This window comes from Paenibacillus sp. HW567 (genome assembly GCF_000374185.1).
Taxonomy (GTDB): domain Bacteria; phylum Bacillota; class Bacilli; order Paenibacillales; family Paenibacillaceae; genus Paenibacillus_AQ.
In genome coordinates this window covers 4,910,416-5,025,758 of sequence record NZ_KB910518.1, presented here as the reverse complement: position 1 = coordinate 5,025,758, position 115,343 = coordinate 4,910,416, and the positions used below count along the sequence as shown (strand labels likewise).

Here is a 115,343-nt window from a genome sequence, read left to right as displayed (position 1 = left end):
GGAGTAAGCAATGAAATGGAACAGTAAGGCGCATGGCAGCAATCATTATGAGCTGGAGCTCCCGCACGGAGCGCTGCATGTGTTCGCGAACCCGGAGATCTATGGGTCATTTGATGAAAAGGTCTATGAAATGGCCGATAACAACCTGCGGATTCCGCGGAACAGGTACATGGGATACACACCCGATGCTCATGTGGGCGTCGGTACTTGTATCGGTACTACGGCGGTATGGAGCATGAAGGATGGCATGGTGTCGCCTTCGATTGTCGGAGTGGATATCGGCTGCGGCATGCGGGTGCATACAACCCCGCTGCATAGACGGGATTTGCAGGACCCGGCTGTAAGCCGCAGGCTGATTGAGGCTATTGAGAAATACGTGCCGACCAATGAACGTGTCAACAGTAACTATGACGATATTGATATTATGGAGGTCGTGCGCAGCGGATTAAACGGACTGCCTGACAAATACATTCCTTCGCCGCAATGGATTACCCACGTGGAGCAGAGCAACTTCCGCTATGACCATGCGGCACTGGAGCAGTTGCCGCCCAAAATCCGCAAAAATGCTCATGGGCAGCTTGGGACGCTGGGGAGCGGCAATCATTTTTGCGAGATTCAATATCTGGAGGTCGCTGAAGAGCATAAGGAACTGGCAGCCCGCTGGGGGTTGTTCGACGGCGGAGTGGTCGTGATGATTCACTCCGGCTCGCGGGCCTGGGGCGCGATGGTCGGACGGGAGCATACGAAGACGATTAAGGAAGCGATGCATTTGTGGGGAGTAAGCAGTCCTGATCCGAACCTGAATTATGCGCCGATCAGCAGCCGGGAAGGGGAGGCCTACTTGAACCTGATGTATTCTGCGCTGAACTTCGCCGTCACGAATCGTCATATGATCGCGTTTGGAGTGCAGGAGGCCTTCCGTGAGCTGTACGGTCCGCAGTTCGAAATGCCGGTGCTGTACGATCTCATGCACAATTACGCGCTGAAGGAGTTTCACCGGAACCAGCCGATGCTGGTGCACCGGAAAGGTGCTACGCGGGCTTTGCCGCCTGGACATTTTCTGAACACGCCTGTGTACAAGGAAACTGGACACCCTGCGCTGATTCCCGGCTCTATGGGAACCTCCTCCTACATTATGATCGGCCGGGAGGAAGGCATGAAGAATTTCTATTCCATCTGCCACGGTGCCGGAAGACTGCGCTCCAGACGGGCAACCCGCCTGGCAGTAACGGTAGATGAATTCAGCAAATCTCTGCGTGTCGGGACAGAGGATGAAATCATCGTCAACCACCGCTCCCTGGAAGCGATCCTGGATGAGTGCCCGCAGGCCTACAAGGATGTGGACCAGATTATCGACAGCATTACCGGCGCGAGACTTGCCGATGTTGTGGCCAAGTGCAAGCCGATGGCGGTCATCAAAGGAATATAGCTTTTTTTTATTGGGGTTTACAAATTATAATAGATTTGGATATTCGTCTAGCTCCTTGCGAAGCGAGGATTTCTGATGATCCCGCAGTGTCCGCCATCCTGTGGCCGGGTATGCTGCAACTGCTAGGCGCTTAACCATAAAAGGGGTTCGATTCCCCACTCGCTTTCAGTGCGATCTTTGGTAAAGAGTCGGTTGACATGTGAAATGGAATTGGAACAAGGCCCTTAAGCGGAAATTCTCAGCCGGCTCTTCGGAGCAGATACCCGAAGCGCTGCTATGCAGCCGGCGGATACCGGAGTATGGGGAAAGGAAGGACCATCAGGTTGTGCCTATGCTCTGCGTGCAAGCTGTAGTCTGGCTTGTATTCAGGGTATAGGCGGGCCAGAAGGCTCCTCCTGCCGCCATGCTCCTAAAGACTGGCTCCGCAGCCGCTTCCGGGAGAATTTCCCTGACGGGCCGCATTTCAGAAGGAACCGCCATCAGTCATAATATACCGGCGGATTCAGGAGGACAGGATGTTCAAGAGGATTACGATTGCTGCCGATGAACGCGGACTTGTGTTCAAGCAAGGCAGCTACGACAAATATTTGCTGCCAGGAGAGTACTGGCTGACAACCTTTAAGGAGCAAAGCGTTGAGAAGCTGAACATAAGCAAACCCTTTGCCGTTCCGGGCAAGGAGCTGAGTGTTTTTTTGCATGATGAGGCTCTGCTGCGTGACCTGGAGCTTGTGAACGTAGCCGACTATGAATATGTGCTGCAATACAGGGATGGCAGGTTCGTTGCGCTGCTCTCTTCCGGTCAATATGCATTCTGGAAAATAAACGGCAATCATACATTCCTTAGAGTGGATACGCGTCAGCCGGAAATCCCTTTGGAGATTGACCGCTCTATCCTAGCCCGTATTCCTTATAACGTCCAGAGTTATGAGGTTGCCGCCCATGAGGTGGGCATTCTATATTTCAATAATGTGCTGCAGCGGGAGCTGCCTCCCGGGAAATATGATTTCTGGAAAGGTCCGGTCAAGGTATCCGTGAAGATCATCGACCTGCGCCAGCAGCAGATGGATATGACGGGTCAGGAGATGCTCACAGAGGACAAGGTTAGCCTCAGGCTCAACTTCGTCTGCCAATATTCGATTGTGAATCCGCAGCGCACACTGGCGATCAAGTCTGTGGAGGAGCAGATCTATATCAGTCTCCAGCTTGTACTGCGTGAATACGTGGGAAGCTTGAAGCTGGATGATCTGCTGCGGATGAAGCAGGAGGTGGGTGCGTTTGTGCTCTCCAGACTGCAGGAGCAAAGCGAAGCTTATGGCGTGCAGTTCCACTCCGCCGGAGTGAAGGACATTATTCTGCCGGGAGAGATCAAGGACATTCTGAACACTGTACTCCTGGCTGAGAAGAAGGCGCAAGCCAATCTGATTACCAGGCGCGAGGAGACGGCCTCAACCCGCAGTCTGCTGAACACGGCGAAGCTGATGGACGAGAACAAGACGCTGTACCGGCTGAAGGAGCTGGAGTTCCTGGAAAAAATCAGCGAACGGATTGGCAATGTATCCTTGGTAGGCGGGGGCACGCTGGCGGAAAGACTTGGTCAACTGCTGATCAGCGACGGGGACGGGCAATGATAAATGTAGTTATATCAATCGGTGAGGGGACAGGTTTTAATCCCTCACCGATTTTTTAATGCTCTTAGACAGCAGCAGAATATTTGGAAAAAGAAGCTAGTCAATAAAAGCAAATTCAGATACTATATAAATGAGAATGATTCTCAGTTGATGGGATTGAATATAAATGAATGAGGTGAAGAGATGAATGCGGGTCATACAGATTGGTATGATATCGAAAGTCTGCATCCCAAGCACCGTCCTCTTGCGGAAGGTCTGAACGATTTGTACGGTCTGAAGGTGAACGGCTCTAATCGGCTTCAGGTACCGGATCAGTTCGGGCAGGGATTCTGGGAAAGGTTCAAAGTAAGCTCTGTGATAGAGGTTGCGGTATGTGATATGTGCTTTCATGAAAATATCGAGATGTGCAGCAACGAGCAGAATGGTTCTATGAAGTGGGGGTACTGTCTGGGCGCACCCATCGAGTGGACGGTTGAGGCTCCTAATCGGATGTACCGGTTAAAGCAAGGCGAGATGTCCGTGTTCGGCCACCGGCCGGCTGACTGTGTCGGCTACTATCAGGCCGGAAGACAATATTGCGGCATTACAGTCAAAATAGCTCCAGATTTTATAGAAAGTCTGTATTCTGAACACATCTGCCCCAAAGGGCTGGAGCCGTTTCAGACGCATATGGCGTCCCCCGCGATGAACCGGATTTTCAAAGAGATGATGGGCTGCAATTACGAAGGGGGGATCAAACGGATGTACCTGGAGGGCAAGGTGCTGGAGCTGACCGCTGCGTATTTGCATGATGTGGCGTGCAGTCCGGCTGCTAACACAGGCTTGTCCCGAACGGATATGGACTCCCTGATGAAAGCCAAAGAAATAGTGGATAATGATGTGCTGGCCGCCCCGGGAATCCTTGAGCTTTCCAAGAGGGTATGTCTGAATGAATTTAAGCTGAAAAAAGGCTTCAAGCAGCTTTTCGGCATGCCGGTACATGCCTACATCATTGATTGCAGGCTGGAGAAAGCCTACCAGTTGCTCGAAAGCGGCTCTTGTTCGGTTACTATGGCGGCTGTAATGGCCGGCTTCAGCAACCCCGGTCATTTCGCGGAGAAATTCCGTCAAAAGTACGGCAATGCTCCCTCGCGATATTTTGGAAGAGTGAAGTCCTGATCCGAAAATCCGTTTCTGTATTGAAATCATCCCGTTTTGAGTGTCGGGTAAGCAGGGATTATGTCATATTTACAGATAATGAAAAGATTACGGGGCCTGATTGTACTTGTTATTGAGTAGAGGGGCCTTTCTTTTTTAGCACCAAATGAGAATGATTATCATTTTCTTTAGTTAGGGGGATAGCTGTAACTTTTGAAGCTGATCACAACAATTGAGGGAGAGGTAGCCGGTATGACAAGAAAACTTAAAACTAAGGACTACATATTAATAGGAATCTTCAGCATTTTGATTTATGCCGTGAATGCTGTTGTAGGCTCTGTACTAACACCGTTTATGGGAACATCCGCCATGCCTTTAATCGCGGGCTTCTGTCTCTTTTTCTCGGCAATTGTGTATCTGATCATGGCGCTCAAGATTGCCAAAAGAGGGGTGCTGCTGGTGCAATGTATCGTCAGCGGCCTGGTGTACACCTTGATGGGCATCCCCTTGATGCTGGCCTTTTTCACCCTGGCGGGATGTTTGGGCGAGGCGGTTCTGCTCCGGGGAGACGGGAACCAATACAGAAAACTGCGCAGACAATCGCTTGCATATGCCACATACGGCTGCTTGTACGGCCTGGGCTCCTCGGTGACGATTTATATTTATGGCGGCGATTATCTGACCAATATGTTCGCTCCGGATACGCTTGAGAGAATGCTGTATTTTGCTTACTCTCCGGTTTGGATTACTGTAAGTATCGTGTTTTCTTTTGCAATGACACTACTCGGAAGCTGGTTCGCTTCCAGAATGCTTAATAAGCATTTTATCAAAGCGGGTGTAATCAGATGAACTCCAATTCCGATATTGCCGGACTGCTTAAGATTGTTTCCTCCAAAAAGATGCTTTTGGTTGTTGCCAGCATCTTCTCAACTCTGTCCAGCTTGCTGCAGATCGTGCCTTTTGTTGCGGTGTATAAAATTATAGAAGAGCTGTTTCTCCATGCCCAGAATGCTGCCGGAATCAACAAGGAGCTTATTGTGCATTGGGGTTTGTGGGCCCTGTTTTCGCTAGTGGGTTCTTTGATCGCCTTGTATATCGGGGGAATGTGCTCGCATATCGCGGCGTTTAATATTTTGTATGAGCTGAGGGTCCGGCTGTCCGAGCATGTGGCTAAAGTTCCGATGGGCTATCATACGAAAACAGCCACCGGGGAACTGAAGAAGATTATTGAGGTCAGTGTGGAGAAGATAGAGAAATTTATTGCCCACCAGTTGCCCGATCTCGTCAGCGCAGTGATTGTTCCGCTGCTGCTGCTGAGCTATTTATTCTGGCTGGACTGGCGGATGGCGCTGGTGCTGCTGCTCCCCATCGGAATCGGGTTTTGGCTGCAGACCCGTGTGTTTGGCAGTGAAGGAGGACAACAGGCTTACCGGGACTTTCAATATGCTGTAGAAGAAATGAATGCAACGGGTGTGGAGTATGTCAGAGGGATGCCGGCGGTCAAGGTGTTCGGTATTACGGCGGATTCTTTTCTAACCTTCAGGCAGGCGGTGACCCGCTACCGGGATATTTCCCTGAACATTACCAACATGTGCAAAACGTCGTACAGCCTGTTTTTTGTCATTATCAGCTCCCTGTTTGTTTTTGTTGTTCCGGCAGGCATTCTGCTGTTCAGTGGAGACACGGGCAATCAGTCGTTTGCTGTTACCCTAATTTTGTTTTTGATCATCACTCCAAGCTTGTCGGCACCTATGATGAAGCTGCTCTACCTGGGAAGCGGACTGAGAGAAATTGTGGAGGGCAACAAGCGGATCGAAGCGGTTTTTGCGGAACCGGTTGTCAGTGAGCCTGCGTCGCCGCGGGTCCCGTCTGCCTATGATATTGTCTTTGACCATGTTTCCTTCGCTTATGAGCATCCGGAGAGCAAGGACTACAAGCAGGTGTTATCCGATGTCAGCTTTGTGGCCAAATCGGGAGAAATGACCGCACTGGTTGGACCGTCCGGCGGAGGCAAGTCAACGATTGCGAATCTGCTGCTGCGCTTCTGGGATGTGCAGGAAGGCCGGATTACCATTGGAGGGGTGCCTATTCGGGAGATCGGAACGGAGAAGCTGATGGATACGGTCTCCTTCGTGTTCCAGGATGTGCATCTGTTCTACGATACGATTGAGGAGAACATTCGGATGGGAAATACCAAAGCTTCGAAGGAAGAGGTCATAGCGGCGGCCAGAATGGCCTGCTGTCATGATTTTATCGGGAAGCTGGAGGCAGGCTACGATACCAAAATCGGTGAAGGCGGCACTTATTTGTCCGGCGGGGAGGCCCAGCGGATTGCTATTGCCCGTGCGCTGCTCAAGAATGCGCCTATTCTTGTGCTGGATGAAGCGACGGCCTACGCCGATGCCGAGAATGAACGGAAAATCCAGCAAGGGCTGGTTGAACTGGTCAAAGGTAAAACCGTACTGATCATCGCACACCGGCTGTCCACCATACGGGGCGCTGAACAAATTATTGTGGTCAAGCAAGGCGAAATTGCAGAACGCGGAACACATGAGGCGCTGCGGGCGCAGAGCGGACTGTACGAGAGAATGTGGCAGGCGCATATCAGCGCGGCCCGCTGGAGGCTGGGCGCAGATGAGCTGGTATCCCCGCAGACTGCCCCTGCTGGCGCCGTCAAGGAGGTTTTTGAGAGATGAATCATTATTTCTATAATATTTCGGGAGGAAATACACGAAGTCTGCTGCCTGCCGCTGTAGCGGCCCTTCTGGACGGCATTGCCAAGGTCATTCCCGCCGCACTGCTCGTGGATATATTCAATACAATCTACGTCTCCTTCGCCCACCCGGAAACCGGCCTTAACATTGTACGGATGTGGGTGGTCTGTCTCATTTTGCTGGTCTGGCTGGCAGTGGAGTATGCGGCTTACACCTATCTTTACGATAAAACCTACAAAGCTGCTTACAGTCTGGCCGCCTCCGGGCGGTTAAGCCTGGCTGAGCACATCCGCCATCTGTCCCTGGGTTTTTTCGGCAAACGTGATCCGGGGGATATTACGAACCTCCTGTTAAGTGACTATGGTCAGGTAGAGCATACGATCTCGCACAATGTTCCACAGCTTATCAGCGCGGTTATCCTGCCGGTGCTTGCCCTGGCTGGTCTGATCTTTATGGACTGGCGCATGGCTCTGGCAATGTTCGTGGCTGTGCCTTTTGGCGTTCTGCTGCTGTGGCTGACAGATTCGATCCAGGCCCGCCTGAGCGAAAGCCATGTAAGGGCCAAAAATGAAGCGGCCAGCCGTCTGCAGGAATATTTGACGGGTATCCGGGAGATTAAGGCTCATAATATCGGCGGTAAGCGGTTTGAGCGGCTGCGTCGGTCCTTTGACCAATTAAAGCGGGCATCCATCCGTCTGGAAGGCGTGATGGGTCCGATGATCATGGGAGCCATGCTGCTGACCCGCTCAGGCATGACGCTGATGATTGTGACCGGAAGCTATCTGCTGATCGGGGGGAAGCTGTCTCTCTCCGTCTTCCTGCTGTTTCTGCTTGTTGGGATCAAAATCTTCGAGCCGCTCACTGTTGTATTGATGAATTATGGAGAGATGCGTTACTCGGCGTACAGTGCGCGGCGGATCATGGAGGTACGGCAGGAGCAGCGGATGCAAGGCAGTGAGGCCGTACCCTCAGGGGAGCCCATCGTATTTGATCATGTGACCTTCGGATATGACGCCGGAATACCTGTGCTTAAAGATATTTCTTTCACCATCCAGCCGAATACGATAACGGCTCTGGTAGGACCCTCAGGCAGCGGGAAAAGTACAGTTACACGCTTGCTTGCGCGATTCTGGGAGATTCAGGGCGGATCAATCACAATTGGCGGCCAGCCGATCCGGGAGTCTGACCCGGAGCGGCTGCTGGCGGACATTTCGATGGTCTTTCAGGATGTGTACCTGTTCCAGGACACGATTGGCAATAACATCCGCATCGGCAATATGGAAGCGACGCAGGATGAGATTGAAGAAGCGGCTAAGCGTGCCTGCTGTCACGAATTTATTACCGGGCTGCCGCAAGGCTATGATACACCGGTGGGAGAGGGCGGCTCCACATTGTCGGGAGGGGAGAAGCAGCGGGTGTCCATTGCCCGCGCTCTGCTTAAGGATGCTTCGATCGTGCTGCTGGATGAAGCTACCGCCTCGCTGGACCCTGAGAATGAGACGGCAGTACAGCAGGCGATTAATGAGCTGGTGGCGGATAAAACCGTCATCATCATTGCCCACCGTCTGAAGACGATTCAGAATGCCGATCAAATCCTGGTATTGGATCAGGGGAAATTGGTTGAAGAAGGAACACATGACCAGCTTCTGTCGAAGCACGGCTTGTATGAGAATTTATGGAGCACCCAGCAGGGAGCCGACGGCTGGCGGGTGAAGTAGCCGATGCGCGCAACCTTTGACCCGCGCACGCAACTGCTCGTGGTGCTGATTACGAGCGTGGCCGTCTTTTTGGCCGATATGAACAAGCTGTGGCTGGTCATCGCTTTTATGGCGGTCTACTTGCTTGCTCAAGGCATGTATACACATGCGGTGCGGGGTCTTGTCATTGCTGCATTGCTGATGATCCTTCAGGAACTGCTTGCCGGGGCAGGAAGCGGCGTATTGGCCTCCTTAAGATTCATGACCTATCTGGGCTTGCGCTTCCTCCCGGTAATCATGGGGGCAGGCTCGCTAGGAAAGGTTCCATCCGGCAAGCTGCTGGCTGCATTGACCCTGCTGCGCCTGCCCAGGGGTCTGCTCATTTCGCTTGCCGTCAGCTTCCGGTTTATGCCGGTGATGAGACTGGAATATGAAGCGATTCAGGTGTCCGCGAAATTAAGAGGCGTCTCCATCACTTCTCCGAAGAATTGGCTGCGTCCTATGCGCACCTATGAATACACCATAATGCCGCTGCTAATGAGAAGCTTGAAGCTTTCAGATGAGCTGGCTGCCTCGGCAACGGTTAAGGGAATTGATTGCCCAGGCAATAAAACGAGCATCCACAACGTATCGTTTGGGCTGCAAGACATTATAGTGCTGGCGGCTTATACGGGCTGGTTAGTGGCCGTATTCCGATGCGGAGGGTAGAGGATCATGGGCAAACAAGCGATAGTCGAGCTGAACAAGGTTTCTTTTCAATACAATGATTCCTATGAGCAATTAAATCAGGTGGATCTAACCGTTTATGAGGGGGAATGCGTCGTATTAACGGGGCCTTCCGGGAGCGGGAAAACAACACTAACCCGGCTTATAAACGGATTGATCCCCAATTTCTATGAAGGGAAATTAACAGGCACAGTCAAGCTTAAGCAAACAAACGTGAAGGAAATGGAGCCGTGGCGCTTCGGAGGAATTGTCGGCAGTGTATTCCAGGATTCGCGGAGTCAATTTTTCACCTCAGTTGTGGAAGACGAAATATCCTTCAGCGGTGAAAATTACGGAATGGCCCCGGAGCTGATCCGGGATCGGGTAGGCAGGCTTGCCGAGGAGATTCGTATCACCCATCTGCTGCCGAATGAGGTCCACCGGCTGTCCAGCGGAGAAAAACAAAAGATAGCGGTCGCTTCCGCCCGCCTTACTGACCCCGGACTGTTCGTAATGGATGAGCCTTCCGCCAATCTGGATATGGCGGCAACGAAGCAATTAGCGGAAAGTCTGGCGCTTTTGAAGGCAAACGGAAAGACAATGATTATTGCCGAGCACAGGCTGTATTATTTACTGCCGCTCGCTGACCGCATCATGTATATGACCAACGGGGAAATAACCGCGGAATGGACACCGGCGGAGCTGCTCGCCCTGACTCCTGTTCAATTGGAGAGCTACGGCCTGCGTTCGCCCGTTATCCGGGGAGATGCATGGACCTTAGCAGTGGACCGGCAGGATCGGAAGGAGCGGCAGGAACGAATCGCCCTCTATCAAACGTCCATTGCTCCCGGGAAATTCAGACAGACGGTGCTGGAGGAAATAAGCTTTTGTTTGGGTGGGGGTGAGGTTGCAGCGATTACCGGACCCAATGGCGTCGGCAAAACGACGTTGGCCCGAACTTTATGCGGCTTGCTTAAGGAGCAGGCAGGAATCATACAAATGAACGGTAAGACGGAGAAGGCTAAGAGCCGACTGGGGAAAATAGGGTTTGTCATGCAGGACAGCGACTATCAGCTATTCTCGGATAGTGTGCTGAATGAATTGCTGATGACGCATGAGAAGGAAGACGGCGCCGCCGGGCGGGCAGAGGCCTTGTTGAAGGAGCTTGATTTATGGGCATTCCGCGAACATCATCCCGCTTCGCTGTCAGGCGGGCAAAAGCAGCGTCTAACCTTTGCCGCCGGCCTGATGAATAGACCGGATGTCCTCCTTCTGGACGAGCCTACCTCCGGGCTGGACGGGGAAAACATGCGCCGTGTTGTCCGGCTTATCCGGCAAATGGCTGCATCCGGGGTAACGGTGCTGGTAATTACACATGACTATGAACTGGTATGCGGCGCATGTGACCGGGTGCTCTTTTTCGGGGAGAAGAAGCTGCAGGGAGACATTCCGGTTACGGCAAACACCATTTCTGTAATTATGGATTTAATGCAAACCTTGCAATTGAACCCGGAGTCCCCGTTCCTGGACAGAATCGGCACGTAAATAATGCATGGAACTGAAGGGGGCCGTCCTCCAATCTGGCGGGCTCCTATCAATGTATGGTATATTATTCTCACAAAAAACAAAGTAAGGAGATTGGAAATGGAAAAAACTTTGATCTTTGGACACAAAAATCCGGATACGGATACCATCTGTTCGGCAATTGCTTATGCAGCGCTCAAGAAGGAACTGGGCTGGGATGCCGAGCCGGTCCGTCTGGGCGAAGTCAGCGGCGAAACACAGTATGCGCTTGATCACTTTGGGGTGCAGGCGCCGCGCCTGGTAGAGAATGTGGCAGGCGAAGCTGGGCAGGTAATTCTGGTTGACCATAACGAACGCCAGCAAAGCGCGAATGATATTGATCAGGTCCGTGTTGTCGAGGTTATCGACCACCACCGGATCGCGAACTTTGAAACGGCTCATCCGCTGTACTATCGTGCAGAACCGGTGGGCTGCACAGCCACTATCCTCAATAAGCTGTACAAAGAAAACGGAGTTGCCGTTCCGAAGGAAATCGCCGGCCTGATGCTGTCCGCAATCATTTCCGACTCCCTGCTGTTCAAATCCCCGACCTGCACCGAGCAGGATGTGGCGGCTGCACGCGAGCTGGCGGCAATCGCCGGTGTGGATGCTGACAGCTACGGACTTGCCATGCTCAAAGCCGGTGCCGACCTTAGCGATAAGAGCATTGCCCAACTGATCTCCCTGGATGCCAAGGAATTCAAAATGGGTGAACACAAAGTGGAGATTGCCCAGGTGAATGCTGTAGATGTGAACGATGTGCTCTCCAAGCAAGCTGAACTGGAAACAGCCCTTACCGCAATTATTAAGGACAAGGGTCTCGATCTGTTCCTGTTCGTGGTGACGGATATTCTGAACAATGATTCCGTCGGACTGGCTCTGGGCCGTGTGGCAGGTGCTGTAGAGCAGGCCTATAACGTGAAGCTGGACGATAACAAAGCGCTTCTGAAGGGCGTTGTCTCCCGCAAATCGCAAATCGTGCCGGTGCTGACCGAAACCATCGCCAAGCTGTAAAAGCAGCCCCGGAGCATGACTCCTGCCGCTTGCAAAGCTATAAGAAGCTAATATTACCGGCTGTGCGCCGTCCCTAATGGGAGGTGCGCAGCCGGTTTTATGTGTAAGAGCAACTTATTTCCATTTCGAAGGTATAATCAGCATGGCCTATCGTGAGGGGGAGAACGGATGCGCAACTTGAAAAAGCTGATCTTGTCGACGGTGATTCTGATGATGATTACGGGAGGGACCTTGCTGTATGCTGCGGCAGGTAAATCGGACATTGCGGTTTATGTGAACAATGTGCTGCAGAAGCATTCAGGTCTGCTGTCGGAAGGGGACGCGTACCTATCCATTGAACAGTTGCCGGAGAACCTGCATGCGGTATTGTCCTGGGATGAGTCCGCGAAAGAGGTCCGCATCTATAAGCCGAATGTAAACATGGTTTTGCTGGATGACCAGGGGAAGATCTTCGGCAAGGTGAGAAGCGCGGCCAGCAGTACTTTTTCGGTTCTGGTGCAGGTAGATCATTTGAAAACGGATATCTCGGATCTGAAAATAACGATCACCAATCCCCTGGGCAAAATGGATACAGTCGATAATCAGCAAATTAAGGAGAAGAAGGACAGCTTTTGGTTCAAGTCGGCGGAATATACCTATACTTTTACTGAAAAAGGGAACTACTCTATCCAGGTATATATCAAAGACAGCACATCCAAAAGCTGGTTTATCGTTTCCGAAATGCAAATATCTACGATATAGACGGATTTTGCCAAAATAGGCTCTGCGCTCTATACTTAATGATGTATACGTGCTGGAAGGAGCGGGAAACATGGCAAAAACACGAAACAGCGGAGCTCTCCAATATAAATCGTTTGCTCTGGTCTTGCAGGCTCTTGTGATCATGGCTCAAAAAGGCAATACCTGTTCCAGTTGTGAAATCGCCGTGCATTTATCTTCGGAGCCGACGGTGTTAAGAAAAGCTCTGGCTAAGCTGACCCGCGGGCATATCCTTGTGACCCGGGAAGGGCGGGATGGCGGTTATATGCTCAACCGGTCGCCGGAGGAATTGACGCTGGCGGACATTTACCGGGCGATGGAGGTCGGCGAATCCCGCAGCAATGCGGTTACCGATACGATGTGCACGAACCCGTTCGGAGCACAAATGAAGGACGCCTGCGGCGATATTCTGGAGGAGATGGAGCAGAGCGTGCTGGGCGTTCTGGAGAAGCACACTCTGGCTGAACTCGTACGGAGAGCGGGATGTTGACATGGGGCTTTGGCATGAACTATACTGTGCTTGTTAAGTCACAGTTAAAAGTCACTAAATATGGATATGAAAGAGGAGGATTAGATTATGGCAGCAGAATTGAAAGTGGAACAGGAATTTAGCAAGGTGATCCGGGAACGGCGTTCGGTGCGGAAATATGATTCCTCCTGGAAAATTTCCGATGAGGAGATCAAGGAGCTTCTTACAGAAGCAACACTTGCGCCATCTTCCTCCAATCTTCAGCCGTGGCGGTTCATTGTCATTACGGATCAGGAAATAAAAGAGAAGCTGCTGCCAATCGCGTTCAATCAGGCGCAGGTGACGGAGGCCTCGGCGGTAATTGCCGTACTGGGCGATACCGAAGCCTACAGCAATGCAGACACAATCTATGGGCATGCCAGCGCTACAGGTCTTATGCCTGAGGATGTCGCCGCAGCAATGGCCAAGCGGAGCCGTGAAGGCTATTCCAGCATGCCGCTGGAGAAGCAGGAGGACATCGCTCTGGTTGATGGCGGACTGGTATCCATGCAACTGATGCTGGCAGCCAAAGCGAGAGGTTATGACACGGTGCCAATGGGCGGTTTCGATCCTGCCGGGCTCAAGGAGCTGTTCCAGATTTCCGGGCGTTATGTGCCGGTGATGCTGATCGCGCTGGGCAAGGCCGCCGTCGAAGGACGGCCGACAGGCCGGTTGCCGCTGGAAGCGGTCGTTCACTGGAATGGATTCCAGGCTTAAACTCACTCTCTCATCCATACTCTATATAAGTTCACGCAGCCGGCTGGCGTTATCCTCAAGAGGAGAGGCGCAGCCGGCTTTTCCCGCTCGGGGCGGGTCTGCTCGTTAGGGGGCTTTAGGCCGGGGCTGCCTATTTTTGGTTTCCGGCGCTTTCTGCTAAACTATGGTTAGCGGGCTGCTTCACTGTGTGCTGAACATGCCTGCACCAGTTATTTATAATAGGAGGGATCACATGATTCAAGTATATCCGGCGGAATCCGCCCATCGCTTTGACCACGGCTGGCTGAAAGGGACACATAGCTTTTCGTTCGGTGATTACTATGATCCTGCCAATACGGCCTTTGGGCCGATGCGCGTCTGCAATGATGACATTATCGCTCCGGGGAGAGGGTTTGGCGCCCATCCGCACAGCGATATGGAGATTGTCTCCATCGTGTTGTCCGGAAGGCTCCGCCATGAAGATAACCTGGGGAATGTGGCCGAAACGACCTTCGGCGGTATTCAGCGGATGTCGGCAGGGACAGGGGTCATTCATACGGAGCATAATCCTTCGGATACCGAGCCGGTGCGGCTCCTGCAGTTGTGGTTCATGCCACGCACTCGTAGCACCTCACCTTCATATCGTACAAGCCGGTTTGATCCGGCGAAGCTTCATGGCACACTGCTGCCTGTAGTTTCTGCCAATGGCTTGACGGAGGCTGTTGATATTGCCCAGGATATGACGATTTATCTCAGCCGCTTGCAAGCCGGTGAACAACTGGATTACCGGCAGCCGCAGGGACGGCGGATTTATATACATTTAATAGAGGGTCAGCTTAAGCTGAACGGGGACAAGCTGCTGCATCCGGGGGATTCCGCACGGATCGAAGACCTTAGCGAGCTGAATCTGGCCGCTGGCGAAGACGTTTTTGTAATGCTGATTGATCTGCCATAAGGTCCATTCATACCTACAAGGAGGAATATATCATGGCACAGGAGAGAGTACTGGTTAAGCATGCCGTAACAGGGCGCATGCTCCTCAGCAGCACGGACGGCCTGACCTATACCTTTGATCATGAGGGCGGTCTGACGCTGATTACCTTATGCGGTGTTCCGGCAGATAAAGGGGAGGCAGTGGTCGCGCTCAAGGCTGAGCTGAATGTTTTTCGTTTCGAGGAGCCGGCAGGCGGCCGGGTGGTCAAGCACTGGTATTATGTTGGCGACAATCAGGTGAATTACGACAGTTCTTCCGGGTGTCTGACGATAGCGGTGCAGTCGGAAATTGAATACCGGCCGGACGAGTATTGGGAATAGAATAGCAAAGCAAGCTGCGTTCATGTCTAACACGGTTATGACATTTAGGGTTAAGTTAATGTTGATTTCGAGCGAAATGCGGAAAAAAATCCACCGTACGCGGACAAATGGCATTGACAATGCGCTCTGGAAGTACTAATTTTGTTATGAAACATAACGCGAAGAAAAGCAGAGACAGGAGAAATGAGACCAATGGAATTGTTTGCAGCAATGGAGCGGGACGATTACGAAGAGCTGTTGTTTTGTCAGGATAAGGCATCGGGGTTAAAAGCTATTATCGCCATTCATGACACGACACTGGGTCCCGCACTAGGTGGAACAAGAATGTGGACGTATGCATCAGAGGAAGAGGCGGTTGTGGATGCGCTCCGGCTGTCCAAAGGCATGACCTACAAAAATGCCGTGGCCGGGCTGAATCTGGGCGGCGGCAAGACAGTGATCATCGGGGACCCTAAAAAGGATAAAAACGAGGCGATGTTCCGTGCCTTCGGCAGATACATACAGGGTTTGAACGGCCGCTACATTACAGCCGAGGATGTAGGCACCACGGAAGCGGATATGGATATCATTCATCAGGAAACGGATTACGTTACCGGAATTTCGGCTACTTACGGTTCTTCAGGCAATCCTTCGCCGGCGACGGCCTTCGGGGTATATCAAGGCATGAAGGCGGCGGCTAAGGCGGCTTTTGGCAGCGACTCGCTGGAAGGCAAGACTGTTGCAGTTCAAGGGGTGGGCAATGTCTCCTTCACGCTCTGTAAATATCTTCATGAGGAAGGCGCACAGCTTATCGTAACGGATATCAATAAGGAAGCGGTGAACCGGGCGGTAGAGGCTTACGGTGCCAAAGCGGTTGATCCTGCAGATATTGTCTCTGTCAAAAGCGATATCTATGCTCCTTGCGCACTTGGCGCGACCATCAACGACGCGTCGCTTCCACTCCTTAAGGCAAGGGTTGTCGCCGGTGCGGCCAACAATCAGCTCAAGGAGCCGCGTCATGGCGATGCCCTGCATGAGATGGGGATTGTGTATGCACCCGACTATGTCATCAATGCCGGTGGCGTAATTAATGTGGCCGATGAGCTGAATGGCTACAACAAGGAACGGGCATTCAAGCAAATTGCCAAAATCTATGACAGCATCACCCGCGTATTGGAAATCTCCCGCACCAGCGGAATTCCAACCTACGCGGCGGCAGATCACCTTGCACAGGAGCGGATTTCCCTGCTGCGGAACAGCCGCAGCACGTTCCTGCGTGACAACCACCACGTCCTGAGCAGAAGATAATCCTGCTGCGGTCAGCAGCTTGGTCATCACTGCCGACGCTGCAAACAGCCCGGCCCCTTCACTAGCTTCAGCGGTGAAGGGGCCGGGTTTTTTTTGGGAACTTTATTTAATTGAGGTATTAAACTCAATCCATTTATCTAAATCAGGGCGATAAAAGATCAAAACTCCATTTCTTTAAGACTCAGCATTATATTTTGAGATATTGAATCTTCTGAGGCATCGGCCAAAGGTGGAGATGACTTTTCATCATAATTAACATATATAGACGTACATACAATCAGCGTTACACATAAAAGGATAACTGAAATTAAATGTATTCAATTTTCATTGAAATTCTAAGGAGATATGAGCAGTAACAGTGAAAAAGGAAAGGACGCCGTATTGTTGTTTTAAAATTCAGGTAATAACGAGGATCAGCGAACACAAAGGAATGCCTAGTAAGATAAAAGGTGAACAATCAGCGCTTGAATTCGCGAATATTGGTTAATCGTCAAGAGCTGATTTGTTAAATTGAGGTTAAATGAACCACCGTAGTTCTTTTCGGAAAAAAGGGACTCCTTCTGCATTTTCATAATCATAAATCATTAAATAAAGATGACTCACTTGAGAAGCTAACTGAGATATTAGCTCATCTTTTTCTATTTCCTCCATTCTCAGACCGCTAACATCAAGATATGAGGGGTAGACCCCTCTTGCTGAAGAAGAATTCTTCGTTAAATAATTAAAAAACTCATTTTCAACTATTTCTTTTCTATCGCATTCTAATTCAAAGCATTCAACTTTTCGATGATCATTTTGGAAATTTCGCCCTACAATAAAATGGCCAATCTCTTTGTTAACTTCGTCCTCAAAAATCATTTTTTCGAATACTTTATAAGCAATATCTTTTGCGTTGTTGATTTGAATGCCGCAGGGTTCACCGTGAGGAGTCTTTGTAACAGTAACTGAATCAAAAATCTTATTAAACAATAAAGCTTCGTCGTCAATTTTATCAGTAATAAAAAAAGAATAATCTTGGATATTGGAGGGCCCTAATTCTTTATGGTAAAAGAAATGTCTAGCTAAGATACCTTGGATATTAATCATGTTGATCAGGATTTCTTTTAATTGATCTTCATCAGTCATTGAAACAATAGGCAGTTTACGTACATGAAGCTGATCGTGTGGGTACAATATTGGTATGTTTTTCATCTCACTAAACTTTATCTTTTTCATATCGTCACCTTTTCTAAATAATGGGATGGATTAACTGTATAATATCAGTTAATCCGCCCCAATCACTAATTAATCAGCAGTTTCAAAAATAATAGTCAGAGGTGCAGCAGCCAGTGGGCTCGACTCTAAGAAGGAAACCATTAAATTAGAAGCTTTAACACGAACCTTGTCCACATATGCAGGAATTCTAAAATCGGCACCTACCTTTTGTGTAATTCCTCTTGTGGCAACAAACTTATCGTTTACATCTTCATTAAAGAAAAGGGATGGAGAAATAGCCGAGGTATTTTGAACTGTGAAATTACCTTTTAGACCTTTTAACCAGTCACCTGTTGCAACCATCGTATAGAACAGTTCATACATTTCTGTACCTACATAATTGTGCAAGCTCATGGTCAATCCACCGAATACGGATTGAGTAGTGAATGAATTATCAGGACTCACCAAAGGAACAGTAGCAGAGAAGTTACCATTTGCATCACGCTGTAAGAGGACACCATCTTCTTGATATTGTGAAGGAAGCATTTCTTGTAAAGGAGCTGATGCTAATGTTGATTCCGTACTCGACTGTTGAGTTTGATCAATTGAGTTGGCTGCTTGACTGATATCTCCCATTGCAAACGCGCTTGAGGTAATTGAGATGACGAGTAATAGACACAATAATGCAGATGATATAAATTTCTTCATTTGTGCGATTCCTCCCAATTTTGAAAGCTGGCCAGCTATCAATGATTGTCTAAGACATATTCTATTATATACCATAAATGGATAGTGGTCTGTCGAAATTCAATATAAATATGAACATTATGTAACTGGCATTGAAGAGTTCTTGTCGAAAAATTCTAACATGGAAAATAACCCAATCTGGCGACGGTATTGTTATCCTTTGGTTCTTCACTCCAGAAAGGATAACAATCGCTGAATGGGTTACAACAAAAATAAAGAGAAAAAATTTGAATACATCGAGTAGACAAAGGAGTCTTTACTACCTTGTTTGGCATTTTGGTTGAGGAACAACTATTATTTAGAGGGCGAAGGCTGCATGAAAAAGAAAAACGCTCCCGATATACCGGGAACGTTGGTTGGTCTGCGGACTTCGGTAAAAACGAAGGGCAATAGAATCACTTGAAATCAAATCATTACTGCACGGTAAGCTTCAACCATCACCATAACCGTGCCCCATGGTTTGAACCAACATTTGAGTACTACTATTTACTACGGAGTCAATAGTACCTACAGGTATAATAATTGCAATAGCCAGACTAAAGGAAGCTAGAAGAATAATGAACTTTCTTTTCATGTGAGTCCTGCACCTCTCTAATCAGAAGTTTGTATTGTTCTTTCTCTTCTTCATCTGCAAGATACCGATGCTGTTCAAACAGATCGACACATTTGATGATAGTGCTTTCGCTATTAATTCTAGCAGATGATTCCAAACTTTGCAGGATGAAGGTAATGCCTTCTTCACGCTTGTTATGTAAATAATAGGATGCCAATTCAGCGAGAAATCTGGCATATTGGCTGGCTATGACTTGTTGGTTATGAAGAATACCAAACTCTGCAAGGTTTGTTCTATAAGGGATATAGGCAGCAAACCGCTCCAGAATGTAATCAACATTCCAATCATAGCGGTTAGCCGATAAGATAATATTGTATAAACCTATAAATATCTCGTCTGTTCGGAGGGAGATATATTCAACATATTCAGAGAGCGCCTCATGCTGTCCTGCCAAGACTCGATAGAGCAGGCTGTTCGCGGTGCCCCACTCCTGAAACTGAGCTACAGTTCGCTTCACTTCAACATTATCTTCCTGTATCCAGCCTCCATCCATATAGAGGGATACCCAATCTAATGCCGATTTGTAATCTCCGAATTCCTCGCACACAGTTGAACGGATAAGCTGTGCGTACAGAATATAGAAGTAAAGGGGTTTCTCGGGAGTTTTCTCGTTATTCTCTCTACGGTCCGACTGACGCTGGAGATTATAGCGAAGAGTTGCTAATCGCAGCATCTCCTTCGCTAGTTCATCCACCTTATGCCACCGATGCATTGAACCATAGACATGACCCAAATGTTTCAAACCATCCAACTGATCCGCTTCATCGAGCCGGTCCAGGTAACATTCAAAGATGTGCGCTGCTTGCAAGTTCTGGGCTTGGTCGTCGCCAAGGGCAATCCGAAACAAACGGAACTGACACACCGCCAGACGTTCGGAATTCTGATATTTCTCACTGGCGCTCACGTTCTTATATAATAGCTCCGCAGCCTTCCACAGCCCCTCCTGAAACAATCCTTCAGCTACTTCGAACAGCATGGGAGCATAGGTCAGATTCTCAAGCAGATTCTGCACGACCTGTTCTACGCAATCGAGACGGCCCAGCTCGGCTGAACGTACAAGAAAAGGCCGCAAACGCCGCCAGGTCGGTGCCGAATAATAGAAGCATTCGTCCACGTATAGGCTGTAGAAATGGTCCTCCGGCAGACCCATCCCCTTGGTTATCCGCTCCAGATGATTCATGGCGATCGGCTGCTGACCCTTAAGTATCCGGCTGAGCGTTCCTGAATTAATACCCGCCTGTATGGAAAATTGATGAATGGACATCCCCTGCTGGGATAGATACAACGCTAGTGTATCGCGAATCGTGGCTGTAGTAGGGACCATGTAGACACCACCTAACTATATTCCAAGAATTATAATTTTGTTGTATAGATGTAATAATATTCTATAATATTCCAATGGTCAATACTACAGATTAGTAGAAGAAGTGAACAGAGGTAGGGGTGTAATTTCCTCTGGACAGCGGGCTTAAATCAGCAAAGAGCCGTTTCCCGGCAAGGGGAAAACGGCTCTTAATATTGTTCTGTATCAACAAATGCCAAGCCCGACCGGTTACTGCACCTTTGTCGGTTCCGGGTAAGTAACGCCAAGCGTATCTACGGTAACCTTTTTCATAACCGGCGGCTGATCCGGCCGGTCCGAGCTGTCGCGCGGCAGGTTGACGATGGTGTCCACCACATCCTGTCCTTCGGTAACCTTGCCGAATGCGGCATATTGTCCGTCCAGGCTAGGATAAGCGGCGGCCATAATGAAGAACTGTGAGCCGGCGGAATTCATATCCTCGGATCTGGCCATAGACAGCACGCCCTGGGTATGCAGCAGGTTGTTGGTGAAGCCGTTCGCGGTGAATTCACCGGCGATGCTGTAGCCCGGTCCGCCTGTGCCTGTTCCGTCAGGATCACCGCCCTGAATCATGAAGTCAGGAATAACACGATGGAAAATCGTTCCGTCATAGAAGCCCTTTTGGATCAGGGAAATGAAGTTGTTCACGGTGTTGGGAGCGACCTCAGGGTACAGCTCGGCCTTGATAATGCCGCCGTTGTCCATTTCTATCGTAACAACCGGATGGCTGGCTGTCGCTGAAGGCACGCCTTCAGTGGCTGCTGCAGCGCTCTCCTGCGGGGCCGGGCTGGCTTCATTGGCTGGTGCGGTATTGCCCGCCGCACTGCTGCTTCCGTTACCTGCCGCTGCATTGTTACTTCCCGGCTTGTTGCCGCAGCCTGCGGCAATGACCAGCAGGAGTGTCATCATCACCAGCAGGATGACCGGGGTTCTTCTTGTACGCTTCACGTTCTCAATCGCTCCTTTAATCTTTGAATATCGGTTGTCCACATCCATCATCATACAACCTTTCTCCCGTCCCTTGCAAAATATAGAGGGCCGCCCGGGATTGGCACATTCCCTAAAGCGGGGTAGAATGAGTAGGTACTTCCAAGAATAAACAGACAGGAGTGTGCAGTATGCGCTTTTCATGGAAGCGGAACCTGATCGTGCTTTGGGTAGGCGTGTTTTTTTGCAGCACCGCGTATTCGATCTCGATACCGTTCCTCTCGATTTTTTTAAGTGACCAGCTAGGCGTTACCAATCATCTGGAAATCTGGTCAGGCGTCAGCTTCGGCATCACCTTTCTGGCCAGTGCGCTGATTTCTCCTTACTGGGGGTCACTTGCCGATAAATACGGGCGCAAGCCCATGCTGATCCGTTCGGGATTCAGCCTGGCGGCGCTCTATCTGATCAATTACTTTGTGCATGATCCGTATGTATTTATTGTTGTGCGTATTTTTCAGGGCCTCTTGGCCGGGTTTGTTCCGGCGGCAATCGCAATGGTCGCTACCAACACTCCAGAGGACAAGACAGGCTATGCGCTAAGCATCATGTCCACAGCCGGGGCTACGGGGAGCATCCTCGGCCCGCTGATTGGCGGTGTAGTCAGCTATTATTCCAGCAACCGCAGCGCGTTTCTGTTCTCGGCGGGGATCGTGCTGGTGTCGGCGCTGATTGCCACCTTTTTCGCCAAGGAGGAGAATTATGACCGCTCGGCCCCGAGATCGCATGTCAGTGATGATATCCGGGAGGCCAGGAGTAACCGTGCCTTCATTACACTCCTGCTGCTTGCGGGCCTGGCTACGTTTTCCGTAATGATTCTGGAGCCGCTGCTGCCTATCTATTTGCTGGATATGGGGATTTCGCGGAACAGCGCTTCACTTAGCTCAGGTATTGTGTTCTCCGCCGTAGGGATAGCCACGGTTATTATGGCCCCGCAGTGGGGGAGAATCGGCAGCCGTAAAGGCTTTGGAATCGTTCTTTTCATCGGCCTGATTGGTGGGGGCATCGGGAACATCCTGCAGTTTTTTGTCTCCGGTTATGTAGAATTTGCTATCCTGCGTTTTGCTTACGGCTTGTTCTATGCCGGTGTGCTGCCTTCTGTAAATGCTATGATTGTCCAAGTGATTGATCCAAGCTTTCGTGGGCGGGCGTTTGGTCTGAATCAGGCGGCAACCCAGCTTGCAACGATGGCCGGACCGATCATTGGCGGTATGCTCGGCGCATTTCTTCCGATCCGCTGGGTATTCGTCATTAACGGGTGGATGCTGCTTATGGCAGCAGTGCTTGTGAAAACCGGGAAACTGGAGGCGAAGGTCGAAGCGGCCCACGCCTCGGGACACACCTCCGGACAAACGGCAATATTGGAAGAATAGTGCTCCAGAGCGTTTAGCGGTCCGCCTCCGGTTTGCTTTTACGCCGCTGCTTGACGGTAGCAAGTGTTGTGCCTTCAGGGATATGAATCCACTGGCTCTTGGATATCCCGATCTGCTGGGACGTATAGATGCCTGTGTGCCCCGAGAACAGGAAGCTGACCAGGCAGGCAATGAACATATAGACCGCTCCGCCGGAGCCGAACAGCTCAATGCCCATAATGAAGCAGGCGATAGGTGTGTTAGTGGCTCCGCAGAAGACGGCGATAAATCCAAGTGAAGCCAGAAAGGGCGCATATAGATGAAGAATGCCGGCCAGACTGTTGCCCATAGTAGCTCCTATAGCAAATAAGGGGGTTACTTCTCCTCCCTGAAACCCGGTTCCCAAGGTGAACGAGGTGAAGATAAGCTTCCATAAGAAGGCGAAGGGCGCAACGTCTGTCGTGAAGGAATCCTGAATCAAAGGAATGCCCAGGCCCAGGTAATCTCTGGAGCCGACAATATAGACCAAGGCTATTATAATGCAGCCGCCGAGCGCGCTTTTGAGCATGGGATTTGTCACAAGTGCTGTGAAGGTTCTTTTCAGATAATGGGTAAGCTCACTGAACAGGATGCTGGCAAGCCCGAACAGTATGGAGGCAAGGATCACCTTAAGCAGGACGGTGGCTCCGAGTGCAGGAAAAACATCAACATGATAATGGATATGCTTCACGCCCCACACGCGGGTAGCGACTATATCGCCGACAAAGCTGGCTGTAAAGCAGGGAAGCAGCGCTTTATGGCTGATCAGGCCAATCGCAATGACCTCCAGGCCAAATATCGTTCCGGCCAAAGGGGTTCCGAAGATGGAGCCGAAGCCGCCGCTGATACCGCACATGAGCAGAATTTTACGGTCGAGCGGGTTGATGCGGATCAGCTTGCCGAAACCTTCGGCCAGGCTGCCGCCCATCTGCACCGCCGTACCTTCCCGCCCCGCCGAGCCGCCGAATAAATGGGTAACGAGAGTTCCGAACAGCACGAGCGGCGCCATCCGCAGCGGAATCGTCTCATTGCCATCCCCGATTTGTTCGAGAATCAGGTTGTTTCCCTTGGAGCTGTTTTTGCCGTAACGCATGTACAGATAACTCACGAGTGCTCCGCCCAGCGGAAGCAGGAACAGCAGCCAGGCATGATTCATACGAAGCTCCGTAACTTTATCAAGACTTTTTAGGAAAAAAGCCGAGGCCGTTCCCGACAGAACACCCACAACGCTGCCCAGCACAATCCATTTGATAAAGGTGCTCCAAAGCGCCAGATCACTTCTCCTTTCGACCCATTTCTGCCAGTGCGCATACATAGCTTTCATTCTTTTAGCCCCCGATTACACTTGATCTCCCCATAATAAAACAGACTCCTACCAGCAAAATGCCCACTGGTAGGAGTCATTAGTCTCTAAGGGACGGTTATGGCGAACTCCATCGCCGTATTGAATTACACCCAATATTAAGGATGCGGCGTTAAAAAGTCAATGCGAAAAATAACAAAACTAATCTTCCTCTCCGGTTGAGCCGTTCAGAATGTCAATTCCCGGCATGCCATCCACCGGAGGAGCCGCCGGATCGGCAGATGTTCCCGGCTGAAGCTCGTCTGCATCGGGAATATCCTCCAGCGGAGGCTCCTCTTCTCCAGCCTCCGCTGGAGATTCCTCCCCTTCGGCATAGCTAAACGCGCTGCCGGTCAGCCCCGCCGCACCGGCGGCAAAAAGCGCATCAGATTCCAGCAGCTCATCCCGCCCCGGCGGAGGGGGAGAGGTCAATCTCACATTACGGTCCGCCCGCAGCTCCGGCACAGGTTCAGGCGCATTCAGGCCAATGTCGGCAGCAAGTATATGATCGCCTACCAAAGCCGGATCGGAGCCATCATCCACTACCCCGTCCAGATCAATAGGAGCTTCATGGACTCCACCCATCTTTGTGTAGCGCTCATATTCAAAGTCGGCTTCAGTTTTATTGAACTCATTACCCATCGCCGTTCAACTCCTTTTGCATGATGAATAGCAGGACTGATCTTAATATATTCATTATTCCGCCTCATTAACCGTCAGGCCCAAAAAGCGGTGTTGACGCTATAAAGGACGGTGTAGACGGTTCTTCTTGCTTCGCGGTTTTTTTGCAGGGTCAGGCAGGGATGGTGCGAAGGTTGTCGAAAACAGGTATCATAAGAACTATATAAATCCAACTAATGATTCACTGAGGTGTATAATGAAGTTTTCATCAACAAAGGCAGCGGCAGCAATTGTCGTGCTGCTGCTGCTGATTGCTATAGTACCTATAAGTATTGCAGTGCAATGGGGAGGAAAGACGGGGCAGTCCTTACCGGAGTGGGAGCTGAAATGGGACTATGGAAACATTGATAGTCCCAGTGAGGCGGCGGGGGTTCCGGATGACGAGTGGGTCAAGATTGCTTCGGGGGCTGCCAGACCGCTGCCTCCGGCAGGTGTCACGGCTGCCTGGCTGCGGTTTACTTTGCCGGCGGCGGAAGAGAACTCAGCACTGCTGATTAATAAAATATACGGAAATACCGTCAAGGCTTATATGAACAACAAGCTTATCTATGATTCCCAGGAGATCATTAATTATAATGGAAGCAAGGCACTGATCCCTCTGTCCGGTAAAGAGGGGAAGTCCCAGCTCTACCTGTGGAGCAGCGGGGGCGATAAGGGCTTTGGTGTAGAGGGCAGCATCACGGCGGGAAGCTACGGCAAGCTGCTGGCTTTTTACGTAAAACAGGATCTGGTGGATATTGTAATCGGTGCAGCCCTTCTGTTCATGGGAGTGGCACTCATGGTCTGTCTGGTATTTCTTCGGCTGGATTTTTTCAAGGGCGGATTCTTGCTTGTGCTGGTGATTCTGTCCTTCGGAGTATTGCTGATCACCTACTCGCCGTTTCTGCCGCTAATTATGGGCAACGGGGGCCGGCTGACCGAAATCTGCTTTGATCTGGCTCTATTTACGCTGCTGCCGGCATTTACATTTTATTTTGAGCAAATTTTCGGACCCGGCAAGCACGGCTGGATCATCCGGCTGCGTAAATTTCAGCTAGGTTATTCGCTATTCTGTCTGGGATTTCTAATATTGAATGCTGTGCTGTCTTTTCGGCTGGACAGTGTGTACCGGTTCACCACTGTGGACATTCTCGGCGTAATGATGATTATACAGTTTCTATTTCTGATGTATGTGGCTATTCATGCTGCTCTCAATGGTAACCGGGATGCGCTTATTTTCTCGGTGGGCTTCGTTGTGTTTGCGGTAATGTCGCTCAGCGAGCTGATTCTGTACTATGCCTCCAATGAGAGATACCATCTCTTCTGCTGGAAGTGGGGCGTGGTGGTGTTCATTCTTTCGCTGATCGTCATCCTGGGAAGAAGGTTTGCAAGCAACTACGAACAGGCTGTGAATTATTCCCAGGAGCTGGAGAAATTCAATAATGACTTGCAGCGTTCGGAGAAAATGGAGATTATCAGCGAGCTTGCCGCTTCGGTGGCCCATGAGGTGCGCAATCCGCTTCAGGTTACCCGCGGTTTCCTGCAGATTCTTGGAGAACGCTCCGCCGAGAAGGAGAAAGAGTATCTGCACATGGCTCTGGAGGAGCTGGATAGAGCTTCCGTAATCATTACGGACTTTCTGACCTTTGCCAAACCCGGGATGGATACGCTGGATAACTTTGAGGTATCGCGGGAACTGGAGCATGTCTCCGGCATACTGGTGCCGCTGGCCAACCTGCAGGGGGGAACGATAGAGCTTAAGCTGCAGAGCGGTCTTCAAGTGCTGGGCAGCACGTCCAAATTCAAGCAGGCCTTTATAAATCTGATCAAAAATTCGATTGAATCCTTGCAGGAGAATGGTCTGATTACCATTGCCGCGTGGAGATCGGGCGGGCATGTTGTAATCAGTGTGCAGGATAACGGAGAAGGCATGAAGGTCAGTGAATTGGCCCGGCTGGGCGAACCCTATTATTCCAACAAAACCAAGGGAACGGGCCTCGGGCTAATGGTTACCTTCCGGATTATTGAAGCCATGAACGGCTCGATTCATTTTCAGAGTAAAAAAGGGGAAGGCACAGAGGTTATCGTCAAATTGCCATCATCCGTAAAAATTTAGGAGTTTTTTCGGGAAATTCCGTTTTTTTAAAGGGATGGGCTGTGGATGAAGCGAAATAGTACAATAACAGAACGTTGCTTCTGAAACTTTCTTCTGAGGTGCTTGCATGCGCTTGTTTGCTAGAGTTATTCACCTGACAGCGGTGTTGATCTTGCTTCTGATGACCTGCGGTTCGCTCCTGGTAACGGCAGACAACCGCTCCGCCTCCAAAGAAATCACAAGCTGGCAAATGAAATGGGGAGAAGACGGTGATAACGGCCGAGAGGTTCCGGTGTCGGATCACCACGGCTGGATGAATATCAATGCCGCTCTGGGGACGCCGGAGCTCCCGGACGGGGTGTCCTCCGCATGGACGCGGATTGAACTGCCGAAATATGAATACGCCGCACCTTCAATATATATTAATACGCTGTATGCGCTGCATGTTAAGGTGTATCAGCAGCAGAAGCTGATCTTCGAGGGCGACCGAAGTTATATTCACGACAACTATTCACTGCTCATTCCGCTGAGTGATGCAACTCACGGCACTACCTTGTACATATGGACAGAGACGCTGCAGGAGCGCATCGGGATCAAAGAGCGGGCAGTGCTTGGCGAGCATAGTGTCCTGATCAAGGATTATGTAAAAAATGGCCTTGTCGATATCATTTTGGGCGGCGCGTTCCTGTTCGTGGCGCTGGTCATGTTTGTATGCGCATTTTATCTGAACAGGGAGTATTTCTCTGTAGCTTCTTCCTTGTCTATAGTGATCGCCTCCACCGGGGTTCTGTCGATTACGTATTCACCTTTTATGTATACCTTCTATAGTTATTTAGGTCCCGTTAGCGTCGTCTTTTTTGATCTGGCGCTGCTGTCGCTGTTGCCGTCGCTGACCTTTCTGTTTGAGAAAATATTCGGCAGCGGCAAGCTGGGCATCATCCGGAGGTTCCGTAAATTTCAGGTCACCTACTCCTTATTCTGCTTGACCTTTTTGGTCATTAATCTCCTGTCGGGCAACCGCTTTGTAGAATTCTATTATTTCATCTCCACCGCCGTTGTTGGTGTGATCATGATTGTGCAGTTCATCCTGCTGGTTGCTTGTGTCATCCTGTTCTCCCTGCGGGGCAACAAGGATGCGATCACCTTCGCCATTGGCTTCGGAACTGCCGCTTGTACCGGGGTGGCCGAACTGGTCTGGTATTATATCCGGGGCGGAAATTATGATCTGGTCTACTGGAAGTGGGCGCTGGTGGTGTTCATTCTTTCGCTGATCATTATTCTGGGCCGCAGGCTGGCCTTGAACCATCAGCAGGTCGTCAAATATTCACGGGAGCTGGAGCTGTTCAACAACGAGCTGCAGCGCTCCGAGAAAATGGAGATCATCAGCGAATTGGCCGCCTCCGTTGCGCATGAGGTACGCAATCCGCTGCAGGTGACCAGAGGATTTCTGCAATTGCTCAGCGAGAAATCGTCGGCTGATGAGCGAAGATATTTGTTCATGGCCCTCAGCGAGCTGGACCGTGCGGCCAATATCATTACGGATTTTCTTACATTTGCCAAACCGGAGTTTGAGCAAGTCTCTCTGCTGAGCGTCTATGATGAATGCAAGCATATCGAGAGCATTTTGCTGCCGCTGTGTCATTTGAACGGGGGCAAGATGGTGCTGGAGGTTGGAGAGGATTTATGGGTGAAGGGCAATTCCTCCAAATTCAAGCAGGCCTTCATCAATATCATCAAGAACAGCATTGAGTCGCTGGGGGATGAAGGGCTGATCTCTATTATGGCCTATGCCAGAGGGAACAAAGTATACATTCACATCAAGGATAACGGAGCAGGCATGGAGCCGGGGGTTCTGAGCAGGCTGGGTGAGCCGTATTTCTCCTCCAACAAAACGAAGGGAACGGGACTTGGACTCATGGTTACGTTTCGGATTATTGAGGCGATGGGAGGCGAGGTCCGGTTTATCAGCAGAAAAGGAGCCGGCACCGAGTCCATTACTACTCTGCCGTTGGCAGAAGCTCCGGATGGTGCTGGCTCCCTATGAGATTTAAGCTGAATTATAATATCTTACCAGGTACCTTGTGGTTTGATGTCTGCTTTCACTACGCCTGAAGCTGGACTGGGGGGAATGACCAGGTAGAACTCATTTGAGCCTTCCTCAACCGTTTTGAGAGTAATATGATCGGGAAGATTGATGCCTAGCGCTTCTTTGAGGGCTGCTTTTGGATCTGTGAGTAATCTTTGCTTGAACCCCGGATCTTCCCATGCCTTCTGAATCACTTGATTTCTGAGAATTGCTTCTGACAAAATAATCACCCTTCCCAAAATGGTTATATTTTCCTGATCAGTATAGCATAGGCCTTTCTATTATTCTACCTCTAATTTCCTAGTTTTTAAGAGTTCATGTTCTTGGATAACCAGTAGCTGAGACCTCCGCCCTGCAAAAGCTGCTTCTCTGCTTCGATGGCAGCGGCGATATGCTGTAAATTCTTCACAAGCACCTGATGGAATGAGGCCAGATGAGGCACATTCAAATGGTACTCCTCCAGGCTCCTGTGGTTGGCAAGGGCCACTTCGGCATAAGCCGTAAGTCCTCCTGTTGTGAAAATATAATCCTTCACCTGCCCTTTGGTAAGCGTATCCAACCCAGGCCCAAGATGATGACGCACCAGCGACAGCAGACAGTTATAGCTGCCCTCTGCGAGATCCTGCTCCCAATCCTCATAATCGTCGAGCATTTGCAGGGTGAACAGAACTACATGGATCATATCCTCGGCTTCCTTAATGAGAGAGGAATTGCCTGTGTGCAGCAGGACGGCGGTGCTGGAGAGCTTCAAGGGACTGGCTTTATGGGCGATTTTGATCACGTTATTCTGATAATAATCACTGCCCGTCTCTCCGGCCACACTGTCTGCCCATTCGGTAATATAACGGTTGAAGCACGGCCAGAAGGGGGAAGCTGCCGGGAAAAGCGGTCTGTATTTATTCATAAACTCTACATGGAACAGATTGGCCAGCGGCAGCAGCTTGGCAGGTGTGGATTCACCGCTGTCCATCAGATCATCCTGAATGAAGAAATACAGCATGGCAAAGATGTTGCCCACCGACATTTGGCGGGTGTCCTCCCGGGTAAGGCCATATCCGTCCCTGAACCAGAACGGGAGAAGATAACAGATGTAGTTCTTGTGGCTTCCTGCGCCAAATACGTTGAACTGATCGAGATAGGACAACCCTTGAGCCTGAAGCGGTTCTGGAAATTCGGAGATGATAGCGCTGCATTCCAGAAACACCAAACGGAGCTCTTCTTCGTAATCGTGCAGCCAATCCATAGTTTTGTCCCCTGTCATTTTGTAATATTCAGGAAAAAAGTGGGTATTTGTCATGATTATAGTCTTCCAGATCGGCGATTTCAATCAGAATTTGAGAGTTAAAGCAAAGTATGATTAGGAGAAGGGGGAACAGGTATGGAGAAGATTGTATTTGGACTGGTAGGCGGGGGCTGGCGTGCAGAATTTTATCTGCGGATCGCCAGAGAGCTGCCGGAGCGGTTCGCCGTAGGCGCAATGTACGTCCGCAACTGGGAGAAGGCGGAAGCCTTGAGCAGAACCTGGGGAGTCCGGGTATACACCACATTTGAGGAATTTATTGCGGCAGGAGCCTATTCCTTCACCGTTGTCAGCTTGAAAAAGGAGATCAGCACAGCGTATGTAATCAGGCTGGCCGAAGCCGGAATTCCGGTGCTGGCCGAAACGCCTCCCGCGCCGGATTTGGAGCAATTGATAGAGCTGTGGAACCGGGTAGGCCGCTTCGCCACCCTTCAGATCGCTGAGCAGTATTTGTTCCAGCCCATGCATGCGGCAAGAATTGCGCTGGCTGCTTCGGGACGGCTGGGCGCCATCAGCCAGGCTCAGGTGTCGGCTGCGCACGGCTATCACGGAATCAGTCTGATCCGGCATCTGCTGGGCACCGGCTTTCGGAACGTCAGCATCCGGGCGCACAATTTCTGCTCCTCTATTATAAAAGGACCGGAGCGGAGTGTGCTGCCGTCAGCCGAAGAAACGGTGGAGAGCGTACAGCTACTTGCCACTTTGGACTTTGGAGACAAGCTGGGAGTGTTCGATTTCACCCGTGACCAGTATTTCTCATGGATTCGCCGAAGCCGGGTTCTGGTGCGCGGGGAACGCGGGGAGCTTTCGAACGAGGATGTATCCTGGCTGCAAAGCTATGATACACCGCTGTACAGCAAGCTGCAGCGGATCGACGCCGGACATGGCGGCAATCTGGAGGGCTTTTACCTTAAGGGCATTATGGCTGACGGTGAATGGCTGTACCGCAATCCCTTTGCTCCGGCCCGGCTCTCGGAGGAGGAGCTTGCCATTGCGGAATGCCTTGTCCGGATGCAGCAGCATATTGAGGGCGGGCCTTCGTTCTACAGTCTGGCCGAAGCCAGCCAGGACCAATACCTGGCACTGCTTCTGGAGCAGGCGGCGTTGAGCGGGCAGACGGTTGTTTCACAGAGCCAGCCCTGGACGGAGTGAACGGCAGAAATGCGGCTGAATCATTGAAGGCTGCTCTATCCGCAAGATTTTTGCGGATAGAGCAGCCTTTTGTCGGTGTGCCGGACCTCTACTATAGATAAATAATGTTACAACGCCTTAGTTTCGGCCAGCTCTGCCGCCAGCTTGCTGTATTCGGCGCGGAGCCGGGCAAGCCTTGAGACGCTCTGCTCCAGGCCGCCTAGCCGGTTGCGCTGAAGCCAGATCTGCCGGTAGTGATGCAGCAGAATATCGAGGTCCTTGATCTGCCGGCGGATCAGCGCTGCATTTAGTTTCTCCGGCTCTGAGGCCAGCAGTAATTTAATCCGGCCAAGCTGTACCGCATGTTGTACAAAATGAATGCCGTTTCGCAGTTCTTCAATAACTAGAGCGGCATCTTCGCATTCCAGCGTTAGATCCTCAAGCCTATCCTCTACTTCGCTGATATACTGCTCCAAATGATCGAAATGTCCGGCTGTAAGCTTCAAGGCAAGCCCCACATTGTGCAGCAGGGTGCGCATCAGCATCGACAGCTCCGTATCGTTCGGACGGGAAATCCCGGATTCAAGCTTATAATAGTTCCCGAGATCGAGCAGCAATTGTCCAATCTTCCCCGAACGGTCATAGAATACGGAGGTATTCAGATATTCGGCAACATCTGCCTCAAGATTGTTCTCTACATTCCATGCTACCCCCGCACCATATACAAATCCGGCATAGCTGACCGGCAGGTGCTGCCAGTGTCCGAAGTCCCCCCAATCGGTGATAAGGTAGCCAATGGCACCATTATTCTTGCCGTGAATCGCGGCGCTCCGCAGATTGGCCAGCATATTGTCACTGCGTCCCGTGAGAGAATTCCAGGAGCTGGTCCCCGGGCAGACGTAGAAAGGAATGTCCGCTTCCTTGAATTTCAGCGTTTCCGCCTCGAACGGGTGCTCTGCGCCATACCCCCACTCCATGGCAATAATATCCTTGGGAAGCTGGGGAATCAGCTCGGGATGCTGGAGAATAATGTCGCCCCAGAATTGCATAGTTTTGCCGCGCTCCAGGACAAGCCCATGAATTTTCTGAAGAAAAGACAAGTATAGCTGGCCTTTGCCTTTTGAGTCTGCCGTGGCCTTGCTCTTGCCAAGCCCAAGCTCATACGTCTCATCACAGCCGACATTGAACAGCTTTGAGGAGAAGTAAGGAAGCAGGTCATCATACATTGTGCCTAGTAGTCCAAGCACTTCAGGATTTTCGGTGTGGAACGTTCCCGGGTGCATGAATAGTCCCTCCGGGTACATGTCATTATCGTACATGTGTTTCGGGAACATAAAACCTTCGGAAATTTCCGCCAGGTCATTGAACTCCGGACGGGTCAGCCAGCCCTCCATGTGCCCGAAGCTGTTTTGATTCGGAACAAGCTCAATATAACGCTCGCGGCAGTAAGCATCCAGCAGCAGAATTTCTTCACCGGTAATAGGGGTTTCCAGCTCCCAGACCTGAGGGAAGGACTCATAGGCGAATGGAGAACCTTCTATATATAGCTGCAATTGGTTCAGCTTCAAATCGGCCATGAAATCTATGATCCGGTACAGGGTGTCCAGCTTGGGAATTTTGTTGCGGCTGATGTCGAGCATAATTCCTCTCGCGGGGAAATCCGGTTGGTCGCTGATCTGCAGAAAAGGCACTTCTCTGCCGCATTGCCGAATAATCTGTTTCAATGTGGCTACAGCATAAAAGGCCCCTTCCGGTGAGCCGTAGGTTACGGAAATTCCGTTCTCCCCTACGTGGAGCTCATAGCCCTGCTGTGGCAGCAGAGGACTATAACTAAAGTAGTAGACGGGGCGGACAGATGGACGCGTGCCTACAGATAGAGGCACATTCAACTGAAGCGTCTGTGACAGCAGGAGTTGAAGCTTGCGGGCGGCTGGGATTACGGCACGGTCCTCCTCCCTGCCAAGAACGATACTGCCTTTGGCGGGAAGATGGAACTGGCCCTCAGACCAAACTATTGACCGCGGGTGGGGAAGAAGATGCAGACTGTGTGGCTTAGACATTAGCGTGGACACCTCTTGTTCATGTAGAATATGATCATCTTTAGAATTAACCATATCACTCTGAAACAGTGGGAGGAATACATTGTATGCCCAAGGTCATGGATTATATGATCAGTCCATACCCCATAAGGATTATTGATCCCAAGGTGGAATCCTCCAAGCTTAGGCTGAAGTCGATCCAGATTGGGCAAGCAGGTCATTTGCCGGGAAGAACCCTGTTTCGATCGAACGTAGTATTCGGGCATTGGGCCCTTGTCTATATTGGATCGGGGAACGGGACTTATACGGAGAACAATGGCAAGACACAACAGGTTCGCGGCGGCAGCCTGTTTTTCTTCCGTCCGGGCTGTACCTATAGCTTTGGTCCTCCGCCAGGCGGAAGCTGGGACGAATATTATATTAATTTTAGCGGAACCCGGGTTGCGGAATGGCTGGAGGCAGGACTAATAGCGGGGGGAGCTGTTTTTCAGAACAATAACAATGCGGTGCAGGGTCTTTCGGCCTTGTTCGAGCAGGTGCTGGAGCTGATGGATGGCGGCGCCCCCGCAGATGCCGACCGGGCGGCCCTGGTGCTGGAGAGCATGCTGCTGGAGTGTTCGCCCATTATCCGGGACAATCAGCGGACTTGGCAGACATCGCTCATGCCGCAAATCCGCGAGGATTTGAACTCCTGTATTTATGGGACGCTGGACCTTTCGGAGATTGCCGCCAAACATCATATCTCCATGTCGACGCTTCGCCGCCTTGTACGCCGCAGCAGCGGCTACCCGCTGCATGAATATGTCCACCGGCTGAGGATGGCGGAAGCCAAGCATTTGCTGCTCAATACTTCTCTGCAGGTCAAAGAAATCTCCGGGCTGCTTCATTACAGCGATTCTTTTTACTTCTCAAGGTTATTCAAGAAATATATGGGAGTATCTCCGCTGATTTGCCGCAACAATCTATAATTATCGACATGATTCTACTTTGTACAGCAGAAGATTGTCGGAATTTGGTATTTTTTATTGACACTTGCAAAAATGTGGTGCTATTATTTAGATAATATTAGCAGTTTTTACGATAGTTCTTAAAGACTATGCCGGAGATGAAGCCATGAGGGAATTTTACTGCATCAGTTGCTGCAGTCTCCATAAGGTGGACACACGGAACAATAATGTGCGGATTTTGTCCACCGGGTATCATATCGTTGGCGAACAGCGCTATCAGATTTGTATTTGCAATTCATCCAAGTTGCCTGAAGATGTGCCAGCGGTAGCCGATTAGACTGCGGAAGACTGGAATGATTAGGACAACCACAGATATAACAGCCGTAGCAGCCTGTCCATTTTTTTGTGGGCGGGCTGCTTTATGTGCTCTTGTAAATCCCTGAAATTTATGAATTCGCTATCATTTGCAGCGGTGGATGGCTTTTAATAAAAAAACGAAAAAAAAAGCCCGAAAATATGAAATTCATCTGAAATGAAAACGTTATCAGCAAAAAAGGGAACTTGTTATTGTGATTTTTCTCATGTATGATGCTGTTAAACAAAGCTTAAAGAAAGCTTAAAATAAGCTCGCATTTTCCACAAACTGGAGAATTGGGTGGTGGGATGAAAATTAAGTCAACCGCGGAAGACAGAATGATTTCTTTTTACAGAATTTTTTCTTTGTCCCTCACATCACTCATGTACCTCATGGATCACACGGGGCCTTCCGTCAGCTATAAATCCCTATTAATCATGGCACTTTTCTTATTCGCCCAAGTATTTACAATCGTGTACCGGAGGCTGCGTAAATGGCCGCGTTATCTCATGCTTGCTGTAAGCATAGAAATGGCTGGGATCATTGCATTGATGTTATTTACTGGAGGGTATGACAGCTCATTCAAAATGTATGTGCTTAATCCTGTGCTGATTGCGGCAGGATCATTGTCATTTTATTTTGGCTGGACTCTACTCCTGAGTTATATCGCTATAGTGGCTGTTAGCTGCTATCTTTTCTTGAATTCTGCCGGCAGAACCTTCTCGGAAGTTGTACTTGAGAACGGCAACCTGTTTCTAGCCCTGGTACTTACGGTTATAATTATGCAAATGGTTAACCGGATTAAGCGGCAGAGGGAGGCAGCAAACGCACGGACGAACGAAACCATGGAGCATATTAAATCGCTGTATCATATCGTGGAAACCTCAAGCCAGCATGATTTCATGAACATCGGTCAGGTGATCACGGATTATGTGGTGAAGCTGACGAAGCTGGACAAAGCGCTGTTCTGGTTCGCCAAGAAGAGCGGCGAGCCTGCTCCGCAGAGCCGGCAGACCGGCTGGCAGCACGAGGAAGAACGTTTTATTTTCGGGGAGCTGGAGAAGCACGAGCACGAGTGGAGACTGCAGCGTGAGCCGGTATTCAAAAGCCTGCCCGGACTTGGAGATTTTCTGCTTATGCCTGTAAGGATGAGCACGCGTTTTGTCGGCATGATCGGCGTAAAGCTGGAAGCCACGGAAGGGCTGGAGGGCCGCAGATGGTATATTCAGCAGTTGATGTTCCTTTCAGAGCTGAGTGCGATCATTCTTGAGCGCCATGAGCTGGGCGTTATTGAGAACCGGCTGATCATCACCAACGAGCAGAACCGGATCGCCGATGAAATGCATGACAGTGTATCCCAAAGCCTGTTCGGGATTGTATATGCGACCCATTCGCTGAAGCAGACGTGGCGGAAGATGTCCGAACCCGAGCTGGAGGAGCAAATTGAGCTGATTCATGACTCGGCCACCAAGGTTGCCAAGGAGCTGCGGATTACCATCTACAGCCTAAGCTCCAAAAAAAGCGGCGGGCCCACCTGGCTGGGCATGGTCCGGTCGCATTTGAAAAGCTTGTCCAGGCTGAATGATGTGGAAATTGAGCTGAAAATAACGGGGGACGATTTCAGTCTCCCTTACCCTTACCATAAGGCGCTCTTCCGGATTATCTCGGAAGCGACAGGCAATGCCATACGTCATGGCGCGGCCAGCCGGGTGGATGTCGAGCTGTCACTCAAGCCGAAATGGATCAGACTTTCGATCATCGACGATGGTGTCGGGTTCGATACTGATCTGCTCTGGACCGAATCCGAGGATAACACCGGAGGATTAGGTATGAAGAATATGCAATATTTGGCGCAGTCTTTAGGCGGAGACTTTCAGTTGTCCAGCAGTGAGCATTCAGGCACAAGAATTTTAATTACGATACCTGTCGGCGTAACTGAATTAAAAAATGCATAAACTTTAGGCAAGGAGGTCGATCTAGTGAAAATCGTCATTGTTGATGATCACCCATTGGTGAGAAGAGGGCTTGCGGCGGTCATTTCCATGCAGGCCAATCTGCAGTTTGCCGGTGAAGCAACGAATGGTCAAGAAGCGCTTCTGGTCATTGAGGAGACGCAGCCTGATCTGGTGCTGATTGATCTCAAGCTGGCTGATGAATCAGGGCTGGATGTCATCAAGGCAGCGCGTTCGCGCGGGCTGATAAGCAAGTTTATCCTGTTGACCTCCTCGGCGAGCAGAGAGGATTTCCTGAAGGCTGAGGAAGTGCTGGTTGATGGATATGTACTGAAGGAAGCATTGCCGGAGGAGCTGCTGTTTGCCATTCAACTGGTACATAAGGGCAGAAAGTATTATGATCCCGGGCTGATGGAAGATAAGATGCGGATGAGTGGCAACAGTCCTACCGACGAACTGACTCCGAAGGAGAAGGAAGTGCTGATTGAGCTTGGGCAGGGGGCATGCAACCGGGAGATCGCCTCACGCCTGTTCATCAGCGAATTTACTGTGAAGAAGCATGTCAGCCAGATCCTGGCGAAGCTTCAGGTCGCAGACCGGACACAGGCGGCACTCTATGCCAATGCAGTCGGACTTACCAAGTATGAAATGTCATTTGACTAATAATTTATAAAAAAAATATAGGATTAGGAAACACGGAGCACGGACATGGCTGTCCGTGTTTTTTTGTGTGTTTCGGGAACAACGGCAGAAATGCCGTTGTTAGGGCCGCAGGCGGCGGGTTGGCCGGGAACAACGGCAGAAATGCCGTTGTTAGAGCCGCAGGCAGCAGATTGGCCGGGAACAACGGCAGAAATGCCGTTGTTAGGGCCGCAGGCAGCAGATTGGCCGGGAACAACGGCAGAAATGCCGTTGTTAGGGCCGCAGGCGGCGGGTTGGCCGGGAACAACGGCAGAAATGCCGTTCTTAGGGCCGCAGGCAGCAGATTGGCCGGGAACAACGGCAGAAGTGCCGTTGTTACGGCCGCAGGCAGCAGATTGGCCGGGAACAACGGCAGAAATGCCGTTGTTAGAGCCGCGGGCGGCGGGTTGGCCGGGAACAACGGCAGAAATGCCGTTCTTAGGGCCGCAGGCAGCAGATTGGCCGGAAAGAACGGCAGAAATGCCGTTGTTAGGGCTGCAGGCGGCGGGTTGGCCGGAAAGAACGGCAGAAGTGCCGTTGTTAGGGCCGCAGGCGGCGGGTTGGCTGGAAAGAACGGCAGAAATGCCGTTGCTGGAGCCGTAGCGGCTGGTTTGCCCGGAAACAACGGCAGAAATGCCGTTGTTAGGGCCGCAGGCGGCGGGTTGCCCGGAAACAACGGCAGAAATGCCGTTGTTAGGGCCGCAGGCAGCAGATTGGCCGGAAACAACGGCAGAAATGCCGTTGTTAGGGCTGCAGGCGGCGGGTTGGCCGGAAAGAACGGCAGAAGTACCGTTGTTACGTCACGGGCGGCGGGTTTTACATTGCCCAGAATCGCCAAAACCGTGGGCTGAGATCAGACTAGCAGAGCCATCTGAACATTATCTGAACAAGAAATGCGCGTTGAAATGACACCAGACGTAGCTTTTGGTGACACGGTTCCCTAGAAAATTACAGTCATATGGTACTAAAGTATACCATCGCCCCCCTCGTATGAACCAAAACGCCTCACTCGAAAGTGAAGATTAAAGTGATGGTATGACCCATGTGGGAAATCCCTCGGATTGCTAGAATAAAAGCAAGATATCTGAAATTTTCATGATTGCTTTCAGAATGTAATTAATGCGGAAGGAGGGTTACTGTGGAAAAGACGATTTTGGACTACATTAACCTGATTAAGAAGCGGTTATGGCTAATCACGGTGTTTGTATTAATCTCCTGTGCGACCACCTTCTACGTCAGCAAAAACTTCGTCGTACCTGTCTACTCAGCCTCCGGACAACTGCTCGTCAACAACGCCGCAAATGTCCCCGAGAGCAATAACCTGAATAATCTGAACTTCAGTCTCAACCTCATCGAGAGCTACAAGGAAATCATGAAGTCCCCAACGATTATGAAAAGCGTGGTAGCAGAGCATCCGGAGTTCAAACTGTCGGAGCAGCAACTGGCAGCCAAGCTGCAAATCAAGTCTTCGGATAAAAGCCAGGTCATCAACCTGAGCGTACAGGACGAGAACTACACGAAAGCGGCAACTATAGTAAACGCGGTTTCGCAGACGTTCATCCGCAGTCTCCCGGCGCTGATGAATCTGGACAATGTAACGTTCCTGACACCGGCTGATCCTGCCGATGTTCCTCAGCCGGTAAACGGCGGCTCCACGATGAACATCATCATCAGCTTTGTAGTATCGCTTATGGCGGCTGTGGGAATCATCCTGCTGCTGGAAACCCTTAACGGGACACTTCGGTCCGAGAAGGAAGCGGAATTCGATCTGGGGCTGCCTGTTATTGCCAGCATTCCTTCGATCCGCAAGCGTGATCTGGGCAAGGCGGCAAATGCGAAAGCAAGAGTAGGGGAGGGCACTTATGTTACGGCTGAATAAAAGTCTGATCGCAGACCTGAACCCTTCCTCGCATATCTCTGAATCCTTCCGCTCACTGCGTACCTACATCCGGCAGCTCGGACTGCTGAAGGGAAGCGGGGGGCAGGTGCTGCTCTTCACTTCATCGGAAGGCGGAGAAGGTAAAACAACGATTTTGTCTAATCTTGCGGTTTCCTTTGTTCAGGATGGCAAGAAGGTAGCCGTTGTGGACTGCAATCTGAGAGATCCGGCGCTGCACACCGTGTTCGAGGTAGAGGGAAGCTATGGTCTCGCCGCATATCTTGGCGGCATCGAAGAGGCCAAGGATATCGCCGTTTACGGAAACTTAGCGAATCTTGCCGTAATCCCGGCCGGCATTACCAATGTCAGTCCGCCGGATCTGCTGGGCAGCGACAAAATGGCGGCTCTCCTGGAAGAGCTGAAAGCCAGCTTTGACTTGATTCTTCTGGATTCGCCCCAAGCGTTAGAATATAGCGATGCGCGCATTCTGGCTCCGCTGTCCGACGGTCTGATCATCGTTGCGAGACACGGAAAAACGAAACGCGAATCACTGAAGAAGCTGAAAGGGCTAATGGAGCAAACGGGTGTAAAGATTCTGGGCATTGCCATGAATCAGACCAAATAGTGCTTCCGAAAAGCAAGTTTTGTACGAAGAGATTCGAGCGGAGCACATAATCTTACAAAACTTTTTTAGGAGGTAAGTGCCATGAAAAAGGTAAAAAAGGTTATTATCCCTGCTGCTGGACTAGGAACGCGCTTCCTTCCCGCGACGAAAGCAATGCCTAAGGAAATGCTGCCGATCATCAACAAACCGACCATCCAATACATCGTGGAGGAAGCGATCGCTTCCGGTATTGAAGACATTATCATCGTTACAGGTAAAGGCAAGCGGGCGATTGAAGATCATTTTGACAATGCTTTTGAGCTGGAATCCAGACTGCTGGAGGACGGCAAGCTGGAGCTGCTGAAGGAGGTTCAGCGTTCCTCCAAGGTGGAGATTCACTACATCCGGCAAAAAGAACCCAAAGGCCTCGGCCATGCGGTATGGTGCGCAAGACGTTTTATCGGAGACGAGCCCTTCGGCGTTATGCTCGGTGACGACATCGTAACCGGCAAGGTTCCATGCCTGAAGCAGTTGATTGACCAGTACGAGGATACGCAGAATTCAGTAATCGGTGTACAGGAAATTCCCGATGAATTCACGAACCGCTACGGCATTATCGAACCGGACCTGCAGGACGGACGGCTCTACCGGGTCAATAATTTTGTCGAGAAACCTCCGCTCGGAACCGCTCCTTCGAACCTGGCGATTATGGGACGGTACGTGTTCACTCCGAAGATTTTCAAGTACCTGGATCTTCAGGAAAAAGGCGCAGGCGGCGAGATTCAGCTTACCGATGCGATCCAGAAGCTGAACCAAAGCGAGCGGGTATACGCTTATAACTTCGACGGGACGAGATATGATGTCGGCGAGCGCCTTGGCTATATTTTGACCACACTGGAATTTGCGCTGCAAAGCGAGGATCTTAAGTACCAGGTAATGGACGCAATGGCGGACTGGCTCAGCAAAGAGGGACTAACTCTGAATAGCTAAGACTTGGCGTATGCTTTCGAAGCAAGTTTTGCTCGATGTGATTCATGGAAGCTTATGCTCACAAAACTTTTAGGAGGAATGAGAAGAAATGAGCATGCAAAAACTGCCGGAAGACTATGAGGCCGTCCTGCCGAAACTTTACATGCTACATGCCAATGAAGGAAGCAAAGAAATGGATTCCTATCTGGTGATGAAGCGGATTATCGACATTTTTTTCTCCGCTCTTGGCCTTCTCGTGCTGCTGCCGCTGTTCGCAGTGGTTGCCATCCTGATTAAGCTGGAAGACCCGAAGGGAAAGGTGTTCTTCCGCCAGAACCGGGTTGGCAAGGGTGAGAAGCTGTTTCCAATGTATAAATTCAGATCCATGGTCTCCAATGCCGAGGAGCTGAAAGCGAATCTGATGGCCTACAACGAGGTCAGCGGTGCGATGTTCAAGATCAAGAATGATCCGCGCATCACACGTATCGGAAGATTCCTGCGCAAGACGAGTATTGATGAGCTGCCTCAGCTCTGGAATGTGCTGGTGGGTCATATGAGTCTGGTCGGTCCCCGTCCTCCGCTGGTGGAAGAGGTGGCGCAGTATACGGAATATGACAAGCAGCGGCTTATGGTTACTCCGGGCTGCACCGGCTACTGGCAGGTCAATGCCAGAAACAGCGTCGGCTTTGACGAAATGGTGCAGCTTGATCTGACGTATATTCATATCCGGAGCACGATGCTGGATCTCAAAATTATTGCCAAAACCGGACTGATGCTGCTCGGGTCCAAAGATGCATATTAATAAAAATGGAAATTGGGTGAAAGCCGATGCTTGTATACGGGGACGTTCCTAAGATTTCCATAATCATCTGCACCTACAACAGATCAGCCTTGCTGGTTAAGACACTGCAGTCGCTGTTGCCGCTGGAGAATCTGGATCAGGCCGAAGTCATTGTGGTGGATAACCGCTCCAAGGATGATACGGCGGCTGCCATCAGGCGGTTCATAGACGATCACGGCGCAGATATGGATATCCGTTACCTTCTGGAGCCGATACAGGGATTATCGGCCGCCCGGAATTCAGGAATTCTGGCTTCCAAATCGCCGCTAATCGCTTTTCTCGATGACGATGCGATTCCTTGCCGGAATTGGATTACAACAATTGTAAGCACCTTTGAACAAAGACCTGAGGTTATGGCTATGGGCGGCAAAATTGCTCCGATCTTCGAAAGCAAACGCCCGGAATGGCTGATTAAGCCCTTCGAGCTTCCTTACACGATTGTGGATCTGGGCAACAAGATCAAGGAATATCCGAAGCGGCTTCATCCCTGCGGCGCCAACATGGCGATGCGCAAGGTAGCCTTCGACATCAGCCTGTTTCCTCTGGAGCTGGGAAGAAAAGGCGATTCACTTCTCTCCGGTGAAGAGACCTGGCTGTTCAATCAATTGGAAAGTGAAGGACATTCAATCCTCTATCACCCGCAGATGGCTGTCGATCATTTCGTGCCCGCTAACCGGCTGACGGAAGATTGGATTATGAAAAGATATTACAGCCAGGGCATATCCAACGCCATGAAAAGCGAAGGTGTGAAGGGTAATCTGCTCCTGCTGGGGAAGACGGCGGCTAAAGTCATGTATATACTGGCAGATTCCATCCTTTCCAGAAGCCAGGGAAGAAAGCTCTTGAACAAATGCCGGCTGGAGAGTATCCGCGGAACTCTTCATATGATCTGGAACCGGAAGAGGGAATCTGCAGCGGGGTGAGGGTGACAATGACGAATTTTGCGTGGGGCTCCAAAATATTACCATACGGAATGCTCTACCTCTTGTCCGCATTGTTCCTGGGAACGGCGGTCATCTACCAGCCGATGATAGCGGTAGCTGCCGTACTTCTGATACTTTTGCTGGTGGTCTCGATCTCGCGTCCTGAGCTCATCAGCTATTTCGTTCTGCTGACGACGGCGATTTCCATCAACTTTCTGTATGACGGCAGCATGTTCGGCATTGAAATTCTATCGTTCTACAAGCTGGTCATCCTGATGCTGCTGGTTCCCTGCATACTGGTGAACGGATTGAAGTTCCGTCTCAGCCCGCCCCTTTGGGCAATGGTGGCGCTGGTCTTTATCACCTTCGGCTTCTCCATCTGGCTGCCGGAGATGAGCGGATCTATTGCCGTCAAAGCTTTTATCGGGCTCTCCCTGCCCTTTGTTTTCCTCTTGATCAACTGGAAGAAGGAAGTGGCAGAGCGGCAAATCCGCATTATCACTATGCTTCCGCTGGTGAGTGTGCTGGCCGGAATTATGCTGCAGGTGGTGCATCTGCACAATTTTCTGGATGTCGAGTTCACGGGAGCGGTGCGGATTCAGGGAGCGAATATTCCGGCGCATCTGGCAATGCTGGCCTTTATGGGCGTAGGGATTGCTTTTATCGAGATTAAGCGAAGTCCGCAGCATATCCGCTTTTTCTACATCATGCTGGCACTGAATTTCCTGATTCTCATTGGAACAGGGACACGGGGACCGGTACTCGCACTGATCTTGATGGTCCTTTATTATTTTTACGATATTTCGCGGCAGTACTTGAAAGGCAGAACGAAGTATCTGATTCCGCTCCTGTGCTCGGTGATCCTGATCTTCTCAGCCGTGTATCTGCAGCTCGATAACATCAAGAAGCGTTCCTTCGAACGCTCGACGGAGACGGGCGTTGACCTGTCGGGCCGGGCGGAAGCCTGGACGTATTTCCTGAACAAGGCGGCGGATTCTCCGTGGTCGGGCAGAGGACTTGGAGCTGTTACGGTGGCGAATGACGGGACGCTCTATAAAGGTTTTGTAGTTCCGCATAATGAGTATATCCGCTTCTACTATGATGGCGGGTATATCGGGGCCATACTGCTGCTGATTTCTCTACTTGCCGTATTTCTGCTGGTGTACAGAGCTTTGGCACCGCCGGTCAGACCTTATTACCTGCTCTTTCTAGCAGCGTTTCTGATTTATTCTTTTTCCGATAACACGCTGTCGACGGTCCAATCCATCATTCCGTTCTGTTGGTACCTGAACTGCCTGTATCGTTCTTCACAGTCCACCGATTCCCCACAAAAAGAAGTGATACGATGAACCAAGTGAACATGTTCGATGTCAATTTCGATAACTATGATTTCATGGATTTGCTTGATTACATTGACAAGACGATTCAGGAACGGACGCAATCCTACATCCTGACCTGCAACGTTGATCACGTAATCAAGCTGCGCAAGGACCAAGAGTTCAGGACGGTTTATTCCGAAGCAGGCGCCGTAGTGGCGGATGGTATGCCGCTGATCTGGGCTTCGAAGATGCTGGGCAAGCCGCTGAAGCAAAAGGTATCGGGAGCTGATCTCTTCAGCCGCCTCGGCAATGCCTTCGAGCAAAGGAAGTACCGGTTGTTCTTCCTGGGCTCGGCGGAGGGCGTGCCGGAACGGGCGACCAAGAACCTTAAAGCGGCTTATCCGGGCATGAACATTGTCGGCTGCTATTCTCCTTCCTACGGCTTTGAGCACAACGATGAAGAGAACAAGCGCATTATTGAAATGCTGACCGAAAGTCAGCCGGATATTGTGTTCGTAGGCGTGGGAGCGCCGAAGCAGGAGAAGTGGATTTACCGGCATTACAATACTTATCGCGCGCCGATCTCCATTGGCGTAGGAGCTACCTTTGACTTTCTGTCAGGCTCGGTGAAACGGGCGCCGGATTTTATGCAGAGAACAGGCCTGGAATGGTTCTGGCGGCTCAGTCAGGAACCGGGGCGGCTATGGAAAAGATATCTTGTCGATGATGCCCAATTCCTGGTGCTGCTGCTCAAGGAGCTGCGCAAGCGGGATAAAGCAAAGGGAGGCAGGCTGGAATGAATGTAAGTCTTCCGTCCATGAAATCAGTAGGGGCGATGATGTTAATCTGCGGCATATGTCTTGGCCTTCCGCTGATGATCGGATTTGCCAGTGCGAAGCTCAGCGCTTCCAGCAGTCTGCAGGGGATTATCCTGGCGGGAATTCTGTTCCCGGCCTTCCTGCTGGCGCTGCTGAAGCCGCGGCTGCTAATCGCCTACACCTTGCTGGTCTGGGCGGTTGCCCCGGAGCTGCGGCGGATCGCCGATTGGGCGGAGGGGGTCTATCATTCCGTATCACTGCTCAGTCTGGCGCCACTGCTCACAGGAGCTGCGCTGGCGATACCGGTACTGAAGGAGATTCACCGCATCCGCAAATCCTCCACCCGGATTATGATGCTGTTCGCGGTAGCGCTGGCTTACGGATCGCTGATCGGGCTGGCCAAGAACGGCATCGGCTCCGTGTACGACCTGGCGAATTACATCGTGCCGCTGCTGCTGATTCCGTTCTTCGCTGTAACACGCTTTAAGCCGAAGGATATTGACCGGCTGCTGTACGCTTACGCGAACATCGCGGTTCTCGTCGCCGTGTACGGGATCATCCAATACCTGACCGTTCCGCCATGGGATGCCTTCTGGATGCGGAACGCCGACATGATGTCTATCGGAACACCTTATCCGCTGGAGATCAGGGTATTCTCCACCCTGAATTCTCCGGGACCGGCGGCGACGTTTCTGGTCTTTGCCCTGGTGCCGATGATTCTGGAGAAAAAATGGCAGGGTACGCTGCGCTGGGCCGGCGTACTGCTCGTGGTCATCTGCCTGCTCACCACCCTGGTCCGTTCCGCTTGGCTCGTCCTGCTGGTGATGCTGCTAGTATACATTGCCTCATCCTCTTCCAAGGGGAAATGGAAAACGCTGCTCCAGCTCGTTTTTGTCGGTGCTGCGCTCTTCTGGATCGTCCCCAAGCTGCCCGGTGCCGAAGGGCTGGTGGCCCGGATGGAGACATTGACCTCCGTAGAGCAGGACCATTCCTATAATGAGCGCCTGAACCTCTGGCAGAACATGCTGCCGATGGTCGCCGCCAATCCGGTCGGCCAGGGAATCGGCAGCGTCGGACAGGGCACGAAGCTTGGAAATGGCGGGGAGCTTGGAGAATACGGCAATATGGACAACGGTTTTATTGCATTGCTGCTGACCTTTGGAGTTCTGGGCGCGCTCTTCTTCTTCGGCGCTCTGGGTGCAGTGATTAAGCAGATTGTAGTTCGGGTCACCAGCAAGGACAGCCTCCAGCCTTATGCCCGGCTGTCGCTGGCGGCCTGGATGGGGGCGGTGGCCAGCCTGGTATCGGACAACGGGTTTCCCGGACTTAAGGGGTACCTGATCTGGATGCTGATCGGCCTTGGCCTCGGCGCTAAAGAGATTATTGAGAGCAGAAAGAAGGGAACACCACATGCAGCCATCGAACGCGAAATCACTTCCCACTAGCACCGTCTTGTCCTCGCTGCGAAGATTTACGAAGAGCAAGGACAACAGTTCAGCCGCAGTGAAGACCATGTTCGTCAGCGTGCTGATCCTGCTGGTTAATATGCTGACCGGTGTGCTGACCGCCCGCTATCTGGGGCCAACCGGACGCGGGGAGCAGACAGCTATGGTGAACTGGTCGCAGTTTCTGGCGTTCAGCATGAGCTTCGGCATTCCTTCGGCGCTGATCTACAACGCCAAGAAGAATCCTGACGAAGCAGGCGTGCTCTACCGGGTGTCCCTGCTGATCGCACTTGGATTCGGAATCGCGGCTATGATCGTCGGGATTGTGGTCCTTCCGTACTGGCTGAAATCCTTCAGCCCGAGTGTGGTTCTGTTCGCGCAATGGTCGATGATCCTCTGTCCGCTAATCGTGGTGTCACAGATCAACAATGCGGCCTTTCAATTCAGGGGCGATTACAAAACCTTCAACTGGCTGCGGTACCTGATTCCGCTGCTGACACTGGCGGCCATCGGTGTTCTGATCCTTACCCATTCGATGAATCCTTTTACAACGGCCTTGGCTTATCTGGCGCCGTCGGTGCCGCTCTTCATCTGGATGACGATTTCGCTGCTCCGCACCTACAAGGTGAAGATGAAGGATGCCTACCTGAATTTCAAAAGACTGTTCACCTACGGGCTGGGTTCCTACGGTAACGATCTGCTCGGACAGTTCTCCTACTATATCGACCAGATTATCATCGCCGGCCTGCTGCGGCCGGCGGATCTGGGGCTGTATGCGGTGGCGGTGAGCCTCTCGCGGATGGTCAACTTCTTCTCGAACTCGATCACCGTGGTGCTCTTCCCGAAAGCCTCCGAGCTGTCCAAGGATCAGGCGGTTGCCCTTACCTTCAAAGCCTTTCGGATCAGCACAACCTGCACCCTGCTGGGCTCGCTGTTCCTGATGCTGGTCGCGCCGTTCGTTATTCCGCTGCTGTACGGCAAGGATTTCAACACCGCTCTGACAGTGTTCCGCCTGCTGCTGCTGGAAGTGACGATCAGCGGGGGAACGCTGATTCTGGCCCAGGTGTTCATGGCGCTCGGCAAGCCGAAATTTGTCTCGATCCTTCAGGGGGTGGGACTGATTCTGGTAATCCCGCTGCTCTTCCTGCTGGTGCCGAAGTTCGGATTGTTCGGGGCAGGGGTGGCGATGCTATCCTCGGCGGTGCTGCGGTTCCTGTTCATTATTCTGAATATCAGATACAACCTGAAGGTCAAGCTGCCCCGGCTGTTCATTAACGGGGATGACATTCAGTGGATGAAGACAACGATGAATTCCTATATCCGCAAAAAACCTATGGATACAAGCAATTAAAGTAATTACAGCGGTTAAGCGAGCAGTGCAACTCGCGAGCTAAGTTTTTGCTTAAAAGACAAATGGACGGTGTCAGAGGAGTGGAAAGGAAGTTTGGAGCTGGAGAAGCGTTAGCGTTCGCCTTTGTCTTCCGATTTCAACCGCAAATTGCGGTTCTAATCAAAGAAATCGGAAGACAACAGCGATCGGAAGCCCAAACATTCCTGGGAACGACGGCGAGCACCGGACAGAAAGAGGAGGATACCTTCATGGATTCAGTGACAAGCGTGCTTGGCAGACCGGGCAGCTACCCGATCTCGGCTGTCATCATCGCTCAGGATGACGAAGTTCGGATATCCAAAGCAATTCAGTCCTGCCGACTATTCGCCGATGAGGTGGTTGTAATCGACGGAGGGAGCAAAGACGGGACGGTGCAGCTTGCCGAAAGCTTGGACTGCCGGGTGTACGTCAACCCCTGGCCGGGATACGCGAAGCAAAGAGAATTCGGAGTGGAACGCGCCGTCCATGATTGGGTCTTTCTGATTGATACCGACGAAGTTGTCAGCGATGAGCTGGCGAAGGACATTCTTGAACGCAAGCCGGGCCTGACGGACAGCGCCGCAGCTTACTCGCTGTACCGGATCGGTGATTTTCTGGGCAGGTGGCTGGATAAGGGTGAGTATCTGGTGCGCCTCTACAACCGCAAGCAGTATGGCATCCGCAACAGCTTAGTGCATGAAATGCCCGAGGTGGAGGAGGAGAAGACGGTCCGCCTGAACGGAATCCTCTGGCATCAGGGCTTCCGCAGCATCAATGACCATGTGGCCCGCTTCAACAAATACACCGATCTGGAGGCGCAAAGCGCTTATGCCAGCGGCAAGCCTTTTAAGCTCAGTCACTTGCTGCTTCGCCCGCCGGCGCGGTTCCTGCAGAAATATTTTCTGCATGGCCTGTTCAAGAAAGGTATTTCAGGTTTTGCGGTATCCGTATTCTGGGTGATGTACGAATTCATGGTTGGCTTCAAGCTTTACGAATTGAACAGCTCCGGCAAGCTGGCCCGGCATAATGCAGAGGGGCAAGCCAAGCAGGAGAAGAAAGGGGAGAGAAGCTATGCCGTACAGTGATGGATTGAACATTATGACGACCGGCCTAAGCTGGCCTTCGTTACAGCCGGGCGGGCTTAACACCTATTTTAAATCCGTGTGTGAGCAGCTCTCCTCCCGCAACCGGGTGCATGCGCTGATCTGCAGCCAGGAGACGCCTTCTACGCCAAAGGAACTGATTATCCACAACGCAGGCGATCCGCAGCAGACGATCTGGAAGCGCAAGGACGCCTTCCAGCGCAAGGCGGCAGATCTCATGGGGAATGGCAGCGGACGGATTGATATCCTCTATTCCCACTTTGCCCCTTACGGCGTCGGACCGGCGATAGAAGCGAAGAAACGCGGAATTCCGGTAATTACGACCTTTCACGGACCCTGGAATGAAGAGATGAAGATCGAAGGTCAGGGCATCAAGCACCGCGTCAAGACGGCGATTGCGAAGTCCATTGAACATAAAGCCTATAAGCTCGCAGACAAATTCATCGTGCTCAGCGAATACTTCCGCGATATGCTGCACAGCCTGCATGGGGTTCCGCTGCACAAGATTATTGTCATCCCGGGAGCAGCCAATGTGAACCGGTTCGTACCCGCCGAGAGCCGGCTGGCAGTCCGGCGGATTCTCAATTTGCCTGAAGGGGCAACGACAGTGCTGACGGTTCGGCGCCTGATGAACCGGATGGGGCTGCTGCAGCTTCTGGAGGCTTGGAAGCAGGTGTCCGAGCGTTTCCCGAATGCGATTCTGCTCATCGGGGGCAAAGGTCCGCTGCGCGGAGAGCTGGAAGAGAAAATTGCCGACTACGGCCTTGGCAACAAGGTAAGGCTGCTCGGTTATATCCCGGATCATGAGCTGGCCTCTTATTATCAGGCGGCAGATATGTTCGTCGTTCCGTCACAGGCACTGGAAGGCTTCGGACTGATCACCGTTGAGGCGCTTGCCTCCGGACTTCCGGTAATGGCTACCCCGGTCGGCGGCAATAAGGAAATTCTGCAGGGCTTCCGCCCGGAGCTGCTGTTCAAGGGCTCATCCAGCGATGATATGGCGGAAGGCATGATCCACATGCTGAGCAACCGCAAGCTGCTGCCGGGCCGCGATGAGTGCAGAAACCATGTGCTTGAGAAATACACCTGGGAGCATGTGGGTGATCAGGTGGAATCCGTATTCCTTGAAACTCTGGGAAAGGGTGTGGCCTCAGGATGCTAAAAGTTGCTTATATTGATCACACCGCCAAATGGAGCGGCGGGGAAGTTGCCCTGTTCAACATTCTAACCAATATTGGCGAACAGATTAAGCCGCTGGTGATTCTCGCCGAGGAAGGAACACTTGCCGACCGCCTGCGGGAGAAAGGCATAGATGTCCGCATTATTCCGCTGGATGAGAGCATCCGCAGCCGCGGACGGAATACCGTCAATCTTGGCGCTCCGGCCGCCGCGCTGGGGCTGCTGGCTTACGGGCGCAAGCTGGCTCCGCTGCTCAAGGAGGAGAAGGTGGACTGCGTGCACACCAACTCCCTGAAGTCGGCATTCTATGGAGCCGTTGCCGCCAAGAAGGCCGGCGTGCCGCTAATCTGGCACATCCGGGATCACATCGGCGCCCCGTACCTGAAGCCGGTTGTCGCCAAGGCGATCCGACTGCTGTCACGCCTGCTCCCGAACGGCGTTATCGCGAATTCCCATTCCACCCTGAAGGCGCTGGAGCTGCCCCGGACGAAGAAGACGCTGGTCGTCTACTCCGCTTTTGCCAAAGCCATCGGCGAAGGCATCGTGAAGCGGGACCAGAAGAATTTCAACGTCCTGCTGGTGGGCCGGCTCGCACACTGGAAGGGCCAGCATGTCGTGCTGGAAGCCGCCAAAGCTTTTAAGAATGACAGCCGGGTGAAATTCTGGCTGGCCGGAGATGCCCTGTTCGGGGAAGAGGAATACAAGAACCAATTAATTCAGCAGATGCGGCAGGATGAGCTGACGAATGTCAGCCTGCTGGGGCATGTGGATGATATACAAGGGCTCATGAGCAAAGCGGATTTGCTGATTCACACGTCGATTACCCCTGAGCCGTTCGGCCAGGTCATCGTCGAAGGCATGGCGGCCGGACTTCCGGTGATCGCCTCCAACGAAGGCGGGCCGGTAGAGATTGTGGTTCCCGGAGAAACGGGGCTGCTTATCCAGCCCGGAGACGCTGCCATACTTGCAGAATCCGTCACTTGGATGCTGAACCATCCCGAGGAGCGCAGACGGATGGCGGACAGTGGAATGAAACGGGTGAAAGAGCATTTTGTCATCGAGAATACAGTCAAGGATATCGTCGATTACTACAAAGGCTTGCTGGCGGCGACCTGAGACTCTTCGGGACTGATCTGCTCCATAAAACTTTGAGGATGATTCACATGAAAATTGCGATAGCGCACGATTATTTAATCCAGATGGGTGGGGCGGAAAGGGTAGTGGAGGTATTCCACCACATGTACCCGGAAGCTCCGATCTTCACGACGGTTTTTAACGGAAGCGGCCTGACCGAGAACCTCAAAGATGCGGATATCCGGGCCTCCTGGCTGCAAAAAATTCCGGGAGTGAAGACCAACTTTAAAGGGGTGCTGCCGCTTTATCCCATGGCCATCCGTGATTTGGACTTTCGCGGGTACGATATCGTCCTGAGCTCCAGCAGTGCTTTTATGAAAAGCATACAGGTGCCTGAATCTACATTCCATCTGTGCTACTGTCATACGCCGATGCGGTTCGCCTGGGATTATGACACGTACATGGAGCGGCAATCGAATTCCGGCCTGTTCAAAAGGCTGCTCAAGGTCTACATGCAGCGGCTCAAGACCTGGGACCAGCGGACGTCCAAAAATGTTAACCAGTTCGTTGCGAACTCCTCCGTCGTGAAGACGCGGATTCAGAACTATTACCACCGGGATGCGGATGTGATTTTTCCGCCGATCAATACGGCCCGCTTCACCAGTTCATCCTCTATCGGTGACTACTATCTGATCGTATCCCGGCTAGTCTCCTACAAGCGGATTGATCTGGCCGTGGAAGCCTTCAACAGGAACGGACTGAAGCTGTACATCGTCGGTGACGGGCCGGACCGCAAGCGTCTGGAGGGCATGGCCAAGGACAATGTATCGTTTCTGGGCCGGCTGGGGGATGCGGAGGTTACTGGGCTGATGTCGCAGTGCCGGGCGTTTATTTTTCCGGGAGAAGAGGATTTCGGCATCACGCCGCTGGAGGCGAATGCGGCTGGAAGACCGGTGATCGCTTATCAGGCCGGTGGGGCGCTGGATACCATCGTACCTTATGTCAACGGCGTATTTTTCCAGCGTCAGGAAGTTGATGATTTGCTGCAAGCCATAAATGAAGTGGAGTCCTATGCGTGGGACATTGGGCAGATTATGGGCCATGCGCGTAAATTCGATGAACAGGCGTTTATGGTTCAGTTCAAGCAATATGTGGAACAGGCCTACGTCAATTTTCTTAAGGGAGGATGATTGTATGAAGCTGACAGTAATCGGTACCGGCTATGTCGGTCTTGTATCTGGCGTATGTTTTACATTGAATGGGAATCATGTGATTTGCGTGGATAAGGATGAGGAAAAGATCAGCAAGCTGAAGCGGATGGAATCTCCTATCTATGAACCGGGAATTGAAGCGCTGATTGAAATGAACCTGCGTGAAGGCAGGCTGAGCTTCTCCTCTGATCTTCAGGAATCGGTCCGAAGCTCCGATATCGTCATCCTGGCGGTGGGCACGCCTTCTCTACCGAGCGGTGAAGCAAATTTAAGCTATATCGAAGGTGCAGCGATAGAAATCGCGCAAGCGATGGAAGGCTATAAAATCATCATGACCAAGTCGACGGTTCCCGTCGGCACCAATGAGAAAATCCGCAGCATTATCGCCTCCCACACGAACCATCCCTTCGATATCGTCTCCGCTCCGGAATTTCTCCGCGAGGGCTCAGCCATCCGCGATACGCTTCATCCCGACCGGATTGTCATCGGACTGGATAATCCGCAGCTCGAACCGACCATGCGTCAGCTTCACCAGGGCTTCACGGAAAATGTGTTCGTAACAGATATCCGCAGTGCGGAAATGATCAAATATGCTTCCAACGCCTTTCTGGCGACGAAGATTTCCTTCATTAACGAAATTGCCAACATTTGCGAAAAAGTAGGAGCCGATGTAACCAATGTAGCGGAGGGCATGGGAATGGACCGCAGAATTGGCTCATCCTTCCTGCAGGCCGGTATCGGTTATGGAGGCTCCTGTTTCCCGAAGGACACCAATGCGCTGATCCAGATCGCCGGCAACGTGGATTACGAGTTCAAGCTGCTGAAATCGGTAGTCGAGGTGAACAAAGACCAGCGTTTCATGATTATCTCGAAGCTGCATGAATCCCTTGGCAGCCTGCGCGGTGCGGTCATCGGCATCTGGGGGCTGGCCTTCAAGCCGAACACCGATGATGTCCGCGAGGCTCCGGCCCGCGAAATCATTGAGGTGCTGGTGGGCGAAGGCGCTACGGTGAAGCTGTATGATCCGATCGCCGCGGATAACTTCAGACAGCAATATGATCATCCGCAGCTCCGCTGGTGCGGGCTTCCCGAAGAAGCAGCCGACGGCAGCGATGCCGTGTGCCTGCTGACCGACTGGAGCATGTTCAAGGAGATCGACCTGCACCGTCTTGCGGAGAGCATGCGCCGCCAGGTGCTGATCGACGGCCGCAACGTCTACTCCAAGGAGCAGATCGAAGGCACGGGCCTTGAGTACCACTCTGTCGGCCGCCCGCAAATGGGAGGCCTGAGCGGCTACTCCCCCAGCGTAGCCGGCGCGGTCTAAGGCTAAGCACTTATCGCTTTAACGCTCTTGCCGCTAACTGCCGCCCAACAAGCGGCAATGCCGGAACTTTAGCAGTGTGCTTCGCCTTCGGGCGAGGCGAGCAAAGGGTTGGTGCATACAGAACGCCTAGTACAACAAGCGTTCTTAACAGAAGGTTGTAAGCTTCGCAGCGCAGCGGCCGAAAGCCCAACACTGCCGCGACACAAGCGGCAATGCCCGGATCTTTAGCAGGGAGCTTCGCCCCCGGGTGAAGCGAGCAAAGAGGCTGTTAAGGGAAGGAACGGAGAGGAATTTTGGAACTGTAGGAGCGTAGCGTCCGCCTTTGTCTCCGGATTTCTACCGCGAACAGCGGTCTAAATCAGGAAATCTGGAGACAACAGCCGGCCGAAAGTCCAAACATTCCTTGCAGTGACTCCCGCAACAGCTCGCCTTTAAGCTTCGTCCCCGTCGAAGCTAACAATAACAATCCGATATTATCGCGACAACTCATAAATGGGAGGGTTCACTCATGAAACTGGTACTTCTATCAGGCGGTTCTGGTAAACGGCTCTGGCCTTTGTCCAACGATTCACGTTCGAAGCAATTTCTGAAGGTACTGGAAAGCCCGGCCGGTGAACCGGAATCTATGGTACAGCGTGTATGGAGACAACTGCAGGAGACAGGAATGGCGAAATCCTCGTACCTTGCTACCGGCCGCAGCCAGGTCGAAATGATTCAGAGCCAGCTCGGTGCAGAGGTACCAATCATTGTGGAGCCTGAACGCCGCGATACTTTTCCGGCCATCGCCCTGACGGCTGCCTATTTGTATTCAATGGGCGGCGTGTCTCCAAGTGAGACCGTGGCTATTCTTCCGGTTGATCCGTATGTGGAGACTTCATTTTTTGATACGGTAATGCAGCTTGAGGCAACCATGCAGGAGAGCGGCGCAAATCTGGCGCTGATGGGCGTAGTCCCTGAGCTTGCTTCGGAGAAATACGGCTACATCATTCCTACCGGTGATACGGCGGGGGCAAGTGGTTATATGCAGGTGAGCCACTTCCAGGAGAAGCCCGACCGTGTCCTGGCCGAGGAGCTGATCAGCCGCGGCGCACTGTGGAACTGCGGCGTATTCGCTTTCCGGCTCGGGTATCTGCTTGATATCTTGCAGCGGAAAGGGCTGCCTCTGAATTATGAGGAGCTGCAGAAGCAGTATAAATTGCTGTCCTCTATCAGCTTTGACTACGAAGTGGTAGAGAAGGAAGAGAATATTGTCGTACAGCCCTACGCCGGATTCTGGAAGGACTTAGGCACCTGGAATACGCTGACCGAAGAAATGAGCAGCAACCATGTGGGCAAAGGTTTTGTGACTGCCGATTCCGAAGGAACCAGCCTGATCAATGAGCTTGATATTCCAATTACTGTAATTGGAGCCAAGGACCTGATTATCGCTGCCAGCCCGGATGGCATTCTGGTAACCCATAAGACAGAAAGCCCGCGCATCAAGGAAGTGCTGAAATCTTTTGAACAAAGACCGATGTACGAGGAACGCCGCTGGGGCCACTACAAGGTGATTGATTACGTGAAGTATGATGAGGGCAATGAGGTGCTGACCAAGCGGATTTTCATAACCAAGGGTAAAAATATCAGCTATCAGCTTCACCACAAGCGCAGTGAAATCTGGACCATCGTCAGCGGTGAGGCGAGCATTGTGCTGAATGAGAAGAAACATAATGTGAAAGCAGGGGATGTGGTCCGCATACCGGAAGGCACCAAACATGCGATTCTGGCTCTGACGGATGTGGAGTTTATTGAAGTTCAGACCGGCTCGGAGCTGGTGGAGGAGGACAATATTCGCATTACTCTGGACTGGGAAGATATCGCCCTGCAGCAGTTCATTTCATAGGCGAATTAATCTATTTACCCAATTGTTACAAACCCAAAACAGGTATTAAGAACCATTTATTAAGAAAATTTCATTTATGCTCTAAACTATAAACTATTCGCGACGATACTTACGGTAAGAGGGATTATTCCTTCACAACGAAAAGGCAAACCTATCGAAAGGTAGGGACGCAAAGCTATAGGGCCTTCGAAAGAGTGGCAGCCTGGCTACCGAAAGGAAGAAGAATGATGACAACTTACCGTAATTTTCGTTTTTTGAGTGCTGTTTTGTCCATTGCTCTGTTTATGACTGCATTAGGGATTGCGCCTTCATCCGCAAGGGCTGCTGCAAGTCCTTCAGCTCCGGTCAACCCCGATGCCTCCCCGGCGGCAGTCAAACTGCTTAGCGACCTCTATTCCATTACAGGTAAAGGCATTATCTCCGGACAGCATGACTACCTGGAAAGTCCCGATGAATTCAGCAACAAGCTTAAGGGAACAAGCGGGCAATTTGCGGCCCTTCACGGCTATGAACTGGGCGTGATCAGCGGTCAATCGGAGAGCACTGCAGCCGAGCAGCGCCGGAATGTAGTGAACAGTGCGATCAACTGGTATAAAAATGGCGGAATCGTCGCGATGACCTTCCATGAGCAATTGCCCGGCACTTCATATCAATGGGCCAACGTCCAAATGCCGTTAACCCAAGACAATTTTGATAAGTATGTAACACCGGGAACAACGCAGTACAACAGCCTGATCGCCGATCTGGACAAGGTAGCGGTCTCGCTCAAGACTCTGCGGGATGCAGGTGTTCCGGTACTCTGGAGACCTTATCATGAAATGAACGGCAACTGGTTCTGGTGGGGGAAGAAAAACAACTTCCCCAAGCTATGGAATATTATGTATGACCGCTTTGTGGGCGTTCATAAATTAAACAACCTGCTGTGGGTATGGAACCCGAATGCGCCGAATACCTGGTCCGATCCCTATGCCTTGACTTATCCAGGGGCTGACAAGGTAGACGTTCTTGCGGCAGATATATACGATAACGATTATATGAATATCTATCATGACAGCCTGCTGAGCCTTGCTAACGGCAAACCCATTGCCATCGGTGAAAATGGTCAAATGCCAAGCACAGCAAAGCTGAAGCAATCCCAGAAAAATTGGGTATATATGATGAGCTGGGGCAAAATGCTCTATGAGAACAACAGTGCCGATACCATCAAAAGCTTCATGAATGACAGCTATACACTAACCCGTGACAAATACAAAGCGGGATTGGCACCGACAGCAACACCGACGCCGACGCCAACGGCAACACCGAAGCCAACAGCGACACCAACACCAACGCCAACAGCAACACCGAAGCCAACAGCGACACCGACACCAACCTCAGTACCTACGGCAAAGCCAACTTCAACACCGTACGATGACGATGCGGCACAAGCACCAGGGCCAATCCTGAATGGTCTTCAGGGGGAGTACTTCAGGAACATGACACTTTCAGGCACGCCTGCCCTGGTACGCAACGATGCGGCAATCAACTTCAACTGGCGTCAGGCTGCACCTGACCCGGCGCTTGGTGTGGATGCTTTCTCCATCCGCTGGACCGGCAAGATCAAGCCGTCTTACAGTGAGACTTATCAATTCTATACCACTTCAGATGATGGTATCCGCGTCTATATTGACGGTACAGCCGTAATCGACAGTTGGATGAAGCAGAGCGGAACCGAACGAACCGGAAGCATCGCCTTAAAGGCGGGTCAGCTATACAATATCAAGGTTGAATATTACGAGAACGCGGGCGATGCCAATATCCGCCTGATGTGGCAAAGTCCCAGCCAGGCGAAGGTAACGGTTCCGGCCAGCGCTTTGTTTGTAAATACGCCGGCTGTCAACGCAAGCACAGCTTCAGCGGAGTTGGCGGCAACGGCAGCACCAGTATTAATCGCAACACAAGCACCAGCAGCAACACCAGTATCGACAGCAACACCAGCATCAACAGCAACACCAACACCAGCATCGACTGCAACACCAACACCAGTATCGACAGCAACACCAGCATCAACAGCAACACCAACACCAGCATCGACTGCAACACCAACACCAGTATCGACAGCAACACCAATACCAGCATCAGCAGCAACACCAATACCAGTATCGACAGCAACACCAACACCAGTATCGACAGCAACACCAATACCAGCAACAGTATCGGCACCTACAGCAGCGCCAACCCCAACACCGCAAGTGATCAGTGCGCCGGCTCCGGCTGCGAACGGATTGCAGGGGGAATATTTCAATAATATGCAACTGTCGGGTACTCCGGCATTGGTGCGCAATGATGCGGTGCTTGATTTCAACTGGCGTCAAGGCTCGCCGGACGCTGCAATCGGCAATGATTTCTTCTCTGTTCGCTGGAGCGGGAAGATCAAGCCGCAGTACAGTGAGACCTATTCCTTTTATACGACAACAGATGATGGTGTACGCGTTTGGGTCAATGGAACCCTGGTGATTGACAGTTGGACGAAGCAGAGCGGAACTGAACGTACAGGAAGCATAAGCCTGCAAGCCGGGCAGCTATATGAACTCAAAATGGAGTATTACGAGAATCAAGGGGATGCAAAAGCACGGCTGATGTGGGAAAGTCCGAGCCAGGTTAAAGGGACGGTCCCGGCGAACGCACTTTTTCTTCCTTCCGCTTCCTAAGTGAATTACTGCTAAATTCATCACCGAACGCCGATACTGGTTAAGTCGTTACAATACTAAATCCTATAAAGCCCACTCTTAGTGGCCCTGCTTACCGGCAGGGCTACTAAGCTATAGCCGGCATTTGCCCCAAGAAGTATCGCCTGCACCAGGAGAGTATTCATGGCAGATGCGGCTGGAGAAAGGAGATTACATTGAACACTTTTCGCAAGTACCGGTTAATTACGATTTTTCTTGTCATCCTTAGTCTTTCTTTATTGCCCTGGACAGAGGACCGGAGTCTTCCTGTATCCGGGAATGGGCTGGTTTCGGCAGAGCCGAACGCGCCTGTGAATTCTACTGCTTCCAAGGAAGCGGCAGGTCTTCTGGATTATCTCGCCAATCTTAGCGGCAAGGGCATCGTTTCCGGCCAGCATGATTATCTGGAGAGTCCTGACGAGTTCAACAACGCGCTTAAAAATATCAGCGGGGAGTACGCGGTACTCCATGGCTATGAGCTTGGAGCGGTTAACAACCAGCCTGCGGGAACGATTGCCCGGCAGCGCCAGGCTGTTGTAGACAGTGCGATTAGGTGGTATAAGGGCGGCGGCATCGTGGCGATGACCTTCCACCAGAATCTGCCCGGAACCTCTCCCGAGTGGGCCAATGTGCGTATGAGCCTCAGCCAGGAGAAGTTTGACGCTTATGTTACGCCGGGAACCCCGCAGTACAAGAGCCTGATTGCTGCGCTTGACGAGGTTGCCTTCTACCTGGGCGAATTGCGCGATGCCGGAGTTCCGGTCCTGTGGCGGCCTTATCATGAAATGAACGGGAACTGGTTCTGGTGGGGGCAGAAGGATAATTTTACCGAGCTTTGGAATATAGCCTACGACCGTTTGGTGAACAAGCATAAGCTGAACAACCTGCTGTGGGTATGGAACCCGAATGCGCCCAATGAATGGGCAGATCCCTATGAGTCCTATTATCCTGGGACGGCTAAGGTTGACGTGCTGGCAGCGGACATTTATAACAATGATTTCAAGCAGTCGTACTATGACAACCTGCTGTCGCTGGCGGACGGCAAGCCTATCGGCATCGGCGAGAGCGGAGAGCTTCCAGACCCTGTTACATTGTCTCAAACCCAGAGCAAATGGGTATATATGATGACATGGGGGAAAATGCTGACCCAAAACAATAATCTGCAGACCATTAAAAGCTTCATGAGCAACACACGCACCTTGTCCAGAGCTGATTATATCGAGACTCAAGGCAAACCCGTCAGTACACCGATCAATACACCTCCGATCTTAAAAAACGGCTTAACCGGCCAGTATTTCAACAACGCAGACCTGTTAGGACCTGCGGTGCTGACCCGTAATGACAAGAAGATTGATTTCAATTGGCACGGAGGCTCTCCCGCGGCAGGCATCGGCAAAGATTCCTTCTCCGTTCGCTGGACGGGCAAAATCAAGCCGGTCTACAGTGAAAAGTATACCTTCATTGCTTCTTCGGATGACGGTGTCCGCGTCTGGATCGGCGGCAAGCTGATCATCGACAGTTGGAGGAAGCAAAGCGGCATCAGCCGTGAGGGTGACATCCTGCTTGCAGCAGGAACCCCGTATGATATTAAGATTGAGTATTACGAGAACCGTGGTGATGCAAACATCCGCCTAATGTGGAAAAGTCCGAGTCAGAAGACAACGGTCATTCCCCAGAACGCACTAACCTTTCCATGAAGAACTGAAGCAGCAGTGAGGCCCTATAGAGCCAGAGAATAGACACCCCGGAAGAAAGTGAGGACATGGGAATGACGATAAGGACAAAGCCAAACATCCAAAAGCCTCTTCAGCTATTGCTTAGATTTGCAGCACTCGCCATCTTGCTTCTGTTGTCTGTCTCATTCTTCGGAGATGACGGGATGAGACAGGGCAAAGTGGAGGTAGACATGTCCAAATTGTCTGCAGCGGGTGATGTTGGGCCTGAGCTGCCGAAGGGAACAATAGTATGGCAGCTCGGACAGCATGACGGCTCAGACGCAGAGTTTGCGGATGCCGCATCGGGAGCGAAGGAGGTTATCAATGTCGCTTCTTCCACGCTTAAGGCGGCAGCGCTCCAGAATATCCCTTCGGGACTAAGAGGCGACACAAATCCTGAACTCCGGATTACGTACAAGCTGGATAAGCTCCCGGTGAACGGGGTTTTGTTCCGCGTAAGCATCCTGGATGCCTACAAATCCGTTCCGCAGATGAGCGTATTCTCGAACCGGCAGTTGTCAGGCATTATTCAAATCGCCGGTGTCTCGGGAACGGACAGCAAGTATAGCTTCCGTAAAACCTATGAGCTGTACATTCCGAAGGAGCAACTGGTAGTCGGCACCAATGAACTGAAGCTGCAAACCGCACGGGGCATCTATTCTTCCGATAAGGAGGATCAATACAACTGGTGGACCTGGGATAATCTTAGCCTGGAAGCGCTCCAGAGTCCGATCAAGGAGCCTATTCACGGCAGCTATGTGCTAACCGGAACTATGGTGAACAATAAGCAGTTTTATTTTGATGAAGGTGCGGTTACGCATTTGCCTTATATCATGAAATGGCTGGGTGTAGCCTACAGCGGCAATATTATGCGCACAAGCTGCGCGAGTGATGTCGGACGCTCCTGCTCCAACATGGGGGATTATTACAAGGTATTGAAGGATTACAACATGCAGGCGGTGGCCTTGTATTTGTATACCGGAGACATCAAGCTCAAGGAGGACGGCTCGCTGCCGGATGATGCGGAGGAGAAGCTGACCGATTACTTCGAGCAGTACAGCCCGAACTTCCAATATTATGAGGTAGACAACGAGCCGGGCCTGTTCAACCGTTCCAAGGCGGTGAATCTCGCAATTGCCGACTGGCTGAACACCAAGGGCAAGTCCATCGCCCCGCATCTGAAGACCGTAGCCCCAGGCTGGGCCTATTGGCCGGATTACAGCGAGAAATCCTGCGGCAATCAGGCGGGCACGGTACGCCAGTGCGGTGACCCGGACGGCTGGGAGCGCGATCCCAAGCAGCGGGATGAGCTGGAGGAAGTAACCGATTTGACCAATGGGCATTCCTACGGTGATTCTTATATTTTCAGTAATGGAGGCAGCTTTACGGAGAATCTGAGAACCTTCGGCGGAGCCGCAGACGGACTTGGCAAAAAAATGCTGACCACCGAATTCGGAACCTCCGACTCCCATGTAGATGCCTATCAATACGGCGCTTCCGAGCGCACGGCGGCGGTGTTCGACCGGATTATGCGCGCGCATATCGGCTATGTGGATATGTTCGTGCAGCATGCCGCTTTTTTCAAAAATTTCAGCCTGTTCAAATACGGATTCAACCTGGAAGAGCATGATCCGGCGAAAACAGAAATCTATTACACCAAGCAAGGCGAGGATTCGCGCGTCAGCATTATGAGACGGCTGGATCTGGCCTATGCCACACACGGCGCTCCGCTAACGTATCAAATTACGAATAAGGATGCCTTGGCCGACAAGCTGGTCTACGTCCGTGCGGTAGATACCTCTACTCTTGAGCCGTTGGCGGGAAGCGGGGCAACCTCGAACAAGGTGCTGGTTAATTTCGTCAACTTCGAGAAGACAACGCAAACCGTCAGTGTGAAGGTCAATATGCCGGAAAAAACGGTGTATGAGGGTGAGCGTTTCGGCAACGGAGATACGTATGAAGCGGCCCGGAGCTATATTACGGGGAAAAAGGCCGAGCCTGCAATTGAATTCACAGAAACCTTGGCACCCGGTGAGGCGGTACAATACATTTTGCAGCCTTCCTCGGAGGTGGCGGATGCAGCGCCGCAAGGCCTCACAGCCTCCGCAATCAAAGGCTTATCCGTTAAGCTGGGCTGGCTGGAGGCTCCGGGGGCAAGCTATGAAGTGCTCCGTGCCGACGGCTCGGGCGGCAGCCTGAAGGTTGTCGCAACAGGTGTGCGGGGAACCGAGTACATCGACCGGAATTTGCAGGAAGGCACACTGTATACCTATGCGGTTAGAGTGTCGGGCTCTGACGTAATGTCAGAGAAAACTCAGATTACAGCCACTGGACTTGTACCGCTGGACCGTTCGGAATGGAAGGTATCGTCCAATGTCAATACAGAAGCCTCCAATCCCCTGAGTGCCATTGACGGAGACCGGCGCACGCGCTGGGATACCGGCAAACATCAGGCTTCAGGCGAATACTTCCAAATTGACTTAGGGAAAGAGTACTCCGTTGAAGCTGTCGAGCTGAACAATACCTTATCGGCCTATGATTATCCTCGGGGATATGAGCTGTATGTTTCGGATGATGCCAGCAACTGGAAGAAGGTTGTTTCCGGCAAAGGCAAGCTGGAAATGACCCGGATTGAATTCCCGTCAGTCCAAACACGGTATATCAGAGTTATGCAGACCGGCGCGGGAGGCAACTACTGGTCCATTCATGAACTGCAAGTATATTCAAGAGATTAGGATTGCCGGAAGAACCTCAGCGGGAGTATAGAGCCGCTGAGGTTTTTGCTGTTGCAAAACCCGCAGAAATGTGTTAAATTAAATATAGATTTAGAACGAGTCTAAATATAAAAATTTAAATATTAACTATAGGAGGTTTTTTGAAATGAGTACACAAGTAAAGAACCAGACTGATTTGCACGCTGCTTTGAACCGTCAGACCGCCGACTGGACCCTGCTGGGAGTGAAGCTGCATCACTATCACTGGTATGTGAGCGGTCCACAATTCTTCACACTGCACGCCAAATTTGAAGAGCTGTATAATGAAGCTGCTACTTATGTGGATGATCTGGCTGAACGCCTGCTCGCAATCGGCGGACAACCGGCCTCGACCATGAAGCAATATTTGACCCTCTCCGGGCTTCAGGAAGCTGCCGGAGGTGAAACGGCCCTGGAAATGGTTGCTGAGCTGGTTAAGGATTTTGCTGTGATTGCCGAAGAACTCAAAGCTACGATTACAGCCGCGGAAGAACTAAGCGATCAGCCTACTGCCGATTTGCTTATTGGAATCAGAACCAGTGTAGAGAAGCATGCCTGGATGCTGAATGCTTATCTGGCTTAATGCAGAGTGTAATGCACACTTAATTAGAGCGATAGCTTAACTTATGAGAGCGCCGCGCGGGAAATCGCGGGCGCTCTTTTTGCTGCAACTTAACAGCTACTTAATGAATATCCCGCCGAACGGGAGAACCTCACGCAGGAAACGTTTGACGATGCCGTCATCATTGTTGTCGCGCTCGAAGCGCCGGCTCTGGCGGCCGGCCTGGAACATCACGGGACCGTGACCGGTCATTTTCCAATGATAGCTCATATGCTGGCTGGCCAAATGGTTGCCGTAGACGGTAAGCTCAAGCTTGGCATTCTCGGGATAGGCAATAATGCTGCCGGCATCGACATAGAGCGGGTCGAAGGGATGAAGCTCGGCTTCGCATACCGTTCCCTCAGTCAGAATGCCAATGCTGCCTGGCCCGGAGAATTTGACCTTAATGATGTCACGCGTTACCAGCATGTTCTTCATGCTAAGCACTCTGGTCTGCATTGTAATTCCTTTGCTATAGAAGAAGAGATGCCTGAAATCGTAGAGCAAATCGCTTTTTCCGTCGAGCTGCAGTGTCTTGACCCGGTAGCCGGGAGGCAGCGCGGCGACGAAGCGGCAGGGGCCTGTCATGTCCGAGCGGATCAGCTTGCGCTTGCGGTACATGCCTTTGACATCCATCAGCCGGTCAGCCCGGCCTGAGGAAGGCCCCTGATATGCGATAATTTGCTGCGGGTGCAGCACATGAATCTCCTCATTCTCCTCAACGGTGAACGCAATGGCCTGTCCGCTGCCGCTGTCTCCTTCATCCTGAATATCAACGTTCATAGTTCACTCCCCCTAACGTACAAACTTACCGCAAGCGGTCGCCTTTTGTGGAACGGTGGCGCATCCCGAAGCGCAGCAGCCGGATCAGCAGGAAGTAGCCTAATATAAGGGCGAGTCCGGTAATTACGGTAATTTTAATCCGATTATAATACTTCTCCCGCGCTGTCCGGTCATTCTTCAGTTCATCGACCACCTGGGTGAGCTGACGGTTCTGCTCCTGCAGCGCCGCATTCTGAGCTTGGTAATTCTGCATTTGCTGCAAGGTCTGCCCTAACTCTTCCTTCGTCTGCTGAAGCTCCTCCGTTGTTTTCTGGTAGTTCTCCTGCAGCTTAGTGACTTCACCGGGCAGCTCCGAGAAATTTTGCAGCCCATTATATATATCATTGAGATAGTTGGCCTTTGCCGCAGGGGCGGGGAGAATCGCGGACAACCCAAGCAGCAGCAGAGCCGAAGCGATCAGCTTTACGCAGGTGCGTTTTACTTTTTGTTTTATTATCATTTTTTGTTTCATTGATATCACCACCAGGTATAGGCTAGTATTCCTTCTTATTTTAGCATAGCACACCAGCTATTTGGACGGCCATCGGCACACTGGCTTGTCGCAATTTGGCGAATTGCAATATATTTTTCGGGAAGCAGCGTCAGCAACGATAAACTAAGTGTAATACAGTACAAAACCCCTGAAGGTTTCTGTTTCTCTACTATTTCCCTCCGAATTAACGTATACTTTGAACGGAAAGGGGCTGATATGATGAATAAATGGCTCACCACACTGCTGTTTCTCGCGGGTTCCGCCTTATTGACCCGATGGATTCCATTCTCTTCCTTATTTCGCAATCTGGATACGATGTTTCACGAATTTGGTCATGCGCTGGTAACACTGCTGCTCTCCGGAAGTGTGCTGCGCATTGAACTGTACGCCGATCACAGCGGAGTGACGTATTCGGCAATAGCCGCAGGAGGACGGGCAATTCTGGTCTCCCTGGCAGGCTACCTGCTGGCCTCCTTATTCTCACTGCTGCTGTTCTACTTATATTCCAAAGGCCGGCATGCCTGGGGGCTGATGCTCGCTACCGGCGTAGCACTGATTATGCTGCTGCTGTATGTGCGGGGCGGCTTCGGGATGATTTGGCTCAGCGGTTTTATTGCCCTGAACATCGTCATGATGTTTGTCTGGCCCAGGGCGGGTAAGTATTATTACCTGTTTCTGGCCTTTTTGACCCTGGAGGAGTCGGTTATGGGGGCGCTTTTTCTGGTAAAGGCTGCAGCGTTTACGCCTTCTATGGCCGGAGATGCAGCAAATCTGGCGAGGCTCACGCCGCTGCCGGCTATGGTATGGGCATTGCTGTTTTTCCTGTTTGCGTTATTGTGCGCCAAATGGGCACTGGGATTTTTCTTCAAGGGAGAGCGGGGGCGACAACATACGACAATTTATAAATAATGGAAAAATTTCGTCAAATTCAGACAAAATGCCACCTTTCATAAAGAGGCAATCTACGTATTTAGTAGAGTGGCTCTTTTTTTGTCGATATTATAGGACCGAACATATATTCCATGACAAGGAGTTGTCCGCCAATATTGGTACATTAATAGAAGACCCAAAAAAAGAAAGAGGTGGAAATATGCAAGCAAGTATACAGCCGATGTTCACATGGAGCCAGGAACGGATTTTTGCAGGAGGAGCCCGAAATATAGTTTTACTTATCGAATGGAAAGGTGGCTTGCAAAGTGAGGAGAACCGCAAACGAAGACACAAAGTGGTAGCCCGCGAGATCGAGCTGAGAGTTTGGCTTGAGGGGCATGTGACGGTGACAGGATGTTATGGCTGTATTGCGGAGGCCGGAGAAGGGAGGTCCATACTGCTTAAGCTCGGCAAAATACTGTCCGGTGCCCGCAGATATGTCGCGTTGGAGTTTGCGATGGCAGCGAAGCCGGCGGGAATTCATGAAGCGCTCTGGCTGCAATGGCAGTACAAACAGCCTCCGGTGGAACGCATCCGCGAGCTTCCTTTGAAAAAGCTTGGACTGGAGTATACGCATCATACGGATGTGTTCACTGCGGGCTGTTGCTTCTATGTAGAGAAACATCTGGAGCTGCTGAAAATGCAAAAAATGCTGGAAGAAGCGGCGGAGCAGAGGGCCGAAAGCCAGATTGGAACCGTCAGCGAGAACCTGCGCCGGCAAGCAGACAAGCTGCTGCTGCTCGCTGCCCGGTCCGGGGATATGCAGCTTGTGAAAGAAGCGGAATCAGTGTATAAACAGCTTGATGTGGCGGGCCAGATGTGGTGGAGGACGACGGCTACAAGATAGTGGGCATAGAACATCCGCGTGTCTCTTGCGGCGCATACATAACTGTATTCTTTCACAACAAACAATGAATGAGTTGTAGTTAGTGCAAATTCTAAATGTGGTAATATAGTAAAATAGTTCTATTATATTTTTTTATCTCGGTTATTACATCCCTGGTTATAGATATATATAACTAATTTATTTAAAAATAATGGGTCTATTTTACCATAAATCAAGGGGAACTGAATATGACAGACCGATTAATCCGGCTGATGCGCATTATTACGCTAGTGCAAGCAAAACCGGGGATTCTGGCCCGTGAACTGGCGGAACGCTGCGGCAACAGTGAGAGAACGATATACCGGGATATGGATGCGCTAAGCGCCATGCATATTCCTATTACCCATCTGGGGCATGGGAAAGGATATGCTTTTATCGGGAATTTTGCCTTGTATCCTCTGGATTGGTCGGACGAAGAATCAGCCGCTTTTTCTAAGCTGCGGGGTATCATGAAGGATATCAGACACATGCTGCCTTCGAGCTTTGAAGGTGCCTACGAGAAGGTAATGGCTGCGGAATACAAGCAAAAGGCGGAGAGGGAAGAAAAGATGGAAACTGCAAACAAAGAAGCCGGACAGTTATGGATGGAGAGGAGTGGCTCCCAAGGCGAGCCGCCGCCTTTTTTGACAGAAATTCTGGCCGCCGTGATGAAGCAGACCAGCATTCAGGCAGATTACAGTGAAAATGCTTATGAAGAGAAAGGAATCCAAATTGACCCTTACTGCCTTGTTCCCTTGGAAAATCGTTATCATTTAATCGGCTTTTGTCATCGGTTCGAGATTATCCGCACCTTTCATATCAATGGCTTCTCCAGTGTAAAGCCGACGAACTACTGGTTTTCCAAGGAGCAGTTTGATCTACAGGCTTTTATGGAGCAGAAGTGGTCTCTGGACCAGGACAGCCTGCAGGTGGAGTTCAAGGTCAGATTTTCGGACCGGCTGATGAACCGGATCATGAACGAAGATATGTTTGTGAAGCCCAGTAAAGTAGACCGTCAGAGCCGCTGTCTTCACTTCAAGGTAGCTGTGGAACAGGATATCGGTTTTGTCCGTTGGATTTTAAAATATGAAGAGGAAGCGGAAATTCTGGAGCCGCTCTACTATCGGGATATGCTGAGAATTCAGTTGGAGAAATGGCTGTCGCTATATAAATAGCACAGTTTTTCTTTTATTTCGATAGGAACTAATCTATTAAAAACAACTAGGGTTACTTATTCTGGCAAATTCTCCTTGTCTACTATGGTTTTATATAGTAGTCTTATACATTATATAACATTAATGACGATTTGGTCCTAAAATTCTTCCGCATAATGTAAGGTGTGGGTTATTCTATCTCTCCTAAACAGGCGTTTATCTTCCAGTCATTTGACCTTTGTTCAATTTTTTTATAGAAGAGAGGGGTCGTCTTGATCCAGCCAATTCTGAAAATTGAGGATTTACACACCCATTTTTTCACTGATCATGGTGAAGTTCCTGCGGTGGACGGAGTGGATCTCTACATTAATCCCGGGGAGGTTCTGGGAGTAGTGGGAGAATCGGGCTGCGGCAAGAGCGTCACATCGCTGTCCATCCTGAAGCTTGTTCCTACTCCGCCGGGTAGAATTGTGGGCGGTCGGATTTTGTTAATGGGCCAGGATATCGTCCCGCTTAAGGAAAAAGAGATGCGGAAGATCCGCGGCAATTCTGTGTCCATGATTTTTCAGGAGCCGATGACTTCGCTGAACCCGCTGTTTACCGTGGGCCAGCAGATCATTGAATCTGTGCGCCTGCACCGCGGCCTGTCCAGAAAGGACGCGCGGGAGCATGCGGTAGACATGCTTCGCAAGGTGGGAATTCCGCGGGCGGAGGCCATTATTGATGAGTATCCCCACCAATTGTCGGGAGGCATGCGCCAGCGGGTCATGATTGCGATGTCGATCTCCTGCAGCCCCGGGCTGCTGATTGCCGACGAGCCGACAACGGCGCTGGATGTAACAATTCAGGCGCAGATTCTTGATCTGATCCGCAGGCTGAATGAAGAGCAGGGAACGGCAGTCATGCTGATCACTCATGACCTCGGTGTTGTAGCGGAGATGTGCCACCGGGTTGCCGTGATGTATGCGGGCAAGGTTGTGGAGGAGGGCAGTGTGCGTGATATTTTCAAGAATCCGCTGCACCCGTATACACAGGGGCTGATAGAGTCTGTGCCAAGAATGGGCGAAACCCGGGAGCGCCTGTATTCCATCCCCGGCAACGTGCCTATCCTGAGCAAGGACATGCAGGGCTGCCGGTTCGCGCCGCGTTGCCCGAAGGTAATGGAGATCTGCCGGCAATCGCTTCCACTGCTTACGCTGCAGGAGGAACGCCACGGCTGCAGATGCTGGCTGCATGCTGGTCAACAGGAGGATGCGGTATGAGTGAAAGCCTGCTTGAGGTCAAGGGCCTCAAAAAGTATTACCCGATCCATAAGGGATTCTTCAAATCAGCCCAGGGTTTAGTCAAGGCCGTAGATGATATTTCCTTCAGCGTAAGCAAAGGGGAAACCTTTGGCCTTGTAGGGGAGAGCGGCTGCGGCAAATCGACCACCGGCCGGGCGCTGCTTCGACTAATTGAGCCGACGGCGGGTGAAATTTGGTTCGAAGGCCAGGATATCACCAAGCTGTCTATGGAAGAGATGCGCAAGCGCCGGCGTGAGATGCAGATTGTGTTTCAGGACCCCTTCTCTTCATTGGACCCGCGCAATACCGTGCAGCGCATTCTGGAAGAGCCGATGATTGTGCACGGAACAGGTGATGCGGGGCAGCGGCGGGCCGCTGTCGAAAGGCTGGCGGATGTCGTCGGTCTGGCCAAGGCCCATCTGCAGCGTTATCCGCATCAATTCTCCGGCGGCCAGCGCCAGCGGATCGGGATTGCCAGAGCGCTCGCGCTGCAGCCCAAGCTAATCATCGCCGATGAACCTGTGTCTGCGCTTGACGTATCCATCCAGTCGCAGGTGATCAACCTTATGCAGGATTTGCAGCAGGAATTCGGACTTACGTACATATTTATTGCCCATGATCTCAGTGTGGTGAAGCATATCTGCGACAGCGTCGCAGTTATGTATCTGGGACGGATTGTGGAAATAACCGATAAGAACAAGCTTTATGCCGAGCCGCAGCACCCGTATACACAGGCGCTGCTGTCGGCAGTCCCTGAACCGGACCCCGATATCCGCAAGGAGCGAATCATTCTGCAGGGTGAAGTGCCAAGCCCGGCAAATGCGCCGGTAGGCTGTGCGTTTCATACCCGATGTCCACAGGTGATGGAGGTCTGCCGTAAGGCAAGACCCCCGCTCATGGAGAACAAAGCCGGGCATTTAACCGCCTGTCATCTGTATGACGGGGAAGCCCATCCCCGGCTAGCCTAATGCTCACAACCCGGGATTCATACTGCCAAGCAAGGAGCGGATTTGGTATATGGCGGCGCTTTAGCGCAGTTCCATATAAACGTTTTAATACTTTTAATGAAGAAAGGGAGTGTTTCTTGAAATGAAGAAATGGAGTAGTCTTGCACTGGCAGTAACCCTGGGGGCGGTTCTAACACTGAGCGGCTGCGGAGGCAAGAACAATGCCGGTACAGAAGGGACTGCCAGCCCGAATACAGCAGCGACCGCTGCACCGGAGAGCTCGCCCGAAGCTTCGGCAGCGCAGGATACCTTGATTCTGGGACGCGGCGGCGACTCCGCCTCGCTGGACCCGGCGATTGTCACCGATGGTGAATCCTTGAAGATTGGACATCAAGTATTTGACTCTCTGCTGGAGTACAAGCCGGGAACCTCTGAAGTAGAGCCTTCCCTTGCAGATAGCTGGGAGGTATCCGCGGATGGCTTGACTTACACCTTCAAGCTGCATCCGGGTGTGAAGTTCCATGATGGAACGGATTTTAATGCTGAAGCTGTAGTGTTCAACTTCACACGCTGGAGTGATCCGGCAAGTGAATTCAAATTTGAAGGCGACTCTTTCGACTACTACGATTCCATGTTCGGTCCGGAAGGCAGCCGTGTCATCAAAGAGGTAAAGGCTGTTGATGCCACAACCGTACAATTCACACTGAACCAGCCGCAGGCGCCTTTCCTGCAAAACCTCGCGATGACTTCCTTCGGAATTGCCAGCCCTTCAGCAATCAAAGAGAAAAAAGGAAACTTCAAGAATGAGCCTGTAGGTACAGGGCCTTTTGTCTTCAAGGAATGGAAGCACAATGATTCCATTACCCTGGACAAGAACCCCGACTATTGGAAAGAAGGGCTTCCCAAGCTGAACAAGGTTATCGTTCGCTCAATTCCAGACAACTCGGCACGTTTCACTGCTCTGCAGAACGGCGAGATTGATCTGATGGAGGATTTGAGCCCGGATGATCTGTCCACGCTTGAAGGCAATACGGAGTTGCAAAAGATCGAACGCCCGCCGTTCAATGTCGCTTACCTCGGCTTTAACTTCAAGAAGAAGCCTTTTGACAACGTAAAAGTAAGGCAAGCCCTGAACTATGCGGTGAACAAGCAAGCTATTATTGATGCCTTCTTCTCGGGCCAGGCGACTGCGGCTGTCAACCCGATGCCTCCATCCCTGTGGGGCTATAACGATGCTGTGAAGGATTATGAATACAGTCTGGACAAAGCCAAGGCGCTGCTCGCCGAAGCCGGATATCCGAACGGTCTGCCTGACACAGTGACGCTGTATGCTATGCCTGTATCCCGCCCTTATATGCCTGATGGTAAGAAGGTTGCCGAAGCCATTCAAGCGGACTGGGAAAAAATCGGCGTAAAAACCGTCATTGAATCCCCTGAATGGGCGACTTACCTGGATGATACCAAAGCCGGAGAAAAAGATGATATCTACATGCTCGGCTGGACAGGCGATAACGGGGACCCTGATAACTTCCTCTACACTCTTTTGGATAAGGATGCTATTCCAGGCAACAACCGTACGTTCTATGTAAATGAAGAGCTGCATACGCTTTTGGTCAACGCGCAGAAGGAAACGGATCAGACCAAACGCTCCGATCTGTACAAGAAGGCCCAGGAGATCATCAAAGCTGATGCCCCTTGGATTCCGCTGGTGCATACTACGCCGCTGCTGGCTGCCAAAGCCAATCTGAAGGGTTTTGTTCCAGGTCCGACCGGTACGGAATATTACAGCGAAATTTACTTCGAATAGTATGCTTCATGAGCTTATCTTTGCCGCTGCTGCCTGCGGCGGCAAGAGGCTTATGCAGCTCTGGAAGGTGATCCGACTTTGAATTCCTACCTATTAAAACGTGTTGCGGTACTGATCCCTGTTCTGCTAGGGATGACGCTCATCGTTTTCTCCATTATCCATGCTATTCCGGGTGATCCGGCAGAGACGATCCTTGGTCAAAAAGCAACGGAGCAGTCCAAGCAGGCGCTGCGGGATCAGCTCGGTCTGGACAAGCCGTGGCTGCAGCAGTATTTCAACTATATCGGAGATTTGCTGCAAGGAGATCTGGGAACCTCAATCCGCACCAAGACGCCTATCGCCAAGGAAATTATGCCTTATCTGGCGGCGACCCTGGAGCTTACGGCTGCCAGCATGCTGTTTGCGACTTTTGTAGGTGTCAATGCGGGAATTCTAAGCGCATGGCGGCAAAATTCATGGTTTGACTATATCGCGATGATTATAGCGCTCATTGGTGTATCTATGCCGATCTTCTGGCTCGGACTGATGGAGCAGTTGTTATTCGCGCTCAAGCTGCATTGGCTTCCCTCCATAGGGAGGATGGACCAGCGCAATCCGGTGGAGAGCATCACCAATCTTTATGTCATTGACACGATAATCGCCGGACAGTGGGGGCAACTGTGGACGGTTATCAAGCACTTGATCCTCCCGAGCATAGCGCTCGGAACCATTCCGATGGCGATTATTGCCCGGATGACCCGTTCAAGCATGCTGGAGGTTATGAATTCGGACTATATCCGCACGGCAAAAGCCAAAGGCATGTCGCAATTTCTTGTCGTGTACAAGCACGCGCTGAAGAATGCGCTGATTCCTGTGCTGACTGTAGCAGGTCTTCAGACAGGCGCCCTTCTTGGCGGCGCGGTGCTGACAGAGACGATCTTTGCCTGGCCTGGCGTGGGAAGGTATATATTTGAGGCAATCAGCTCCCGGGACTATCCCGTGATCCAGACGGGGATTCTGATTATCGCCTTTATCTTCGTTCTGATTAATCTGCTTGTGGATCTGCTCTATGCCGCCATAGATCCGCGCATCAATTACAAGTGAGGGGGGGACCTATGGGACAGGCAACAATTAACGCAGCGCCCCCGAATGCACCTTCTGAGAAGGTATCCGGACCTTGGCACGATGCGTGGAGGGCTTTCCGCAAGAACAAGACAGCCATGCTCGGGTTATCTATTATTGTATTTTTTGTGCTGGTGGCTTTGCTGGCACCGTTCATTGCGCCTTACGGCTACAAGGACCAGGAGCTAATCAACCGGCTGAAGGCGCCGTCCGCCGAGCATTGGTTTGGCACGGATGATCTAGGAAGAGATATGTTCACCCGTATCATATATGGCGCACGGATTTCGCTGTGGGTGGGTTTCTTTGCTGTAATCGGCTCTATCATAGCAGGGACAATTCTGGGTATTCTGGCCGGCTTCTACGGCAAATGGATCGACATGCTGATTTCCCGCTTGTTCGATATTCTGCTCGCCTTCCCAAGCATTCTGCTCGCTATTGCTATTGTGGCTATTCTTGGACCTTCCCTGCAGAATGCGTTGTACGCCATCGCCATCGTAAATATTCCTACCTATGGCCGGCTTGTGCGGGCGAAGGTGCTCTCTTTGAAATCGGAGGAGTATATTACGGCAGCCAGAGCGATTGGGATGACCAATACCCGGATTCTGCTCACCCATATTCTGCCGAACAGCTTAACGCCGATTATTGTGCAGGGAACGCTTGGCATTGCTACGGCGATTATCGAAGCGGCTGCGCTTGGTTTCCTTGGCCTTGGCGCTCAACCCCCTGACCCGGAGTGGGGGAAGATGCTCTCCGATTCGCGGCAGTTCATCCAGAAGGCTCCCTGGACGGTAGTGTTTCCGGGGCTGTCCATTATGCTGACGGTGCTGGGCTTTAACCTCATGGGAGACGGCCTGCGCGATGTGCTTGATCCCCGGATGAAGAATTGATTTCTTCAATAGAGTCCTTTAGGCGTTCATTTTATGCTTAAAGGGCTTTTTATTTTTTTGAAAAATTGCAAACATATTTTAACTGCTGATATTAACCATTCATAACTAAATATAAACAAACATAACTGAAAGTAATAGAAAAACAAAAAAAGATATGCTAGAATAGCATCTAAATATACCTGATAGATAAGTGGGAGGAATGAAAATGTTCAAGAAATTAGCAATGGTTGCGATGACTGCGGTACTGGCACTCAGCTTGTCGGTGGTGCCGGAGAAGCAGGTGCAGGCGGCGGGCAAAACCGAGATTATCGTCTCTGCCGCAGCGAGTCTGCAGGACAGTCTTGATAAGATTGCCGTTCTGTATGAGAAGCAGCATCCCGATATTGATCTTGTTTTTAACTATGGCGCGTCGGGCACGCTGCAGAAGCAAATTGAGCAAGGCGCTCCGGCGGACCTGTTCTTCTCGGCCGGTGATAAGCAGATGAAGGCTCTGGTCGATGGCGGCCTTATCTCCGACAATGCGGAGCTTTTGAAGAATCAACTGGTGCTGGTTGTGCCTTCGGATGCCAAAACCTCCATTTCAACGATTACGCAGCTTACAGATAAAGCCTTCAAGAAAGTAGCTGTCGGACAACCTGAATCGGTTCCGGCCGGTCAATATGCCCAGCAGTCATTGACGGCGAAGAAGGTATGGGATACGCTGCAAAGCAAGCTGGTATTTGCCAAGGATGTTCGCCAGGTGCTCTCTTATGTAGAAACAGGGAATGCCGATGCCGGATTCGTTTACAAGACGGATGCCCTCACTTCCAGTAAAGTGAAGATTGTTCTTACAGTAGGGGCTCACGTGCATAAAGCGATCAATTATCCTGTAGGCATCGTTAAGGATTCCAAGCATCTGACCGAAGCCAAGGCATTTTACAGCTACGTAAAGACCAAAACGGCAAGCGATATCTTTACAAGCTACGGCTTCAAGCTTGCTCAATAATAATCTACAGCTATAAAAAGTAAATAAAATGGGCGAAAGTAACGGAGGGGAAGTTTGGATACTTACGGAGCGATAGCGTCCGCCTAAGAGCTTTCCGTAGGAAAGCTGGCATCGTAAGCATAAGCTATGTTTGGATTTCTACCGCGAAGAGCGGTTCCAATCAGAGAAATCCAAACCTAACAGCGGCCGGAAGTCCAAACATTCCCCGCAGTTACGTCTCAGCCCAATAAACGGAGTGAAGAGAGTTGGAGATCAATTGGACTGATTTTTTCGCCCCGGTCTGGCTCTCCGTCAAGATTTCAGTCATAACCAGCATCATCGTATTCCTGCTGGCGACAATTGCAGCGAAGGCAATGGCAGGCCGGAGGTTCCCCGGCTATAGCCTGGTTGAGACGGTGCTGCTGCTTCCGCTGGTACTGCCGCCAACCGTGGTTGGATTTGTGCTTTTGGTGATTCTGGGCCGGCGGAGCTGGATTGGCAAGCTGTATGAGCAGTTCACCGAGCATACGATTCTGTTCACCTGGGGAGCGGCGGTCATTGCTGCGGTGGTGGTTGCTTTTCCTCTCGTATACCGCTCGGTGAAGGCGGGGTTCGAAGGGGTGGAGAAGGATCTGGAGGACGCCGCGCGCGCGCAGGGAGCGAGCGAGCTGCAGGTGTTGCGTTATGTGACGCTTCCGCTCGCCAGCCGCTCGCTGGCTGCCGGGTATGTGCTCGGATTTGCCCGCGGACTGGGAGAATTCGGGGCGACGATCATGGTGGCGGGGAATATCCCGGGCCGGACGCAGACAGTGCCTACCGCAATATATGTGGCCGTCGATGGCGGCAATATGACGCTGGCCTGGATGTGGGTATTGTCTATCATTGTGATCTCCGCCCTCATGCTGATGTTTGTCAACCGCCGCTCTTGAACACAGTAAAAAAGCAGGTCTCAGGCATGAGCCGCCAGGTCCTGCTTTTTGCTGTGCCCATATTATAGGTGCGGTACAGTATGAGATCCAATCATTTCAGTCCCTCAGGTCTCGTAAATGATGGTGCCCGACTCACTAAGGTCGTAAGGGTGAATGGAGCTAAGCTCATTCTGAAAGGCGGGTGAGCGCAGAATATCCAGAACTGTCCTAATTAGTGCTTCGTGCTCAGGTTTCTTGAGTATCACCAGATCGTACCGTTCCTGAACGAGCGGAATAAAATCAACGCCGTCAATAATCTTGGCGGCTTTTTCTGTGCCGATGCCGACATCGGCCTCTCTCCGGGCCACTCGGCCGGCTACGGCAAAATGGCTGTTCTCTTCGGCTGCGTAGCCGCTAATTCCAGCAGCGTGAATGCCATGCAGGCGAAGCTGCTCGTCGAGCAGCACTCTTGCCCCTGCTCCGCGCTCGCGGTTGATCAGTGTAATCCCGTTCTTCTGCAGGTCAGACCAATCGCGGATGCCTTTGGGGTTGCCCTTTTGCACATAAAAGCCCGCACTGCGTGTCAGCATATGTATTACAACATAAGAAAAGCCCACCAGCAGTCTGCGGATGTAGGGAAGATTGTATTCTCCCGAATCGCCTTCCAGCAGATGGGTGCTGACAATATCGGATTCCCCGTAGTACATCGCAATCAGGCTGTCCAGACTGCCGGCATAGGAGCGAAGCGGGCGGACAGGAGATTCGCTGCGCTCCAGATGGGTAGCCAGAATGTCCAGCGAGATATCCTGGCCGGTAATCACTATATTAGCTCCTGCCGTCTTGCCTGTATATGATGGCATCTGCGTGAACTGGAACGGCGGAGGCGATACGGGTTCAGCCTTGCTGCCTCCCGGCGGAGAAAAGGGGGAGACTCCGCTGCGGGAATGCTGCTTGTACGCCTCCAGATCGGAATGGTCGACACGCATCTGCTTGCCCACACGGTAAGAGGGCAGCTCTCCCTTTTTAATCAGATCATAGACCTTGAGCTTGGATATCTTCAATAACCTGGCGATTTCCTCGGTTGTGTAGGAAGTATTCTCAGACATGGATAAAGCCTCCTAAGGATGAACTGCAGCAGCTCTCAAAATAAAGCCATAATAGCTCAAGACTACCTTATTTTGAGTTCCGGCGCAATTAAAGAACTGGGGAAAAACGGAGGCGTAGAGCTGCTTTGCTAATCCAATGCCTGCTATTTTTTAGCCTGCTGCGTGTCGGATAACCGGATCAGCTCGGAGACAGTAACAAAACGGAAGCCTTGCTTCTCCAGCTCAGGCAGAATAATTTTCAGGGCCGCCCGGGTTTGCGATTGTCCGTGAACATGGTCGTGGAACAGTACAATATCTCCACTGTGCGCACCCCGGATTACTCTGCTGGAGATGCTGTACACACCGGGGCGGTTCCAGTCGCGGGTATCCTGATGCCAGGACCACAGGATCGGCTTCAGCCCCATGCTGTTGGAGACATCGACCAAAGTTTCGTCGTACATGCCTCCGGGCGGTCTGAACAGGCTGCTGTGCTTGCCGGATATCTTAACGATTTCATTTTCTGTCCGCTCCAGCTCGTCCTGAATCTGCTGCGGGGAGATCGGCGTCTTGAAATAGACGTGGTTGTAGGTATGGTTGGCCAGTTCATGGCCCTCAGAGATTACCCTGCGGGCTACCTCGGGATAGGCGGCGATCCGTTTGCCGATGGCGAAAAAGGTGCATTTGGCATTGTACTTATGCAGCACATCGAGAATCAGGTCGGTCTCTGAAGGGTCGGGCCCGTCGTCGAAGGTCAGCGCAATCACCTTCTGGTTGGTGTGCACTTCCCAGATCATATCGCCCCTCTGCTCGTAATAGTAACGGTTCTTGACGCCGGGACTGCCCAGCACGGACTCTGGGGAGCCCAGTAGAAGTGTACACGCTGCAATGACTGCGGCGGTAATTTTCCAGCCTGTTTTCATTGGTTCAGATCCACTCCACCTATATTCATGTACATAATAGAATGCGCCAGGACCCTGATAGAATATTCATCCCGGGCGAAAGCGCTGTGCCTGTTTGCATTTTTGAGTGAAAGTTCCAAGCAAAATGACTTATAATGTATAACAAAATACAGATCAAGGAATAGGGGCAGGGGATATGACACTAATTGAGAAAAGAGAACATCGGCAATATCCGGAGATCACCCGCCTGGAAACCTCGAGAGCTGCGTATGAGCGTGATTATTCGCGCCTGATTCATTCGCCGACCTTCCGCCGGCTGCAAGGCAAATCACAGGTATTCGGCGCAGGCACCGGGGATTATTACCGGACACGCCTGACCCACTCGCTGGAGGTGGCGCAAATAGCCCGGGAAGCGGCCAAAAGCCTGCTGCGCTCCTACCCCGGGGTAGAAACGGGACAAGCTGAAAACCCGGGGCTTGTGATCGACCCGGAGGTGGTGGAATGTGCGGCTATCGCCCATGATTTCGGCCATCCTCCTTTCGGCCACAAGGGGGAAGAGGTCCTAGACGGCATTCTGGAGAAGCTGGTGGAGAGGAAAACAGCGGAAGCGGTGCGGAAATCCGGCGCAGGTCCGGTGCAGCAGCAGACGATTCGCGAGAATATGCGGCGGCAGTATGAGCATTTTGAGGGCAACGCCCATAATTTCCGGCTGATCATGTTCCTGGAGAAACGCGAGAATATCGACGGTCTGAATCTCTCGGATGCCGTGCTGCTGGGGATTAACAAATATCCTTTTCCCGGCACGGTGCTTAAGAAGGGCATGTATCTGAATGAATGGAATTACATCTCGGAAATCCGCAGCCAGTGGGGAATCCCTGAAGGGAAGAAGACGCTTGAAGCCCAATTAATGGACCTCTGCGACGATATCGCATATTCCGCACATGATCTGGAGGATGGCATTAAAGCCGGCAAAATCGAGGTGCATGAGCACTTTATGTTCGACGACTATATCCAGCGGCTGATTGTGGAGAAAATAACAACGCTGGAGGATGCCTTCTGGGTTGGGTGGAAGGAAGCGGCTATTCACACCAAGGTTGAAGAGGTGCTGAGCTCGTTCCTGCGGGTATGGAAGGAGAAGATGCCTACTTGCGAGAACGATTACTCCCGCACACGCCGCGAGGTCAAAGCCTACTGGGTGAGCACCTTCGTTGCCAGTCTTGGCGTCATTGAAGACGGGGACTGGAAGAAGGTCACCTTCATTAAGGATGGCCAGGAGGATGAGGATATGCTGCGGACTGTAAGTGTGCTGAAAAGCTTCGCCTGGGTCACGATGATCCGCGATTTGCGCGTGCAGCGGCTGCAGAAGCGGAGCGAGTGGATTCTGCGGCGGCTATGGGAGGCGTTCCTGGACCCGGAGACTTCCCGGGCAATCATTCCGAGCGACTGGCTGCAGCGGTATGAGAAGGATCAGCGCCAGGCTAAGCCAATCTGGACCTGGGAGCATATGGTCATTGATTATATCGCCGGAATGACGGATGCTTTTGCCGAGAAAATATATAATGAGCTGTATGGACTGAAGGTCGGTTCGATTTACGATCTGGATTAGAAAGGCGATTCTGTTCACGGGCAAACCGTATCTGCTGAAGGTACGGTTTTTTCTGTGTATTCTAGTCTTGTTTTTTGAATTCTGGTCTTTGATTTTGAATTCTGGTCTTAATTTGCTCTATTTTGTTATTATTTTGTTAGTTTTATTTTCTGAAGTTCTGTAGATTATTAAATGAATTTGTGCACAGAAAAATAATGATGTAATCCTTATTTTATATGGGTATATTGCGAATTATGAGGATTTTTGTACTATTGGCAAATCAGTGGATTATAAAGTTTTCGAACGTTAATGATATTTTGTTATTGTTTATTTATTGTTAAAGTGCTAATATTGCCAATGTAGTTATTGTGTTTTTTGTAAACTGAAAGCCCTTACAGAAAAAGAAGGAGGATGAATGGATGAAGATATTAAAAAAAGGATTTCCGCTGCTCCTGACAGGGGTTATGCTTGTCTCGATGGCTGTACCTGCCCTGGCAAGCGGCAAAGCGGACGAGAGTCTTGGAAGTTCCGGGACGCATTGGGCCAAAGAAAGCATTGCAAAATGGCAGGGGAATGGTGTGATTCAGGGGTATCCCGATGGTTCCTTTAAGCCGGATAACAAGGTTACGCGTGCTGAGCTGGTGAGCATCATCAATAAGCTGTTTGGATTTAGCGCGGCGGCGGAAACGTCCTTTGGAGATGTTCCTGCGGGAGCCTGGTACGCTAAGGATTTGTCAATCGCCAGACAGGCCGGTTATTATAAAGGCTTCCCGGACAATAAAGCGAAAGCGGATACACAGTTATCCCGCCAAGATGCGGCAACACTGCTTGCCGGGGTATTCTCGCTGAAGCCGGGCGCTGGCGCGGCTGCTGTTTCCTTTACGGACGGCGCAACAATCAGCAGCTATGCCCAAGAAGCTGTCCAGGCTATGAAGGGAATGCTTAACGGTTATCCCGACGGCAGCTTCCGCCCGGACAATCTGATCACAAGAGCGGAGACCGTCAGCATCATCGACAGACTGGTCAGCCGCTACTATAACACGGCCGGTAGCGTCACCGGCGGTCCTGTAGAGGGCAATGTGCTGGTCAACCACACTGGCGTTACCCTCAAGGACAGTGTAATTTCGGGCAATTTGTATTTGGCCCCCGGAATCGGCAACGGCGAGGCATCTCTGGAGAACGTGACCGTGCAGGGTGCTGTATATATTGCCGGAGGCGGAGAGAATTCGATTCACATCAAGAATTCCAAGCTAACATCGGTTATTGTGAACCGGCCGGAAGGCAAGGTGCGTCTCGCTGCCGAAGGCTCGACAACGATCCAACAGCTTACAGTTGAAAGCGCTTCTATTATAGACGTGGGTTCGGGCACGTTGATTTCGGAGGCCGTAATCGGCAGCACCGCCGCCGGTACTGCTGTCACGGGGAAGGGAACGATCAGCAAGCTTGACGTTCGCGGCGCTTCAGTCACACTGAACGGCCAGCCTTTGGGCATAGGGACCACTTCGGTGAAGGATGGAGTGCCCGTAACGGCTGGCGGAGGAACGGCTGTCGTTACTAACAATTCCGGCAGCTCTGGCGGAAGCGGGGGAACGGGAACCGGGACGGCAACTACAGTCCGAATTGTTGATACTGCCGCTACAGCGGCAACGAAATCGCTGTTCGCCTACCTGGGCGAGAAGAGCGGCAAAGAAGTCATGTTCGGGCACCAGCATGATACAACCGTATCTTTTGCCGGCAAAGATGAAGCGGGCAAGGTGATCTCGGATGTGTACAGTGCTACCGGCGATTATCCGGCGGTATTTGGCTGGGATACCCTCAGCCTGGACGGCTATGAAGCACCGCCCGGAGTCAGCGGAAATTATGAGGCCAGCCGGCTGGGCCTGACGGCTGCCATGAAGCAGGCGCATGAGCTGGGCGGCATCGTTACACTGAGCACGCATCCATACAATTTTGCCACCGGCGGCAGCTTCAACGACACCAGCAATACCAAAGGCGCTACAGCATCAGTGGCCGCACGTGTTTTGCCGGGCGGGGACAAGAACGCTGCCTTCAACGCCTATCTCGACCGGATTGCCAAATTTGCGAACAATCTGAAGGATGATGACGGCAACCTGATTCCGGTGCTGTTCCGTCCTTTCCATGAGCAGAACGGGGGATGGTTCTGGTGGGGCGCGGCAACAACCACCAAGAGCGAGTATGCCGAGCTGTACAGATACACCGTTGAGTATTTGCGCGATGTTAAGGGAGTCCACAATTTCTTGTACGTATTTTCTCCGAACGGCTCCTTTAACGGCAATGAAAGTGAATATCTGACGACCTATCCGGGCGACCAGTATGTGGATATTCTCGGTATGGATCAGTATGACAACAAGGACAATGCCGGTTCGGAGACTTTCCTGAGCGGTCTTGTTAAGGACTTGAAGATGATTTCCGGCCTGGCCCAGGCGAAGGGCAAGATTGTTACCCTGTCGGAATACGGCTACAGCGCCGCTGGCATGAAGACCACCGGAAATAATGAGCTGAAGTGGTTCACCAAGGTTCTAAATGCAATCAAGGCTGACCCGGATGCGGCAAAAATCTCCTACATGCTGACCTGGGCCAACTTCGGTGAAGGAAATAATCTGTACGTTCCATATAAGAATGTCCCTAAGAAAGCGGATCATGAGCTGCTTCCAGACTTCGTTAATTTCTATAATGATCCTTATTCCGCTTTCGCCAAAGATGTAAAGGATGACAACAAATACGGCCTCGCCGTAAACGCAGCAGCCAAAGAGCCGTTCCTGCATATTGTTACTCCGAACAATGTTGGTACGGTAAGCGAAGCGGCGACGGTTATCCGGGCCAAGGTAGCCAATACTGTGCCTGCTAAAGTGACGTACAAGGTGGGGGACTCCGCAGTGGAGACAGAAATGACGCTTGGGGCAGACGGCTATTATGCCGCAGCCTGGAAGCCTGATGCCAGCCTGAACGGCACTTCTGTCAGTATTACGGTGAAATCGTATGGACCGGGAGATACGGTTCTCACGCAAAGCGTTTCGGTATTTGTGAAGATCAGCGAGGTTCCGCTCAAAGAGATTACCTTTGACACACCAGCCGATCTGGAGCAAATCCAGAATAATGGCACCTGGTCCGGGCTGGCCGGCAACGGCGAGACGATCAAGACCGAATTCGGACATGCGGTTCTGGCCGGCGACGGTAAGCTGGCGGTCAAGGTTACGGAAGGGCTGTCCGCAGGAGACACCTGGCAGGAATTGAAGCTGCAGCTTACACCTGCGGCGCTGAAGGATGTTAATCTTGCCAAGGTTAACCGGGTGAAATTTGCGGTACTGATCCCGGAGGCTGCGCAGAATGAAGCCGGCAATGCCTCAGTACGGGGAATTGTGCAGCTCCCGGATGATTGGAACACCAAGTATGGCATGGACTCCAGCTATAAAGCATTGTCCGCTCTGGAGAAAGTAACGGTGGACGGAGCGCAGTACTACAAGTTTGATGTTGCTGTGGATCTAGATAATGCGGCAAAATCAGCGTCGGCAACCGGACTGGCGATTTCCATTGTGGGCAGCGGATTTGTATCTCAAGGTGTATTGCCGGTTTATGTAGACAATATCGTTCTCTATAATACCTATTCAGCACCGGTAGCCGATAATGCGCTGGTGGATGATTTTGAGTCCTACGGTTCAAGCGACGATGCGCTTGCGGCTAAGTATCCCAAAGCCGGCGGAGACGATATCAGCGTAGCGTTAAGCACTGAGCGGAAGTATTCCGGCAGCTATGGAATGAAGCTCCACTATAATATCAATAATGCGGGTTATACAGGAGTAGGGAAAAATCTCGGCTCCCTGGATTGGTCCGGCTTCAACGCAATCAGTCTGTGGGTGGCCTCAGATGGCAGCAACTCTTACGCTAAGACCGGAGCACCGCTGAAGCTGGTGGTTCAATTGGTGATTGACGGAGGTTATTTCGAGGCCTATCCGGTCATTAATCCTGACACTAACGGAAAGTTCGTGCTGAGCCTCAAGAATTTGACGCAAATGAGCTGGGGCACAGCCGGTCCGCTTACCAAAGAGCGGCTGGCGAAAGTGCAAAGCCTGAATCTCTATGTAAATGCGATGGATGCAAAAGCGCATGAGGGCGCACTGTATTTTGACGATATCAAAGCGGTATACGATTCGTCGCTTCCCGATATGTCCGGCGGTGATACCGAAGAGCCAAACGAGCATGCAGCCGGAGTATTGTATCAATTCAAAAGTGCTGCCGATATTGAAGGCTGGGTTGCTGCAAACGGAGACAGTGCTAACGCCCAGGCTCCAGAATTCGTAGCTGCGGAGCAAGCTGCCGGCGTACAGTTCGATCTGGTGAATACGGGCCAGAATACCGATGGCAGCTATAAAGAATCCTTCGAGCTTGCTGTGGACCCTGTGAAACTGAATATTACCGGTCTGGATACGATGAATGCCAAGGTTAAGCTGTCGAATGGTACCGCCAAAGCACGGCTGTTCATCAAGACAGGGGCAGGCTGGGCCTGGAGCGACAGCGGGACCCCGGTAGCTATTGATTCCAGCGGGTATACAACCTTGTCCATTTCTTTGCCGGCAGCCGCAGCGGGGGCAGGTGTGGATCTCTCCGCAGTAAAGACAATTGGCATCAAGATTGAGGATATTTCCGGTGACGGCGGAACCGCCAAGCTGTATTTGCAGGAGGTTGCACTTACGGCAGCAGTTCCTGATGTTCAGTACGGATTTGAGACCGGCACGGACGGCTGGGCACTGAGTAATAAAGGGCCGGTATCCGTATCAACGGATGTATATGCCGAAGGCAAACAATCCTTGAAGCTGGACCTCGCGTGGGCGGATGATTCCTTTTTGGCGGCTGCAAAATATGCTGAGCTGGATCTGAGTTCCTTCAAGAAGCTTACGGCGAAGGTGAAAATTGTTTCGGATCATCCGGATGTGAAGGCTAAACTCTTCCTTCAACTGCGGGATTTCACCGTATGGCTGGATTCCGGGGCACAGGCGGCCTCGGGTGACGGTTTTACCGAATTCACGCTTGATTTCAGCGATATCTCCACAATCCATAATATCAGCGTGGGCAGCGAAGCCGAGCCGTTCACCCTCGCTGATTTGAAGAAGGCGAACGTCCTGGGGGTTCAGATTGTAACTCCTTCGGCAGCGGGGACGGCAACGGTGTATATTGATGATGTGAAGTTTTCCCGTTAAACCAGGTTTCGATAAATAGCTGGCTACAGCAGCGGTATTCCTCCGGGAGTATCGCTGTTTCATTTATCATAATGAAGCGGATGCCGTCCCTTTGAGGACGGCGCAGCCGTTTCTGCCGGGATTCCATATAAATATTCCGGTGTAATTTGCCGAAATAATACTTGTAGTCTGTTGTTGTGCCTATTTATGAAAATGAAAAGTAACAATTGTAAACGCAAGGTTATATTTTCGTAAAAGATTAAGGGGGAGTGCTTATGGGAAAAGATTCTGAAGTAAAGGGTTCTGCAGGAGGAGTATTGAAAGAAAAAATGAAGAGTGCTGTAACAAAGGGGAAAAGAAGCATAGGCATTAAGATAGCGTCGGGATATGTGGCTCTGGCGGTATTGGTTATGATTTCAGGTGCAATCTCCCTCATTCAAATGAACGGCATGCAGAAGAATACAGGGGATATTATCAACGCTACGATTCCCGAATTGAACCAGATACATAATATTAATTACTACACAGAACATATCATGTCTATCAGCATGCAGCATATTCTCGATACCGGGGGAACGGAGAAGGCGAAGCTGGAGAAGGAACGTGATGAGTATATCCGCAAGGTTGCCGAAACTGTGAAGAGCTATAAGGCTGTGATCAGGGAAGCAGAGCAGCAGAAGCAGATGCAATCACTCAGCGACAAATGGGATGAATTTATGTCCATTAACAACCAGGCGATCAAGCTAAGCGGCTCGGGTGATGAGGAATTGGCTCTGGAGGTCTCGAAAAAAGGGATTGCCGCGTTCAACTCCATGCAGACCGATTTAGATAAGCTTGTAGCGCACAGCCAGAAGGAGGCGTCTGACAAGGGCGGACTGTCCGTTACGATTTTTCATACCTCACTGACGCTGAATATTGTGACGATAGTGCTTGTGCTGCTTGTGATCGGGCTGATCAACATGCTCATCCGGCGTATGCTGATCAACCCTCTCAAGAAGGTGACCGCCCATCTGCAGCGGATATCAGGCGGCGATCTGACGGCGGAGGATACTATTATCTCGAATCAGGATGAGATTGGCCTGCTGGCGGGCACAGTAAATGAGACCAACCGTACGCTGCTGGATATTGTGAGCCAGATTAGAAGCGTCGAGCAGATCATTGCCCAGCAGAGCGAGGATTTGGGGCATAGTGTGTCCTATACCAAAGAGGGCGGCAGTCAGATTGCCCTCACGATGGAGGAATTGGCGAAGGCAGCGGCAAGCCAGGCGGAAGCGGCCGTGGATGCATCCAAAGCTGTAGAGGAGCTGAACAGGCTGATTGAAGCCTTTGCGGGCAGAGGTGTTAGCCTGTCAGTCCATTCGGAGCAGGTCCGGGTTAAGGGCGGCAGAGGCGAAGCGTTGATGCAAAGCTCAGTGGCACAGATGGGGCAGATTGCCGAAGTGGTCTCCCGGTCGATGGCAATGGTGGAAGAGCTGAACCGCAAGAATGAAGGTATATTCCAGCTTGTGGGCGCGATCCGCAATATTTCCGAGCAGACGCATCTTCTGGCGATCAATGCAGCAATCGAAGCTGCCAGAGCCGGGGATAGCGGGCGTGGCTTCGCCGTAGTGGCGCAGGAGGTGCGTAAGCTTTCAGAAGAGGTACAGCAGACCGTAACGGAGATTACCGGTATCACACAAGGCATTCAGCATGATTCAAGGGAAATGGTTCAGCAGTTGCGCAGCGGTGTTGAGAAGACAGAGGAGGGCAGCCGGCAAATTATGGAGACGGGGACTGCCTTGGCTGAAATCAACAAGTCTGTATCCGGAATGGCCGGCGCCATTGAAGAGATGGGCAATGATCTGAAGCAGATGACTGCAGCAAGCGAAAGCATGAATGAATTCAGCCAGCATATCTCGGCTCTGGCGCAGGAGTCGGCAGCGGGCGTGGAAGAGACATCTGCATCTGCCGATGAACAGGTCAGCACCATAAGTGAGGTTGCGGCCGGTATTGAGCATCTCGGAACTTTGTTGGCTGAGCTGAAGGAGTCCGTGACCCGGTTTCAGGTGTAGTAAAAACAGCCTCCCGCGATGCATTTACGAAAGCATATAAGCTAAAATATAAGATTCATCCAATGGCATTGGTCGTGACTACAGAGAATGTTTGGACTTCCGGCCGCTGTTATGTTTGGATTTCCTGATTTTGAACCGCTACTCGCGGTAGAAATCCAAACATAAAGGCGGACGCGTTCGCTCCTCCAGTTCCAAACTTCTCTTCCGTCACTTTTGCCTTTTTGTTGTTTAGCTTTATGTTGTAAATGCAGTCGCAGAGGCTGCTTTTTTTGTGTGTAGTAATGTTTTGGGGGCTGTCGCCAATCAGTATTGGCGGCTGTAGTCTACCAAATTGCGCGAAGGGACTCCCGACTGCAGGTAGGACTGCATATTTTCTGTGAAAATATCAACCAGCCTGTCTGCGTAACGGTCCGTTGCCCCGGCGCAGTGGGGGGTGATGATTACCTGCTCCATGCCCCACAGCGGATGCTCCTTGGGAAGCGGCTCGGTCTCGAACACATCAAGGCCCGCACCGGCCAAATGTCCGCTGTTCAGGGCTGTCATCAAATCCTCTGTATGGGTGGTGGCTCCGCGGCCAATATTAATATAATACGAGCCTTGCTTGCATGCGGAGAAAATCCTGGCATCGAAGATCTGCCGCGTCTCATCGGTGAGCGGCAGAGTGTTGATAATGAAATCTCCCTGGCCTACGGCATCCGCCAGCAGTGCGGTAGTGTAGACCTTGTCGAAGCCTTGGGCCGCTCTGCCGGAACGGCTTACACCGATCGTCTCCATGCGGAACGCCTTGGCAATTCTTGCCGTTTCAGCGGCAATGGCACCGGTTCCGGCGATAACGGCAGTTTTGCCGGTCAGCTCGCTCTCGCTGCCGTCCGAATGCCAATCGCGGTTCTGCTGATTGCGCACAGCGGTATGCAGGTTACGGGCGAACATCAGCATGAAGCCGATAATTACAGCCGCAATCGGCTCGGCGTGGACGCCGCTGGCATTTGTCAGCAGGATGCCCTTCTTCTCCAGGTCTTCAAGCGGGAGCTTCTCGACCCCGGCCGACCAGGACTGCAGCCAGCGCAGCGGCGACTCCGGCTTCAGCAGCGTGCCGCTGATTCCTTTGGCCCACCCAATCACAATTTCCGCTTCGGCAAGCAAGTTCAAATCAGGAGACTTGGCATTGGCCAGAGAAAGGGTATAACCTGGAGCAGCGGCACAGATCAGCTCCTGCTGCTCTGGTGTAAGGGACTGCAAGCAAACAATAGATTTCGTCATGAGGATTCCCTCCCGTTATACTATATAAGAATAAGGATAACAAATCTGCCTGGAAAGGTGAAATTGCAATGGAACGTACCCTGCCTGGCGCTGACATCGAGCGGCTGTTTATTGCGGTCAAGCTGCCTGCGATGCTATCCGAATTGCTGCGGAATGAATGCGCTGCATTGTCTTCAGAGCTGAAATTTGCAAAATGGACACATTTTGAGGATTATCATATTACCCTGCAGTTTCTCGGAGACACACCCAAACCGGAGATTCCGGCTCTCCTTGAGGCTTTGAGGAAGGTATCTGAGGAGGGTTCTCCGTTTCAATTGCAGCTTGCGCAGTGGGGAGTCTTTGGCCTCCCTGAAGCGCCAAGAGTGCTGTGGGCGGGCATTTCCGGAGATTTGGAGAAGCTGAACAGCCTTCAGCGGAGCGTGGTTTCCTCGACCCGTCCACTAGGGTTCACTCCCGAAGCGAGGGCGTACAACCCCCATCTTACACTTGCGCGGAAATATCGGGATGAGCGTCCCTTTAGTATGGAAAGACTGGAATCTTTATCCTCTGAGAGGCTGCCAAGGGATGCTGAATCAGGGGTGCTGGACTGGACGGTGGACGGTTTTTTGGTGTATGCTACCAGGATGCATGCCATTCCTATGTATGAATTGATCGAAAAATTTACATTTTTCAGATGAAAATCGACAATAAAGTTTTCAAAGCTTCCATTTTCGGTTACATATTATAGGAATGTGCCGTAAAACAGGAGGTAAATAATGGTAATCTTTAAGCAAAACCGCTGCATTGCGCTGCTCGTTGGCGTTATTCTAGTGTGTTTTTCTTCGATAAGCTTGCTGGGCAACGAAGAAATCGTAAAAGGGAAGAATTCGGCTCGAACAGATAAATTACAGTCAAGCGGCCAAGCCGCTGCCTTACTTATTCCCGTGGCAACACCAGCATCCTCACAGAGGAGCAGCAATAATACGTTTAGGCCCATGCTCTACACCACAGCCGCCAATCTGGGACAAGCTCAGAAATTCCGGCAGCCCGTGGAATGGATCAGTCCGGATAACCTGAAGCCGAAGGGCACAGCATCCCATACTGATATTCTTCGGCGGAAGGCCGCTGTGGTGAAGACAAGCCCGCCCGTAGCGCAGCAAGCGCTCAGACAGGCGGAGGGCAAGGGGAGCCAGACCGTAAATAATAAAAACACGGCAATTCAGCAACATCCCCCCACAAAATTGTTCTTCTCCCGGACAAAGCTATTAAGCCAGGCGCAACGAAGTCAAGCCACCTGGAGCTACGCTGTATCCGAAGAAGACCTGCTACTGCTGCGAAAAATCGTTATGGCAGAAGCAGAGGGTGAACCGTACCAGGGCAAGGTGGCAGTCGCCAACGTTGTTCTGAACCGGCTACGGTCAGCCAATTTTCCCGACACCATTCATGATGTAATTTATCAAAAAAGACAATTCAGTCCTGTTGCCAACGGGCGTCTTAACCGTGTGAAGCCAAATGCGGATTGTATTAGAGCTGTAAATGCTGCGCTCTCCGGAATAAAGGCGGTTACCGATGATACGTATTATTTCCTGTCGCTGAAGCTTGCCCAGGATCTGACTGTGCACCATTCCCAGAAGTACGCCAAAACAATCGGCAATCATACTTTTTATAAGTAAATCAGAGGTTAACTGAAGCAAAACAAAGGGTGTCCTAAGGCCATTTATTATGGCTTTGGACACCCTTTGTTTAAATAGGAGAATCTAGGGAGTGACATACACAGCCTCTTCATTCCGGGCCTGGGCGGCAGCGCGTGTGCCGCGCAGCTCTGCTGCTGTCCCGCCCGCCGGCTTGCCCAGCAGCTCCAGTATGGTTGAAGCGCAGTGGCTCGGCTGCTGCCGCTCCGGTGCGAGCCGCCGTCTGCGCAGCTCCTCAAGACTGGTGTATTCCCGAAGCAGCATCGAGAACCATTTGTTCACTACGTCTGAATCCAGCTCTTCGGCCAGTCCCAGCTCCACAAAATATTGACAGTTCTTCTCTTCCTGGCCGGGAATAGCGCTGTAAAAAAGCATTGGGATGCCTTTGGCCTGGCCTTCCGTGCAGGTCATCCCGCCGGGCTTCGTAATGAGCAGATCGGAGGCATCCATCAGCTTGTTGATTTCACTGGTGTACCCTAGAATCTTCACGTTGGGATGGTTCAGCAGCGGATTGGTCCGCATCTTGGCAACTAGCTTGTCATTGCTGCCCATGCAGAAGATCAACTGGATTTCATCCATCCGGGCCGTGAGCGAGCTCATGACATCCTTGCCGAACATCAGACCCCAGCCGCCACCCATAATAAGCACTGTGGGAATGTTGGCGAGTCCCAGCTCCTTGCGGAGCATCGTTTTGTTCGAACGCTCCCAGAATTTCGGATGCACCGGAATGCCGGTGACCATAACCTGCTCGGGGCAGATCCCCCGTCCGGTCAGAATGGACTTCACACGGGATGTAGATACGAGGTAGCGGTTGACCTCGGCATTGACCCAGCTTCCGTGCGCGTCATAATCCGTAATCAGCGTGTAGAGCGGCACATCCAGCCCTTGCTGCTTCAGTCTGGAAATAACGGCAGCGGGAATTGGATGCGTGCAAATAATCAAATCGGGCTTAAGCTGCTCAATAACCTGTGAGGCATGTGTATAAAAAATCCGGTGAAGCGCCATCTTGGTCAACCGGTTCAGTGATTTGTGATATTGTGTCTTATACATCATGCCGACCAGCTTCGGCTGGCTGCTGACTGTTTTGCGGTAAGCTGAAAGAATCCAGGGAGCGACCGTAGGATTAAGGAACTTCCCCAACTCAATGACCCGGCACTGCACATCCGGACTGAGCCGCTTTATACCTTCGGCCAGAGCATAGGCTGCCCCTGTATGGCCCGTACCGAAGCCTTCCGAAAACAGCAGTACTCTTTTCTTTCGCATAAGTTCACCTGCTACTTTCCTTCATAGGATCAATCTTCTTTTACTATTATACTAAGGAACTTGCTTCTTTTCTCACATTATACAAATAAGACGTAAATAGAAAGTTAAAACACTGCAAAAAGAAAAAAAATAAAGATTTCTCCCAAGTATTGCAAACAGAGTGGCAACGTGTTAAAGTGAGTTGTGACCAAGTGACCGGAATAGTAAAATGGTCAATAAGCGGCGGTAACGATATTTCCGGAAGAAAGGGAGTGTAAAGGTGGCTGTGGTGGATCGAAGGCAACAGGTGCTTCAGGCCGCGACAAAGTCATTTTCATTATTCGGCTACAAAGCAACAACAATGGATCAGGTCGCCAAGATTGCAAATGTCGGCAAAGGAACGATCTACACCTTCTTCGCAAATAAGGAACAGTTGTTTGATGAAATTCTGCGTGAAGTCATGATGGATATAAAGTCTATCGCTGAGCGTGAAATCAAGCGGGACCGGCCTTTTTTTGATAATCTGCGCCGTGTTCTTGATGCCGTGCTGGAATTTCGCAGTGAACATGAGCTGTTCGTCAAGTTGTCCCAGGAAAGCCGTGATTTCGGAACCCCGCAGGCTAATGACGGTCTTGATAAGCTTGAGAATGTGATCCTTGAATATTTGCAGCGGGAGGTGGAGTATGCGATAGATCATGGAGAAGTTAAGCCTTGCGACTCCAAGATTGTATCACTGGTGATGTTCAGACTGTATATCGTGCTGACAGCCGAGCTCAACAGAGTGCATGTGCCTTTGACGAAAGAACAAATCACAAGCTATTTTCATTTGTTTCTGGCTGAAGGGTTGGCACAATAGCGTAATAAGGTTTTGATGGTTGGCGATAGCCTCAAACGACTCCGGCAGGAGTTTTTCTTTGCTCTCGATTGACTACTTGGGGAAAATAGTCACCTGGTATTACGCAAAGTTTCAAGAAACTAGCATTTGTAAGATTTATAGCATTTTAAAGAGAGCATATGATCAGAAGGAGAGAACCAGAATGAAATCTTTATCCGTATTTGCCAAGGACCTGGGCGCAGCGCTCAAGAAACCCAAGGTGCTGATTCCGATGTTTGTTGTCCTGTTCATTCCGGTGCTGTACAGCGGATTGTTCTTGAAGGCATTCTGGGACCCGTATGGCAAAATGAATGAGCTGCCGGTGGCCGTAGTTAATGAAGACAAAGGTGCCGACTATGAAGGCAAGAGCCTTACTGCCGGGAACGATCTGGTAGAAGAGCTTAAAAAGACCGACGGGTTCAAATGGAATTTCGTGACTCGTGCACAGGCGGAAGCCGGTCTGAAAGACGAAACTTATTATATGGCTATCGTGGTTCCGGAGGATTTCTCCGCGAATGCAACCACGGTGCTCGATGAAAATCCGCAGCCGGCCAAAATCATCTACGAGCCAAACGAAGGCTACAACTTCCTGGCTGGTCAGATCGGCGGTACTGCTGTAAAAGATATCAAGACTAAAGTATCTGCCAAAATTACCGAAGCTTATACCAACTCTGTTCTTGATAAAATCACTGAAATCTCCAGCGGGCTTGGCGAAGCCGGAGACGGTGCCACCAAAATTGCAGATGGCGCCACTAAGCTGGACGACGGCGCGCTTAAGCTGAAGGATAACCTGCTTGTGCTGACTGAAGGCACTGGCAAGCTGCTGGACGGTGCAGCGCCGCTTACAGAAGGTGTGGCAGCACTGAACAACGGTGCAGCAGCAATCCAGACCGGCAGCAGCAAGCTTGCCGGAGGACTTGAACAACTGTCCGCAGCGCATAAGCAGCTCCAGGACGGTGTAGCGAAGACAGCAGACGGCAGCAAACAACTGAGTGCCGGTCTGCAAAAGACGGCTGACGGAGCGGCGGCGCTGCAAGCCGGTACGAAGTCGGCTGTAGACGGCACAACCAAGCTGCAAGCCGGTACACAGTCCGTTGTAGACGGCAGCGCGAAGCTGGCTGCGGGATTGACATCTTCCGAGGACGGCAGCGCGAAGCTGGAAGCCGGACTGAAGGCCTCGAAGGACGGCAGCGCCAAGATTAGTGCAGGAGCCAAAGCGGTAGCTGATGGCCTGCAGCAACTGGCTAAATCGAATCCGCAGTTGGCAGCAAGCCCTGATGTGCAGAAGCTGATCGCAGCAAGCACTTCAGTTGCCCAAGGCATTGCGCAACTGGATCAGAGCCAGCAGCAGCTTCTCGACGGCGCAACTGCGCTGCACAGCGGTCAGACACAACTGGTTCAGGGTGCGAACCAACTGCACGATGGATCACAGCAACTGGATGCCGGTGTAACTCAACTGCATGACGGCGCACAGAAGCTGAATGCAGGCAGCACGCAGCTTCTGGCAGGACAGCAGCAACTGCTCGCTGGAGCCGGATCGCTGGAAAGCGGCGGCAGCAAGCTTGCCGCAGGCATGAAGCAGTTCGGTGCGAAGCTGGATGAAGCTGCGGCAGGCGGCGCGAAGCTGGCTGACGGCGGCAAATCGCTGGAAGCAGGAACCACCAAGCTGCTGGACGGTGCAGGCAAGCTTAGCAGCGGTCTCAGCTCTGTAGCGGATGGATCGAAGAAGCTTAGCGATGGAGCAGGCAAGCTTAAGGATGGTCTGGATGACCTGAAGGCCGGCTCCGGCGAACTGGCATCGAAGCTCGGCGATGCCGCTTCGAAGACCAGCTCCGTGAAGAAAACCGATGCCCTTGCATCAATGTTCGCCCAGCCAGTACAGATTGAAGAGAAGGAATATACTACAGTACCTAACTATGGTTCAGGTTTTGCACCATACTTCCTGTCTCTCGGCTTGTTCGTAGGCGCACTCATCTGCACCATTGTTATTCCAATGCGTGATTCTGAAGTGCTTGGTGCAAGCCGGTTCAACCGCTTCGTCAGCCGTACCCTTACATTCTCGATGATGAGTATGTTCCAGGCTCTGATGGCTGTACTTATTGTGCTTTACGGCCTTGGACTGAATGTAGAGAACGTGCCATTGTTCTACGCCTTTACCTTCATTACAGGCCTGGCCTTCATGTGGATGATCCAGGCTATCGTTACCTGGATGGATCAACCGGGACGGTTCGTGGTTATCGTTATTCTGATCTTCCAGTTGACTACAAGCGCAGGAACCTTCCCGCTTGAGCTGATTCCGAACTGGATGAAATTCTTCAACCCGCTGCTGCCTATGACTTACAGTGTCAGAGGCTTCAAGGCAGTGATTTCCACCGGTGAAATCGGCACCATGTGGAGTGATGCCGGAACGCTGGCCGCGTACGGAATTGTCTTCCTGGCCTTGACCTTCACATACTTCATGACCCGTGAACGGGGCAGCCAAGTAGAACTGAAGAGTGAACAGGCTCTAAGCTTATAATTGAACGTTATTCAATATTCATAGGAATAACAAAAAGAACGCCCCTTTTCCGGGGCGTTCTTTTTGTTATCTTATTCCGCGGCAAATCAGGATGGAACGTATCATGATTGTGTCAGGAAATTGAATGAAGCGTTTTCATTGAATAAGCACTTATTCGTTATTTGTGCATAATTATACATAGCAAAGATTTTTTACGCTTTTATTCGCTAAAGCTGTGCCGCAAAAGCATTTGTTAATCAAGCTCATAAAAAAGTTTAAATTGCGCTCATGTCAGGTCGATGATAAAATAATATAACCAATCTGCCTTGAATATTTATTAAGAATTTACACTGAAAATTTTTCCTGGAAATTCGTCTACTTTATAATAGAAAGGTTGCGTACGATGAGACACACTGAACTGCCCGTCAAACAGGGCCTGTATGATCCCCAGTTCGAAAAGGATGCCTGCGGAATGGGGTTTGTCGCCCATATCAAAGGCAAGCCGTCCCATGATATTGTAAGTAACGCTTTGACCATGCTCTTCAACATGGAGCATCGGGGAGGCCAGGGAAGCGAACCAAACTCGGGTGACGGAGCCGGCATCATGCTGCAGATTCCGCACCGTTTCTTTGCCGGTGAAGCCAGTAAGCTTGGCTTTGCATTGCCGGAGCAGGGACATTATGGCGTGGGCATGATCTTTTTGTCTCACAACGAGGAGATCCGTAACCGCCATGAATCGCTCCTCAGCCAGATTATTGCCGAGGAAGGCCAGCAGGTGCTTGGCTATCGCGATGTTCCTACCTTTGACGAAATGCTGGGCAAGACGGCCAAGGCGGCCAAGCCTTATGTCCGTCAGGTATTCATCGGACGTTCCGAAGGCATTAAGGATGATATGGCCTTTGAACGCAAGCTGTATGTCATCCGCAAACGCGCCGAGCTGGCGATCCGCTACGGCGGCGCTGAAGAGGGCGAATCCTTTTATGTGCCAAGCATGTCCTGTCGAAAGATCGTATACAAAGGCATGCTGACCACTGCGCAGGTAGGCCAGTTCTACCTGGATTTGCAGAACGAAGAGCTGGAATCGGCGATTGCGCTTGTCCACTCCCGGTTCAGCACCAACACGTTCCCAAGCTGGGAGCGCGCGCACCCTTACCGCTTCATGATCCACAACGGTGAAATCAATACGCTGCGGGGAAATGTGAACTGGATGCATGCACGCCAGTCACTGTTCAAGAGTGAAGTGTTCGGAGAAGATCTGAGCAAGATCAAGCCGGTTGTGAATCCTGACGGCTCCGATACCGCGATGTTCGACAATACCTTCGAATTCCTGTACCTCAGCGGACGTTCTCTGCCGCATGTGGCTATGATGATGGTTCCTGAGCCTTGGAGCAACCATGACAGCATGGATGAGCAGAAGAAGGCTTTCTATGAATACCACAGCACACTGATGGAACCGTGGGACGGACCTGCCGCAATGGGCTTTACCGACGGTGTTCAGATTGGCGCGATTCTCGACCGTAACGGTCTGCGCCCTGCGCGTTATTATGTAACCAAGGATGATCTGATTATTTTGTCCTCCGAGGCAGGCGTGCTGGATATCCCTGCGGAGAATGTACTATATAAAGACCGCCTGAGACCGGGCCGCATGCTGCTGGTGGATACGAAGCAGGGGCGGATTATTTCCGACGAAGAGGTTAAAGCCGCCATTGCGACGGAGCAGCCTTACCGTGAGTGGCTGGATGAGCATCTGATCGGTCTTGATCAGCTTCCCGATGCGCCGGAGCTTCCGAATCCGAAGCATGACAATGTGCAGCAGCTTCAGCAGTCCTTCGGTTATAGCTTCGAGGATCTGCGCAAGGTGCTGGAGCCGATGGCTTCCACCGGTGCTGAAGCTATAGGGTCGATGGGCTACGATGCGCCGCTCGCAGTGCTGTCGGACCGTCCGCAGCGTCTATATAACTATTTTAAACAAATGTTCGCCCAGGTAACTAACCCGCCGATTGATGCTATCCGTGAAGAGCTGGTTACCTCTACCGCGACGACGATTGGACCTGAGCGCAATCTGCTCAAGCCGGAGCCTGAGAGCTGCCGGCAAATCTCGCTGGACTCTCCGATTCTGTCGAATGAGGATTTCGCCAAGATCCGCCACATCCGCCGAGCAGGCTTCAAGTCAATGTCGCTTCCGATTCTGTTCCCGGCTGAGCTTGGAGCTGAAGGGCTGCGCATTGCGCTGGAGCGCATGAACGAAGCGGCTGACCGTGTCATGGCTAAGGGACATAACATTCTTATCCTGTCCGACCGTGGCGTAGACCGCGAGAATGCGGCAATTCCGGCGCTGCTCGCCGTGTCCAGCCTGCATCACCATTTGATTCGCTCGGGAACCCGGACCAAGGTCAGCATTTTGCTGGAATCCGGCGAACCCCGTGAGGTTCATCATTATGCGCTGCTGCTTGGCTATGGCGTGAGTGCGGTCAATCCTTACCTGGCTTTCGAAAGTCTGGATGACATGATCGGCCAAGGGCTGCTGCGCGGCATCTCGCATGAGAAAGCCGTGAAGAATTATATTAAAGCTGCGACGAAGAGCGTAGTTAAAATACTGTCCAAAATGGGTATCTCGACAATCCAATCCTACCGAGGCGCACAGATCTTCGAAGCTGTCGGTCTGAACTCGGAATTCGTGGACCGTTACTTCACCTGGACGCCTTCCCGCATTGGCGGCATTGGCCTTGAGGAAGTGGCGGCGGAAGCCCTTGCCCACCATAACCGTGCTTTCACCGACAAAGACGGCAATGACAAAGTGCTGGATTCCGGCGGTGAATATCAATGGCGCAGCGACGGGGAAGAGCATTTGTTCAACCCGCAGACCATTCATCTGCTTCAACAATCCGTGCGGAGCGGAGATTATGGAATGTACAAGAAGTATGCAGCGCTTGTCCAGGGCGAAAGCGAGAAGCAGCAGACATTGCGCTCCCTGCTGCAGTTCAAACCGTTCAATCAGCCGATTCCGCTGGAAGAGGTTGAGTCGGCCGCATCCATCATGAAACGCTTCAAGACCGGGGCCATGTCCTTCGGCTCCATCAGTAAGGAAGCCCATGAGACACTGGCTATCGCTATGAACCGCATTGGCGGCAAGAGCAATACCGGCGAGGGCGGCGAAGATCCGGCCCGGTTTACCCGGGACAGCAACGGCGATTCCCGCCGCAGCGCGATCAAGCAGGTAGCATCTGGACGTTTCGGGGTTACCTCGAATTATCTGGTGAATGCCGATGAAATTCAGATCAAGATGGCACAGGGGGCCAAGCCGGGTGAAGGCGGACAGCTTCCGGGCCGCAAGGTGTATCCTTGGGTAGCCGAAGTACGCGGCTCTACAGCAGGTGTGGGCCTGATCTCGCCGCCGCCGCATCATGATATTTACTCCATCGAGGATTTGGCAGAGCTGATCTACGATCTGAAGAACGCCAATCCGCGTGCGAATATTAACGTTAAGCTTGTATCTGAGGTTGGTGTCGGAACCATCGCCGCAGGTGTTGCCAAAGGCCGTGCCGACATCATCCTGGTCAGCGGTTACGATGGCGGTACCGGCGCGTCGCCGATGAACTCCATCCGCCATGCCGGTCTGCCGTGGGAGCTTGGGCTGGCTGAGACGCATCAGACGCTGATGCTGAACAATCTCCGTGACCGAGTAGTGCTGGAAACGGATGGCAAAATGCTCAGCGGCCGCGACCTGGCTGTAGCCGTATTGCTCGGCGCTGAAGAATACGGATTTGCTACTGCACCGCTTGTAGCCGTAGGCTGCATTATGATGCGGGTATGCCAAATGGATACCTGTCCGGTCGGCGTAGCGACACAGAATCCGGAGCTGCGCAAGAACTTTGCGGGTGACCCGCAGCATGTCGTTAACTTCATGACCTTTGTGGCGGAGGATCTGCGGGAAATCATGGCAGAGCTTGGCTTCCGTACCATTCAGGAAATGGTCGGCCGCACCGATTGTCTGGATGCGGTCAAGGCTTCGAGCCACTGGAAGAAGAAAGGCGTGGATCTCAGCAGCCTGCTGCATACTCCGGCAATGCCGGAAGGAAGCACGCGCTTTAACAGCCAGAGCCAGAATCACGGCCTGGAAGAAACACTGGATGTATCGCAGTTGCTGGACCTTGCCGCACCGGCGCTGGAATCCGGTACGGTGGTTGAGGCTTCCCTGCCGATAACGAACGTCAACCGTGCGGTTGGAACCATTCTGGGCAGCGAGCTGACACGCAAGTATGGTGCAGCAGGTCTGCCGGATGATACAATCCGCCTGCATTTCACCGGTTCAGCCGGACAGAGCTTGGGGGCGTTCGTACCGAAGGGGATTACGATCACCGTCGAAGGCGACTCCAATGACTATGTCGGCAAAGGGCTGTCCGGCGGCAAGCTGATTATCAAGCCGTCCCCGAAGGCAACCTTTGCCGCCGAGGATAATATCATCATCGGGAATACGGCACTTTACGGTGCTACCAGCGGTGAAGCTTATATCAGCGGTATTGCCGGCGAACGGTTCGCCGTCCGCAACTCCGGCGCGAATGTGGTTGTTGAAGGCGTGGGCGACCACGGCTGTGAATATATGACCGGAGGCCGTGTGGTGGTGCTTGGCGCAACCGGGCGCAACTTTGCGGCAGGTATGTCGGGCGGTATTGCCTACGTGTACGATCCGGACAATTCCTTCATCAAACGCTGCAACCTGGAGATGGTTCTTCTCGAACGCGTGGAAGAGGCAGAGGAGATTGCCGAGCTGAAGGGGATGATCACCCGTCATGCAGAGCTTACGGACAGCAACGCCGGAAGAAGTGTTCTCGAAGCCTGGGAAGACGCTCTGACGAAGTTCGTCCGTGTCATTCCGAAGGATTACAAACGGATGATGGAGCAGATCCGCAAGGTTGAGCAGACCGGGCTCTCCGGTGATGCCGCCCTGATGGCTGCCTTCGAAGCGAACATGCGCGAGCTTGCCCGTGTCGGCGGCTAACAGCCCCGAATAATGCTCTAACTCAGATAGCCATCCGGCATCAAGCCACTGGCTGACGTTAGCCGATTATCCTGTTATCTCAGCCATACAATTTAGCATTTCAATACACGAAGGGACAACATCCTCTCCTTGCCGGGGGGAGGTTGTCCTTTTTACTATTGCTGCATTTTTTCCTAGTTTTCAGGAAAAAGGAAAGTTGTGGTAAACTAAAAATGATCTGAAGTTTTATGGAGCCGGATGAGGTGTAAGTAATGGAGGGGAAGTTTGGAACTGGAGGAGCGGTAGCGACCACCTTTGTCTGCGGATTTCCACCGCTAAGTGCGGTCATAATCAAGAAATCTGCAGACAACAGCGGCCGGAAGTCCAAACATTCCCCGCAATTACGACTAATCACCGAACGGAGCATTTGGATCTTCAGGCGCTTTTACATGGAAGGAAGTGAGACCATGCCGAACACGGCAGAAGGGGTAACACCCGTAGCAAGCCTCAGGGGTGTCACCAAAAAAATCGGCGCAAAGACGCTGGTTAGCGACTTAACGCTGGATATTCCGGCGGGGCAAATCTTCGGATTTCTCGGACCGAATGGTGCAGGTAAAACAACCACCATCCGTATGATGGTGGGGCTGATTTCCATCAGCCAAGGCGACATTCTGATCTGCGGCCGCAGCATTAAAGACCATTTTGAAGAAGCGGTTAAGAGCATTGGAGCCATTGTGGAGAACCCGGAGATGTACAAGTTCCTGACCGGGTACCAGAATTTGCTTCAGTATGCGCGTATGGTGCCCGGTGTAAACAAGCAGCGGATTCAAGAAGTGGTCGAGCTGGTTGGGCTGGGTCAGCGGATTCATGACAAAGTAAAGACCTATTCGCTCGGGATGCGCCAGCGGCTGGGTGTGGCCCAGGCACTGCTGCACCGCCCGAAGCTGCTGATTCTGGATGAGCCTACTAACGGGCTTGATCCGCAAGGTATCCGCGAGCTGCGCGATTATTTGCGCCGGCTGTGTCAGGAGGAAGGAACAACAGTATTCGTCTCCAGCCATCTGCTGTCCGAGATGGAGCTGATGTGTGACAGTGTGGCGATCATCCAGAATGGCAAGCTGATCGACGTGAAGCAGCTCAAAGCGGTAGGGTCTGAAGTGCTGCCGACGGGTGAGACGCTGTTCGAGGTCAGTGATCCCGAAGCTGCACTTGCGCTGCTTGGGACCGGGGTGCTGAGTGACGGCGGGCTTGCGGTCACAGCGGACCGCGAGGGAATTGCCGAGCTGAATGCAAATCTGGTTGCAGGCGGAATCAAGGTTTACGGCATTAGAGCGCTGTCCCGGTCGCTGGAGGATCAATTCTTGGAAATCACCGGAGGTGAAGGCATTGGGTAATTTCGCTGCTCTCATACATAATGAGAATGTCAAAATCTACAGCCGGGTACGCACATGGGTTATGCTGATCATTTTGGCAGTCATGAGTGCGCTGTTCCCGGTACTCTTTTATTATACCAGTGGTGATACATCGACGGCGGAGCTGTGGAACAGCTTTCAAATGACCGTAAGCATCGCATTTTTTCTGAACACAATTTTTACCGTTGTCATTGCCTCCGACTCCGTAGCGGGCGAATTTTCTTGGGGAACGATTAAGCTGCTGTTGATCCGCCCTTGGAGCCGCTCCAAAATACTGCTGTCGAAATACATTTCCCTGATACTGTTCAGCCTGCTGAGCACGGCTGTGCTGATTGCTTTTGGTTACGTGTCTGCGCTTATTTTCTCCAACTCATCCGGGACAGATGCATCCCCAATATCGGCCTGGAGTCCGGCAAAATATACGTTTCTGAGCATTCTGTGCAGCTATATTGAGCTGTTTCTGACGGCTGCAATTGCCTTCATGGTCTCCAGCGTTTTCCGTGCAAGCGGACTTGCGATCGGGCTGTCGCTGTTCATTATGTTTGCCAAAGATATCTTTGTCGCCATCTTCAGCCCGGAGCGGTATGAGTGGGCCAAATATCTTATCTTTCCCCACATGAACCTGGGAGGGTATCTGTTAACGGACAAAGGGCCGGGCGGGGTTAGCCTCGGGTTCGCCATTGTCGTACTGGCAGTCTATTACCTGTTGTTCATGCTGGTGTCCTGGTTCGTATTCCGTAAAAGAGATGTCGCAGCGTAAATACGGCAGCAGCGGTTAGCCTGCTTCCAGGGTGCTCTGTGCCTTGGAGCCGTGCTTCCCTGTCTTGTCCGTCTTATCGCTTACCTGAAGTCCGCCTGCATGTTCCAGGGCGGGCTCTTCAGTCATGGCTACAGAGCCGTTCAGCACACTGCCCTCCATGATGCTCAGGGAACCGGCCAGAATGTTGCCATGCAGTTGTCCGGTTCCTGTCATGATAAGCCTGCGGTCGGCAGTGACATCACCGTACACCTTGCCTGCGATAATGATCTCCTGCGCTTTGATGGTGGAGCGGACCGCTCCCTGTTCACCTACAGTCACTGTTCCCCGGCAGTGAATTTCCCCGCTGAAATTTCCTTCAATCCGCAGATTGGTGTCGCAATTCACTTTGCCCTCCAGCGTACCGCCATGTCCGATCAATGAGTCGGTAGACTTGACAGATGTTTGATGTTTGTTTTTATTCCACATGATAGATTCCCCCTCTTAAAGTATTAGTTCCACCCCTGAGTGCGGCCTTTACGGCTCCACATATCCCAATGGGTTCACCGGCTTGTTTCCTTTAACTACCTGAAAATGAAGATGGGGGCCCGTGCTGCGCCCCGTATTGCCGAGCTGCCCGATTTGCTGCCCTTTGCGTACCTGCTGTCCGGGAGAGACGAGTATGGCGTTCAAATGCATGTACCAGGTCTCAAGCCCGTTATCATGCTTAACGATGATATATTTGCCCCTTGAGCCCATTTGCTCAGCAGCGGTTATAACACCGTCCATGGCGGCGTATACAGGATCTCCGATATTGCCGGCAATATCAATGCCGGAGTGGTAGGCCGATACGCCCTTGAAGGGGTCGGAGCGGTAGCCGAAGCTGGAGGTGATCACTTTCGAGTAGGTAGGCCAGAGAACTGCCGGGGCCAGCCGGGCTTTTTCTGCCAGCACTTTTTTGGCCTGGAGCTTGGCTTCGGCGGTGTTCGCTTTGATGGCCTTTGTAATTGTCGTAGAGATGCTGTTCATCATTTCCTCAAGCATGCTGCGGATTTCCTCATAATCATCCTTCGTTTCCCGCACCAGCTCCAGCGGATCATTCTGATAGACCGCGATGTATTCTCCGCCAACCTGCGGAGCGACTGTGCTGCCCAGTGCCGCGTTAATCGCTCCTAAGCGGAAGTTCACAGCAGACAGCGTGGAAGCGGGAGGTGGCGCTGCCGCAAAGACTATACCGCTTGCGTCCTGTGAGGCTGCTGCCCCGGATAACATGGCTGTCTCTACAATTGCTGAGGCCTCGGACTGTTTGTTAGCAGAGGTCTTGGCGCCGGAGGCAGAGGTTTTCGCTTTGCCGGAGGCAGAAGCGCCGTTTTGTTTATCAATCAATGACTGCAACTGCTGCTCAAGCTCACTGACACTCTTCAGCTTGTCTTTGATGCCCTCGGCTTCCTCCGAAAGCTCGGTTACTTGACTGCGAAGCTGCAGCAAGGCCTGATCCTTGTCGGCAACCTTCATTTCCATGCGGAGATTGCTCAGGGAGAGTGCGGCTGCTTCGGCTTCAAGCTCAGAAATGGACCGGGAGGCATGAAAATGCATAGAGGTGACCAGACTGGAGATAGAAAGGGCGGCTGCGGCCGGCAGGGCCAGGGCGAGCGGCTTGGATAGCTGAAGCTGTCTGACCGGACGCCCGGCCTCGCGGACGACGAGCAGTGTAATCCGGTTCTGATCGGGCTGTTTCTTCATAGCTTCTCCTTCCTGCGGCTTGCGCAGCCGCCTTTGTGTTAATTCCGGCTTGTTTGTTCCTTGGGCTCATCCGAATCGTCCTATTACTCTATGTATTCCACGTCTGTGACGAACATGACAACGGTTTGCTTGAATATAAAGGGAGAGTAGTGGCGAAATCCGGACAATTCATTATCTATTAACCTTCAGGGGGAGCGCTGTCATGAAAATATTCGTGATTATTGTATGCTTATTTATTCTACAGATTGCGGCAATCCTGCTGCTTGAATTCCGCCGTCCTGAGCGGGCGCTGGCCTGGGTATTTGTTACCTTTTGCTGCCCGCCCTTAGGGCTGCTGTTCTACTATTTCTTCGGCCGGGACTATTGGCAGAACCGCAAGCTGGACAAAAGATGCCTATCGTTGTTCCGGGAGATTCGCTCCCATGTCACGGGTAAAATTCATATTGTGAAAAATGCGGACGACTGCGGAAATCCGCAAATTGCGGAACATAAAGAGCTGCTGTATCTGCTCTCACGGCTGTCGGAGAGTCCGGTTACCGGCCGTAACCGGTGCCGGGTGCTGTCCAGCGGCCGGGAAGCCTTTGACGATATGCTGGAAGCGATGGAAGCGGCGCGTGAGCATATCCATATGGAGTTTTATATTTTCCGTGATGATGAGATCGGGAAGCAATTTCAGGAGGTAATGATCCGCAAAGCCCGCCAGGGAGTCCGGGTGCGTCTGCTCTGCGATGGCCTTGGCAGCCATAAGCTCGGCCGGAGCTTCATTCGTACGCTGAGAATTAACGGCGTGGAGGTCCATTTCTTCCTGCCGCCGCTGACCTCACTCTTGAACCGCCGTTTCAATTACCGCAATCACCGCAAAATCCTGGTCGTCGACGGGCTGATCGGGTTCACCGGGGGCATGAATGTGGGCGATGACTATCTCGGTAAAGATCCCAAGATGGGGGAATGGCGGGACACTCATCTGCGTCTGGAGGGAGACGCTGTCTATAATCTGCAGTATGTTTTTATGAAAGACTGGCGGCTCGCAGCGGGGGAGGGCATGAGCCATCCCCGTTTCTTCCCCGCGCATCATTGCACGGAGCAGGAATCCGTACTGGTAGTTGCAAGCGGACCGGATGGAGCGCTGGATGCCTCGCAGGAGATGTATTTTGCGGCAATTGTTGCGGCCAAGCGGAGAATCTGGATCACATCGCCGTATTTTATTCCTGATCCTGCGATTTGCCGTGCGCTGAAGAACGCTGTGCTGAGCGGTGTGGATGTGAGGATCATCATTCCCGCCAAGCCCGACAACTGGCTGGTGTATTCGGCCACATTGTCGTACTTAGAGAACCTGCAGGATGCCGGTGTGAAATTTTACCGCTACAATGCAGGGTTCATGCATGCCAAGGTCATGATTATCGACGGGCTGATGGCTACGGTGGGGAGCGCCAATCTGGATATGCGCAGCTTCTACTCCAACTTTGAGCTGACGGCGGTGCTGCTCCGTCCGGAGCTGATCTCCGTGCTTGCGGACGGCTTTGAGCAGGACCTGAGGCACAGCGAGTTCATTGACCCGGTTAAGTTCAAGGGGCGGGGGGGATATGTCAAATTGATTCAAAGCCTGTGTAAGCTTTTATCGCCTCTTTTATGAAGGGAAATCCGATGTTTACATTGTTTTTCGAAGACTCTAACATGTTCCAGCCTTTTTAAAGCTCTTTTTATGATATAATGAAGGTGTGGAAGAAACTATACTTTTTATAGGGGGAGTTCTATGACTGTAAGCCAGCAAATTTTTTCGGGTGAGGGACAGAATAAACCTCAGAAATCTGAAGCCTTTAAGAGGGCCAGATTAATCCAGAGGTTCGTTATGATTGTGCTCGGAGCAGCGATGATGTCTGTTGCACTGGAAATTTTCCTCGTTCCCAATCAGTTGATTGACGGCGGAATCACCGGGATTTCCATTATGTTTTCCCACATCTTCAACATTCCTCTTGGTATCTTATTGACCTTGCTTAACCTCCCGTTTCTCGTGATCGGCTATAAGCAGATCGGTAAAACCTTTGCCTTATCCACATTATTTGCTGTAGTCCTAATGTCCATTGGCACTCAACTGCTGCATCCTGTAGCTCCGCTAACGGGGGAACCGCTGCTTGCCGCAGTGTTCGGGGGCGTTATTCTAGGTGTGGGTGTAGGTCTGGTTGTACGCTATGGCGGCTCGCTGGACGGAACGGAAATAGTCGCTATTCTGATTGCCAAGAAGCTCCCGTTCTCTGTAGGTGAGGTTGTGATGTTCTTCAACGTGTTTATTCTTACCGGCGCGGGCTTTGTATTTGGATGGAATAATGCCATGTTCTCACTGATCGCTTATTACATTGCTTTCAAAATGATAGATATTACGCTTGAGGGTCTCGATCAATCGAAATCGGTATGGATTATCAGCGACAAATACCGTGATATCGGAGAAGCGCTAACTGAGCGTCTTGGACGCGGTGTTACTTATCTGGATGGAGAAGGCGGCTTTTCCGGGGAGAACAAAAAGGTTATTTTTGTGGTTATTACCCGTCTGGAGGAAGCAAAGCTTAAATCCATTGTTGAAGACTGGGATTCCGACGCATTTATCGCAATCGGCAATATCCATGATGTTAAAGGCGGACGCTTTAAGAAAAAATCAATCCATTAGCTGCACCCGCAGAAAAGGTGCGCTGACCGAAGGAAGGTATATTTACGAAAGTCAGAGTAATCAATTCGGCGTCTTCAGATCATCTCGCCGTATTCTTATATATAATACCTTCCGTCCATAAAGTGGACGCCTGATAAGCCCGCAGCCTGAATAGGCATCTGCGGGCTTATTGCTTTTTGCGGAAGCGGCAAGGGGTCAAGGCAGCCTGGAGAGGATGGCTTCCACCGGCTGCGGCGGCACGTTGGCAATGAGGTCGCCCATGCGGCCAAGACGCTGCTCGATATTCAGCAGGTGGAAATCGGCGGGCGAGACGTTACGCTCTACCTCCTCCCACAGCAGCGGAGTGGACACGGTTGCCAGCGGCCGGGCACGCGGTGTATAGGGTGCCGCTAAGGTTTTGCCGCCATAGTGCTGAAGGTAGTCGAAGTAAATCTTGTCTCCCCGATTCTTTTTCAGCCGCTCCAGGGTGAACAGGTCGGGGCGCTTCTCGGTCACATACCGGCCGACCAGGTGGCCGATCCTGCGCAGGCTGTCAAAGGTGATCCCCGGACGGACAGGAACGATAATTTGCACACCGGTAGCGCCCGATGTCTTCGGCACAGAGGCCAGTCCCAGCGATTTCAGCACCTCGCCTACAACAGCGGCTGCTTCCATAATGCGCGGCTCAACCTCCATAGACGGGTCCAGATCAATCATCCATTCGCACGGCAGCTCGCTTCCGGCATAATGCAGGGAAGGGTGAAATTCCAGCGCCGCGAGATTGCCCAGCCAGAGCAGCTCCGGCAAGCCTTGCAGCAGAATATAGGTAATGCCGTCATGCGTTGCCGTGCGAACGAAGTCCGGGAGCGGCTCCGGCGCATTTTTCTGATAAAAGGACATACCGGGAACACCGTGCGGGTAACGGATCACTGTCAGCAGCCGGTCGCGGCAGTAGCACAGCAGATAGGGGGAGAGTGCGGCCAGCTTTTGCAGATACATCCGTTTGGTGATGCCGCGTTCGGGCCACAGCAGCTTCTCCGGGTTCGTGATGGTGATCTCTTGTCCTTCTATGGTGATGGAGCCTTTGATGGTCTGCGTCATACGGTGTTCTCCTTTAACTGGTCGATAGTGCATTCGCTCTTATCCCTAATTACAACAGCTTGGATACTTGGATGGCGGAGAGTTCCCCCATGAGTCAGCTCAAGGTATTCGACCTTAACGGTAAGCTTGGGCTCAACCCAGGTGGCTGTTTTTGAACGTTCCGGTTCATTGATGAAGGGCTTTCCGGGTATTTGCATCCTCTTGGCATTTTCAGTTATTGTTGCCCAGTCCTTCTGCGTTAATTTACCGGTACCTGCGTGGCCAATGTACACCAAATCCTGATTTTCTGAATACAGCCCCAGCAGCAAAGAGTTAACCATTGTATCTCTAAAAGTTACGCCCCCCACAACTGCAATCAGATCATGTATCACCTTGTGTTTTTTCCAGCGCCCATCCTTGCCGTTCAGACTATACGTACTGGAAAGATCCTTATACACCACCCCTTCCATCCCATATTGCCTCATCATGCTGAAAAGGGCGGCTCCATCGCGGAAATTCTGTACAATTTGTACGTTGTTTCGAGCGGTGATTACGGATTCAAGCAACTGCTGCCTGTAAAATAAGGGCCGATCCGTGACCCACTCGCCGTTATACAACAAAATATCAAAAATCATAAAGGTAACAGGGACCTGGCGGATAGATTGTTTGATTCTCTGCGGCTGCTTCAGACTGTCTCTTCTCATGACTTCATGAAATGAAGGCCTGCCGTGTTCAAAGGCTATGATTTCACCGTCCAGAATGACAGAGCCCGCGCTGCAAAATGACTCGATATCCTGAAACTCCGGGTATTGGCTCGTCCGCTCGTTCTTTTTCCGGTTAAGCAGCTTTACTTCATTGCCGTCATAATAGAGCAGCATTCTTACCCCGTCCCATTTGACCTGTGTGATCCAATTGTCGCCCGCAGGGGTGATAGAGGTGCTTATGGGCTCAAACGGGAAAATGGGCTTTAGCTGCAGGTCCGCTTTTATCATCGGGTGATCTCCTTGAAGTATTTTTGCTGTGTTATGTATCAGGGTTTCCTGATCCCTGTAAATTATTTAGTCTAAAAAATCGGGAAGGGGTTAGGCGGTAATCAATGGTATAATGATAACGATTCTCATTTAATCTGTTAGGAGTGTGTCGTCTATGGAATTATCCCGATTGCGTCGAATGAATGGGTCCGATCCCGGACGCTGGACGCTCCATTTGCAGTATGCCGAACTGGCGAGCGTAAGCTCTTCGTATACAATGACTCAGATTATGGCTACCCACACGACCCTGCTTGTGCTGCTGGAGGGCAGTTGCCAGCTCAAGAAGCGAAGCCTGATCATCCCGATGGAAAAGGATACCCTGTACGTCTGCTATGCGGGGACAACGTTTGAGCTGGCCGGAGAGGGCGAGCCGCCGCTGGTGGCCATGCTCCGCATTGAGTTCTATGAGCCGGAGGGTCTGCATCCCGGAAGCCTTAAGTCCATGGCTCACTATGGCCCGCATCTGCTGCCGGAGGAGCTGGTGCACCCGGTGCCCGGCGCAGCCGGGGATAGCTGCCGCTCCATATGCGGAGCCTTGCGGTCGGACAATCCGATGCTGCGGCTGCGCGCCCAACTGCTCACGATGGAGCTGCTGCTGGAGGCCGTCCCGGCGTCTGCCGCAGATCTGTCCCGGCATTCCGGCGGACTGGAGCGGGTGAAGCGGTATATGGATGAACACCCGGAGGAGCCGCTGACTGTGGAGCGGCTGGCGCAGCTTGCGGCCATAAGTCCGAAGCACTTTGCCGAGCAATTCAAGAAGGCCTACGGTAAAAGTGTCCGCGAATATATAACCGGACTGCGCCTGAACCGGGCGAAGCGGCTGATGCTTAGCTCCGGGCGGAGACTGAAGGATATTGCGCATGCCGTGGGCTACCAGGACGAGTTCTATTTTAGCCGCCTGTTCAAAAAGGAATTCGGCCTCTCCCCGTCCAGCTATGTCAATAAGCGGAAGCAGAAGCTTGCGGCCTATGCCTGCGCGTCCATCCTTGGCTATCTGCTGCCGCTGGAGCAGCTTCCGTACCTGGCACCGCTGCATCCGAAGTGGGCGAGCTATTACTTTGAGCATTTCGGCACAGATATTCCCTACCATCTGGAATGCGGCACAACGGATGACTTGCAGCATCCTAGCCTGCAGCGGATTGCCGAGGCGGCCCCTGATATGATCATCTGCCCGGATGAGACAAGCGAAGCGGAGCTTGAACGGCTTCAGGCGGTCGCCCCTGTAGTCAAGCTGCTGCCCGAAGCGCCCGGCTCGTGGAGAACCAATCTGCTGGAGCTGGCGCGGCTGCTGGGTATGAATGCCGAGGCCGGGCGCTGGATCAGCCAGTTTGAGGACGGGAACCGGCAAGCGCGGGCTATGCTCGATTCCGGTTCCGGTGCGCCGTCCGTCCTGTTCGTGCGGATGATCAGGGGACAACTGCTCGGCTTCGGTTCATCAGGAACACTGGATTATGTGTATAACGAATTGGGGCTTCGCCGTCCTCATCTGGCCCCCGAAGACGGGGATGAAAGTGCGCCTGTTACCTTAGAGCAGCTAGAGGCGGAAGATGTTGATTATGTTGCGCTGCTCATCAGGCAGGATTCACAGACGCTGGAGCTGTGGCATGCCTTGCAGCGAACGTCCGAATGGAGCCGCTTGCGGGTTGTGCGTGAGCAGCGGCTCCGGCTGCTGTCCTCCAATCCGTGGCGGGAATATTCACCGGTGGCGCTTGAAAGAATTCGCGAAGACGTGCTGCTGCATATCGGCGGTAAAAAATCCATGCCGAATCCTCCCTTCGTCTATGGTGTAAACGGGCAAAACCTTTCATAATGATTGAGAATCATTCTCAACAAAGTGGAGGGAGTCAACCATATGAAAAAGACAGTATATCTCATGCTGAGCATGCTTCTGCTGGTCGTACTGGCAGCATGCGGAGGAAAAAACAATACGGAAACAGCGGGTACGGAGGCGTCCAATGCGGCAGCTTCGGCAAGCCCTTCAGCGGAGTCCGAGGCAACCGCCAGCCCTGAAGCAAGCGGCACCCGGACGATCAGCTACCTGGGCAAAGACTATACAGTGCCGGCCAAGGTGGAACGGTTCGTAATTACCGGTGCATTGGAGGCGATGGAGGATTCCATTCTGCTCGATATTCATCCGGTAGGCGCAATCAGCTCGGCAGGCAAGTTCCCTGCAATGTTCGCTTCGATCACGGACAAAGCCGAATCCATCGGCGAGAAGGTAGACCCGAATTTCGAGAAAATATTGTCGTTGAAGCCCGATGTCATCCTGGGTACGACCAAGTTCGACGCCGCTGTACTGGACAAGCTTGGACAGATTCAGACGACGATCCCTTATTCACATGTCGCTACCAACTGGGAAGCGAATTTGACGCTGCTGGGCGAGCTTAGCGGCAAACAGGAGCAGGCAGCCCAATTGATTGACACCTACAAGCAAGATCTGGTGCAAGCGAAGTCGGTCGCTGCTGATAAGCTGAAGGACAAGAAGGTAGTGCTCGTACGTATCCGTGAGGGCTCCATCTGCATCTACGGACCTGATCTGTACTATAACCCGCTGCTATACAGCGATTTGGGGCTTGCCGTGCCTGAAACTATTGCGGCGGCTAAAACCCAGGAGGCGCTGTCGGTCGAGCAGTTTGCTGCAATCAACCCTGACGTGCTCTTTATCCAGTTCTCCGAGGATGAGAATCCAGACAACGCTTCGGCGCTGAAGGATATTGAGAGCAATCCGATCTTCAAGAGCGTAAATGCGGTGAAGAATGGAAAAGTATTCGTCAATGCTGTTGATCCGCTGGCGCAGGGCGGCACCGCCTATAGCAAAATCCAGTTCCTTAAGGCCTTTATGGAAAAAATTCAGAACTAATGGCAGCGCTGAGGTACAAGTCATGACGCCTACCAACCCTGGCATGCTTCCCGCTGCAGGCCCCTCTAAGAACAGGCTGCTCAGCATTCTTCTTGCAGGCTTCCCTGCCGCGGCTGTGCTGCTTGTCGCCTGCTCGGTGCTCTATGGAGCCAAAGGCATCTCGCTCATGGATGTGCGGGATGCCTTGCTGCATTATGATTCCGGTAATCTGAACCATCAAATTATTATTCATGCACGTCTGCCCCGGGCGCTCGGGGCGCTGCTCGTCGGCATGCTGCTGGCGGTGTCAGGGGCTATCATGCAGGGGATTACGCGCAATGATCTGGCTTCGCCCTCCCTGCTCGGGGTCTCGGACGGCTCGGTGTTTGCCGTGACGCTGTGCATGGTCTATGCGCCGTCTATCGGCGGAACAGGCCTGCTGCTCGTTTCGATGGCCGGGTCGGCGCTTGGTGCGGCTATTGTCTTCGGCATGGCTTATCTGATTCCGAATGGCCGTTCAAGGGTGACCTTGGCTATTCTGGGCATCATCACCGGCATGTTCCTGAACGGGATTTCGGATGCGCTGGCGATGTATTATCATATCCCGCAAAAAATCAGCTTTTGGTACAACGCAAGGCTCTACCAGATGGAATTGGGCCAGCTCGGCCTGGTCTGGCCTTACGCTATAGCGGGGCTGGTACTGGCGCTGTTTCTGTCCCGTTATATTTCTGTGCTCGCGCTTGGGGATGAGGTATCCGCCTCCCTTGGGCAGAGAATCTGGCTTATTCAGGGCGGAGCGATGGTGGCCGTTGCGCTGATGACGGGAATCGCCGTAGCTATCGCCGGAAAAATCGCCTTTGTCGGGCTAATAATTCCGCATATCGCCAGAAAGCTGACTGGAAGCGATTATCGCCGCATCATACCGCTGTCCGCCGTACTCGGCGGCCTGTTCCTTGGCGTCTGCGATTTACTGTCACGCTGGATGAACTATCCGTTTGAGACGCCGATTGGCATTGTGCTGGCTTTGTTCGGTGTGCCGTTCTTCGTATATTTGATCCGCCGCAAGAAAGGGGAGGGAGGCGCATGAAGAAGTATGCAGCCCGCTTTCTGCCTGGTTCAGGCTACCCGGCCATTGTGCTGGGCCTGCTTGCCGTCATTGTGGCGCTTATCCTTCTTGGTTTGACCACCGGGGAGATGCATCTTTCCGTCCGAGAGGTTGTGCATGGACTGCTCGGCCGGGCGGCGGAGCCGGAGATTAGCCTGGTGTTGTTCCAGTTCAGGCTGCCCCGGATTGTACTCGGGGCATTGCTGGGACTGGCGCTCGGTATCGCCGGCTCTGCCGTACAGAGCCTTACGCGCAATCCGCTCGCGGACCCGGGTATCCTGGGCATTCATGCCGGTGCGGGGATGTTCGTTGTGCTGTTTATGTATTTCCTGCAAGGGCTGATTCCAACCGAAGGTGCGCTGGCGATTATGCTTATGCCGATCTTCGGTGTGGCAGGCGGACTTCTGGCAGCTATGATTATCTTTCTTCTGGCGCGCAGCGGAGGCCAGATGGATCCCCAGCGGCTCGTTCTGGTGGGGATTGCCGTCACGACCGGTTTTTCCGCCGTGACGATGTACATCTCGCTGAAGATGAACCCGAATGATTTTGAGCGGGCCGCCTCCTGGCTGTCGGGCAATCTGAATTCGGCCAACTGGCTGTTTATTGTCTCCATGCTGCCGTGGATGCTGTTAGTGCTGCCGTATTTATTGTGCAAAACGCATGTCCTTGATCTGCTGCGGCTTGACGATACCAGCCTGGTCGGGCTTGGCGTTCCACTGCAGCGGGAGCGGAACATGGTGCTGCTGGCCAGTGTAGGTCTCGTTGCCGCCGGAGTGTCCGTGGCAGGCAGCGTTGGCTTCGTCGGGCTGATCGCTCCGCATATGGCTGTGCGCCTGAGTGGACTCTCGCACCGGAGATCGCTGCCGCTCAGCGGTCTGCTGGGCGCTGCGCTCGTCATGGTCAGCGATTTTATCGGGCGGACCCTCTTCTCGCCGTCGCAGTTGCCGGTGGGTGTGGTGCTGTCTATTGTCGGCGTGCCGTATTTTGTCTGGCTGCTGCGTACGCAGGGGCGGAGGAGCCGGTGAAGCTGCCGGAGATCAAGAAAGATGAAGGATGGAAGGATGGGGGAACCGATGTTTGAAGTGCAAGAACTGGAATGGCAGGGACGCCGATTGACGGTGTTCCTGCCTCCTTCCTATGCTTTGTCGCAAACGCGTTATCCCGCCGTGTATCTGCATGACGGCGCTACGCTGATGACGAACACCTTAAATTATATGTACAGGCTGTTCCGTGAGGGGCTTCTGGCTGAGCTGATTATTGTCGGCATCAGCAGCCCGTCCCGGAACAGGGAATACACGCCTTGGCCTTCGCCTGCTGCCACGACGGGGAGAGAGGACTTCGGCGGAGGCGGGCCGGCTTACCTTGATGAGGTAGCGGACGGCATCAAGCCGTATATTGATTCCATGTTCCGCACGGACCCGCAGCCGCAGTCCACAGGGCTGATTGGCTATTCGCTGGGCGGGCTGGTTACGCTGCTCGCCGCATACCGCCGTCCCGATGCCTTCGGACGGTTCGGTCTGCTGTCGCCTTCCATCTGGTATGACGGCATGCTTGACTATGCCGAAGCGAATCCGCTGCCGGTGTCCGGCCAGCGGATCTATCTCTCCGTCGGCAACCGCGAAGGGGTATACAAGCTCAACATCCAGCAGCATGCCGTTCCCAGCACGCTTCGCGTATATCGCCTGCTGCGCGGGCAACTGCCGGATGAGCGGCAGCTCCGGCTGGAGCTTATCGACGGCGCTGCCCATGATCTGGCGTTCATGTCCCGCCAGTTCCCGGAAGCGTTAGGCTGGCTGTACGGCGATGCCGAGGGACAGGAGGCATGGGCACGAACTGGTGCAGTCCTGGGGGCTGGAGTCCGGGGAAGCGGCACAGGCGCTCAAGCTGCTATAGGCGCCGCAAGTGCGGGAGCAGCAGAGGGGACCGGCGCTGCTGAGAGAGCTGGCGGATTGGCGCGGGCGGCGCGGTCTGTGGCAGAGGGTTTACTGCCTGAAGCCGGTGCAGGCGAGGAGCTGACCTCGGCGGTCACTGCCTGCACGCTGCCGGGAACCGAGGTCTGGGATATGACCTCGCTGCACAACGGCCTGACCTACCGCATCTTCGTCCACATCCCGCTGAAGCCTGCACCGCCGGAAGGGTATCCGGTGCTGTATACCGTGGACGGCAACGCCTATTTCGCCTCGCTGAACGATGCGATGCGTCTTCAGACCCGCCATCCGCGGGGGCTTCCGTCCGGTCTTATCGTCGCCATCGGTTATCCGGCGGACGGGCCGTTTGTTGCGGAGCGGCGGTTCAGGGACCTCACCATCCCCGATACGCAGCAGGGGCTGCGTCCCGACGGGTCGCCCTGGCCGGTGAACGGCGGGGCGGAGTCTTTTCTCAACTTCATCGAGCTGGAGCTGATGCCGCTGATCCGCCGCAAATACGCCGTAGACGAGCGCCGGACAGCGCTGTTCGGGCACTCGCTGGGCGGCTTTTTTACCCTCTATGCTCTGATCCGGCGCAGCCGTCTGTTCAGTACCTATGTCGCGGGCAGCCCGTCGCTCTGGTGGAAGGAGCGGGTGCTGTTCGAACTGCTGCCTGAGCTGGAAGAGCGGCTGCGCAGCGGGGAGCAGACCTGCTCGCTGATGATGGGCATCGGCTCGGCCGATACCAATATGCTGGAGAACGCTGAAGCGTTCTATGAGCGCTTGCGCCCATACGCGGGAAGCGGGCTCCACAGGCTGGTCTACACCGAGTTCAAGGACGAAGGCCATATGTCCGTGCTGCAGCCAATGTTCAGTCCGATGCTCCGCTTTGTGTTCGCAGAAGATGGCGCGGAGCTGTGCATCTAGGGTATGCGCAGTTGTAGGTTGGGGCCTTGCGTGTGACAGGGCTGCTGTATGTGCGCTTATCCACCGGAAAACATGTGTAAGCCGTCCCTTTGCATAGGGTCCATCCGCTGATCCCCTAAGCGTCAGGGCTATCGCTTAAGAAATGAACTAAAAAACAGGTGGAACAAGGAGAACCGTAAGCAGGTACTTCACTTCAACCAGAACTAACGGCAGAACTGCTGTTGTTGGAGGAAGATGGGGGAGTTCCATCAGAACTAACGGCAGAACTGCTGTTGTTGGAGGAAGCTTGGGTGGTTCAACCAGAACTAACGGCAGAACTGCTGTTGTTGGAGGAAGCTTGGGTGGTTCAACCAGAACTAACGGCAGAACTGCCGTTGTTAGAGCGAGATTGAGGAGTTTCATCAGAACTAACGGCAGAACTGCCGTTGTTAGAGCGAGATTGAGGAGTTCCATCAGAACTAACGGTAGAACTGCTGTTGTTAGAGCGAGATTGAGGAGTTCCATCAGAACTAACGGCAGAACTGCTGTTGTTGGAGGAAGATGGGGGAGTTCCATCAGAACTAACAGCAGTTCTGCCGTTGCTGCAACGTGGAGGGGGCTGTAAGCGAGTTCCCTTCCTAAGCGCCGGATTCCTTACTTTTGGCCGTGCGGCGTTTGGCTTTGGGCGCGATAACCGGAATCGGCCCGGTGTCTTCGTGGATGACCGCGGTTCCGTCAGCAGTCGGCATAGATTTTTTGGCTTTGGCTGTTTTTTTCCGGGATGGGGAAGCGGCGGCTGGTTTGGCGGCAGCACCGGACACCGAGGGCCCGGGATCTGATGGAATATGCTGCACAGCCTCGATGCTGGCCTGCAGCGCAGCCATCAGGTCGATCACATTGCTCTCCTGCCGCGCCGGGGCGATATGGAATTCCTCACCGGCAATTTTATGCGAGATGAGATCAAGCATCCGCTGGCGGTAATCATCGGTATATTTGGCCGGCTCAAACGGTGTGGATAGCTGGGAAATCAGCAGCTTGGCCATGTCCAACTCCTTATCGTTAACATTCCCCGGCTCCGGCAGACCGGGAACCTGGGATACCGGACGCACCTCGTCGGGATAAAAAATCGTTTCAATCGCAAGGCAGCTCTCCAGCACGCGGATGGCGGCGAGACTGCTTTTGGAGCGGATGGAGATTTTGGCAATGCCAATCTTGCCGGTCTGGCGCATGGCCTCCATCAGCAGACGGTAGGCATTTGCGCCAGCCTGATCGGGGGACAGGTAATAGGTTTTTTGAAAATAAATCGGGTCGATCTCCGTCAAATCCACAAAATCCAGAATCGTAATGCTCTTGCTGCTCTCCTCGGTGAGCTGATCCAGCTCCTCTTTGTCGAACAGGACAAACTTTCCTTTCTCATAT

At 52.1% G+C, this 115,343-nt stretch carries 90 protein-coding genes and 2 riboswitches (1 of these 92 running past the window's edge); of the genes, 68 read left to right on the top strand and 22 right to left on the bottom strand.

The window, feature by feature from the left end; translation table 11 throughout:
* Positions 1 to 10 precede the first annotated feature (10 nt).
* The 15 genes from B212_RS0122295 (at position 11) to B212_RS0122220 (ending at position 16,451) form a co-directional block, all read left to right on the top strand.
* Positions 11 to 1,429, top strand: coding sequence for an RtcB family protein (locus B212_RS0122295; protein ID WP_019913339.1), 1,419 nt, complete (start codon positions 11 to 13; stop codon positions 1,427 to 1,429).
* 515 nt (positions 1,430 to 1,944) lie between these two features.
* Positions 1,945 to 3,057 (top strand): slipin family protein, encoded by a 1,113-nt coding sequence (locus tag B212_RS0122285; RefSeq protein ID WP_019913337.1) that lies wholly within the window; start codon positions 1,945 to 1,947, stop codon positions 3,055 to 3,057.
* A 183-nt stretch (positions 3,058 to 3,240) separates the two neighbouring features.
* The gene (locus B212_RS35520) at positions 3,241 to 4,215 is read left to right on the top strand and encodes a helix-turn-helix transcriptional regulator (protein WP_019913336.1); all 975 of its coding nucleotides are present in this window, start codon (positions 3,241 to 3,243) and stop codon (positions 4,213 to 4,215) included.
* Positions 4,216 to 4,446: 231 nt separating this feature from the next.
* The gene (locus B212_RS0122275; protein WP_051128323.1) at positions 4,447 to 5,043 is read left to right on the top strand and encodes an MptD family putative ECF transporter S component; all 597 of its coding nucleotides are present in this window, start codon (positions 4,447 to 4,449) and stop codon (positions 5,041 to 5,043) included.
* Positions 5,040 to 6,890: an ABC transporter ATP-binding protein gene (locus tag B212_RS0122270; protein ID WP_019913334.1), complete on the top strand. Its 1,851-nt coding sequence runs from the start codon at positions 5,040 to 5,042 to the stop codon at positions 6,888 to 6,890. Before B212_RS0122275 ends, B212_RS0122270 begins: the two co-directional genes overlap by 4 nt.
* On the top strand, positions 6,887 to 8,626 hold the full coding sequence (locus B212_RS0122265; protein WP_019913333.1) for an ABC transporter ATP-binding protein: 1,740 nt from the start codon (positions 6,887 to 6,889) through the stop codon (positions 8,624 to 8,626). The genes B212_RS0122270 and B212_RS0122265 overlap by 4 nt, the downstream gene beginning before the upstream one ends.
* Positions 8,627 to 8,629: 3 nt before the next feature.
* Positions 8,630 to 9,313: an energy-coupling factor transporter transmembrane component T gene (locus B212_RS0122260; RefSeq protein ID WP_019913332.1), complete on the top strand. Its 684-nt coding sequence runs from the start codon at positions 8,630 to 8,632 to the stop codon at positions 9,311 to 9,313.
* Positions 9,314 to 9,319: 6 nt separating this feature from the next.
* A complete protein-coding gene (locus B212_RS0122255; protein ID WP_019913331.1) occupies positions 9,320 to 10,855 on the top strand; it encodes an ABC transporter ATP-binding protein in 1,536 nt (511 codons plus the stop codon).
* 99 nt (positions 10,856 to 10,954) lie between these two features.
* Positions 10,955 to 11,887 carry a manganese-dependent inorganic pyrophosphatase gene (locus B212_RS0122250; protein ID WP_019913330.1) on the top strand — a complete coding sequence of 311 codons (933 nt, stop codon included), beginning with the start codon at positions 10,955 to 10,957 and terminating at the stop codon, positions 11,885 to 11,887.
* 168 nt (positions 11,888 to 12,055) lie between these two features.
* Entirely contained in the window at positions 12,056 to 12,628 is a 573-nt protein-coding gene (locus tag B212_RS0122245) for a hypothetical protein (RefSeq protein WP_019913329.1), read from the top strand.
* A 70-nt stretch (positions 12,629 to 12,698) separates the two neighbouring features.
* Positions 12,699 to 13,136: an RrF2 family transcriptional regulator gene (locus B212_RS0122240; RefSeq protein ID WP_019913328.1), complete on the top strand. Its 438-nt coding sequence runs from the start codon at positions 12,699 to 12,701 to the stop codon at positions 13,134 to 13,136.
* 87 nt (positions 13,137 to 13,223) lie between these two features.
* On the top strand, positions 13,224 to 13,871 hold the full coding sequence (locus tag B212_RS0122235; protein ID WP_019913327.1) for a nitroreductase family protein: 648 nt from the start codon (positions 13,224 to 13,226) through the stop codon (positions 13,869 to 13,871).
* Between the two features lie 232 nt (positions 13,872 to 14,103).
* The gene (locus tag B212_RS0122230; RefSeq protein ID WP_019913326.1) at positions 14,104 to 14,805 is read left to right on the top strand and encodes a pirin family protein; all 702 of its coding nucleotides are present in this window, start codon (positions 14,104 to 14,106) and stop codon (positions 14,803 to 14,805) included.
* Positions 14,806 to 14,837: 32 nt separating this feature from the next.
* Positions 14,838 to 15,164, top strand: a complete 327-nt coding sequence (locus tag B212_RS0122225) for a hypothetical protein (RefSeq protein ID WP_019913325.1) — start codon at positions 14,838 to 14,840, stop codon at positions 15,162 to 15,164.
* A 192-nt stretch (positions 15,165 to 15,356) separates the two neighbouring features.
* Positions 15,357 to 16,451: a Leu/Phe/Val dehydrogenase gene (locus B212_RS0122220; protein ID WP_019913324.1), complete on the top strand. Its 1,095-nt coding sequence runs from the start codon at positions 15,357 to 15,359 to the stop codon at positions 16,449 to 16,451.
* A 516-nt stretch (positions 16,452 to 16,967) separates the two neighbouring features.
* Here the strand turns inward: B212_RS0122220 and B212_RS0122215 are convergent.
* The 4 genes from B212_RS0122215 to B212_RS0122200 form a co-directional block, all read right to left on the bottom strand.
* Complete coding sequence (locus B212_RS0122215; protein ID WP_019913323.1) at positions 16,968 to 17,666, bottom strand: hypothetical protein; 699 nt, start codon at positions 17,664 to 17,666, stop codon at positions 16,968 to 16,970.
* A gap of 69 nt (positions 17,667 to 17,735) precedes the next feature.
* Complete coding sequence (locus B212_RS0122210; RefSeq protein WP_019913322.1) at positions 17,736 to 18,353, bottom strand: hypothetical protein; 618 nt, start codon at positions 18,351 to 18,353, stop codon at positions 17,736 to 17,738.
* A 575-nt stretch (positions 18,354 to 18,928) separates the two neighbouring features.
* Complete coding sequence (locus B212_RS0122205) at positions 18,929 to 20,329, bottom strand: helix-turn-helix domain-containing protein (protein WP_019913321.1); 1,401 nt, start codon at positions 20,327 to 20,329, stop codon at positions 18,929 to 18,931.
* 228 nt (positions 20,330 to 20,557) lie between these two features.
* Positions 20,558 to 21,349, bottom strand: a complete 792-nt coding sequence (locus tag B212_RS0122200; protein ID WP_019913320.1) for a peptidylprolyl isomerase — start codon at positions 21,347 to 21,349, stop codon at positions 20,558 to 20,560.
* Positions 21,350 to 21,465: 116 nt separating this feature from the next.
* Between B212_RS0122200 and B212_RS0122195 the strand changes: the two genes are divergently transcribed.
* Positions 21,466 to 22,704 carry an MFS transporter gene (locus B212_RS0122195; RefSeq protein ID WP_019913319.1) on the top strand — a complete coding sequence of 413 codons (1,239 nt, stop codon included), beginning with the start codon at positions 21,466 to 21,468 and terminating at the stop codon, positions 22,702 to 22,704.
* 13 nt (positions 22,705 to 22,717) lie between these two features.
* On the opposite strand, the gene B212_RS0122190 is transcribed toward B212_RS0122195, so the two are convergent.
* Together B212_RS0122190 and B212_RS33345 are read right to left on the bottom strand one after the other, a co-directional pair.
* A complete protein-coding gene (locus B212_RS0122190; RefSeq protein ID WP_084673425.1) occupies positions 22,718 to 24,037 on the bottom strand; it encodes a voltage-gated chloride channel family protein in 1,320 nt (439 codons plus the stop codon).
* 72 nt (positions 24,038 to 24,109) lie between these two features.
* Positions 24,110 to 24,172, bottom strand: a riboswitch (Fluoride riboswitch).
* 54 nt (positions 24,173 to 24,226) lie between these two features.
* Entirely contained in the window at positions 24,227 to 24,706 is a 480-nt protein-coding gene (locus B212_RS33345) for a hypothetical protein (RefSeq protein ID WP_019913317.1), read from the bottom strand.
* Positions 24,707 to 24,941: 235 nt separating this feature from the next.
* On the opposite strand from B212_RS33345, the gene B212_RS0122180 reads away from it, so the two are divergent.
* Together B212_RS0122180 and B212_RS0122175 are read left to right on the top strand one after the other, a co-directional pair.
* Positions 24,942 to 26,840 carry a sensor histidine kinase gene (locus B212_RS0122180; RefSeq protein ID WP_019913316.1) on the top strand — a complete coding sequence of 633 codons (1,899 nt, stop codon included), beginning with the start codon at positions 24,942 to 24,944 and terminating at the stop codon, positions 26,838 to 26,840.
* 106 nt (positions 26,841 to 26,946) lie between these two features.
* On the top strand, positions 26,947 to 28,863 hold the full coding sequence (locus tag B212_RS0122175) for a sensor histidine kinase (protein ID WP_019913315.1): 1,917 nt from the start codon (positions 26,947 to 26,949) through the stop codon (positions 28,861 to 28,863).
* 23 nt (positions 28,864 to 28,886) lie between these two features.
* Here the strand turns inward: B212_RS0122175 and B212_RS0122170 are convergent, their stop codons facing one another.
* A complete protein-coding gene (locus B212_RS0122170; protein ID WP_028530992.1) occupies positions 28,887 to 29,126 on the bottom strand; it encodes an NHLP leader peptide family RiPP precursor in 240 nt (79 codons plus the stop codon).
* Between the two features lie 86 nt (positions 29,127 to 29,212).
* Positions 29,213 to 30,148, bottom strand: coding sequence for a hypothetical protein (locus tag B212_RS0122165; protein ID WP_028530991.1), 936 nt, complete (start codon positions 30,146 to 30,148; stop codon positions 29,213 to 29,215).
* A 135-nt stretch (positions 30,149 to 30,283) separates the two neighbouring features.
* Between B212_RS0122165 and B212_RS0122160 the strand changes: the two genes are divergently transcribed.
* A complete protein-coding gene (locus B212_RS0122160; protein ID WP_019913312.1) occupies positions 30,284 to 31,357 on the top strand; it encodes a Gfo/Idh/MocA family protein in 1,074 nt (357 codons plus the stop codon).
* A gap of 107 nt (positions 31,358 to 31,464) precedes the next feature.
* On the opposite strand, the gene B212_RS32190 is transcribed toward B212_RS0122160, so the two are convergent.
* Positions 31,465 to 33,396, bottom strand: coding sequence for a beta-N-acetylhexosaminidase (locus B212_RS32190; RefSeq protein ID WP_019913311.1), 1,932 nt, complete (start codon positions 33,394 to 33,396; stop codon positions 31,465 to 31,467).
* Between the two features lie 86 nt (positions 33,397 to 33,482).
* Here B212_RS32190 and B212_RS0122150 point away from each other — a divergent pair, with 86 nt between their 5' ends.
* From B212_RS0122150 to B212_RS0122140, 3 genes are all read left to right on the top strand, one after another.
* Positions 33,483 to 34,343, top strand: coding sequence for an AraC family transcriptional regulator (locus B212_RS0122150; protein ID WP_019913310.1), 861 nt, complete (start codon positions 33,483 to 33,485; stop codon positions 34,341 to 34,343).
* Between the two features lie 642 nt (positions 34,344 to 34,985).
* Entirely contained in the window at positions 34,986 to 36,632 is a 1,647-nt protein-coding gene (locus B212_RS0122145) for a sensor histidine kinase (protein WP_019913309.1), read from the top strand.
* Between the two features lie 24 nt (positions 36,633 to 36,656).
* Complete coding sequence (locus B212_RS0122140) at positions 36,657 to 37,292, top strand: response regulator (RefSeq protein ID WP_019913308.1); 636 nt, start codon at positions 36,657 to 36,659, stop codon at positions 37,290 to 37,292.
* A gap of 4 nt (positions 37,293 to 37,296) precedes the next feature.
* Here B212_RS0122140 and B212_RS34670 read toward each other — a convergent pair whose 3' ends face one another.
* Positions 37,297 to 38,148, bottom strand: coding sequence for a hypothetical protein (locus B212_RS34670; protein ID WP_156830183.1), 852 nt, complete (start codon positions 38,146 to 38,148; stop codon positions 37,297 to 37,299).
* A gap of 300 nt (positions 38,149 to 38,448) precedes the next feature.
* Between B212_RS34670 and B212_RS0122130 the strand changes: the two genes are divergently transcribed.
* From B212_RS0122130 to B212_RS0122040, 19 genes are all read left to right on the top strand, one after another.
* Complete coding sequence (locus tag B212_RS0122130; RefSeq protein ID WP_019913306.1) at positions 38,449 to 39,189, top strand: YveK family protein; 741 nt, start codon at positions 38,449 to 38,451, stop codon at positions 39,187 to 39,189.
* Positions 39,173 to 39,814: a CpsD/CapB family tyrosine-protein kinase gene (locus B212_RS0122125; RefSeq protein ID WP_019913305.1), complete on the top strand. Its 642-nt coding sequence runs from the start codon at positions 39,173 to 39,175 to the stop codon at positions 39,812 to 39,814. The genes B212_RS0122130 and B212_RS0122125 overlap by 17 nt, the downstream gene beginning before the upstream one ends.
* Before the next feature lie 81 nt (positions 39,815 to 39,895).
* Positions 39,896 to 40,783, top strand: a complete 888-nt coding sequence (gene galU, locus B212_RS0122120; protein ID WP_019913304.1) for a UTP--glucose-1-phosphate uridylyltransferase GalU — start codon at positions 39,896 to 39,898, stop codon at positions 40,781 to 40,783.
* Between the two features lie 88 nt (positions 40,784 to 40,871).
* Complete coding sequence (locus B212_RS0122115) at positions 40,872 to 41,564, top strand: sugar transferase (protein WP_019913303.1); 693 nt, start codon at positions 40,872 to 40,874, stop codon at positions 41,562 to 41,564.
* 26 nt (positions 41,565 to 41,590) lie between these two features.
* Complete coding sequence (locus B212_RS0122110; protein WP_019913302.1) at positions 41,591 to 42,526, top strand: glycosyltransferase; 936 nt, start codon at positions 41,591 to 41,593, stop codon at positions 42,524 to 42,526.
* A gap of 8 nt (positions 42,527 to 42,534) precedes the next feature.
* Entirely contained in the window at positions 42,535 to 43,875 is a 1,341-nt protein-coding gene (locus B212_RS0122105) for an O-antigen ligase family protein (protein WP_019913301.1), read from the top strand.
* Complete coding sequence (locus tag B212_RS0122100; RefSeq protein WP_019913300.1) at positions 43,872 to 44,645, top strand: WecB/TagA/CpsF family glycosyltransferase; 774 nt, start codon at positions 43,872 to 43,874, stop codon at positions 44,643 to 44,645. Before B212_RS0122105 ends, B212_RS0122100 begins: the two co-directional genes overlap by 4 nt.
* Positions 44,642 to 46,108 carry an O-antigen ligase family protein gene (locus B212_RS0122095; RefSeq protein ID WP_019913299.1) on the top strand — a complete coding sequence of 489 codons (1,467 nt, stop codon included), beginning with the start codon at positions 44,642 to 44,644 and terminating at the stop codon, positions 46,106 to 46,108. The genes B212_RS0122100 and B212_RS0122095 overlap by 4 nt, the downstream gene beginning before the upstream one ends.
* On the top strand, positions 46,074 to 47,459 hold the full coding sequence (locus B212_RS0122090) for an oligosaccharide flippase family protein (RefSeq protein WP_019913298.1): 1,386 nt from the start codon (positions 46,074 to 46,076) through the stop codon (positions 47,457 to 47,459). The genes B212_RS0122095 and B212_RS0122090 overlap by 35 nt, the downstream gene beginning before the upstream one ends.
* Before the next feature lie 248 nt (positions 47,460 to 47,707).
* Positions 47,708 to 48,562, top strand: a complete 855-nt coding sequence (locus B212_RS0122085; RefSeq protein WP_019913297.1) for a glycosyltransferase family 2 protein — start codon at positions 47,708 to 47,710, stop codon at positions 48,560 to 48,562.
* A complete protein-coding gene (locus B212_RS0122080) occupies positions 48,549 to 49,742 on the top strand; it encodes a glycosyltransferase family 4 protein (RefSeq protein WP_019913296.1) in 1,194 nt (397 codons plus the stop codon). Before B212_RS0122085 ends, B212_RS0122080 begins: the two co-directional genes overlap by 14 nt.
* On the top strand, positions 49,736 to 50,875 hold the full coding sequence (locus tag B212_RS0122075; RefSeq protein WP_019913295.1) for a glycosyltransferase family 4 protein: 1,140 nt from the start codon (positions 49,736 to 49,738) through the stop codon (positions 50,873 to 50,875). The genes B212_RS0122080 and B212_RS0122075 overlap by 7 nt, the downstream gene beginning before the upstream one ends.
* A 47-nt stretch (positions 50,876 to 50,922) precedes the next feature.
* Complete coding sequence (locus B212_RS0122070) at positions 50,923 to 52,023, top strand: glycosyltransferase (protein WP_019913294.1); 1,101 nt, start codon at positions 50,923 to 50,925, stop codon at positions 52,021 to 52,023.
* A gap of 4 nt (positions 52,024 to 52,027) precedes the next feature.
* Positions 52,028 to 53,368 carry a UDP-glucose dehydrogenase family protein gene (locus B212_RS0122065; protein ID WP_019913293.1) on the top strand — a complete coding sequence of 447 codons (1,341 nt, stop codon included), beginning with the start codon at positions 52,028 to 52,030 and terminating at the stop codon, positions 53,366 to 53,368.
* 508 nt (positions 53,369 to 53,876) lie between these two features.
* The gene (locus B212_RS0122060; protein ID WP_019913292.1) at positions 53,877 to 55,250 is read left to right on the top strand and encodes a sugar phosphate nucleotidyltransferase; all 1,374 of its coding nucleotides are present in this window, start codon (positions 53,877 to 53,879) and stop codon (positions 55,248 to 55,250) included.
* Between the two features lie 134 nt (positions 55,251 to 55,384).
* Positions 55,385 to 55,464: riboswitch (cyclic di-GMP riboswitch) on the top strand.
* 13 nt (positions 55,465 to 55,477) lie between these two features.
* Positions 55,478 to 57,940, top strand: a complete 2,463-nt coding sequence (locus B212_RS34000) for a PA14 domain-containing protein (protein WP_019913291.1) — start codon at positions 55,478 to 55,480, stop codon at positions 57,938 to 57,940.
* Positions 57,941 to 58,134: 194 nt separating this feature from the next.
* Complete coding sequence (locus B212_RS0122050; protein WP_019913289.1) at positions 58,135 to 59,655, top strand: glycosyl hydrolase; 1,521 nt, start codon at positions 58,135 to 58,137, stop codon at positions 59,653 to 59,655.
* Positions 59,656 to 59,837: 182 nt separating this feature from the next.
* Positions 59,838 to 62,408, top strand: coding sequence for a discoidin domain-containing protein (locus B212_RS32180; RefSeq protein WP_019913288.1), 2,571 nt, complete (start codon positions 59,838 to 59,840; stop codon positions 62,406 to 62,408).
* A 145-nt stretch (positions 62,409 to 62,553) separates the two neighbouring features.
* Positions 62,554 to 63,009, top strand: coding sequence for a Dps family protein (locus tag B212_RS0122040; protein ID WP_019913286.1), 456 nt, complete (start codon positions 62,554 to 62,556; stop codon positions 63,007 to 63,009).
* Between the two features lie 96 nt (positions 63,010 to 63,105).
* Here B212_RS0122040 and B212_RS0122035 read toward each other — a convergent pair whose 3' ends face one another.
* Together B212_RS0122035 and B212_RS0122030 are read right to left on the bottom strand one after the other, a co-directional pair.
* Entirely contained in the window at positions 63,106 to 63,810 is a 705-nt protein-coding gene (locus B212_RS0122035) for an AIM24 family protein (RefSeq protein ID WP_019913285.1), read from the bottom strand.
* 25 nt (positions 63,811 to 63,835) lie between these two features.
* Complete coding sequence (locus B212_RS0122030; protein WP_019913284.1) at positions 63,836 to 64,321, bottom strand: hypothetical protein; 486 nt, start codon at positions 64,319 to 64,321, stop codon at positions 63,836 to 63,838.
* A gap of 240 nt (positions 64,322 to 64,561) precedes the next feature.
* Here B212_RS0122030 and B212_RS0122025 point away from each other — a divergent pair, with 240 nt between their 5' ends.
* The 10 genes from B212_RS0122025 to modB all read left to right on the top strand — a co-directional run bounded on the left by B212_RS0122025 (position 64,562) and on the right by modB (position 75,209).
* Positions 64,562 to 65,251 (top strand): M50 family metallopeptidase, encoded by a 690-nt coding sequence (locus tag B212_RS0122025; protein WP_019913283.1) that lies wholly within the window; start codon positions 64,562 to 64,564, stop codon positions 65,249 to 65,251.
* A 181-nt stretch (positions 65,252 to 65,432) separates the two neighbouring features.
* Positions 65,433 to 66,119: a hypothetical protein gene (locus B212_RS0122020; protein WP_019913282.1), complete on the top strand. Its 687-nt coding sequence runs from the start codon at positions 65,433 to 65,435 to the stop codon at positions 66,117 to 66,119.
* 227 nt (positions 66,120 to 66,346) lie between these two features.
* A complete protein-coding gene (locus tag B212_RS0122015; RefSeq protein ID WP_019913281.1) occupies positions 66,347 to 67,312 on the top strand; it encodes a helix-turn-helix transcriptional regulator in 966 nt (321 codons plus the stop codon).
* A 251-nt stretch (positions 67,313 to 67,563) separates the two neighbouring features.
* Complete coding sequence (locus B212_RS0122010) at positions 67,564 to 68,553, top strand: ABC transporter ATP-binding protein (RefSeq protein ID WP_019913280.1); 990 nt, start codon at positions 67,564 to 67,566, stop codon at positions 68,551 to 68,553.
* On the top strand, positions 68,550 to 69,542 hold the full coding sequence (locus tag B212_RS0122005) for an ABC transporter ATP-binding protein (protein WP_019913279.1): 993 nt from the start codon (positions 68,550 to 68,552) through the stop codon (positions 69,540 to 69,542). Before B212_RS0122010 ends, B212_RS0122005 begins: the two co-directional genes overlap by 4 nt.
* A gap of 121 nt (positions 69,543 to 69,663) precedes the next feature.
* Positions 69,664 to 71,328 carry an ABC transporter substrate-binding protein gene (locus tag B212_RS0122000; protein WP_019913278.1) on the top strand — a complete coding sequence of 555 codons (1,665 nt, stop codon included), beginning with the start codon at positions 69,664 to 69,666 and terminating at the stop codon, positions 71,326 to 71,328.
* Positions 71,329 to 71,406: 78 nt separating this feature from the next.
* Complete coding sequence (locus B212_RS0121995; protein WP_019913276.1) at positions 71,407 to 72,411, top strand: ABC transporter permease; 1,005 nt, start codon at positions 71,407 to 71,409, stop codon at positions 72,409 to 72,411.
* 11 nt (positions 72,412 to 72,422) lie between these two features.
* The gene (gene nikC / locus B212_RS0121990) at positions 72,423 to 73,316 is read left to right on the top strand and encodes a nickel transporter permease (RefSeq protein WP_019913274.1); all 894 of its coding nucleotides are present in this window, start codon (positions 72,423 to 72,425) and stop codon (positions 73,314 to 73,316) included.
* Positions 73,317 to 73,521: 205 nt separating this feature from the next.
* The gene (modA, locus tag B212_RS0121985) at positions 73,522 to 74,301 is read left to right on the top strand and encodes a molybdate ABC transporter substrate-binding protein (protein ID WP_019913273.1); all 780 of its coding nucleotides are present in this window, start codon (positions 73,522 to 73,524) and stop codon (positions 74,299 to 74,301) included.
* A 251-nt stretch (positions 74,302 to 74,552) separates the two neighbouring features.
* Positions 74,553 to 75,209, top strand: coding sequence for a molybdate ABC transporter permease subunit (gene modB / locus B212_RS0121980; RefSeq protein ID WP_028530988.1), 657 nt, complete (start codon positions 74,553 to 74,555; stop codon positions 75,207 to 75,209).
* A 104-nt stretch (positions 75,210 to 75,313) separates the two neighbouring features.
* Here the strand turns inward: modB and B212_RS0121975 are convergent, their stop codons facing one another.
* Positions 75,314 to 76,294, bottom strand: coding sequence for a substrate-binding domain-containing protein (locus tag B212_RS0121975; RefSeq protein WP_019913269.1), 981 nt, complete (start codon positions 76,292 to 76,294; stop codon positions 75,314 to 75,316).
* 143 nt (positions 76,295 to 76,437) lie between these two features.
* The gene (locus B212_RS0121970; RefSeq protein ID WP_019913268.1) at positions 76,438 to 77,193 is read right to left on the bottom strand and encodes a polysaccharide deacetylase family protein; all 756 of its coding nucleotides are present in this window, start codon (positions 77,191 to 77,193) and stop codon (positions 76,438 to 76,440) included.
* A gap of 175 nt (positions 77,194 to 77,368) precedes the next feature.
* On the opposite strand from B212_RS0121970, the gene B212_RS0121965 reads away from it, so the two are divergent.
* From B212_RS0121965 to B212_RS0121955, 3 genes are all read left to right on the top strand, one after another.
* Entirely contained in the window at positions 77,369 to 78,778 is a 1,410-nt protein-coding gene (locus B212_RS0121965; protein WP_019913267.1) for a deoxyguanosinetriphosphate triphosphohydrolase family protein, read from the top strand.
* Positions 78,779 to 79,176: 398 nt separating this feature from the next.
* Positions 79,177 to 83,973 carry a glycosyl hydrolase gene (locus B212_RS32175; RefSeq protein WP_019913266.1) on the top strand — a complete coding sequence of 1,599 codons (4,797 nt, stop codon included), beginning with the start codon at positions 79,177 to 79,179 and terminating at the stop codon, positions 83,971 to 83,973.
* A 254-nt stretch (positions 83,974 to 84,227) separates the two neighbouring features.
* Positions 84,228 to 86,003 (top strand): methyl-accepting chemotaxis protein, encoded by a 1,776-nt coding sequence (locus tag B212_RS0121955; RefSeq protein ID WP_019913265.1) that lies wholly within the window; start codon positions 84,228 to 84,230, stop codon positions 86,001 to 86,003.
* Positions 86,004 to 86,306: 303 nt separating this feature from the next.
* On the opposite strand, the gene B212_RS0121950 is transcribed toward B212_RS0121955, so the two are convergent.
* Complete coding sequence (locus B212_RS0121950) at positions 86,307 to 87,263, bottom strand: D-2-hydroxyacid dehydrogenase (protein WP_019913264.1); 957 nt, start codon at positions 87,261 to 87,263, stop codon at positions 86,307 to 86,309.
* A 68-nt stretch (positions 87,264 to 87,331) separates the two neighbouring features.
* Here B212_RS0121950 and thpR point away from each other — a divergent pair, with 68 nt between their 5' ends.
* Positions 87,332 to 87,940 carry an RNA 2',3'-cyclic phosphodiesterase gene (gene thpR / locus B212_RS0121945; RefSeq protein WP_019913263.1) on the top strand — a complete coding sequence of 203 codons (609 nt, stop codon included), beginning with the start codon at positions 87,332 to 87,334 and terminating at the stop codon, positions 87,938 to 87,940.
* A 78-nt stretch (positions 87,941 to 88,018) separates the two neighbouring features.
* Positions 88,019 to 88,915 carry a cell wall hydrolase gene (locus B212_RS0121940; protein ID WP_019913262.1) on the top strand — a complete coding sequence of 299 codons (897 nt, stop codon included), beginning with the start codon at positions 88,019 to 88,021 and terminating at the stop codon, positions 88,913 to 88,915.
* A gap of 84 nt (positions 88,916 to 88,999) precedes the next feature.
* On the opposite strand, the gene B212_RS32170 is transcribed toward B212_RS0121940, so the two are convergent.
* The gene (locus tag B212_RS32170) at positions 89,000 to 90,196 is read right to left on the bottom strand and encodes an MGDG synthase family glycosyltransferase (protein WP_019913261.1); all 1,197 of its coding nucleotides are present in this window, start codon (positions 90,194 to 90,196) and stop codon (positions 89,000 to 89,002) included.
* A 259-nt stretch (positions 90,197 to 90,455) separates the two neighbouring features.
* Between B212_RS32170 and B212_RS0121930 the strand changes: the two genes are divergently transcribed.
* The 5 genes from B212_RS0121930 to B212_RS0121910 all read left to right on the top strand — a co-directional run bounded on the left by B212_RS0121930 (position 90,456) and on the right by B212_RS0121910 (position 100,696).
* Positions 90,456 to 91,031 (top strand): TetR/AcrR family transcriptional regulator, encoded by a 576-nt coding sequence (locus B212_RS0121930; protein ID WP_019913260.1) that lies wholly within the window; start codon positions 90,456 to 90,458, stop codon positions 91,029 to 91,031.
* Positions 91,032 to 91,212: 181 nt separating this feature from the next.
* Positions 91,213 to 93,567, top strand: coding sequence for a YhgE/Pip domain-containing protein (locus B212_RS0121925; protein ID WP_019913259.1), 2,355 nt, complete (start codon positions 91,213 to 91,215; stop codon positions 93,565 to 93,567).
* Positions 93,568 to 93,949: 382 nt separating this feature from the next.
* On the top strand, positions 93,950 to 98,545 hold the full coding sequence (gene gltB, locus B212_RS0121920; RefSeq protein WP_028530987.1) for a glutamate synthase large subunit: 4,596 nt from the start codon (positions 93,950 to 93,952) through the stop codon (positions 98,543 to 98,545).
* A 446-nt stretch (positions 98,546 to 98,991) separates the two neighbouring features.
* On the top strand, positions 98,992 to 99,918 hold the full coding sequence (locus B212_RS0121915) for an ABC transporter ATP-binding protein (protein WP_028530986.1): 927 nt from the start codon (positions 98,992 to 98,994) through the stop codon (positions 99,916 to 99,918).
* A complete protein-coding gene (locus tag B212_RS0121910; RefSeq protein ID WP_019913255.1) occupies positions 99,911 to 100,696 on the top strand; it encodes an ABC transporter permease in 786 nt (261 codons plus the stop codon). The genes B212_RS0121915 and B212_RS0121910 overlap by 8 nt, the downstream gene beginning before the upstream one ends.
* Before the next feature lie 15 nt (positions 100,697 to 100,711).
* Here B212_RS0121910 and B212_RS0121905 read toward each other — a convergent pair whose 3' ends face one another.
* Together B212_RS0121905 and B212_RS35775 are read right to left on the bottom strand one after the other, a co-directional pair.
* Positions 100,712 to 101,161 carry a bactofilin family protein gene (locus B212_RS0121905; protein WP_019913253.1) on the bottom strand — a complete coding sequence of 150 codons (450 nt, stop codon included), beginning with the start codon at positions 101,159 to 101,161 and terminating at the stop codon, positions 100,712 to 100,714.
* Positions 101,162 to 101,209: 48 nt separating this feature from the next.
* On the bottom strand, positions 101,210 to 102,415 hold the full coding sequence (locus tag B212_RS35775; RefSeq protein WP_019913252.1) for a M23 family metallopeptidase: 1,206 nt from the start codon (positions 102,413 to 102,415) through the stop codon (positions 101,210 to 101,212).
* A gap of 202 nt (positions 102,416 to 102,617) precedes the next feature.
* Between B212_RS35775 and cls the strand changes: the two genes are divergently transcribed.
* Both cls and B212_RS0121890 read left to right on the top strand, forming a co-directional pair.
* The gene (cls, locus tag B212_RS0121895) at positions 102,618 to 104,048 is read left to right on the top strand and encodes a cardiolipin synthase (protein WP_019913251.1); all 1,431 of its coding nucleotides are present in this window, start codon (positions 102,618 to 102,620) and stop codon (positions 104,046 to 104,048) included.
* Between the two features lie 120 nt (positions 104,049 to 104,168).
* Positions 104,169 to 105,077: a YitT family protein gene (locus tag B212_RS0121890; protein ID WP_019913250.1), complete on the top strand. Its 909-nt coding sequence runs from the start codon at positions 104,169 to 104,171 to the stop codon at positions 105,075 to 105,077.
* Positions 105,078 to 105,272: 195 nt separating this feature from the next.
* On the opposite strand, the gene ligD is transcribed toward B212_RS0121890, so the two are convergent.
* Both ligD and B212_RS0121880 read right to left on the bottom strand, forming a co-directional pair.
* Entirely contained in the window at positions 105,273 to 106,157 is an 885-nt protein-coding gene (ligD, locus tag B212_RS0121885) for a non-homologous end-joining DNA ligase (protein ID WP_019913249.1), read from the bottom strand.
* Positions 106,154 to 107,128 carry an ATP-dependent DNA ligase gene (locus B212_RS0121880; protein WP_019913247.1) on the bottom strand — a complete coding sequence of 325 codons (975 nt, stop codon included), beginning with the start codon at positions 107,126 to 107,128 and terminating at the stop codon, positions 106,154 to 106,156. The genes ligD and B212_RS0121880 overlap by 4 nt, the downstream gene beginning before the upstream one ends.
* A gap of 154 nt (positions 107,129 to 107,282) precedes the next feature.
* Here B212_RS0121880 and B212_RS32165 point away from each other — a divergent pair, with 154 nt between their 5' ends.
* The 5 genes from B212_RS32165 to B212_RS33335 are packed head-to-tail and all read left to right on the top strand — an operon-like array spanning position 107,283 to position 113,945.
* Positions 107,283 to 108,977, top strand: a complete 1,695-nt coding sequence (locus B212_RS32165) for an AraC family transcriptional regulator (RefSeq protein WP_084673335.1) — start codon at positions 107,283 to 107,285, stop codon at positions 108,975 to 108,977.
* A gap of 42 nt (positions 108,978 to 109,019) precedes the next feature.
* The gene (locus B212_RS0121870) at positions 109,020 to 110,027 is read left to right on the top strand and encodes an ABC transporter substrate-binding protein (protein WP_019913244.1); all 1,008 of its coding nucleotides are present in this window, start codon (positions 109,020 to 109,022) and stop codon (positions 110,025 to 110,027) included.
* 22 nt (positions 110,028 to 110,049) lie between these two features.
* A complete protein-coding gene (locus B212_RS0121865; protein ID WP_019913243.1) occupies positions 110,050 to 111,093 on the top strand; it encodes a FecCD family ABC transporter permease in 1,044 nt (347 codons plus the stop codon).
* The gene (locus B212_RS0121860; protein ID WP_019913240.1) at positions 111,090 to 112,136 is read left to right on the top strand and encodes a FecCD family ABC transporter permease; all 1,047 of its coding nucleotides are present in this window, start codon (positions 111,090 to 111,092) and stop codon (positions 112,134 to 112,136) included. Before B212_RS0121865 ends, B212_RS0121860 begins: the two co-directional genes overlap by 4 nt.
* A gap of 48 nt (positions 112,137 to 112,184) precedes the next feature.
* Positions 112,185 to 113,945, top strand: coding sequence for an alpha/beta hydrolase (locus B212_RS33335; protein ID WP_232231501.1), 1,761 nt, complete (start codon positions 112,185 to 112,187; stop codon positions 113,943 to 113,945).
* Between the two features lie 147 nt (positions 113,946 to 114,092).
* On the opposite strand, the gene B212_RS34665 is transcribed toward B212_RS33335, so the two are convergent.
* On the bottom strand, positions 114,093 to 114,500 hold the full coding sequence (locus B212_RS34665; RefSeq protein WP_156830181.1) for a hypothetical protein: 408 nt from the start codon (positions 114,498 to 114,500) through the stop codon (positions 114,093 to 114,095).
* Between the two features lie 62 nt (positions 114,501 to 114,562).
* Positions 114,563 to 115,343: the 3' portion of a non-homologous end joining protein Ku gene (gene ku, locus B212_RS0121845; protein ID WP_019913237.1), read on the bottom strand. Its footprint extends 194 nt past the window's final position; only the last 781 of its 975 coding nucleotides appear in the window; the start codon falls outside the window, past its right edge — the gene reads right to left on this strand; it ends in the stop codon at positions 114,563 to 114,565.

Excerpts from the sequence above, each read along its gene's own strand:
- B212_RS0122295 (WP_019913339.1), top strand. The coding sequence starts at position 11 with ATGAAATGGAACAGTAAGGCGCATGGCAGCAATCATTATGAGCTGGAG.
- B212_RS0122285 (WP_019913337.1), top strand. The coding sequence starts at position 1,945 with ATGTTCAAGAGGATTACGATTGCTGCCGATGAACGCGGACTTGTGTTC.
- B212_RS35520 (WP_019913336.1), top strand. The coding sequence starts at position 3,241 with ATGAATGCGGGTCATACAGATTGGTATGATATCGAAAGTCTGCATCCC.
- B212_RS0122275 (WP_051128323.1), top strand. The coding sequence starts at position 4,447 with ATGACAAGAAAACTTAAAACTAAGGACTACATATTAATAGGAATCTTC.
- B212_RS0122270 (WP_019913334.1), top strand. The coding sequence starts at position 5,040 with ATGAACTCCAATTCCGATATTGCCGGACTGCTTAAGATTGTTTCCTCC.
- B212_RS0122265 (WP_019913333.1), top strand. The coding sequence starts at position 6,887 with ATGAATCATTATTTCTATAATATTTCGGGAGGAAATACACGAAGTCTG.
- B212_RS0122260 (WP_019913332.1), top strand. The coding sequence starts at position 8,630 with ATGCGCGCAACCTTTGACCCGCGCACGCAACTGCTCGTGGTGCTGATT.
- B212_RS0122255 (WP_019913331.1), top strand. The coding sequence starts at position 9,320 with ATGGGCAAACAAGCGATAGTCGAGCTGAACAAGGTTTCTTTTCAATAC.
- B212_RS0122250 (WP_019913330.1), top strand. The coding sequence starts at position 10,955 with ATGGAAAAAACTTTGATCTTTGGACACAAAAATCCGGATACGGATACC.
- B212_RS0122245 (WP_019913329.1), top strand. The coding sequence starts at position 12,056 with ATGCGCAACTTGAAAAAGCTGATCTTGTCGACGGTGATTCTGATGATG.
- B212_RS0122240 (WP_019913328.1), top strand. The coding sequence starts at position 12,699 with ATGGCAAAAACACGAAACAGCGGAGCTCTCCAATATAAATCGTTTGCT.
- B212_RS0122235 (WP_019913327.1), top strand. The coding sequence starts at position 13,224 with ATGGCAGCAGAATTGAAAGTGGAACAGGAATTTAGCAAGGTGATCCGG.
- B212_RS0122230 (WP_019913326.1), top strand. The coding sequence starts at position 14,104 with ATGATTCAAGTATATCCGGCGGAATCCGCCCATCGCTTTGACCACGGC.
- B212_RS0122225 (WP_019913325.1), top strand. The coding sequence starts at position 14,838 with ATGGCACAGGAGAGAGTACTGGTTAAGCATGCCGTAACAGGGCGCATG.
- B212_RS0122220 (WP_019913324.1), top strand. The coding sequence starts at position 15,357 with ATGGAATTGTTTGCAGCAATGGAGCGGGACGATTACGAAGAGCTGTTG.
- B212_RS0122215 (WP_019913323.1), bottom strand. The coding sequence starts at position 17,666 with ATGAAAAAGATAAAGTTTAGTGAGATGAAAAACATACCAATATTGTAC.
- B212_RS0122210 (WP_019913322.1), bottom strand. The coding sequence starts at position 18,353 with ATGAAGAAATTTATATCATCTGCATTATTGTGTCTATTACTCGTCATC.
- B212_RS0122205 (WP_019913321.1), bottom strand. The coding sequence starts at position 20,329 with ATGGTCCCTACTACAGCCACGATTCGCGATACACTAGCGTTGTATCTA.
- B212_RS0122200 (WP_019913320.1), bottom strand. The coding sequence starts at position 21,349 with ATGATGATGGATGTGGACAACCGATATTCAAAGATTAAAGGAGCGATT.
- B212_RS0122195 (WP_019913319.1), top strand. The coding sequence starts at position 21,466 with ATGCGCTTTTCATGGAAGCGGAACCTGATCGTGCTTTGGGTAGGCGTG.
- B212_RS0122190 (WP_084673425.1), bottom strand. The coding sequence starts at position 24,037 with ATGTATGCGCACTGGCAGAAATGGGTCGAAAGGAGAAGTGATCTGGCG.
- B212_RS33345 (WP_019913317.1), bottom strand. The coding sequence starts at position 24,706 with ATGGGTAATGAGTTCAATAAAACTGAAGCCGACTTTGAATATGAGCGC.
- B212_RS0122180 (WP_019913316.1), top strand. The coding sequence starts at position 24,942 with ATGAAGTTTTCATCAACAAAGGCAGCGGCAGCAATTGTCGTGCTGCTG.
- B212_RS0122175 (WP_019913315.1), top strand. The coding sequence starts at position 26,947 with ATGCGCTTGTTTGCTAGAGTTATTCACCTGACAGCGGTGTTGATCTTG.
- B212_RS0122165 (WP_028530991.1), bottom strand. The coding sequence starts at position 30,148 with ATGGATTGGCTGCACGATTACGAAGAAGAGCTCCGTTTGGTGTTTCTG.
- B212_RS0122160 (WP_019913312.1), top strand. The coding sequence starts at position 30,284 with ATGGAGAAGATTGTATTTGGACTGGTAGGCGGGGGCTGGCGTGCAGAA.
- B212_RS32190 (WP_019913311.1), bottom strand. The coding sequence starts at position 33,396 with ATGTCTAAGCCACACAGTCTGCATCTTCTTCCCCACCCGCGGTCAATA.
- B212_RS0122150 (WP_019913310.1), top strand. The coding sequence starts at position 33,483 with ATGCCCAAGGTCATGGATTATATGATCAGTCCATACCCCATAAGGATT.
- B212_RS0122145 (WP_019913309.1), top strand. The coding sequence starts at position 34,986 with ATGAAAATTAAGTCAACCGCGGAAGACAGAATGATTTCTTTTTACAGA.
- B212_RS0122125 (WP_019913305.1), top strand. The coding sequence starts at position 39,173 with ATGTTACGGCTGAATAAAAGTCTGATCGCAGACCTGAACCCTTCCTCG.
- galU (WP_019913304.1), top strand. The coding sequence starts at position 39,896 with ATGAAAAAGGTAAAAAAGGTTATTATCCCTGCTGCTGGACTAGGAACG.
- B212_RS0122115 (WP_019913303.1), top strand. The coding sequence starts at position 40,872 with ATGAGCATGCAAAAACTGCCGGAAGACTATGAGGCCGTCCTGCCGAAA.
- B212_RS0122110 (WP_019913302.1), top strand. The coding sequence starts at position 41,591 with ATGCTTGTATACGGGGACGTTCCTAAGATTTCCATAATCATCTGCACC.
- B212_RS0122105 (WP_019913301.1), top strand. The coding sequence starts at position 42,535 with ATGACGAATTTTGCGTGGGGCTCCAAAATATTACCATACGGAATGCTC.
- B212_RS0122100 (WP_019913300.1), top strand. The coding sequence starts at position 43,872 with ATGAACCAAGTGAACATGTTCGATGTCAATTTCGATAACTATGATTTC.
- B212_RS0122095 (WP_019913299.1), top strand. The coding sequence starts at position 44,642 with ATGAATGTAAGTCTTCCGTCCATGAAATCAGTAGGGGCGATGATGTTA.
- B212_RS0122090 (WP_019913298.1), top strand. The coding sequence starts at position 46,074 with ATGCAGCCATCGAACGCGAAATCACTTCCCACTAGCACCGTCTTGTCC.
- B212_RS0122085 (WP_019913297.1), top strand. The coding sequence starts at position 47,708 with ATGGATTCAGTGACAAGCGTGCTTGGCAGACCGGGCAGCTACCCGATC.
- B212_RS0122080 (WP_019913296.1), top strand. The coding sequence starts at position 48,549 with ATGCCGTACAGTGATGGATTGAACATTATGACGACCGGCCTAAGCTGG.
- B212_RS0122075 (WP_019913295.1), top strand. The coding sequence starts at position 49,736 with ATGCTAAAAGTTGCTTATATTGATCACACCGCCAAATGGAGCGGCGGG.
- B212_RS0122070 (WP_019913294.1), top strand. The coding sequence starts at position 50,923 with ATGAAAATTGCGATAGCGCACGATTATTTAATCCAGATGGGTGGGGCG.
- B212_RS0122065 (WP_019913293.1), top strand. The coding sequence starts at position 52,028 with ATGAAGCTGACAGTAATCGGTACCGGCTATGTCGGTCTTGTATCTGGC.
- B212_RS0122060 (WP_019913292.1), top strand. The coding sequence starts at position 53,877 with ATGAAACTGGTACTTCTATCAGGCGGTTCTGGTAAACGGCTCTGGCCT.
- B212_RS34000 (WP_019913291.1), top strand. The coding sequence starts at position 55,478 with ATGACAACTTACCGTAATTTTCGTTTTTTGAGTGCTGTTTTGTCCATT.
- B212_RS32180 (WP_019913288.1), top strand. The coding sequence starts at position 59,838 with ATGAGACAGGGCAAAGTGGAGGTAGACATGTCCAAATTGTCTGCAGCG.
- B212_RS0122040 (WP_019913286.1), top strand. The coding sequence starts at position 62,554 with ATGAGTACACAAGTAAAGAACCAGACTGATTTGCACGCTGCTTTGAAC.
- B212_RS0122035 (WP_019913285.1), bottom strand. The coding sequence starts at position 63,810 with ATGAACGTTGATATTCAGGATGAAGGAGACAGCGGCAGCGGACAGGCC.
- B212_RS0122030 (WP_019913284.1), bottom strand. The coding sequence starts at position 64,321 with ATGAAACAAAAAATGATAATAAAACAAAAAGTAAAACGCACCTGCGTA.
- B212_RS0122025 (WP_019913283.1), top strand. The coding sequence starts at position 64,562 with ATGAATAAATGGCTCACCACACTGCTGTTTCTCGCGGGTTCCGCCTTA.
- B212_RS0122020 (WP_019913282.1), top strand. The coding sequence starts at position 65,433 with ATGCAAGCAAGTATACAGCCGATGTTCACATGGAGCCAGGAACGGATT.
- B212_RS0122015 (WP_019913281.1), top strand. The coding sequence starts at position 66,347 with ATGACAGACCGATTAATCCGGCTGATGCGCATTATTACGCTAGTGCAA.
- B212_RS0122005 (WP_019913279.1), top strand. The coding sequence starts at position 68,550 with ATGAGTGAAAGCCTGCTTGAGGTCAAGGGCCTCAAAAAGTATTACCCG.
- B212_RS0122000 (WP_019913278.1), top strand. The coding sequence starts at position 69,664 with ATGAAGAAATGGAGTAGTCTTGCACTGGCAGTAACCCTGGGGGCGGTT.
- nikC (WP_019913274.1), top strand. The coding sequence starts at position 72,423 with ATGGGACAGGCAACAATTAACGCAGCGCCCCCGAATGCACCTTCTGAG.
- modA (WP_019913273.1), top strand. The coding sequence starts at position 73,522 with ATGTTCAAGAAATTAGCAATGGTTGCGATGACTGCGGTACTGGCACTC.
- B212_RS0121975 (WP_019913269.1), bottom strand. The coding sequence starts at position 76,294 with ATGTCTGAGAATACTTCCTACACAACCGAGGAAATCGCCAGGTTATTG.
- B212_RS0121970 (WP_019913268.1), bottom strand. The coding sequence starts at position 77,193 with ATGAAAACAGGCTGGAAAATTACCGCCGCAGTCATTGCAGCGTGTACA.
- B212_RS0121965 (WP_019913267.1), top strand. The coding sequence starts at position 77,369 with ATGACACTAATTGAGAAAAGAGAACATCGGCAATATCCGGAGATCACC.
- B212_RS32175 (WP_019913266.1), top strand. The coding sequence starts at position 79,177 with ATGAAGATATTAAAAAAAGGATTTCCGCTGCTCCTGACAGGGGTTATG.
- B212_RS0121955 (WP_019913265.1), top strand. The coding sequence starts at position 84,228 with ATGGGAAAAGATTCTGAAGTAAAGGGTTCTGCAGGAGGAGTATTGAAA.
- B212_RS0121950 (WP_019913264.1), bottom strand. The coding sequence starts at position 87,263 with ATGACGAAATCTATTGTTTGCTTGCAGTCCCTTACACCAGAGCAGCAG.
- thpR (WP_019913263.1), top strand. The coding sequence starts at position 87,332 with ATGGAACGTACCCTGCCTGGCGCTGACATCGAGCGGCTGTTTATTGCG.
- B212_RS0121940 (WP_019913262.1), top strand. The coding sequence starts at position 88,019 with ATGGTAATCTTTAAGCAAAACCGCTGCATTGCGCTGCTCGTTGGCGTT.
- B212_RS32170 (WP_019913261.1), bottom strand. The coding sequence starts at position 90,196 with ATGCGAAAGAAAAGAGTACTGCTGTTTTCGGAAGGCTTCGGTACGGGC.
- B212_RS0121925 (WP_019913259.1), top strand. The coding sequence starts at position 91,213 with ATGAAATCTTTATCCGTATTTGCCAAGGACCTGGGCGCAGCGCTCAAG.
- gltB (WP_028530987.1), top strand. The coding sequence starts at position 93,950 with ATGAGACACACTGAACTGCCCGTCAAACAGGGCCTGTATGATCCCCAG.
- B212_RS0121915 (WP_028530986.1), top strand. The coding sequence starts at position 98,992 with ATGCCGAACACGGCAGAAGGGGTAACACCCGTAGCAAGCCTCAGGGGT.
- B212_RS0121905 (WP_019913253.1), bottom strand. The coding sequence starts at position 101,161 with ATGTGGAATAAAAACAAACATCAAACATCTGTCAAGTCTACCGACTCA.
- B212_RS35775 (WP_019913252.1), bottom strand. The coding sequence starts at position 102,415 with ATGAAGAAACAGCCCGATCAGAACCGGATTACACTGCTCGTCGTCCGC.
- cls (WP_019913251.1), top strand. The coding sequence starts at position 102,618 with ATGAAAATATTCGTGATTATTGTATGCTTATTTATTCTACAGATTGCG.
- B212_RS0121890 (WP_019913250.1), top strand. The coding sequence starts at position 104,169 with ATGACTGTAAGCCAGCAAATTTTTTCGGGTGAGGGACAGAATAAACCT.
- ligD (WP_019913249.1), bottom strand. The coding sequence starts at position 106,157 with ATGACGCAGACCATCAAAGGCTCCATCACCATAGAAGGACAAGAGATC.
- B212_RS0121880 (WP_019913247.1), bottom strand. The coding sequence starts at position 107,128 with ATGATAAAAGCGGACCTGCAGCTAAAGCCCATTTTCCCGTTTGAGCCC.
- B212_RS32165 (WP_084673335.1), top strand. The coding sequence starts at position 107,283 with ATGGAATTATCCCGATTGCGTCGAATGAATGGGTCCGATCCCGGACGC.
- B212_RS0121870 (WP_019913244.1), top strand. The coding sequence starts at position 109,020 with ATGAAAAAGACAGTATATCTCATGCTGAGCATGCTTCTGCTGGTCGTA.
- B212_RS0121865 (WP_019913243.1), top strand. The coding sequence starts at position 110,050 with ATGACGCCTACCAACCCTGGCATGCTTCCCGCTGCAGGCCCCTCTAAG.
- B212_RS0121860 (WP_019913240.1), top strand. The coding sequence starts at position 111,090 with ATGAAGAAGTATGCAGCCCGCTTTCTGCCTGGTTCAGGCTACCCGGCC.
- B212_RS33335 (WP_232231501.1), top strand. The coding sequence starts at position 112,185 with ATGTTTGAAGTGCAAGAACTGGAATGGCAGGGACGCCGATTGACGGTG.
- B212_RS34665 (WP_156830181.1), bottom strand. The coding sequence starts at position 114,500 with ATGGAACTCCCCCATCTTCCTCCAACAACAGCAGTTCTGCCGTTAGTT.